The organism is Chryseobacterium sp. S90, from assembly GCF_047444895.1.
Taxonomy (GTDB): domain Bacteria; phylum Bacteroidota; class Bacteroidia; order Flavobacteriales; family Weeksellaceae; genus Chryseobacterium.
In genome coordinates this window covers 342810-423780 of the sequence record NZ_JBLGCX010000004.1, presented here as the reverse complement: position 1 = coordinate 423780, position 80971 = coordinate 342810, and the positions used below count along the sequence as shown (strand labels likewise).

The following is an 80971-nucleotide window of genomic DNA, read 5'->3' as shown; positions in this document are numbered from 1 at the left end:
GGCCCGTTCGTCTATCGGTTAGGACCTCAGATTTTCATTCTGGTAAGAGGGGTTCGATTCCCCTACGGGCTACAAAAGGACTTTTTCGAAAGTCCTTTTTCGTTTTTATATATACATTCAGACAAATTTTATCCGACAATATCTTATTCTTTTTATCACCGGAACTTCTGAATTACTCCACTACCCTCCCATTTTGGGAATCTTTCATTGAATTACACCTGACAATGTCAATAAGAGCTGTTCTTCAATTTTACATCTATATTTTATATAATCCAATTAAATCAACAGGCTGTGCTACCCTATAACAGGGGTATATTAAATTTTATTAAAAATATCACCAATAATGGAAATATTATTTTTTACTTGGTCTATTAATCCTTAAATTTGGCTAAAACTATTCACAATAAAATAAATAACATGAAAATTAATTTACTTTTGGGAAAACAATTCTCTTTTAAAGCCGGATTAATGGCTTTATTTCTATTTTCGGCAAGCACGTTATCTTTTGCGCAAAACAGAATTTATGCACACGCTCAGAGCTCAGGTGTATTTGGAGTTGCATGTCTGGGATGCCGTATAGATAATCCTTTAAATGCAGTTGGATATAACGAGGATGATTATTCAACAATGGTGTTGGGAACAGCTTTGTTAGGAGGAATTCAACAAACACTGATCTTCCCTGACCTGAGATCAGACACAAGACTGGTTGTAGGAATCGGAACAGACAACATCCCTTTATCTGTACAATTATTAAGCGGGGTAACTCTTGAAACCATGAATGGAGGCACTTCTAATGATGACCGCAGAACGATAGATGTAAGTCTTCTTAAACTGGGAGCAACACCCAACAGAGGGACAGTAGAATTCAAGCCGACAAAACCTTATGACGGGATCAGAATAGGTTTAACAGGAGGTGTATTAAGCCTGGGCGGAGGATTCAGAATTTATTATGCTTATCAGGATCCATTGATCAGCATTATGGCTCACAGCCAAAACGGCCAGGTTACTCTTGGAGGAAATGTTCCGGTAGAAGGTTCAGAAGTCACATTATTCAACACATCCGGAAAAGAAGTATTTCGTTCTACATTAAAATCAAACACTTTTGAACCCAGACAGTCTGAAGGTGTTTATATTATGAATGTGCAAACTAAGGAAGGAAAAACATATTCAAGAAAAATTTTAATTAAATAATTAAATAAACGATACAATAAATGCGGCAGACTTTTGAGTTGTCGCTTTTTTTGTATTCATTTTCAGAGAAATACGAAAAAACAATTCATTAAATAAAATAAATTCATAATAACAAATATCAATAAATTATTAACATTTCACATAAATATGAAATAAAATAAGCAACATAATCATTTTATTTATAAATTTACATAAAGCTAAAACCCAAAATTTTTCTACATATGAAAACTTATTTATTACTTGGCCAACGCACAATGAAAGCTGCAGCTTTGGCATCATTCTTATTTTTAACAAGCACAATGTCTTTTGCACAGATTGTGAAAACCTATGCAAGCAGCCAAACCAATCAGGTATTGGGAGTATGCTTAGGATGTGGAGTATTGAATCCTCAAAATGCAGTAGGAAGTAACGAAAACGACTACTCAACGATCCAGGTTTCAGTAGGTCTTCTGGCAAGAACGGAACAGACATTGATCTTCCCTACGACCAATATCGCCAACAACACCAATAAGCTTGTCATTGGTATTGGTTCCAATGGTACTCCACTATCTGCTCAGGTATTGGGAGGTGTGTCAATTGAGACATTCAACGGAGAAGTGTCCAATAATGATCGCCAAAGTCTTACCAACAGTCTGATCAACCTAGGAGCAGGAGATCCAAGCAAAGGTGAGATTGAGCTTACAATGAACATTCCTTTTGACCGTATCAAAATCAATGTGAATTCAGGATTGCTGAATATTGGTGGTGAACTTAGAGTATACTACGGATATCAGTACAAAGATCCGTTTATCAATTTCATGGCACACAGTCAGAATGGACAGTTTACTCTTGATAAAAATATTTCTGTACAAGGATCAGAGGTTAGTCTGACCAATACTTCAGGAAAAGAGGTATTCCGTTCCAAACTGACATCCAATACATTTGAAACAAAGCAGCCACAAGGAGTATATATTATGAACCTTACTACAAAAGAAGGAAAAACATATTCTAAAAAAGTGATCATCAAATAAGGCAGATCCATAACAGATCAAACCCGGCAAGCTTTTCAAGCTTGCCGGGTCTTTTATAGGGGTAATTATTATTCTGCATGATAAAAACATTTCTATCACTTCATTAAAAAAACCCTGACCAAAACTGGCTAGGGTTATATTAACAAGATTTATCTAAAATAGTATTAGTTTTTGATTACTTTTTGTTGATATACTGCTTTATCTGTAACTGCTTTCAAAATATAAATACCTTTTGGAAGTGCACTTACATTGATTTGTCCGTTGTTCAGCTGTACATTAACTATTCTTCCTGAAGCATCATACATAGAAACATTCTGGATTTTCTCCTGAGTTTTAAGAGTAAGGATATCGGTAACCGGATTCGGATAAATACCGAATTCAAGTTTTTTCACCTCAGCAGTTGCCAAAGTAGTTCCTAAACTGTTTACACTCACCGTTTTTTCTACCAGCTTACCGTTTGAGTTAAAGCTGATCACAATATCAGAAGTTCCTGAAACAAGAGGTGTCAAAACCAATTCATCATTCTCATTAATCGCTGCGGAAACTGCTGTAGGATTGCTGTTTGATTTGATAGATTTCACTACAGATACCGCCATATTATCGGCATCGGAAATTATTGTTTTCAGATCTATTGCAGTAGTACTTGCTGCTGTAAGCTGTGAAGGTAAAGTATTGCTTACCACAGGAACAGAATTATTGGTAAATACTGTCAGTGAAGGGAACCAGTAGTAATCATTCAATGTTTTTGTATTGATAAGAGTTCCGGCCATATTATAAGTATGGATCCAGTTTTTCTGATAGTGTGCACCGTATCCGCTTTCTGTTGTATTCAGAACAAGCTCTCCGGTAACAGGGTTTACACGAAGTGCCGCACCATAAGGAATCTGCTTAAACTGTCCTGTCTGCCCCGGGATAGCAGCAAAGTTTTCGTTAAATGTTTTCGTTGTTACGTCAAATCTTACAATCTGTGTTCCTGAACTCCAGCTGCTGATTGAATTAATCCAGTATAAAGCATTTTCTTTATTACTTGCTGTAAATCTCCCTGCATTCCATGCTCCCCAATCTCCGATATATTTGGTCGTAGGAATGTTATAAACCTGCGTTGCAAAAGTAGTAGGATTGATGTTGATCAGCTTCTGATCCTGAATCCCCCATACACTTCCGTCTTTAGCCTGAACTACTGAGTAGAAACCTCCTGCAATTGTACTGATCACAGTATCTGTATTAGGATTAATGACTAAAATTCCAACTCCTTGTTTCACTGCAAACACATATTGTGAAGTACGGATCATGTTTCCAATCTGCCCGTTACCACCTGTTCCGGCAATCAGAGAACCTACCTGCAGATTGTCAATATTGAAAAGAACAATTCCGGTAGAAGTACCAATATATCCTTTATGTTCGTTCACTCCCACAAATGATCTTCCGTCTCCACCACCAATTGTATTAAAGCCGGCAATTTTCTGCATAGTCTGCGCATTGGCAACTACAAGTCTTCCACCTGGAGTATATTGAGTATCTCCTCCATCGGCAGCCTGTTTTGATACAAAATAGAATTTATCGCCATAGATTGTTCCGTATTGTGTAGTTGCACCGAAAGCCTGATTGTTGTTTGCGTTACTGTACACACGGTAATTGATCTGACCGTTATTATCAATGAAGTTTACAGAACCGTTGGTATGACCGAACCATTCTTCGTTCACCATGAAATATCCGTTGGTAAAGTTGTTGGAAGCTACATAGGGAGAAACGGGAGTGATGGTAGAGGAGACAGGTGTTTGATTAAAGCCTACATTAAAATTCCAGACATCCCATGATCCGTTTTCCAATGCACGTGAAGAAGCTCCAACGCTAGAATATCCGAAATCAGCATCAGCAGGATTCTTTACCCAATAAGACCAATATCCGTTAACCGTCCATCCGGACTGCCAATGATCGTTAGCGGCATCTACGATGGTATAGCTGTCAAAATCGTACGCTGTAGTATTGACAAAACCATTCACCGGATATAACGGATAAGTGGTATTTCCACTTTTGATCAGTGCATTGGTCCCTTGACCGTTCAGATCAAAACCTATTCCTCCTACTGCTGATCCAAATTGTGTTCCCTGGTAAAGCAATGTGTATAGTCTGTGATCTGCTTTAGCAATTGCTTTAAGCATATCTTCACCTGTAGCATTTCCGTCCCATTTGAATCCCCACACCATCGCATCAGGATTTTTGCTGTCGTTCCACTGTACTACAAAAGCAGCCTGATTGGCTCCCGATCCTACCCAATACTGGATATCAGAAAAACTGATTGTAGTGGTATTAAGATTGCTGATCCCTGAAATATCATTTCTGGGAACACCCTGAACTTTTATCTGTGCATTTGATAGGCATGCAAACAGAAAAAGCATCATAAAAAGATAAAACTTTTTCATTTTTTATTAATTTAAATAGATTGAATTATTATTTGAAATGTAAATCGTAAGCTCCTGCCACTTCTGTAGAAACTTCACCCAGCCAGCCAGCTTCCTGATTGACTCCTGTATATATTTTCATAAAATCGACTCCGGGAAGTTTTACATATTTCCCACTTCTGTCTACGGCCCAGGAAATATCAATATTGGAAGCTTCATCATTATTCGGAGCATTATCAGCATATCCGAAATCATATGATTTCCCTACCCAATAGGATCCGTCCCCGTTCTGATCATAAAAATTATTTGCCAGCCTTGTTCCGGAAAATCCGTAAGAACTATCGGTAAACCATAAAGGATAATAGCTTTGTGCATGGAAGGTATTTTTTGTTTTAAAACCCTGATTCCCCAGATTGTCGCTCCATTTTATATATTCTACATCGGTTTGCCAGAATTCGGTTCCGGGTACGGGAGTTTTATTTTCGTCAGGCTTATGATAGGTGATACTGTAATCTCTTACGGTTGCGTTTTTAAAATATTCGCTGCCTGCAATTTCATACCATTCATCATTATCAGGTTTTCCGTTTTTGTTTCTGTCGTAGGCTACCATAATAATTCCCGGTTCACAAGAGCCGGAACGCTGATCAGCAGCATCATTTCCAAAGAATGCATTTCCCAGCACTTTAAAATCTCTTCCATTCAGATTGGGAATGGTATGATCAAAACCGAAAATCACATATCCGCCATATCCGCCCAGGCTGATCATAGTAGAATTACCTCCCACCAATGACTCATTTGCTTTCTGAAGCATATTTGCAGCTGTATTTCCAGGTAAATATTCCGGAATCTCGTTCATGAACTGTCCTACAGCAGGACGGAACTCCAATACTTTAGCGATATATTTACTGTAAGGTGTTTTTTCTTTGGTAACGATAATTTTAGAGTGATAAACCTGTTCATTTCCTTTATTATTAATTTTTAAAGTCAAAGGATAAGCATCTGCCGTTGGACTGATAAATTCAAGTTCTGAATTCTGAGAGATAATAGAGTCATTGATACTCCATGTAACAGATCCTGAAGCATTGGTAGGAATACTCAACACCTTAAAACGCTCAATGGAATAAGAATCATCAAGACCATTAAAGGTAAACTCATCTGTGTCATCATGTTTACAGGCTATCGCACCTACCAGGAAACATGATAAAACCCCGGTTTTTAAATAAGTAAAGGTATTTCTGTTCATTTCTTAAAGTTTAATTATTTGTATAAAAAGGTGAAGTGAGCCGGAATATTTCCGCCCTCTGTTTTCCATTTAAAATGTCCGTTTTTATCAAAGCAATACACAAATCCAAGAGAAACATAATTTCTTGCATCTGTAATATAGATGTCTTCTGTGATTGGATTTACCGCAATTCCGTAAGGTGTTTTAATGGCAGTTTCGTATTCTTTATCAAAAATTCTGTTGGCAATGATCTGTTCTGTTTTTACATCAATGATTCCAAAGCTCTTTTTATAGCTGTGGGTGTTGTAATTGAATTCGTTTCCGTAGAAATAGAGTTTATCATTCACAATTGTCATTTCACTCACAGCGAGATGGAAATCTTTTTTAACCATTCCCGTTGCCGCATCTATAAGGTATAAGCTGGAAGGAATGTTATAGTAATCTCCTCTTGAGCTTACATACAGATCACCGTAATTGTCTTTTTTAATGTGATGAAGATTGATGGCAACATTTAACTTCTGGATTTCAGTAAAAGTATTCAGGTCAATTACTGAAACAGTATTATCATAATCGGGAGCTTTGTATCCTCCGGAATTAGCAACAAACAGTTTATTCCCTACAATTTCCATTTCTTCCGGCTGATACCCCACAACCACTTCACGCTGGATGGAAAGAGAAGTAGTATCAATTTCCACCACTTTTCCCTTAGGTGCTTTTGGATTGATTGCTACCGGACCTGCATAACTGCTGGCATATGCTTTCCCGTCTTTAAAGGTTAAATAACGACAGTTCTGTAAGGGAATAGAAGTAATACGTTTAGCCGTTTTAGCATCTAACACTTCAATTTTATTGGAAACATTGACTACGATATACAGTTTGCTTCCGTAAACTTTGATATCATTTCCTACATCTCCAAGCTCTTTTACCACATTGGGATTAATTTCTGCATAGATGTTTCTGTAATAGGTTCCTTTTGTATAATCAAAAAAGTCCAGTGTACATTTGTTGCTTCCCATATTCCCTTCGTTCAGCATATAGAATCCTTTTATTGCTGTATTTTCTGAAGGAAGTCCTTCCACTACTTCCTGACGGACGATGATATCATCTGTACGGCATGCAGTAAGAAAAGCTAAAGCAAGAAACAGAAAATAAAAGTTTAGTTTTCTCATAAGGTGAAGTTTAGGATAAGTTTAAAATTTCTTCCCGGCATCGGATAGTTGATTACTACATCATAATATTGATTGAAGATATTATTCATTTCAAGGCTTACTTTAAACTGATGATCCGCCCAGTTGAATTTCTTCTGAACAGAGAGATCATGAGTATACCAAGGCTGTACATAATTGTATTGAATATTATCCTGGTTCACATCATAGCGCTTTCCTACATACATTGCACTGTAATTGAAACTCCAGTCTTTATAATCGGCCATCAGTGCAAATGATCCGCTATGCCATGGTGTGTAAGGAATCTGATTTTTGTAAAATGTATCTTCAGGGTCTGTCATATCTCTTGCACTTTGATAGGTGTAAGAAAGTAATGGCCTCAGTTTTACTTTTCCCAACTGCATTTCTGCCTGAACATTTACGTCAGCACCAATGATTTCCACCAATCCAAGGTTCATCATCAGCCAGCGGAACATACTTCCGTTAGGAGCAGCGACAATTTTATCCTGTACTTTGTTGTAGTAGCCGTCTACTTTAGCATAAAAAGATTTAAAGAAATGATTGTTATAGTTTTTCTGGTAGGTAAATCCTACATCATACTGATTGGTAAATTCCGGCTTCAGATAAGTGTTTCCGATATTCGTGTAATATAAATCATTGAAAGTAGGCAGTCGGAAAATTCTTTTATAGAAAGCTCTGAGGGTAAGTTCAGGAATTATTTCAGGCTGGTAGCTCATAAATACAGCGGGTCTCCATTCTCTGCTATCTCCCGGTCTTTTGTTTTTTCTTACTTCTTCAAAGGTAAATGTGCCCAAAAGGCTTCCCAGAATTTTAAACCTGTTCCACTGGTAGGTTGTTGCCAAAGCGACTAATGTAGTATAACGTGTAGGATAAGAAAAGTTATCCAGATTGGCGTCCAGATTATTGTACTGAAAATCTCCACTCAGGCTCACATCCCAGTTGGGAGTAATTGAATAGATATTGGATGAAGAAAGATAAACTTCTCTTTGGATGTAGACATTATCCGTATACATAATAGATTGCGAACGAACGGTATCCATAAAATGGGTATAATCGTAGGCAAATTTTGCTTTCAGCTGTGTTTCAAATTTTGGGAACAGTTTTTTCCGAAGATTGGCCTGTACGAAATAATTTTCATCGGAAAGTCTCGCTCCTCTTCCTCCAAAACGGCCGTTCACAATAGGTGCCGGCATTCCGCGGTCTGAAATGTAACCGTAACCACGGATATTCCAGCTTCCATTATTCAAAGTTCCATTTAAAGAAGTTTCAAAACGTTTTGCCTTAATATCTGAATCCTGTCTTTTTGCGATCGTGTCATAAGCCTGCTGTCCGTCAGGATATTTCTTGGCATATCGAAATCTGTAAATTCCGTCACTTTGCATAAATTCTGCGCTGAAACTGGCTGAAACTCTGTCTGAAATTTTCTGCTCCAATCGGAATGACGGGTTGAAAAGATCAATGGAAGCACTTTTTGCTCTTATTACAAGATTGGTTCTCCTTATTCCCTTAAACACAGGAGTTTTAGGTTGTAAATAAATAGATCCGGACGAACCAAAATCTTTTGCCGGTTGGAAGATTTCACTTTTCTGCCCGTTGTATAATGATATCTCTTCAAGATCATCCAAAGAATACCTTCCCAGATCAACAAGACCGTTTTGGGCATTTCCCAGTTGAATTCCGTCGTAGAAGACTCCTACATGCTGGCTTCCGAGACTTCGGACGTTAATGGTTTTCAGCCCTCCTATTCCACCATAGTCTTTAATCTGAACTCCGGAGAAATACCGCAGCGCATCTGCTACAGAATGACTGTTCAGTCTTTCAAGTGCTTCCCCTTGGATGGTTTGTGCCGGAATGATTTCTTTAAAATTTTTTTTGTAGAGACTGATCACCTTGATGGATTCTTCCTTCAGCGTATCATTTTTCTTTTTTTGGGAATATAAAAGCTGAGATGTCATCACCAGTATTGTGAAAACAGCTTTATAAATTGTAGAAGTAATTAGTTTTGCCGCCATTAGCTCATTTAGGATAATGATGACGCTAATGGTATAAGAAAACAATGACAAAGCACAGCTGTCACTGCACAGAATCATTGATGTCCTAAGCTTTATTCCACGAAAGCGTCAAACGATTATTTTCTGGCAGGTCTTCTGACTTACTCCATTTTTGAAATCCTTCCCATTAAAAAACAGTGGATATATTCTTCAAAAATCTTGGTGTGGAGCTTACAGCAGCGGGTCTGTCCCGGATTTTCACCGGATTCCCTTTTAAGAGCTTTTTATGGCTCACCAAATTTCGGGCAAAGATAAAAAATTATTCCTAACCCCCAATTAAATTCATGATTCATAAACAATTAAAGCTCCCGAAGGAGCTTTAACATTATTAAAAAGGGGTTTATTTTAAATTCCAATATTCAGGAAAATACTGAATCTGGATTTTGCTTCAATATCACCACCTGCCAAATGGGTATACATAGGAAGCATGAGTTCACTTCCCAGACTCAGTTTTTTATAAGAAGCTTCAAATCCCAGTTTGCCATACAAAGCACTTCCCGCAGTATTGGGCAGCGCTTCATCAAACTGTTTATTCTGTGCATACACTTCTCCCTGCACTCCGGTTTTTACAGAAAAGATTGACTTTTCGTTTCCGGCAACCTGATAAAATCCTGTCGCAGCATAGTTCCACTGGTTTCCGAAACGGTAATTTTTCTTATTTTCCGTTTTGATCGTATAATCTGTATTGACCAATACAGCCACTTTATTCTTTTGAAATTTATAATTCAAAGCCGCCTGATAATCCCAGCTTCCGGTTCCCAATTGAAAACTCGGATTAACTCCGGATGCACCTTTTTCATCAAATTTCCCCAAAGGAATTTTCACTCCCAAGCCTCCGCTTATGTGATGGAAATTATCTTTAGAATTCATCAGCTGGTAAATTCCCATCAGATTCAGATCTCCGATTCCATTGATTTTGATATCTCCCTGCATGGTTTTCTTTTCATGGAAATGAAAGGGCAGGCTTGCATAAACACTCAGTTTTTTAGTCAAGGGAATTTTCCCCCAAAGCTGTAAAGTATTGAAGTATTGATCTTGTGTAAGGTCTTTTACAAATAAATTCTCCTTTGCTTTGTAATGTTGTGCAAAGTATTTGATTCCGATAAACTGTGGATTGAGTAAAGATTCAAATCCGGAAGATCCGTTACCAGCTGCACAGCCGCAAGCATCACAATCATCGTCAAAATCAAATCTGCTAAAGCTTTCCGGTGCAATATACACGCTGTCTCTAATCACATTGGCCTGGTTCAGGCTAAATACCATTAAACTTAGTATTGCTATAATCTTCTTCATGTTTTCTATAAATTATTCTGCAAATTTTGGATTGGAGATAAAACTTTTATCTGATAATGTTTTCAGGAATGCAATGATGGATTGTTTTTCCTGGCTGTTCATGGCAATTCCCGTATGGCCATTCTGTTTCAGCTGAGGATCGAGATTGGGATTATCTTCTACCTGATCTGAATAAAAATTGAGCACCGCTTCTAAGGTGTAAAATCTTCCGTCATGCATATAAGGCGCTGTATATTCTACATTTCGCAAGCTTGGAACACGAAATTTCATCCAGTCAACCTGATTGAGAGAAACTCTGTACCGTCCGGCGTCTTTGAACTCCGTATTGTAATACATTCCTGTATTTCTGAAACTCTCATCCGTAAACAGTTCTCCGCTATGACAGGAAGCACATTTCTGCCCGAACAAAGCCATTCCCTGAGATTCCGCTGAAGTCAATTGTTCTTTTCCCTGCTTGAATCTGTCGTATTTTGAATCTGCAGAAATTAAAGAAGCCATAAACTGTGATAATGCTTTTAAAATTCTTTCGCCAGTAATGGTTTCATCTCCATATGCTTCTCTGAAGAGCTTTTTATACTTCTGATCATCTTTTATCTTTGAAATAGCATCCGGTATGGAGCTGTCCATTTCATTGACATCTGTAATAGGACTGATCGGCTGTTCATTAAGGTTGTGAATCACTCCGTCCCACATATATCTTTTCAAAAAAGCCATATTCTGAATGGGCGGTGCATTTCGGATTCCTATTCTATCATCTACTCCATGACTTACGGTATGCCCGTGATGGGTGAATGCATTTTCCTGAATATGGCAGAACCCGCATGAAATAGTATTATTCCTGGAAAGTCTCCCTTCATAGAATAATTTTCTTCCCAGCTCTACTCCATTTTTAGTTACCGGATTGATTGATTTATCAAAAGTCATTTCCGGAAAATAAGAAGGAAACTGCAGATTGTACGCTTCATCTTTTTCCAACGGCTGGATCACCTCATCAGAACAGGAAATACAACTCAGGAACAATACAAGCAGAACCAATATCGTTTTAACAAAAACATTAATCATTGTGAACGTGGTCTACTTTAAACATTTTTGTAAGATTATTGGTAACGTCTACCAGATGTTGGTTTGAACCCATCAGCATATCATTGGTTGTGGTAAGTACAAGAGCCTTATCTCCGCTCAAAAACTGATTCAGATCTGCAAGAATATGAACAGAAGGGCGAATTTGTGACGTTACTCTTGCTGTCGTTGGAAGGTTCAATGTGATTTCACGGTATAGATCAGCCTGCTCATTAGCCACAACATTTCCCATGTTTCCGGTATGGTTCATAAATTCCTTGGAAGGAGCATCATTTCCATATTTCCCTTCCAGTTTTACAAAAACATAACCGGCAGCCCATGACCATGTCAATCCTTTCTGCTTGGCTCTTGTCCAGAATTCAGCTTGTCCGTCCTGTCCCAGCAAGTAGGCTTTCTGGCTGATTCCCAATCCGAATTTTATTTTTTTATAATTGTTTTTCGGAACTCCGTCAAGGTTAAGGTAGATGATTCCGGCTACCGCATCGGCCTGATCTACGATAAAAGCACCTTTATCAGGATTGTTTTCATTGTACTTAAATTCATTTCCGCCTTCGTCAATCAATGTGATATTGCTAATGATATATTTTAAAGCAGAAAAATTATGCTTTTGTCCTTGGGAAGAAGTCTGGACCGTCTGATTTAAGACAACATCTCCTACATTATTAAATCCGTTTTCAAATTTGATCTGAAGTTTTCCGGGAGTGGTATCCTGCGGATCATCATCCCTGCTGCTTTCGCAGGATACAAAAGAGAATAAAGTAAAGGCAATAAAGAATAATGATAAAAATTGAGAAATTTTCATTGTTGATTTTTTAAGTTGAATTATAATTTTTGAATGCAAAAACATTCTTTTTTTACCACAAAAGGCACAAAAGTTTTTACACTTAAGTTTATTAAGTGATAAGCTTTATGTACAATAAGAACACTTAAGCTTTTAAAAATCTTTGATTCTTAATTGATGTAAGCTTTTGTGACTTTTGTGGTTGAATAGTGATGGTATACCTTAAAAAACCGGTGGTTTGAAAATATGGGTCAGAAACAGAAAAGAATAGGCTGTTTCGTAAGTGAAGTTGAAATTGAAAAACGGTCGTTTTTCAGTGGTAGTGATCTCTATGGCTTCAGGCAGGATATAGATATCAAGAATTTTCTGTCCTGAGTTTTTGAGTTTCTGAAAAGGTGAAGATTCTGAGTCATTGGTTTTAGCCAATTCTTTACTCAGATAACATTTTCCGTTACAGTGAATCTCCGGCCTGGATTTATTAATACAAAGAACTTTAACGATATAATCATAATTTACAGCATACTCTACCAATGGTACCAAAGGTCTTAGCACCATATAAAGAGTAAAAAGTATGCTGTAAAATAATTTCATCAGACTACTTTTTGCTTATAGCTTCGTCATATCTTCTGCTGATCTCCTTCCAGTTCGTAACGTTCCAGATAGCGGTAAGATAATCTGCTCTTTTGTTCTGATATTTTAAATAATAAGCATGTTCCCAGACATCAATTCCGAAAATAGGAGTTCCTTTCTCTTCTACGACATCCATCAAAGGATTATCCTGATTAGGAGTAGAAGAAACAAACAGTTTCCCGTCTTTTCCTACAGAAAGCCATGCCCATCCTGAACCGAAACGGTCTGCTCCTGCTTTAGACATTTTTTCTTTAAAAGCATCCATACTTCCGAAAGTTTCAGTGATGGCTTTTGCTAATTTTGCAGAAGGCTGTGTATTTTTCTGAGGGGTAAGAACCGTCCAGAACAATTCGTGGTTATAATGTCCTCCCGCGTTATTTCTCACTGCAGCAGGCAGTTTTGAAGCATTGGAAAGAATCTGAAACAACGTTTCTTTTTCCTGTGGAGTTCCTGCAATTGCTTTATTCAAATTGGCTGCATAAGCTGCACCATGCTTTGAATAATGAATTTCCATCGTTTGAGCATCAATATTCCCTTCCAGAGCATTATAAGCATACGGCAGAGGAGTCTGCTTAAACTGAGCCAGTGCAAACTGTGCCGCGAAAACTGCGCTTAAGGCAGCTATTTTCATAATCTTCATAACTTTTTTGTTTATGGTTGAACAATGTTTTCTATTAGCTGGGAGATGGAGGCTGGAGGTAATGAATGTGGTAACATAACTCCTTGAACTTCTATTTACCTTTACAGCTATCTCAAAAATCGCCAGAGCTGCATCGTCTGGAATAACTTCCAGCTTCCCTCTTCTCTATTTCAATAATTTCTTAATATCCTCAATCAGAATTTCTCTGTCAGGATGATATTTCCCGTTTAGTCTTGGGTTTTTCCCTTCCGGATCATCGTAATTCAATCCTGAATAATACAGAATCGGCATATTTTCTTTGTTGTATCTGCATCGGATATTCCCGTCCTGATCTACCAGTGCAATCATACCGCTGTGGTTCAGGCTTTCTCCTTCATCTTCCTTGTCACCTACGTAGATATTAAATTTATCAGCAAGATTACCAATATATGTACGGTCTCCTGTCAGAAAATGCCAGTTGGGAGATTTTGCACCTATCCTTTGAGCATGTTCTTTCAATGCTGCAGGAGTATCATTTTCCGGATCAATACTGATGGAGACAATACCGAAGTTGGGATCATTGATCTGATTCTGAATAGCCTTCATATTGGTATTCATTACAGGGCATATTGTAGGACATTTGCTGAAGAAAAATTCTACCAGATATACTTTTCCCAGCATGTCTTTATTGGTAATCTTTTTACTGTTCTGATCCGTCAGTTCAAAATCAGGAACTTTCATCACGGTATAAAGGTTCTTTTTAAAGTATCCCATTCCTACCCCGATTCCCAGAAAAAGCAATGCAAATACCGCAATGGGTATGATTACTTTACTTTTATTAGTGGTCTTCTTATTTTTGGGCATATTTCTCAGGGCTTTTTTTAAATTCATCTTTACAGTAAGAACTGCAAAAACCATACGTTTTATTTTTATATACAGCTGTATCTTTTGTAAATCCGGCTGTTTTCATGTGACAGATCGGGTCTTCTTCATTCACTACCTGTACATTTTCTATGTTTTTTGCGGAAGAGTCCATATGGCTTGCATGCTTTACCTGAGGTGTTTCCTTGGCACACGACAGTAGTGAGATTGACAGCAAAGCAGTCAAAATAATAGGAGATTTCATTTTGATGTTAAATTGAAATTAATAATGTTAAATAAGGTTAGGAACAGGCTCAGGTTTTCAATTAATGAACCACAATTCTAAAACACAGAATTTTTTGATAAGAATTCAGATGTTTATCGTTATTCATTTAATTGTTTGGATGCCTGTAACAACTTAATTTTAATAGTTTTAAAACTTCCGTTTTCATAAACTAAAAACATAGTTTACGGTGAGAATTAAGCTAAAGGAGGATGAAATATCCTGGAAAAGTATTCTGAAGAGTGAGAGTTGAAATAGCTTGAATCCGGAACTTCAGTAAGTAGCTCCGAGTTCAGTTGAGAAGAGAAGGAAAGAATATCATGAGAAATAAAAACATCTAATCCTGCAATCTTTATCGTTTGAGAGCTATTGGACTGCTTTTCTGTTTTTGCCAGTTCTTTTTCCACATAGCATTTTCCTTTACAGGTCGACTGTGGTACATTTCTGTTCTCACAAAGGTTTTTTACAATATACTCATAGTTCACAGCATAGTTTACCAATGGCAAAACGGGACGTATTGCAACAGTAAAAATGATGAATATGGAAATGAATAACCTCAACGATTTTGTTCTCTGTTACAAATATACTACTTCAAAATTGTTTTATAATGGATTTATGATGAATGTCATTATGCTTATCTACTGTTACCCATAAAAATCACAAAACTGTGCCTGTCACCGGTATAATATTATTCCGAACTTTGAATAAGACTTTAGACCTAAATAAAAATTTAGTTCTTTATATACAATTTAATCTTGTTGATAAAAGCTTTGCTGATGTTTTGGCAGAGCTTTTTTATATTCGTTGTTTTGTTGGAAATCGCAAAGACGTAAGTTTTTTTTTAAATGCTTACTGTTTTAGGTGCAAAAATTTTATCTCCGATAAATTTAATAAAGCTAATAATGATTCTGAATGAGACTAATTATTAAGACATCATCTTGCTGAAAATCTTTGATTTTCTTGCGTCCTTAAAAACAACACAATTTTTATCTTCTTTGCGCCCTTGCGTTTATCAACAAAAAACTATTACCTTTTCTAAATTAAGTTTTGGCGTGGTGTAATGTTGGAAACGCAAAGACGCAAGTTTTTTTTAAATGCTTACTGTTTTAAGGCGCAAAGATTTTATCTCCGATAAAATTTAAAACTAATAATAATGAGACTGGTCATTAGATTCCTTCGGAATGACAAACTGAGTGTATCATTTTTATACTAATTGTAATTATCAGTCATAGTTTATACGAAAAGTAAAGCCAGTCTCTTTGTCACTCAGTAGGAGTCTCAACAACCTAATATGGATTTCAATGGAATGGTTGGCATGATGTATAATGTAAAACAAAAGCCCCACTGAAATTCAGCAGAGCTTTTATTGAATATAATTGAGTTGTGTTTATTATTTGCTTCTTAAAATTTCATTCTTTGGATTCTCACCGCATTTAAAATAGCCAGCAATGCCACTCCTACATCGGCAAACACGGCTTCCCACATCGTTGCCAAACCTCCTGCTCCCAAGACCAGAACGACAGCTTTTACCGCAAAGGCAAGGATGATATTCTGCCAAACTATCTTTTTCGTTTGTTTCCCGATATTGATCGCCATTGGGATTTTGCTTGGTTTATCATCCTGAATGACTACATCTGCTGTTTCAATGGTTGCGTCACTTCCTAAGCCTCCCATTGCGATTCCTACATCACTTAAAGCAACTACAGGCGCATCATTCACTCCGTCTCCTACGAAAGCTACAGTCTGGTTTTTAGCTTTGATTTCCTTAACCTTGTTTACTTTATCTTCAGGAAGAAGGTCACCGAATGCATTGTCAATTCCAAGCTGGTCTGCTACGTATTTCACTACAGTTCCTTTATCACCGCTCAACATGGTGGCTTTCACATTCATTTTGTGCAAATTGTCTACGGTTTCTTTGGCATCTTCTTTTATGCTGTCTGCAATCGTGATATATCCTGCGAACTTTTTGTCGTAAGCTACTGCGATCACCGTGTACACAATGTTGGCATGGTTGATATCATAGCTGATGTTGAATTTATCCATCAGCTTAAAGTTTCCTACCAGAAGTTCTTTACCATTAATTGTCGCTTTCAATCCGTGGCCGGCAATTTCTTCTACATTTTCTAAAGGAATGGCGTGATTAATATCTCCTACATAATTGTGAATAGCTGTTGCAACAGGGTGGGTACTTTTACTTTCGAGAACATTCACCATCTGCAGGATTTCCTCTTTATTAAATTCAGGGCTCATACTTACTTCCTGAACTTTGAATACACCTTCAGTCATCGTTCCGGTTTTATCCATCACCACATTCTGGATTTCTGCAATGCTGTCCAGGAAATTACTTCCTTTGAATAAGATCCCGTTTCGGCTTGCGGCACCAATTCCTCCGAAATATCCTAACGGAATAGAGATTACCAAGGCACAAGGACATGAAATTACCAGGAATATCAATGCTCTGTACAGCCAGTCTCTGAACTGATAGTCATTTACAAAGAAATACGGCAGCAAACAGATTCCTATGGCAAGAAATACAACAATTGGAGTATATACTTTGGCAAATTTTCTGATGAATAATTCTGTAGGAGCTTTCTGAGCCGTGGCATTCTGAACCAGTTCCAGAATTTTACTCAGTTTACTGTCTTCATAGGCTGTATTTACTTGAACCAAAGCAATACTGTTCATATTGATCATTCCGGCAAGAACAACCTCGCCTTTATTTTTGGTATCGGGTTTACTTTCTCCCGTTAAAGCAGCCGTGTTGAATGATGCTGAATCTGAAAGCAATTCTCCATCCAGCGCCAGTTTCTCACCGGGTTTCAATTGGATTATATCTCCGATTTTAGATTCTTTCGCTTTTATTGTTTTAGGCTGATTATTTTCCATAATCGTTACCTCATCGGGGCGCTGATCCAATAAAGCTTTTATATTTCCTTTAGCTCTGGTAACTGCCATAGACTGGAATACTTCTCCTACCGCATAAAAAAGCATTACTGCTACGCCTTCCGGATATTCCCCAATGGCAAAAGCTCCGATAGTTGCGATGCTCATCAGAAAGAATTCTGAGAATACATCTCCCTTGATGATACTTTTATAAGCATCTTTCAATACCGGAAATCCTACAGGAATGTAAGCTGCCAGGAACCATACCAAACGTACCCAGCCTGTAAACCATGCGGGTTTTATATAGTTATCAAAGGCGATTCCCAATAATAAAATGACGAAAGATATAATGGCCGGAAGAAACATCTGAAAGACCGTCTGATCTCCGGAGTCGTGAGAGTGATCGTGGCCATCGTGGTCATGTCCGTCTCCTTCTGCGTGGTTATGTTTGTGTCCTTTTGTATCGGGTTTTTCCGGGGTTGTACTACAGCATTTTTCCATAACTGAATATTTTTATACAAATGTAAAGATGAGACTGATGCAATGCTATTGCAAACTTTCGAGACAATTTTCGCAGATTCCTTTAGCAAACAATCTTATTTCATCAATCCTGAAATTGGTCTGTATATTTTCCGGGAAGGAAATATCTTCTTTACAGGTAGTTTGTTTGCATATTTTACAGTAGAAATGCAGATGCCAGTCTTTATGTGTTTTTTCATCACAATCGTCTTCACAAAGTTTGTATTTTGTGGTGGTGTTCTCCTGAATGCTGTGAACAATTCCTTTTTCTTCAAAGGTTTTCAAGGTTCTGTAGATCGTAATTCTGTCAGCATTATCAAAATGATTTTCTATTTCAGAAAGGGATAAAGCTGCTTCCTGAGAGCTTAAGAAATCATATACCAGAATCCTCATACTTGTGGGCTTGGTATTTTTATCAATGAGTTTGTGTTCTATATCTTTTTTCATTGTACGCTTTTAAATTTTTACAGATGTACTTCATTTTCTTCATAGCCTTCCTCCTCTATCTGAAAAGTGGTATGACTGATCTTAAAGTTATTAACAGTGGTATCCGTTAATATTTTTAATAATTGATTTTGAGAATACTCCGCTTCCTTTACAACATGTGCACTCATTGCATTCACACTGGATGTCAGTGACCAAACGTGCAGATCATGAACATTTTTTACCCCTGGAGTTTTTTCCAGAGATGTACGAAGTTCATGGATATCAACATCTTTTGGTGTTCCTTCGAGTAAAACATTGATTGCTTCTTTCAACAGCCTCCATGTTCTTGGAAAGATCAACAGTCCGATTGCTGCCGAAATTAACGGGTCGGCATAGTACCACCCGGTTGTCAGCATAATCACTCCGGCAATCATTACGCCTACTGAAGTAAGCATATCTGAAAGCACTTCAAAATAAGCGCCTTTCATATTCAGGCTGCCTTCTGAGTCTTTTCTCAGGATCATCATTCCGACAATATTAACGATCAACCCGATTCCGGCAACAATCAGCATTGATTTGCTTTGTACTTCCGGCGGATTCTGAAATCTCTGGTATGCTTCAAACAAAACATAGATTGAAATCCCCAGTAAAACAACAGCATTCACTACTGCTGCCAGTATTTCAGTACGGTAATATCCGTATGTTCTGGAAGGATCAGCTTTTCTCTCTCCAATTTTAATGGCTATAAATGCCAACAATAATCCTACCACATCGGTGAGCATATGAGCGGCATCGGCTAATAATGCAAGACTATTGGTCATGATTCCGCCAATAACCTCAGCAATAAGATAAGTTCCACTAAGGCACAGAACAATCAGTAAGCTTTTTTTATGTCTGCTTCCTGCAGAAACGGTTTGTGTTGGTGTATTTTCCATATTGTATGTATGGTTTAATTACATTTCGTAATAAGATGTATTTTCTTTTTTGGGCGGAACATTCCGTTCGCCGATCATTTGTCTGATATTGATCTCTATAGTCTGTGCCAGAGAAGTCATCGGAGTATCTACAGGGCCATTTTCAAAAGGATCCTGCATAATGATAGATGTTTTTTCAATAGCAATGAATGTAACCGGAACCAAGAAAGTGATTGCAATTTCTACCAACAACTGTGAATCATCAAGCCCAAACGGAAGGATAGCCGCAAAAACATAGATCAAAATATGAACTAAAACACTATAAGAACGCGGAAAAACCGTATTCTTCAGTCTTTCACATTTTCCCATACTGTCGCATAATCTTGTGATGATATCATTGAGCTGCATCTGTTGGAAATCCGTCAGTCCTTTGGAAGCCGCAATTTCCTTCAACTTTCTGGAGTGTTCGTCCAGAATAGCATTGGGAATATTGGCTCCTTTGATCTGATGTTGATCCAGATATTGCTGAACTTTTTCAGAAAACGGAAGTTTTCTCAGTGATTCTCCAAGGGCATAGGTCCAGGTGATCTGTCTTTCGGCAAAATCTTTTATGGTTTTATCATCTCCGGCAGGCATAAACTGAATAACCAGTCTCACAAAAGTTCTGGAATCGTTGACAATGGCCCCCCAAACGGTTCTGGCTTCCCACCATCTTTCGTAGGATTGGGAGGTTCGGAATGCCAACAGCAAGGATACTGCTGTTCCCAGTAATGCAGGAATATTCAACGGCAGTGATATTTTGCGAAACCACGGCAATTCGTCCAGAAGACCAATGGCAATGGCAAATATTCCGATGAACAGAATTTGGGTTTTTATTTCACGGATGAAATACCAGACTGATATTTTTTTGTTCAGTAACATAATCAGGTCATTTATTAAAAATTCGGTGAGATAATCTTTACTTTTCCTGCCGCTTTTATTCAATAAAAAATTCCGTAAACAGCTCTAATTTAAGGATAAAAATCGACATTTTACTGGTTCCGGCTGGTTTCATTAATGTTCGTGCTCTCCTGAATTCACTAGTTTCGCATTCACGAAAAAGGCGCCTTTCACCACAATCTTTGCATTGTCCGGAATACTTCCTATCGGAGTTATCGCGGTATATCCCATATCAGATGTTCCTTTTACCACTTCTATTTTTTCAAAGTTTAAGGTTTTCGGATGGGGCTTTCCTTTTTCTTCGTGTTCTTCTTCCGCTTTTTTATCAGTCTGAATAAACACGTAGTATTTTCCGTCTGCTTCTACAATGGCTTCTGTAGGAACTGCCGGGGTTGTACTTTTATCAAGGCTTACAATTCCGGTGATATTCATTCCGTCAATCAGTCCGGATTTGTTTCCGATCACTTCGCAATGCATAGAAATAGTTTTGCTTTCGTTCTCAAAAGAAGATCCTATGCTGTAAATTCTTGCGTCGTATTCGGTTTCCGGATTGTTGGTCAGTTTAAAATGGACAATCTGTCCTACTCTCATTTTAGGAAGATCTTTTTCAAACACCTGAAGATCGAGATGGATAGAACCGTTATCAATCACTGTAGCTACGGGAGAAGAGATATCTACATAACTTCCGATCTGCGCTGTAATACTGCTGATCGTTCCGCTGATAGGTGCTGTGATCACCAAGCCGGATTTCATATTTCCATTGTTTACCTTCCCAGGACTTATTCCCATCATCTGAAGCTGTTTCAACAGGGAAGCCCTTTTTGTTCTTAATGTTTTAAGCTCAGCATCGGCACTCTGAAGGTTTTTCTTCGCTCCTGCATCATTATCAAAAAGCTCTCTTTGTCTTCTGTATTCCTGTTCCGCATAAGTAATCCTGCTATTGGTAGTCAGATAATCTTCCTGAAGCTGGATATATTCCGGATTGGCAATGGTGGCAATAACCTGTCCTTTTTTCACGATACTTCCAACCTGAATATTGATGGTTTTGATAATTCCTCCGTACAGCGAAGTAATGGTTGCTTTATTACTGTTGGGAACACTCAGCAGACCATTTGCTTTTATGGTAGAAGTGAGCTCTTTCATTTCTACTGTTCCCAATGCAACTCCTACAGACTTCATCTGATCTTCTGTAAGTGAAGCTATCGTCGCCGGAGCTTCTTCATGTGCAGATTCTTTCTGCTCTGTCTTTTCAGGAGCCTTTTCTTCTGCTGCTTCTTTTTTTCCACAACTTGTCAGTAATAGTGAAATCAGGATAAGGGGTATGATATTATATTTGAGTTTCATATCTAAGAATGTATTTTGTCTGATACTGTATTTCAGCGCTTTCATATTATTTATTAATGATTGAATTAATGGTCACTACAGATTGGTTCACCTGCTGGATAGATTCGAGGTATTTCAACTGAATATTGGTAGCCGTCTGGAGGGCAAAAAGATATTCCACATAGGAAATTTCTCCTGTTTTATATCCTAACTGGGCTGCTTTTACAATTTTCTCAGCATTAGGCAAAGCCTGACTTGTATAATAATCATACTGCTGAATATCCTGCTGGTATTGACTGAAAGCATTGTCCAACTGTGCTAAAAGTTGTTTTTGCTGCATTTTCGCATTGGTTTCTGCAACCTGCCTGTCATATTCCAGAGCCTGAATTCTTGCTTTTGTAGCGCCAAACGTCAAAGGAATAGCTACTCCTACTGTTGCCGACTGAAAACGTTTTCCTGAATTATAAAAATTTTCCTGTCCGTTAACAGTATGGAAACCTATCAAAGACTGATTGGTATATCCTAAGCTGAAATCCGGTAGTCCGAGAGATTTTTCAACTTTCTTATTTTTTTCTGCAATCTCCATTTCCTGATAAAAAGCTTTTACTGTAGGATTGTTGGCAACCACAGCACTGTCTAGTACATTTTCTGCTTTTAAAGGAGCATAATCTTTATTAAACGGAACTTCAAGATCTTCTGACGTATTCATCAGAGTCTTTAAATTCTTGTAGGCGTTATTCAGATAAACTTCATTCTGTCTGAGTAGCAGATCAATTTCTCCTTTCTGGGTTTCTGCCGTACTAATTTCTATTTTCTTGATATCACCTGCTTTGAATCTTACAGTTGCAATTCTGATGAATTCCTCATAATATTTGTCCAGACTGGTCAATTGGGCTTTATTATACTGGAGATATTCAATCTGATAATAATAAGTACGAACCTGTTTTATCAGTTCATTGGCTGTGATTTCTTTATCAATCTGTTTACTTTTAATATTTTCATTGATTAAATCTTTTCTTGCTTTAAACAGCGTGGGAAAAGGAATACTTTGTGAGATAGCAAACGACTGGTCAAACTTCGGGCTGTTGTACTGTCCAAGCTGGGCTTCAAAACTTAACTTGGGAAGTTCTTTTGCGGTGGGTCTTAATGCTTCAGCTGATTTAATGCTCAGATTTTTTGACTGTAAGGTTAAATTATTACTCACCGCCTGCTCTACCGCCTGTTCCACAGAGATAGGTCTGGACTGTGCATTAAAAGTCTGTCCCAGCATCATGAATCCTACAACAAGAACAGCCGTAATTATTCCCGTATTATTATTTTTTCTTTTCAAAATCTTTGTGTTAAAAATGATATACAGCATTGGCAAAACAAATAATGTAAGGAATGTTGCGGTTACCAGCCCACCAATTACTACTGTAGCCAAAGGTTTCTGTACTTCAGCTCCGGCTCCGGTGGAAATAGCCATTGGTAAAAATCCTAATGAAGCTACCGTTGCAGTCATCAATACAGGTCTTAATCTGGTTTTCGTTCCTTCAAATACTCTTTTCAGAATATCCGTTTCGCCGTCTTTTTCTAATTGGTTGAATGTGCCTATTAAAACAATTCCGTTAAGAACCGCTACTCCAAAAAGGGCAATAAATCCGATCCCCGCACTGATACTGAACGGCATATCTCTCACTAAAAGCGCAAATACACCACCGATTGCACTCATAGGAATGGCTGTAAAGATCAATGCAGCCTGTTTGAATGAGCGGAAAGTAAAATACAACAGCATAAAAATAAGAAGCAGTGATACCGGAACAGCGATCATCAGACGTTTGCTCGCTTCCTGAAGATTTTCAAACTGTCCTCCGTAGGTAAAGTAATATCCGGAAGGAAGTTTCACTTTATTTAGTTTTGCCTGAATATCTTTCACCACACTTTCCACATCACGGTCTTTTACGTTGAATCCGATGACAATTCTACGTTTTCCCTGCTCACGGCTGATCTGTGCAGGTCCAAGTTTATAACTGATATTAGCGACCTGTGATAATGGAATCTGTGCTCCTGTACCGGAAGTAATCATCAGGTTGTTCACATCTGAAATATCAGTTCTGTGAAGACTGTCCAGACGGACTACGAGATCAAAACGTCTTTCATTTTCAAAAACCTGTCCGGCAGCTTTCCCTGCAAACGCTGTACTTACCGCATTGTTAACATCTTCAATATTTAATCCGTAATTGGCAATTCTTGTTCTGTCATATTGTACGTTGATCTGTGGAAGGCCACTTACTCTTTCAATCTGAGGGGCTGTAGCTCCGTCCACTGTCTGAATGATTTTCCCAACTTTATCCGCGTATACCGATAAAGAATCCAGGTTTTCTCCAAAAATTTTCACAGCAACATCCTGTCTGATCCCTGTCATCAGCTCATTGAAACGCATTTGAATAGGCTGGTTTTTCTCAAAGAATACCCCAGGAATCGTTTCCAGCTTTTCGCTGATCTCATCGGCCAGTTCATTATAAGATTTTTTGGTTTTCCATTCGCTTTGCGGCTTCAAAACTACAATCATATCGGTTGCTTCAGGTGGCATCGGGTCTGTAGGAACCTCAGCGGAACCCGTTTTTCCGACGACCATTTTCACCTCATCAAACTGTTTGATAATTCTTGATGCCTGCATGGAAGTTTCTATACTCTGACTGAGTGAACTTCCCTGTGGTAAAATACAGTGAAATGCAAAATCTCCTTCCTGCAGCTGTGGAATAAACTCACCACCCATATTTTTAAAAATAAAAGCGGAGATCAGAAAAACGACAGCTGTTGCCGAAACAATGATATATTTTAATTTGATTGCTTTCTGTAATAATGGCTGATATATTTTTTGCAGACGGTTCATCATTTTATCGGAGAAGGTTTCTTTGTGGGATATTTTCTTAGATAAAAACAAGGCACTCATCATTGGAATATAAGTCAGGGATAAAATCAAAGCTCCCAGAATAGCAAATCCTACCGTTTTTGCCATTGGCGTAAACATTTTTCCTTCCACACCTGCCAATGTAAGAATCGGGATGTATACGATAAGGATAATAATTTCTCCGAAAGCGGCACTGCTTCTGATCTTCGATGCAGAAAGGAAAACTTCTTCATCCATTTCAGACTGTGTCAATGCCCGGGCAGATTTTCTTATGCCTAAATGATGCAGGGTTGCTTCTACAATAATTACGGCACCATCCACAATCAATCCGAAGTCTATGGCTCCAAGGCTCATCAGATTGGCACTTACTCCGAAAACATTCATCATTCCCAATGCAAACAGTAAGGAAAGTGGAATGGCTGAAGCAACGATAAGTCCGGCTCTCAGATTTCCCAGGAAAATTACAAGAACGAAAATAACGATCAGAGCTCCTTCGATGAGGTTTTTCTGTACGGTATTGATCGCTCTGTCTACAAGATCGGTTCTGTCTAGAAATGGCTCTATAATGACATCATTCGGAAGAGACTTCTGAATAGTAGGAATTTTTGCTTTGATATTGCTGACCACTTCATTACTGTTGGCTCCTTTTAACATCATCACTACTCCACCTACTGCATCTACTTTTCCGTCATACGTTAATGCTCCGTAACGAACGGCACTTCCTAAGCGAACATCAGCAACGTCTTTTATAAAGATAGGGACACTTCCTGTTTCGTTTTTAACCGCAATATTTTTAATGTCTTCAAGAGAGGTTACCAATCCGATTCCACGGATGAAATAAGCGTTAGGTTTTTTATCAATATAAGCTCCTCCTGTATTCTGGTTGTTTTTTTCAAGGGCTGTAAATATTTCCGTAATGCTTGTTCCCATTGCTTTTAACCGATTGGGATCAATAGCTACTTCATATTGTTTTAATTCGCCACCAAAACTGTTGATCTCTGCCACTCCCGGTGTTCCGTTCAACTGTCTGCGAACGATCCAGTCCTGCATGGTGCGAAGCTCTTTGGCATTGTATTTCTTTTCACTTCCTTTTTTAGGATGAAGAATATACTGATACACTTCTCCAAGACCTGTACTTACAGGAGCCAGCTCTGGAGTTCCTACTCCTTTCGGAATTTCTTCCACTGCATTTTTCAGCTGTTCATTAATGAGCTGTCTGGCAAAATACACATCTACATTTTCTTTGAACACCACGGTAATTACAGAGAGTCCGAATCTTGAAATACTTCTTGTTTCCTGAATATCGGGAACATTGGCAATACTCTGCTCAATGGGAAAGGTAACCAACTGTTCTACTTCCTGTCCTGCCAATGTAGGACATACGGTAATAATCTGTACCTGGTTATTGGTGATATCCGGTACAGCATCTATCGGTAATCTGGTGGCACTCCATGTTCCCCAGATGATCAGCACCAACGTCATTAAACCAATGATCACTTTATTTTTGATACTGAATTTTATGATTTTATCTAACACGATTTATATTTAATTTTTATTGAAAAGTGAATGCACACAGTATAAAATACTGCAGCAAAAATATCCTGAAAACCTCTGCAATGGTATTGCAAAGTTTCAAGCACAGTTAAGTATTAGAAAGCATAACTTTCTAAAAGTCAATAAAAATTAAATTTTAGGAGGCTGCCAGATAGGATCGTAAATCTGATAGGCAAAGTCGTTTTTGTGGAATAGGATCTTCTTTGAAAAGTAAGCAGGAATCTGCTTCGGAATTTCCAATAGTGGATCCATCTTAAATGCTGAAACTGTCATCTGGCAACAGCTACAGGCACACAATGGAGAACATATATCTCCTTTTTCTGTAGAATGGGTACTATTAATACTTAATGAAATCTTATTACCACCTGTATTCAATGGATGGGATGTGTCTTCACATGGCATCAATGAGAGTGCCATGAAATAAATTGCCAGTATCCATCTTAAGAGGTTCATTGTTACAAAGGTAGAGATTTTTTCTAAAGTTAGGACCTTTCTCTACATAAGCGGCTCATAAAAAGGTATAAATTTTAGCTTCAGTTTGTTTGACAGAATAAATTTTAGTTAAAAAAAATCCACCATATAGATAATTACAACAATAAAAAACAATAAAACAAAATATTTATTAAATAAAATACAATACATACTAATTTATATTAAAAAATATTAATATTAAAAACAATTAATAAAATAAATAACATATTTTTATAAATTTGCAAATTGAAAAATCAACAGGGATATTTTATTAATTGATAATAAAATTATTATTAAACACGACACCAATTGCCGCCCTGCGATTATATTTTTACAAAAAAAATTAATTAATAATTATGAAAACACAATTATTTTCGATTGCACTGTTAGTATCATCATTTACTTTCGCACAAAGCTGGAATATCACAGGAAATTCAGGGACAAATTCATCCAGTAATTTTATTGGAACTACAGATAACCAACCATTAATTTTAAAGTCTAACAATATTGAGAGCATTCGGATTAAGCCTAATGGAAACGTGGGATTAGGAACTACAAGTCCCGACGCTAAATTGCATGTAGCTCAGGATAATATAAATAACCAAAATTTGTCTCTGGGAAAGTTTACATCTATAGGACAAACCGGTGGTAGTGCTATAGTCAGTTTAGCATATAATAGTACTACTGCTAATCTGGAAGTAAATTCTACCTACTCAGGCAGTGGCTTCAGGTATGGAACTTATGGTGACTTTAATATTGAAAATGAGATTACAACCCCGGATTTTGGAGCGATTAATTTTATTACAAACAAGAAAGTACAACTTGCCATTAAACCCAATGGAAATGCTTCTTTACAAGGTAAACTTGAAGCCAAAGAATTAAAAGTAACCCTAACTCCTACTGCTGATTTTGTATTTGATGAAAAATACAATCTCCCAAAATTAGAAGAAGTTGAAAAACACATCAAAGAGAAAAAACACCTTCCTGAAATTGTTTCTGCTAAAGTAATGGAAAAAGAAGGTGTAAATGTAGGCGAATTCCAGATCAAACTATTACAAAAAATAGAAGAACTTACATTGTACTCAATTGATCAGAATAAACAAATAAAGCAACAGGCAGAACAGCTGAAACATCTTAAGGATGAAAATGAAGTTTTAAAAGCCCAATCTGCTAAAATTGAAAAGCTTGAGCAGCAGGTTCAGAAATTATTATCCACACAAAAATAACCACAAATGAAAAGAAAATTACTCTCACTATCATCACTGATGATAGGATTCTTCGGCTTTTCCCAAACCGAAGTTTATTTCAAATATGACGAAGCTGGAAACCAGAGATACAGAGGAATCGATGCTGCAGCAAAAAAAGCCGAAGAAATTGTTTCAAAAGAGTCAAAAGTAGCAGCCACTACAAGAGAAGTTGCTGTTATTGATGAAAAAGCATTCTTGAAACAAATACGTCTGTATCCCATTCCCGTTAATGATTACCTTACCATAGACTGGACAGAGGAAGTGGACGGATTAATAGAATCCGTTTCATTGTATCAGCATAGTACGGTTCATTGGAAATTCCAGCAACAGAATATCCCAGACTTAAACCGCCAGGTTAAAATTAATATGACAAGTTATGACTGGGGAGTATATGTTGTGCGCTTCACGCTAAAAGACGGCAGAATTTTCAGTAAAAACATCACCAAACGATAAGAATAATGAAGCTTTACGATAAGAAAATACAATTATTTTCATCATTCATACTGTCATTATGGTCAGTAATGGGCTTTTCACAGACCATACTATATCAGGCAGAAAACACCTCAAGAACGGTTCAGGATCCTCAAACAGTGGTGTTAGCACCAGGATTTCAAGCTAAAGCCTCCATTTCTAATCCTTTTGTAGCCAAGATAGGTCCGGCGACAGAGAATCCGGGAGGAGGTCCTGCAGATTCAAATGCGGGCGCAACTAATCCATCGGGAACAAAAGAGGATAGTATCAAATTTCACGATACAAAAGGAAGTATCGAAGTAAATGGTAGCGGTCAGCTACAGTTTACTTTACCGATTGCTTTACCTCCGGGAGTGAAAAGTGTAGCACCTCAGATTAATCTTGTCTACACCAGCGGGGCAGGAAACGGAATTGCAGGATACGGATGGACCCTAACCGGAATTACTTCCATTTCCAGAACAGGAAAAACGATTGAGAAAGATGGACAAGTTAAGGGAGTTCAATTAGACTATTCCGACTATTACAGCTTCAATGGTCAGAGATTAATTTTGAAATCTGGTGAATATGGAAAAGATGGAGCAGAATATGTCACTGAGAAATACTCTAACATTAAAATTAAATCGACAGGAAATAATCCGGAGCAAAATGGACCGCTTTATTTTGAAGTAACTTTTGAAGATGGCTCCCAAGCTTGGTATGGAATTGATACCGGCAGAACACTCACTGAATATAATATTACCAAATGGAAAGATACTCAAGGAAACTATCTTACTTATGAATATGATAAGCAATATTTCGGAGGTGGATGCACCATTGATATAATGACTGGACAACTGGACTGTACAATTGCAACAGATGCCAATACCAGTCTTTTAAAAAAAATATCCTGGGGAGGTAATGAAATACTGGGCAAACCTCATTTTAATAACATAGAATTTAATCATATTGACAGGGCTTTTAGAGAACAATCATACTTACAAGGTCAATATTTTGTCCAAAATAAGCTTTTGTCGGGAGTTAATGTCAATGTAAACGGAAATCAATTTAAAAGATATGGTATTGATTATTCGAAAGATGCAAGTAATTATCAGTTTATTGATAAAATAACAGAATATAACTCTAAGGATGAAGCTGCTAACCCTATCGTTTTTAAAAATGAAGTCGATCCTGAAGTAACCAATATTTTCCAACAAAATGACAGATATGATGAAATTTTTGGGGATAATATTATCTCGGGAGATTTTAATGGAGATGGAAAAGTGGATTTCGTAAGAGGAAATACCATAATGCTTGGAAGGCTAGATGGGACAGGAAATTTTGTAAATATTAATTTTGCAGGAGAAATAGTTGGAGCAGTAAATATACCCAAAGAAAATAAAATCACCTCTAGACAAGCTATAGTAACGTCAGAAATAGATTATCAGAATAAAAAGGTACAATTCAGAACATATGCTTTGGAAGAAAATAATACACTTAGTCTTATTTCAACGAACGAATTAGATGTGTCTAGCTACCCCAATCTTGTTACCTCAGCTCCTTATGAATATAGTACAAGTAATTGTTCCATCAATAAATTAGAATACTTTCAAAAAGTTAAAGAAGGTGATTTTAATGGAGATGGTATATCAGAAATACTATATTCTTTAAATCAAACTACAACTTCTAAATGTAGTGGCAATACTGATACAAAAACAAAAAATGAGTACTTTTACATTGATCTGAAAACAGGATTAAATAGGAATATAACATCTTTATTTACAACGTTCACCGAGTATGATGATAACGGCAAATTAATTATCGTCAATTCTTATGACAGAATAGTTATTGCCGATGTTGATAATGATGGTAAATCTGATCTGTATATACCTGATGAAAATAAAATTTCTGTTTATACATTAAGTAATAATGCTTTTAATAAGCTCTTTGATTCAAATTTGGAATCTCTAAACAGGTTGTATTTTGGTGACTTTAATGGAGATGGAAAAACAGATATTATTGCTCCTATTGCCAAAGGCTCCCGGGAGTGGAGACTATATATATCTACAGGTAAAGGATTTATAAAACATTATTATTCTAATTTATACTTATATGAACCAAGCTGGCAGGGCGCTCCAAGAAAAAATAGAAATATTACCAGAACTTATTCTACATCAGATTTGAATAAAGATGGGAAAAGTGATTTTATTGTTTTTGAATCACAGGTATTTGCCCGTAGCGAGGCAAATTGGAATGACTGGAGCTCAAGTTATGGATTTGAATATTTCAAAAATGACGCAATAGACAATCATGGAAAACCTATTTTTACCAGAGCCTACACTATTTTACCTAAAGAAATTGACTGTAAGGAATGTGAAGATCTTAATTTTTCCGGTTATGGTGAGCATTACATTCCTTTGTTTGGTTCTTTCCGTCTATCACAGATTAATACTGAATTTGCAATTATTCACAAGACAAAACTAATCACTTGGGATTTGGGCAATAAACTGAATGTAGTTTCCCGAATAAAATCCATAACCCAGGCAGGAATAAAAACTGATATAGAATATTCGAAACTAGTGAATGATGGAATTATTTATAAATCTCTTTACAGTACAAATCCAGTAACTTATCCATTTGTAAATATTATAGAAAACCTCAATTATTATGTCGTTTCTAAACTTACGCAACTTGGGAGGAAACAAATATTCCGCTATAGAGATCTCATCGGAAATCTTCATGGAAAAGGAATGATCGGTTTCAGACAAACTGCCAGATCTGTATTTTTTACAGAATGGCTTATGAATGATAAGAAAATCTGGAATGGCTCTGAGATAGATCCAATAAACGAAGGTTTACCTAGCAAGGAATGGAGTATAAGAACTGCATATGAATCAGAAGCTTTTCCTTCAGATATTTCATTAAACAACAATCAGCTATTATCCTTCAAGCAATATAACTACAAAATTGATAAACTTTTAAACGGAACACTCGTTACGAACGTTTCTAATATTGATAAGAATAAAATTGTAACGGCAATAAACCCAACCGTTACGATTTCAAAGGACTTTTTAAAAAACATAAAAACAATTCATATTGTAGAAGAATATGACAACTTATTTTTACCTAAAAAATCTGTAACAAATATCAATGATGGGTTTTCTATTTTAACATCCAAACTGGAATATTACCCTCCTAATACAACACCCGGAAATAATTATAGTATTGGAAAACCAAGTGTAAAAACGGATATTATTCAAGCATATGGAGATATCAAATCTGCTAAGGAAGAATATACTTATGATAGTAATCTGTTGAAATCTCTGAAAATATGGAACAGAGAAAATACAGAATATGTATTAGAAAGTTATAATCATGATGGGTTTGGAAACATCACAAAGAAAACGATAAGCAACAGTACTGACTCTCAGGAACAAAAAACTGAATCAAAATATGATAATCTGGGAAGATTTGTGGTTGAGAAAACTGATAATCTGGGGCTAAAAACCAACATTATTTATAATGACTGGGGATTGGTTGAAAAGCAAACTGATGCACTTGGAAATGTACTTACCAATGAGTATGACAGTTGGGGAAAATTAGTAAAATCCAAAACTAACCTTACAGGAATTACCAGTTATGAATATATAAAAGACAAAGAATATAATTCTACAGTGATTCAGTATGATCCCGATGGCAATATTTCTAAAAAATATACAAACAAATGGGGACAGGATTATAAAACATCTACAAAATCTTTTGGACAGGGGAAATATATTTCCAAACAGACTCAATATGACGGTATTGGAAGAAAACTTAATGAATCCGAGCCTTATTTCGAAGGGCAAAATCCAACCCAGTGGAACACGATTTATTATAATGATATATTCTTCCCTGCTAAAGTGACAAGTAAAGCATTTAATGGAAAACAGACAGAAATATTCATCTCAGGAAACACTATTACAGAAAAAGAATTAAATGGCTATGAAAGAGCCACCTCCAAAACAACAGATGCTTTAGGAAATATTATATCCAGCATTGATATGGGAGGAACGATCAACTTTTTTTATAACGCTGCAGGAGAGCAGATTAAAGCTCAATATGCAGAAAATGCAGTTACTACTAAATATGATTCTTGGGGAAGGAAATCAGAATTTAATGATCCATCCAACGGAACCTATCAGTATGAGTACGATGGCTTTGGACAACTTAAAAAGACCATAAGCCCAAAGGGGACTAAGGAGTACACTTATAATAACTTAGGGCAGTTGATTTCTCAAAAGGAAATCTCTGCAACTGATGGAGGCCAAGCCACTAATAAACTAATTTCTTTTGCTTATGATGACAAAGGAAGAATAATTTCAAAATTCGGAACATCTAAGGGAAAAGCTTATAGCTCAAAGGTTTCGTATGACCCTCAGGGTAGACTATTATCTTCATCCGAAAGCAGTAATGGAAAATATTTTATCCAAAAAGGGATTATTTATGATGATAAAGCCAGAGTAACCTCTTATGAAAAGCAACTCTATTCTTCCGGCGTCCTTACTAAAGTTCAGATTGAGAATGTTTACAGCGCTTGGAGCGGTGAGTTGTATCAGGTTAAAGATAAGTTATCAGGTAAGATATTGTGGGAACTTAAAGAAACCAATGCCAAAGGACAGGTCCTGAAATCTAAACTAGGAGCAGCAGATATTAACAATATCTATGATGACAATGGTTTCCTAACAAATGTTAATCATTCCTCACAGGTAAAACCAGGCATTCTGCAACTCTCCTACTCATTCGATGCGATCAAAAATGAATTGAAGAGCAGAACAACAGGAGGAGATTTTAATATTAATGAATCTTTTGATTATGATAATAATAACCGTTTGGTAAACTGGACAAATCCGGTAACAGGAATCAAGCCAACGACGAACAGAAATGTCTATGACATCAAAGGAAGAATTACCCAAAACGATCAGGTAGGAACGATCAAGTTTGAAAATTCTGCTAAGATCTACCAGCCTACCGGAATGACCCTTAATGCAGCCGGAGAACAAAATTATAATAATGATTTAATACAAACCATTACTTATAATGAAAACAATGACCCTGTATTTATTGATGGAGTGAAGGGAGACGCAGCCTTCCAGTATGGCTTAACTTCAATGAGACAAAGAGTAACCTATGGCGATAATTTCAGCATTGATGGAGATGGTAAGTTCACTAAGTTTTATAGTGAGGATGGGAGCTTTGAGGTGGTAAAAGATAATACAACCGGAAAGGAAAAACATCTTATTTATATTGGTGGGAACCCGTATGAATCTAATATTGTATATTTAAAGAACTTTACAGAGAATACCGGTTCATATAAATTCCTGCATAAGGATTATATTGGAAGTATTCTGGCGATCAGTGATGAAACCGGAAACAAATTGGAACAGAGACACTTTGATGCATGGGGTAGTTTCACCCATCTTCAAATAGGAAACGGAGCCATCATTAGTGACCAAAATATCATTCTGAACTTGTCGAAGGATCTAGTTATAGATCGCGGCTATACCAGCCATGAGCATTTTGCAGAAATAGGTATCATCCATATGAATGGAAGGTTATATGATCCATTATTAAGAAGATTCTTAAATGCCGATGAATTTATTCAGGATCCTTATAATACTCAAAATTATAATAAGTATGGCTATGTAATGAACAATCCTCTGATGTTTAACGACCCTACAGGAGAGATCATGGGATGGGATGATGCATTAATTGCGATTGGAATTGCTATATTTACATCTACTGCAACAGATTATTACCTGAACAGGCCTATAAACATAGGGAATATGTTCCAATCTGTAGTGATGTCACTGACCTCAGCAGGTATCAGCAGTGCCATTGGAGATGTTTTCCTTGCAGGAACTAAAGTAGCAGAAAGCTTAGAAAAGGCTGGAACTATTATTGCTAAGGCCGGAGCTCATGCCATTGCCCAAGGGACATTATCTTACATGCAGGGAGGAAACTTCTGGAGCGGAGCTTTAAGCGGAACCTTTGCAAGCGCGTCTAATGATTTGTTAGATCTGGCTGTAAAACATGTAGGAGAAAATAATATACTAAGAAGCGACGGTTTTGCTCTATTCAATGGAGCTGTGAGTGGAGGTGTTGGTTCTGTACTTGGAGGTGGAAACTTCTGGGTAGGAGCCGGACAAGGACTTATAGTTACAGCCTTTAACTATCTTAAACATAAACCAGAAAATGGCCCGAAGCCTAAAAAAACAAATTATGAACAGATTAAAACCGTACTTGATGCATTAGGGTTAAATATGGCAACAAAAGAATCTATTTTAGAGTTTGTATCCAATGCTGATGATTTAGGAAAAGCAGGAAAACAATTTAAAAAAATAGTAGGAAAAGCAGGAAAACTTTTAGGCGCTGCATCTGTCGTGACCGCAATAACAGATTATATCGAAACTCCAACGACTGGTGGCATATTAAAAATGCTGGTTACCTCTACAGCTCTTACAGTATCTGTAATCGGAACAGGAGGTACAGCTACCACATTTGTAGGTTGGGGGTTAGCTTTTTCAGACGCTTCAGGCTTTTCCGATTTTGCTTATGGTCAAATAGGGAGCGCAATCGACAAATATTTTAATGGAGGAAAATCTTTAGGAAAAGCCATGTACAAGAGTATCGAAAATACCATTAAACCCTTAATTAGTAATCAAAAGCTTAATTTTGCACACTAAATGAAATACTTTTTATTTATACCTTTTATGATCTATCAGTTTTTAAAAAAGCGAAATAAAACTGATAGTGATGCTTATATGAATAGCATTCTTGTTTTTTTTATCTATACATTCCTCTATACTTTTTTTTTAATCCCTCAAAGTGTAGATTTTGTATTTATTATAATCAATAAAATTTCTACTATTCTGGGATTTTCAACGAATAATAAGTTGGTGAAATATGCCTTTTTCATTATATTAACAATACCCTTTTTTGCCTTTATCAGAAAAAAAAGGTTAGATACCATAAAATTTAATGACTTTGAATATAAAATAGCTTACGTGCTCACAGGTTTTATCCTCTGGTTTCCTATAGCTTTGTTTATTTTTTTACTTATCAAACTTTTACTGGTTGATTAGAATGTACTATAAATTTGTAAGCTATGGGTTTCATCCCATTGACTAACCCTGAAAAAGATTGACTAATTCATTAATAATTTAAATATACTTAAATCAGAATAGGGAAATTCCTATTCTGATTTTGTCTTTTATAGGTTTTAAAAATAAAAAACCACCGCAATCGCAGTGGCTTAAAAAATCAAATCTAATTATAAGTAGGTCTCCTTATAAGTTTGGGTTGTTTTCAGCTTCTCTCTGTGGAATACTGAATAAATAATAATTGCTATTTGGAGTGAAAGCAGATTTATCTGGAAAATCAAGAACAGAATGCCCTTTACCGTCTACTGTTTTCACTGTTCCTTCTGGTGTAGTGATCTGAACTTTTATAGGTTTGCCATCAGCATCTACAAACGGTTTTCTTGCTACTGTCCCCTGCGTTCTGATAATATCTGAAAGGGAAAACCCTTCTCCAAATAATTCCTTTCTTCTTTCAATCAAAACTGCTGCTACAACCTCATTTTGTGATAACGAACCATTGTAAATATTGGCATTTCTGGCTGATTTCAACTGGTTTAAGACTGTTACTGCCTGAGAAACATTTCCGTTTCTGGCTTCAGCTTCAGCTTCAATCAGATACATTTCAGCCGCTCTCATGTAAACAATGTCCGCAATAAGGGTGGGTTTAAATTTAAACTTGGCATACCTCAGCAATCCTTCTCTTCCTTTCTGCCCGTCCCATGAAAACAACTGGTATCTGATGTCATTGGTATCAAAAAGATCTTTAAAATAAGGATCCGCCATAAAACTGTAATAATAACTTCCTGATGAAGAAACATCCAGATAATGGAAGGCATAACTTTCATCGGACTGTTCCTGGGTCTGTGCATGTCCCCAGATCCATTCAGCATTATTGATATCATTGAAGCCATCTTTATATTTCTCCGGAGCCATTAGAGAAAAACCTTCTCTTGCAATTTTTGCAGATGCTGAAGCTTTGCTCCATTCACCCGTATTCAGATAAGTTCTTGCTAAAAGTCCGTTCACAACAGAACGGTTGATCTTATCCTTATTGTTCCTCGTATAATTTTTCAACAGATTATCGGCATCGATAAGATCACTTTTAATCAATGTATAGATTTCTTCAAGACTTGCTCTTTTCTTCCCTACCGTGCTTGTGGTGGAAGGTTCAGTATAAATGGGAGCTGTCAATGCTGACTTATCTTTCAGATAGCTAAATTGGTAAAAGCTCGCCAGATTCAGATAACAGAAAGCACGCAATGCTTTTGCCTGTCCTTTCACCTGATCTTTTTTCTCCTGACTTCCTTCTGTTCCATCAATTCTTGTAATAACATTATTCATATTATTGATGGTTGAATACAACATCGTCCAGATGAACAAAGGTCTGCTTGCCGTACTGTTCACCATTTCTGTAAAAGCATAGGTAGAAGCAAAGCCATATTTATTGGCCAGTACCGCTACATCACTTCCCATGGCATCACTAGCTCTTAAAACAGTGGAATACCCGATATTGGCATAGGTTGTTCCATCATTATTAAATTTTGCCCAAGTACCATTCACCACTGTTTCGGCACTTTCGGCTGTTTTGAAAACTTCTACGCTGCTGGCCTGATCAGTCGGAGCAGTATCCAGCTCACTTTCACAACTTGCCAGCGACAAAAATCCGATAAGAGCAAACGATAGATATTTTAATTTTTTCATTGTTTCAATTTTAAAGGTTAAAGTGTTGCCTGAAGACCAAAAGTGATCGTTCTCATTGCAGGATATCTGTAATACGTTGTTCCGTCCAACGCCTGCTCAGGATCCATTCCCTTATGTTTGTAGAAGGTCAGAAGGTTTTCTGCCTGGATATAAATTCTGAACTTTTTCAATCCTATTTTCTCAAAATAATCTTCCGGAAGGGTATATCCTAAGCTTACATTTTTAAGTCTTGCATACGTTCCGGAGTATAGGAATCTTGAAGACGTTGAGGTCCAGTTATTCGTTGTTGTGCTCAATCCTGGAACATCTGTATTAGGATTTTCAGGAGTCCATCTGTTCAACATTTCTGCACTCCAGGCACGTCCTCCCGCACTTCCGTTATGCATAATGGAAGTATAATCGGTATCCAGAATTTTCCCACCGATTTTGAATGTCAGTAATCCTGAAAAATCAAAATTCTTATAGGTAATACTTGTACTGATACCTCCGGTCAGTTTAGGTAATGCGGAACCTTGTAAAAGTTTTGTAGCTTTTGAATATTCCGAAGTAGTTCCTTCAACTGAATTTCCGCTGGCATCTGTAGAGACCGTTTTCCACAATGGCTTTCCATTGCTTGGATCTACACCCACCCATTCCGGAATAAAGAAATCATATACAGAACCTCCTACGGTTAATAACTTGCTTCCTACCACAAGAGAACCTCCTGGTAATTTGGTCACTTTATTATTTAAAGTACTCAGGTTTACATCTACATTCCACTGGAAATTATCATTCTTAACGGGAGTTGTGAATAATGAAAATTCAAATCCTGTATTCTGAATTGTTCCGATATTCGCCGGATAATCACTGATTCCCAACGACGGCGCAACCGGCATATTAAACAGAAGATCCTGGCTTTTTCTTTTGAAGTATTCGATATTTCCTTTAACCCTGTTATTCAGAATCGCGAACTCCAATCCTACATTCAAATTAAGGTTCGTTTCCCACTTTACATTATTGGTAGACGTTTTTTCAAGGGTTGTTCCCGGTTCTCCACCAAGGCTGATAAATCTGTACAACTCCTGATAAGCATAATAAAGCGGCTGCCCGTTAGGTCTAAGTAATTTATCATTTCCTTGTCCTCCGTAGCTGGCACGCAATGTCAATTGATTAAAGACATTCAGGCTTTTCACAAATTCTTCATTTGAAATCTTCCATGAACCTCCAACAGACCAGAATCTCCCCCATCTGTTATCCTTCGCAAACCTTGAAGAACTATCTGCTCTTCCTGATGCAGATAAAAAGTAAGTATTGTTATAATCATACTCTACCTTACCAAGGAAACTCAATAAACTTAATTTATTACTGTTTCCACTGAAACTTCCAAGCAGAGAAGCAGCATCCGGCTCATAGTAATAAGGCAGTGAGAACTGACTTCTTGTTCCTGAAATAGTTTGATAATCGTATTTATAGAATTCATGTCCTGCCAGAGCATTTACGTGGTGCTTCCCAAATTTCTTATCGTATGTCAGAATATTGCTGGTTGTATAAGAAAGTGTTCTGGTATTGGTTTTCGTTACTGAACCTCCAATCTCAGCGCCCTGCCCCAGCAATGGATTCGAATAATAATGTCCGTTATAATTCACCAAATCAACAGAAAAACTCGTTTTGAATTTCAACTCCGGTAAGAAAGTGAATTCCATGAATCCTTTTCCTGAGAAATTATCTTCTTTATTTTCGTTTTTATCTAATGGCAGAGTTGCAGCTGCATTCTGATTCTGAAGCGCATTGGTAGGTCTATACTTTCCAAAATCATAAATCGGATTTCCATCAGCATCCAGAATATAAGTTCCGTCTGCATTTCTTTCATAATAAGGATAGAATGAAGGAATAAATCTTGCGGCATTGATGATATTGCTGGCCTTAGAATCTGAAGAAGTCGGCGCCTGTTGAATACTGTTTGTATAGCTTAAGTTCACCCCAACATTCAGCCATTTTTTTACTTCAGAATTGATCTTTAATCTGGTATTATATCTTTTAAATCCTGATTCAATCGCCATCCCTTTATCATCCAGATATCCCAATGAAAAGAAATAATTACTTTTTTCACTTCCTCCGCTGATATCAAGATCTACCTGATTTCTTGAAGCCACTCTCTGCAGGATATCTCTCCAGTCGTCATTCCAAAGTGGTGATGCACCTGGTAATAGTTTTCCATCTGTTCCTACTGGTTTTGGATAAGCAGTTCCGTATGGATTGATCCCAAGGGTGGATACAAGATTGTCTGTTGCCATCTGAGCTGCCTGTTGAGAAGACACTTTTCCAGACTGGTATCCGTTTCTCAAAGCTTCCCAATATAATTGAAAGTATTGATCTGTATTTACCTGTTCGTAATCTTTTACAGCTCTTCCTGAGAATCCCTGACTGATATTAAAATTAACTTTCGCTTCTCCTTTTTTACCTGATTTTGTGGTAATGATGATAATCCCGTTTGCTCCTCTTGATCCATAAAGCGCACTTGCTGTAGCATCTTTTAAAACACTGATGGATTCAATATCACTTGGGCTTATAGAGTTAATATTTCCGTCAAAAGGAATTCCGTCTACCACATATAACGGATCGCTGGAAGCGCTGATTGAACCGATTCCTCTGATCCTAATGGTAGAAACCGCACCAGGCTGCCCTGAAGAGCTGGTCGTCTGAATCCCGGCAACCTGCCCTTCCAATGCTTTAGTAATGTTGGTTACAGGTCTGTTATTGATTTTATCGCTGGAAATTGTAGCAACGGAACCGGTATAGCTGTTTCTCTTAGCTTTTCCATAAGCTACGACTACAACTTCGTCAATTTCTTTTTCATGAAGACTATCCTTTTTCGGCTTGGAATTCTGCGCATGTACACTGGTAACTCCCAGAAAAAATGCAGCAACCGGAGGAATCCAGGCTTTTGAAGTGAATAAGTTTTTGCTAATCATAATCAATTTTATTTATCATATATTAAAATTTTGCCCTTTGCAGAAAAGTCAGCAAAGGGCATCGATAAATACGACAAACCAAATGCTTATTTTTCCTTAAAAGGCTGAACGTAACACCTTGCCCAATGGGTAGGTTGTCAAGATTTCATAGGGTCAGTTCCCTCCATCTTTCTTTATAAGCCGATCGAAATATGGTTGCAAAGCTAAAAACTTTTAGTCTACAAAACAAGTAGACTTATTATTTTTTCATGATAAATTTTCAAAAATTAACATAAGATTTTAATAAAACCCATTACACTAAGGAGTTGCCTCCATTATCATTTTATTAAATATGACAAATATCATTATTAATAATCCAATTGAATAAAAAGTAATCTGTGCTGAAATTTTTGATCATTAATTAAAAAAAGTTTTTAATTTTATAGTATGAAAGTTTTAATAATAAACGGACCTAACCTCAACCTGTTAGGCACCAGAGAGCCTGAAATCTATGGAAATGTTTCTATGGAAAGCTATTTGGAAATTTTAAAATCCGAGTTTCAATCTCATGAATTAAAATATTATCAGTCAAATATTGAAGGAGAGCTTATCAACAGGCTTCAGGAAGATGACTTTGATGCCGTCGTGATTAATCCAGGAGCTTTTACCCATTATTCTTATGCAATAGCTGACTGTTTGAAAAACATTAGAAAACCAAAGGTTGAAGTTCATATCAGTAATATCTACAAAAGAGAAGAATTCAGGCAGAAATCTGTGACAGCAGCTAATACGGATGCAGTTTTATCTGGTTTTGGAATGGACGGATATAGATTGGCTTTATTAAGTTTAAAATAATTTTTCGATTTATATTCTTCCTATAGATTGCACAGCATATATAAAAAATAAAAAGCCTCATCAATGATGAGGCTTTTTGTATGCTATTAATAACTATTAGATAGTTTGTTCCTGTAATTGAGGTCCTGAAGCAACTAATTTCTTACCTTCCTCAGTATCACAGTACTGTTCAAAGTTCTTGATATATCTTGAAGCAAGATCTTTTGCTTTTTCTTCCCATTCTGAAGCACTCTCGTAAGTATCTCTAGGATCTAAAATACCTGTAGAAACATTTGGCAATTCAGTAGGAATCTCAAGGTTCATAATTGGAACCTGAGTTTTAGGAGCATTATCGATAGAACCATCAATGATTGCATCAATGATTGCTCTTGTATCTTTCAGAGAGATTCTCTTTCCAGTGCCATTCCAACCTGTGTTCACCAAATAAGCTTTAGCACCATGTTCCTGCATTTTACCGATCAATGTTTTAGAATACATTGTTGGGTGTAATGTAAGGAATGCTTCCCCAAATGCCGGAGAGAAAGATGGCTGAGGTTCAGTAATTCCTCTTTCTGTTCCTGCCAATTTTGATGTATAACCGCAAAGGAAGTGGTATTGAGCCTGATCTTCATTCAAGATAGAAACCGGAGGAAGTACTCCGAATGCATCTGCAGAAAGATAAACGATCTTTTTCGCATGACCAGCCTTAGATGGTAATACAATTTTGTTAATATGATAAATTGGATAAGAAACTCTTGTATTTTCTGTGATAGATCCGTCTGTATAATCTGCTACTCCATTGTTCACAACAACGTTTTCAAGAAGTGCATCTCTCTTGATGGCAGCGAAGATATCCGGTTCTTTTTCTTCTGATAAGTCGATAACTTTAGCATAGCATCCACCTTCATAGTTGAATACTCCGTTGTTATCCCAACCATGCTCGTCATCACCGATAAGGTATCTTTTCGGATCTGCAGACAAAGTAGTTTTACCTGTTCCTGAAAGACCAAAGAATAAAGCTACATCACCTTTTTCTCCTACGTTAGCAGAACAATGCATTGAAGCCATCCCTTTTAATGGAAGGTAATAGTTCATCATCGCGAACATCCCTTTTTTCATCTCACCTCCGTACCATGTACCTCCGATGATCTGTAGTTTTTCAGTAAGGTTGAACATGATGAAGTTTTCAGAATTCAATCCTTGAGCTTCCCAGTTAGGGTTGATTGTTTTAGAACCATTGATTACTGTGAAATCAGGTTCACCAAAGTTTTCAAGCTCATAGTGAGAAGGACGAATAAACATATTAGTAACAAAATGCGCCTGCCATGCTACTTCAACGATAAATCTTACTTTAAGTCTCGTATCTGCATTCGTTCCGCAGAATGTATCTACTACATAAATCTTTTTAGATTCAGCAAGCTGGTTCAGCACTAGTTCTTTACAAGACCCGAAAATTTCTGCAGTAGTAGGTAAGTTTACTTTACCATCCCAGAAAATTGTATCTCTTGTAACATCATCCTGAACAATATATCTGTCTTTAGGTGAACGACCTGTGAAAATTCCTGTTTTTACTGATACCGCGCCAGATTCTGTAAGTTCAGCTTTCTCAAATCCCTGATTTTCAGAAGAAACTTCAGCCTGGTATAATTCTTCATAAGAAGGATTGTACACTACTTCATAGTTTCCTTTAATCCCTAATTTCTCTAAATCCTGGATGATTTTAGTGTTTTTCATTTTACTTATATTTTCTATTTCTTTATTGACTTCAACAAAAATAATATTAATTATTTGTTAAAGGTGGTTTAAATATACTGATATAAGTCAGAATGACAAATAAAAAAACAGGATCGTAAGGGTTTGATTATAAATCAATTATATTTTCCCACTCAAAAATAGTTGTAAAACCTTTCTCCCAAAAATAGTCTTTAAAGCCCCCAAATTTGGCACTCATTACAAAATCTCCCCCCCATGCGCCTAAACTTTTGACAAAAGAAGGGCAATCTGAGAAGAATTTTTCTTTAACTGTGGATATTTCAAGAAAATTAGCAATTTTACGCTCATGAATTATCATTAATTCGGAAAATTTTTCCAATTCATTGCATAACATTATTTTTTTTGTGATATCTGAAAATTCATTTACCAATTCCGGAGACTTCTTTTTTGATTTATAAAAATTGATTCCTTCTCTGCTATCCTGCTTCTGATTTAAATGAATAAAAATCAGTTCATTTTTAAATGTAGGATTGAAATCTACCTTCTCATATTTAATCTCAGGTTTGCTTTGGAAAAGAACTGCAGACTTTTCTTTTGCAACTGCGATATCATATCCACTCCCTCCCAAACTAATGGTATTAAGATGAAAAGGATCAATTTCTGCCCATTCTGCAAGATTGTTCATCAAAGTAGAACTGCTTCCAAGGCCATAATCTGCAGGAAACTGAAGATTGGTTTTTAAATGATAAGTAAAATTGGAGTTGAATTTAATATTAGAAAGCTGCTGAACATTCTTTAATGTTTTAAGAATAAATTCAGCGCTTGATGGAATATTGGTTTCTAAGATCTGCCAGTTTTTATAATCAATGACAGCCTTCAACCAGAGTTTATTTTGATGATAAGCTTCCCAAAGAATAAGTGACTTGTCATCTTCTTTTTCTTCAAAGAAAAACTCTTGTCCCAGCTTGGTAGGTACCGCTAAGACAAGAGCTCCATCAATTGCGAAATATTCTGAAGTAAGCATAAGCTTGCCCGGTGAAAATATCGCGTTCATATATTTTTAATTAGATTGCCGAAGCAGCATCTACTGATCCGTCAATTTTTTTGATCAATCCCTGAAGGGTTTTTCCTGGTCCTACTTCTACAAAGTTAGAGGCACCATCTTTAATCATATTCTGAACAGATTGTGTCCATTTTACAGGACCGGTAAGCTGAGCGATCAGATTTTGTTTGATCTCGTCAGGATTTGTTACCGCTGTTGTAGTGATATTCTGATATACAGGAATCGTTGCTTTTCTGAATTTTGTTTTTTCGATAGCTGCTGCCAGTCTTTCCTGTGCAGGCTGCATCAATGGTGAATGGAAAGCTCCGTTTACCGGTAATAACAATGCTCTTTTAGCTCCTGCTTCTTTTAATTTTGCACAAGCTTCTTCTACTGCAGGTGTTTCTCCTGAGATCACCAATTGCCCCGGACAGTTATAATTTGCAGGAACTACAATTCCGCTAATCTGTGCACAGATTTCTTCAACCTTAGCATCATCTAATCCTAAGATAGCAGCCATAGAACTTGGATTGGCATCACAAGCGTCCTGCATGGCTTTTGCTCTTTCGGAAACTAATTTCAAACCGTCATCAAAGGATAAAACTCCGTTGGCAACCAAGGCTGAAAACTCTCCTAAAGAGTGTCCTGCAACCATTTCAGCACCAAGACCGTTTACGGCTTTTAATGCTGCTACTGAATGTATAAATATTGAAGGCTGGGTAACCTCTGTTTTTTTAAGATCCGTATCCGTTCCGTTAAACATAATGGAAAGAATGTCGAAACCTAAAATTTCATTGGCAGATTCCATCAGATCTTTAATATCTTTTCTAGAATCATACAATTCTTTTCCCATTCCTACGAACTGAGAACCCTGCCCTGGAAATACAAGTGCTTTCATGTATTGAATTAAATATTATGCAAATATAACTATAATGTTAACAATATTCTTTTAAAGAGCTATAAATCATGTTAAGGTACCAGCCTGATTACTCTGTAACCGGTGTTTACATAAGCACCATTAGCTTTAGATTTTACAAACTCAAATTTTGTAGCAAGCTGAGTCTGAACTTTATTCATCTGTTTAAAGATCTCGCCTTTTTTATTTTCTCTGGTTAACATGTCGTTGACTACATCAAAACCTACGATAGCATATTTTGGAGGAGTTTTACAGTATTTGCTTTTGTAAGCAGCCAGAATTTCTTTTTCAAAACCACCCTCTGTATTGATCTTTCTGTCCATAAGATATACCAGACTTGCCTGGCTCAGCTCGTCAACTTTTTTCTCAAAAGTCGGAGAATAGAACATACTAAATGCTTTCACTCCTTGTACTTCTTTAGAAATAGCAATAATTCTGTTGGCAAAAGCATCTCCTGCTGCATTATCATCATTGGCCAGAATGGCAATAACCGGTGCAGACTGACCTGTCATCATATTCTGGTCGGGCTGAATATCTGCCGGAGAGTTGACAATAATAATATTAGGGTTTTTTACCGCTTTTTCAAGCCCTGCTTTGATGTAATTGGCATTTTCTTTCTTAGCATCTGCCACTACATATATTTTCTGGTCAGAATAAATTCCTTTTACTTCTTCTACAATCTTATCAGCATACGTCTGATTGTTGGTTTCAACGATAATAAGATTACTGTAGTTATATAATTCCGGAGTGTTGGCAAATGGTGCTACAATAGGGATTTTCTGATTTTTGGTAAAATCAAGAACATCAATTACATTAGATTTAAAGAAAGGCCCTATAATAAGATCTGTATTATCTGGATTGATTTGCGTCAAAGAGTTTTTGAATGACGCTTCATTTCCTGAATCAACGATTTTGATATCCAGTTTTTGTCCACCTCTGGCATTTCTTTCAATAGCAAGTTTAGCTCCTGTTAAAAAGTCAAGTGCCATTGTTCTGTACTGAGTTTCGTTTGTACTGTATCCGAAAGGAAGCATTAGAATCACACTAAGGGCATCACCGTTTTTCTTAATATATGCTGCGTCCTGCTTTTTGATCTTTAAAACCATTCCGGTTTTCAACCCATGAGAAAGGTCCGGATTAAGAGCAATAAGTTCATCGATAGAAACACCGAATTTATTCACGATGGAAAATACAGTATCTCCTTGTTGAACGGTATAGGTTACATAATCATCTCCTGCAGCAACATTAGAAGAGGTAGTTGATTTCTCATTACCTGAATCCATTTTTGCTTTTGGATTTGTTGGCTCAGCAACGCTATCTGTGTTTGTATTAGTGTGGGATGTTTTTATTTTAATGGTTTCACCAGGTTTAAGGCCTTTTTCTTCCAACCCTGGATTTAAAGCATAAAGGTCCTGCTGGCTGATGCCAAACTGTTTTGTAATTCTGTAATAATTATCTTTAGCCTGTATCACATAAGATTCTCCTTCTACAGCAGTAGTAACCGTTGTAGGTGTAATTGTAGTTATGTTTTTTTCTACAGCGGGTTCAGCATGTTTTTCTGCTGTTATAGCCTGTTGCTCACCTCCATATTTTTTAATGCTGGCAAGAGGTAATGTGATCTCATCTCCGATTTTCATATGAGAATCCAGTTCAGGATTCAGCTTTCTCAAATCAGTTTCAGAAATTCTGTATTGTTTTGTAATGCCATAAATCGTTTGTTTTGGCTGTAAAACAATTTTACCCAGAGAAGAAGTACTTGTTGTTGAAGTTACTTTTTCTGCTGGGGCCGATTTTGTCACAACCGGAGTAGCTGCTTTATCTGATTTTATAGTTAAAACATCTCCGATCGCCAGTTTGCCATCTTTATGTTTTGGGTTTAGCTTCAGCAATTCATCTACAGTCATTCCATACTTTTTTGCAATGTTGTAAGGATTGTCACCTTGCACAACCGTATGTGATTTCTGGGCTGAAACTCCCAAAACCATACATAAACTGGATAGAATAAAAAACCTCTTTATCATATTCGATAATTATAATTTACAAAAATACTTCTTTAAAATTAAATGGCAACAATTATTAATTTTGAATCTTGAACCACCATTTCTTCCAAACAATTTTCAAGCCACGAATAGCCATAATCTGAAAAGAATACACTAAAGTTATACACTCTTTCCTGCCATGTTTTTGCGGGATGAACATCTAAAAACAGATTTTCAAGTCTTTCCAGCAATTCATTCTGTTTTATTTTTTCAGCATGAAGCAGACGTTTTTTCATTCTTTTAAATGATTTTAATTGTCGTACTTCTTCTGCCTTTACCATATTTCCGAAAGATTTTTCGGTTGTTTCTGCTGAAGCTCTCAATGCAGAAAAATTGCTAACCAACAATTCCTCTTTCTCATCAAGTAATTGTAAAATCGGATTGTCTTTTAAAATTTTATGATTGGTAAGTACGGTAAAATTCTGGAAAAAATCTTCTATTTTAAGATCCAGTTTCTCAATTTTCCCTAATGTTTTCTCTTTCAGGAAAAGCATAGAGTTTCTTGGGATAAGTATAGGAAAAGGAATATTAATTTTTGAGAAATAGTCTTTAAGTTCCAGCCAATACATGATTTCGGCATTTCCTCCGATATAAGCCAGATTCGGCAGTACATTTTCCTGATACACTGGCCGCATTAAAGCATTAGGACTAAATTTTTCCGGATGATTTTCCAATTCAGACAGTATTTCTTCTTCTGTAAACTGAATCGTTTTATCTACGATGATGTATTTCTGTCCGTTAAATTCTATTCTGTCTCTGGTTTCAGAAAGATAGAATAGGTTAATCTCGCGAGGATTTACCTGAACCTTCCCATATCTCTCTGTCAGAAAATCTACTTTACTCTTAGATGTTTTCTGTAAACCAAAGTGAAGAAGTTCATCTTTAAAGATCTCCTTTATCTGATTTTTAAGTTCTTTAGAATCTCCATCCAGAATCAAAAGCCCAAATTCTGAAAAAAGACGATTGACAAGAATCTTAATAGCTTCCGTTAAAGTGTTTCCAGCTTTATAAGCTTCTTTCATCATTAAAATCAGCTCGGTTCCAAAAATAGAGTCTTTGAATTCTTTTTCAAATTCAGAAATAAAATAGGTATCGCCGATTTGAATTCTTCCAACCGGACCGCCTGATTTCTCATTGGTCTCGTAATAATTATTCTCGGTTTTAAAATGATTGATCTCTGCAAAATCATGATCTTCTGAAGCCATCCAATATACCGGAACAAAATTAAAATCCGGGAAATTTTCTTTCAGATAGGTACATGTCTTTATCGTCTGGAGAATTTTATAGACAAAGAAAACAGGCCCCGAAAACAGGTTCAATTGATGTCCTGTTGTAATGGTAAATGTATTAGGTTGTCTAAGATTTTCAAGATTTTCTCTCTGTTTTGAAGAAAGTGATAAGCTTGAAAGCTGGTTTTCGAACACCTCTGATAAAATTTCTCTCTTTCCTGATGAAAAAGAGTCTTTTTTCAGATGAATCTGTTGTTTAAAATGATCTAAAGAAAATGTATTATTTTCAAAACCCTCAATTTTCTGAGTCAAAAAATCTTTTACCAATTGAGGAATACTTTCTATATCGTTGAATGATATTTTATTTATTGTTTTCAACCTGTACAGTTTTTAGTTGAACAAATACCACACGATCCCGATATTCAATCTGAAATCATATACCGGATAATGTGGAAATGCATATGCTTTGTTATTGGAAATAACAGTTCCTATCTGCTGACCTTCTATGAAAAAGAACATCTTTTTCACTTTCATATTGATATAGATATCGGCAATAGGCTGTCCTCCAATTGAAAATGAATCTGCTCTTGGGAGGATATATTCGTTAAGAACAGGGAAATAATCTCTTGATGCAAACTTAGAGAAGTAATATACTTTAATACCTGCCTGAATTTCTGCTGCTTTTTTGAATGCCTGTGTCTGGTAGAAGAAATTAGCTCTACCAATAAAACCTGGCATAGGAAGCAATTCTTTATTCGTTAAAGTATTTTGGAAATGCACCCTTGTATTCAAATGGAATTTATTGAAGTTGAATGTAGCATCACCTCCGATCTGAGAGATATTCACAGAATTATCACTTTGCTTCGGATTTCCGTTGTTATCAAAATAAGTAAAGTTATCTATTCTGAAATAGTTGGCAAAAATCTCTGTTTTAAACCATTTCAAGTTGATGCTTCCTCCCACTTCCATTACAGACTGGTTCTTTGCATTTTCAAGATAATAATTGAAATTATTGTAAACAGAAGTATTCAACAAATAATTGAATGAAGGATAAGCACTTTGAAAGTTTACTTTAGCATTGACAAAATAATCTTTAATAGGTTCAAACTTCAGATTATTGGTTGTTTTAAGGTAGCTTTTAAACTGGCTCCCGTTTGAAAATTCAAGGAATGAATTCAGCTGGATTTTATCCCAAAGTTTTACCTGTAAATTTCCTACCGCTCCGATTCTGTTTTCTTTAAGTTCACCAGGAAAAGGAACACCATTTAGGGCAACAACATCTCTTATTCCCAATTTGATCATCTGATAACGTACACCAGCATCAAGTTTGAATTTCTCATTATTAAAAATCAAGCTTACCGTATTGCTGAAGTTTTCAGAATATTTTTTTGTAGTTAATGGGAAACCATCAACCAATTCAGTAGGAGCATCATACCAATAAGATTCTAAAGCTGACTGGTTATAATAATATTTATTCCCTTGATGAGAAATAATATGTCTTATGCTGAAAGGAAATTTCCCGGAATTGAATGGAGTGAACTGGTGGCTCAGATAGTATCTTCTGTAAGAAAACTGTGAGCTGCTGGATGCCAGATTCACCTGAGCATTTTGCCTGTTGCTATAATTACTGTCACCATTCATAAAAAGATTATCTTCTGTAATACCTCCACTTTCCTGGTTGTTTACATTCTGATGAAGATAGTGGGCAAAGATTTCATAGTTACCACTTTTTGAAATATAGTGCCCTGAAAATAAAGTATTATTATTAGCTGCTAATGAGTTTCTGTAAAGTCCCTGAGAACGAAGTCCCATATATTCAAGAGCAAAATTGAATCTTTTCCCAATATTCTGGGTATAAGTAGATGTTAAAGCCGCCCCGTTTCGCATTGCATTATGATAAACAAATGTAGCAGTAGGTGTTTTTACATCATAGTATTTCACGTCATTGGCCCCAATGATCATATACGATTTATTGGATGGCAGTAAAGATAGATTTTGCTCATCATTTACCTCAAATACAAGAGGATTGAATCCTGATCCTATATTGGCAGTCTGTACTCTCCCAAAATTATCTTTATTATTTTGTTGTGAAAAGATATAGGTTTTATCAAAAGTCATTACTGTATCAAAAACTTTTTTTTCAGAAAACTGAGTCTGATACAGATAATCATTAATAGTAGGCTTGAAAATTTTCAGGGAATCTTTTTTCCCGGAATCTATTACAAGAGTGTCTTCTTTTTTAGATTGAGGCTTTGTATCAGCTTTATTAACGACCTGAGCCTTGGCTACAAAACTTAAAGAGAAGAGTATGAAAAGGATGTACTTCATTATTCATTATTGTACAGCAAAAATAAGAAATAAAAGGACATAAAAAACCCCACAAGAAATGTGGGGTTTGAGATATTCTTTATTAGAAAAATTTTAATTTTTCACTAAGACAAATTTTTGACCACTAGCAGTACCAGCAGCACCTGAGAAAGTAAGTGCAGAGATATTTATACCATTAGTACAGAAGTTAACCGTCCCTGTACCACTTATATTCATGTCACCTGTAGTTCCTCCATAACTAAAAGGTTGATTGGAAGCTACTGTGATATTACCATTATTCTGAACAGTAACAAGCATGTAAGATGTAGTCGGGTTGCTAATATAAGGATTGTTTGTTGACAATATCTTAAATTGATTAGCAGCAGGGCCTGGCTGTATAGTAATCAGTGCTCCTGGTGAATAATCTTCCCAAGTATCCGTCACCACCTTGTACGTTCCAGTGAAACCTGACATGTTAAACGGACATTCTAATGAATATTTCAACGTGTGGGTCTGATTGAACGTAGCATTAGGCACTGACGAAGAAATCTTAAAAGTAATCACTTTTTGTGTTTCCAAAGCACCACTTTCTAATAATTGTATTTTAAAGCTTCCAACCTTTTGTCCAGCGGGAAGATTATCCGTTTTATTTACAATCTTAAAATCTACACCTTCTACTGCCGTAGAATTAGCGGCATCAACAGCAATTTTTACTTCAGTATTTTGTTTTGCTTCACTCAAAGTTGTATATGATATTGCAACCTCTTTAGATGTTGATCCTTTTACCACTGTTGCCTCTGAGCTTGTAGCACCAAAACTCACAAAATTATCTCCGTCATACACTGCATCGTCTCTCTCTGAACAAGCAGAGAAAATTAATGCAAAAATCGGAATACTTAAATATTTTAAAATTTTCATAGCTAAAATTCGCTTTTAATTAATATTAATAACCAGGGTTTTGTTGCACTTGAGGATTTAAGTTAATCTCCTGAACAGGGATAGGCAATGTATATTTATAGCTATTGTTCGGAAGGTTTGTAACTGTAACAACATCATCTGTTTGGTTTCTATCCATGGTAACACCTGCTGCAACAGCCAATCTTTTTAAATCGATGTATCTGTGACCTTCCAATGCAAGATCCACTCTTCTCTCTTTTAAGATATCTGCATAAGCTGCTGCTGACGAAGCATACACTGGAAGTGGAGCCGTTCCACTGCTGTATCTTTTCGCTCTTACTTGTTGAATTAATGTTGCTGCACCAGCAAAATTATTAGCAGCTGTTTCACATTCTGCCAAGATGAAATACATTTCTGATAATCTAAATACCTTTAAATCATTTCTTGTAGCAGCACTTGTTTTACCAGGATATTTGTCTACAACCAGCTGATCAGTATCTCTAGGAGAAGTACTTGTTAAATAATTAGGATCAATTATAGATGAAGGATCAACATATACCGATCTTCTAACATCACCTGGAGTTGTATTAATGATATTAAATAGGTTCCTTCCTAAAGCCCACATTGGATTTCCTGTAATACTAGAACTGTTGGTATTCCATCTTGTGCCGATTGAACTTCCGTTTCCTGTAGCTAATCTATTTAATGCGAAAATAATTTCCCCTCTTGCTGTATCATTCCACATTGTTGGATATGCTGAAGCAGCAGTTAATGACAATCCAGCATTAGATATTACATCCTGTGCATATTGCTTAGCTAAAGTTGTATTACCTCTGTAAAGGTTAAACCTTGCAGAAACCGCGTTTACAAATCCCTTATCTACATAAAATCTACCTGCTGGAGCATTATAAGCTAATATGCCTCTTGCATAGTCTAAATCTGCATTAATAAAATCATAAACATCTTGGTTTTTGCTTCTTGGAAGCTTTACATCAATTACCGGAACATCTTTTAGAAGCAAAACACCCAAACCATTAGGATCTTTCATATCCGGAGCGAAAAAAGTCTCTAATTGAAGATAGCAGAAAGCTCTTATTGCTCTCGCTTGCGCAATTATTGAGTTATATTGAGCTACTTCAGTAGGAGCTGGAGTAACTTTTTCTGCACCAGCAAGCAATCTGTTCACACGGTTAATTACCAAATAATGCTGAGCCCAAATTCCAGTTGTCAAGCCCGTAGTAGGATCTATAAAATAACGGTGTATTTCATACTCCTGACCACCACTACCTGCTCCCGGCTTTACCTCGTCAGTAAATACTGCAGAGAAATAGATATCATTATTAGTATCCATGTTGGCATACACAGATCCGACTAAATAATCATTCAGATTTGATACACTTGTAAATAAAGTGGCGTCATCCAGTAAACCTGGCTGCTCTATATCAATAGCATCTTTACAACTGTTTAAAGTAAAACCAACTGACGATAGACATACTGCTATCACTAATGCTTTTTTATATATTTTATTCATTTTTCTTTATTTTTAAAAATCTACATTAACCCCTACAGAATATGTTTTGGGATTTGGATATACGTTAAGTGAATACGTTGTAATCGGCTCCACATCAAAACCTTTCCATCCTGTGAAAGTATAAATGTTTTCAGCTTGTGCAAAAACCTTAATAGAATTAATTGGTAAATTACCTAATGCTTTTTTGTCGAAAGTATATCCAACGCTTACATTCTTCAATCTAACAAAATCAGACTTGAAAAGGAATCTATCAGAAGAACCTTCTAATGTTGAATTCACAGCTGATAAACTTGGCACTGTAGCGTTCGTATTATTTGGAGTCCAAGCATTCAACAGGTCAGCTGAAACGTTAAGTCCAGATGCAGCATAAGAAGGATTCATTACCCAAGAATATAGGTTATCATAAATATATCCTCCTTTCTGATAAGAAAATAAAGCGTCAACAAAGAAACCGTCATGTTGGAAATTAAATCCAAATCCACCTGTATACTTAGGCATAGGGCTTTTTCCTGTAAGTCTTCTATCACCTGCAGTTGGTGTTTGAGTTACATTTCCATTTTTATCTAAAAATAACTGCTCTCCGTTACTTGGGTTAACACCTAAATAAGGATAAAGCTGCCATTGATCTGCAGGTCCTCCAATACCATCAACAAAATCACCAGTAAGATCAGGAGCTTCCATGCTGATAATCTTGTTAGAGTTATACCCCACATTCCCAAATACAGATAGTTTTGTATTCGCTTTTCTTAGTATGTGAACTCTTAGTGATCCTTCAACCCCCTTGTTATCCATAACACCATTATTTCCTCTTAATGAACCTTGACCTGTAACATAAGTTACCGGAATAGAGTTAAATAATCTTGATGTTCTTTTTTGATAATAATCAAACGTACCTTCCACTAATCCTTTGTAGTTGAAATCTACCCCTAAATCAAGTTGTTTTACCTCTTCCCATTTCAAATTCTTATTTCCAAGGTTTGCCAAATAATATCCAGGTAAGCTTTGGTAAGCCGGAGCCGTAGTAGGATTCGGTCCATTATAATCTAAATATGAAGAAGGACCTACTGTTAATACATTGGTATTATTAGCAACTGTAAATAAGTTTTGGTTACCTGTTGTTCCTAGTGAAGCTCTTAGTTTCAATAAATTGAACCCAGATCCTTCCATAAAGTTTTCTTTGTCGATATTCCATCTTGCTGCTACAGACCAGAAAGTCTCCCATCTGTTATCTTTAGGGAATCTGTATGATCCATCTCTTCTTATCACCCCAGACACACCATATTTTCCTTGGTAGTCATAATCTACAGTTCCAAAATAAGCCAGCGTTCCTGCAGTAACTTTCAATGCACTTGCAGAAGGACGGTAGATATTTGGTGTAGCAGGGTTAAAAGGAACATATCCGGTTCCTGCGCCGAATTCCCAAACTAAAGGATCAAGACCGTTCTGCTGTTGAGTATAACTTTGCCAGTTTACTTTAATATAATCTAGATAAGCAGCAGCAGTAATAGTATGATCACCAAATGAATGGTTATACGTAATATTTGTAGTGGTATTGAAAGTTAAATCGTTTACTGTATTAAATTGCTCAAATCCACCATATTTTGCTCCTTGTCCTGCAGCTACTACTAAAGATAAATAACCGTTTGCAGCTCTTGCAAATTGTCTTTGATAATTTTTATAGTCAATACCAGTTCTGTTTCCAATACTTAAATCTGATGTAAGTTTGTAATTAGCACTTACGTTAGCTGTTAAGCTGGTTTCCGTAAACTGGTTTCTAATACCCCCCATGATATTATCATAAAGAATATATGCTCCGTTTCCGTTACCACTAGCCGTTCCAATTTGATTAAATAACCCCAATCCATTGCTAAATGTTGGTGCTGGTAAGTAAGGTGCAGAAAGCACTGTTCCAAATAGTGGATTCTGTACAGTGTTTGCATTAATAGCAGTATTGGTTTCGTCATCCAACTGATTTCTTTTAGAAAATCCTAACCCAATTATTGCACCGAAGGTTAGTTTTCCATCGCTGCTTTTTCCATTAAGGTTATTTCTCAGGGTAAATCTTTTGAAATCTGTCCCACGAATGTTACCTTCGCTATCAACATAACCTAAGGAAACAAAGTTACTTATATTTTCTCCACCTGCACTCACCGATAGTGTATGTTGCTGGCTCATACCAACTCTGGAAAACAGATCTCTCCAGTCTGTATTGGTAGTGAAATTATTTATATCATTTTGAGACATTGTAGCTCCTTTTCCACCTCCCGCATTTTTCTGAACCTGTAATAGCTGTTGTCCGGAAGACATATTATAATCCGTTTTAGGCAAAACAGAAAAAGAAGTTAATGCATCATAGGAAATTCTAAGCTTTGAGTTAAACTTACCACCTTTAGTAGTGATTACAACAACTCCGTTTGCAGCTCTGTTTCCGTAAATTGCAGTAGCCTGAGCATCTTTTAGGATACTAAAAGTGTCAATATCATTAGGGTTTAAGTTTCTAAACTGTGACCCAGATGTAATGATCCCGTCTATAACATATAAAGGATCCGTAGAACCATTTAGGGAACTAAGTCCTCTGATGATAATATTAAACTTACCAGAACCTGGAGATCCAGATGCCGAGTTCGCTACTATACCTGGCGCAGTACCCTGTATAGAGTTAAGAACAGAAATATTTGGTCTGTTCTCTAATGTTTCAGAACCAATGGTTACTGAAGAAGCACTAGATTTAGCCTTAGTAGATGTCTTGCTATAACCTAACACAACAATTTCATCAATTTTTTGTTCTTTGTCCTTTTTAGAACCTGTTGTGTCTTTTTGAGCAAATACTACCTGCCCTGTGAAAAATAACACACCGGCTGTCAGTACACGTAATTTAACATTCATATTAACAAATTTTAATATATTTAATGGGCAAATATGTTAATAAATATTAACATCTACAAATTAAACCCTCGTTTAAACTAAGCTTTTTTTAAATATTTCGTTTAAATCCTACATAAATCAAATAAGATTCCATAATAATAGATAGTTTTTATTATGTGAAAATTATTTTTTTCACGCATTTAGTTCGTTTTAACAAATTATTAATAACTTAAAAATTATTATTTAGAATTATTATAAATTAAGTAAGTCTAGAAAATAAAAATATCCCTTATAAAAAAGTGGTTTTCACATATTTAGGATATAAATATTTAAATTCTATATTGGAACCTTTTTCGTAGACTACAACTATAGTCCCAATTACAGTGTTACAGTAATATTTCAGAAAACACCATCTTTGAAGCACATACTCCACATTCCATCAAATTTAATGATATTAGCTTCCCTTACTATTATTTTTGAAGTAATAAATACAATTCCTCAAAAGAATAATTTATCAGAGTTTTATGAATTTAGAAATTTCAGTCCTTTTAAGATCAGTGCAAATTTAACTTTCTTTATTAATACCATAATAAAAATAACAAGAACGTAATAATCAAAGACAAATTATAAAGAGAAGTCTGAAGTACTAAAAAGTCAAACTTAGCTAAAAATGCGTATTAATTTGAACATTTTCAAATTGTTCAAACCATGTATTTTTTATTCTGACAAATATCCAAAATGTCATTTACACAAAATAAGTTAACAAATCCTAAAAGCACATTATAGCATTCATCATTTTTTACTAACTTTACCAAACAATAACCAGCTAATTATATAAATAATTAGAAATAACTTAAAAAATGAAAAAAATCTTATCCATCGCTTTATTTTTACCGTTTGTATTTGTAGATGCTCAACAGTCTTTAAACATAAACAACATAACCGGTAGCCAATCTGTCTTTGAAAGTGTAGTAGCTTCAGGAACCGGAGCTCCAATAAAATATGAAGATATACAAGGGTCTCCTTATCAATCACCACTTTTTCAAAAAGCTTCTGTGGGAGAAAAATATGGAAATATCGATGTGAGGTATAATGCTTACACTGATGATATAGAGTTTTTAAACAATGGAAAAATTGAAGTTTTGCCTAAACAGGACAATTTCTCCAGAATTGAAGTTCTTTCGTCAAAACAAGTTTTTGTTTATTTTAAGAACTCTACAGAACCGAAAGGTTACCTTACCGAGATTGCAAAAGGAAAAAATTCCGTTTATAAAAAGGAAAAAACTATTTTTAAGGATGCAGCTGCAGCTGCTAACACCTATCAGACAGGGAAACCCGCTATGTTTGTAAAACAAGATCCTGTTTACTATATAAAAACAGCTTCAGGAAGCACAAGTAAGGTGTCATCATTAAAAAAAATAACAAATCTTTTTCCAGAAAAAGAGAAAGAGTACAACACATATATTAAGTCTAATAATTTAAAATTTAATGATTCTGATATAGCTAAATTAGTAGATTTTATCAATCAATAATTAATAGATATTTAATGATTCTGAAACTTTATAAAAATCCGAGTATAATTTATTTATACTCGGATTTTTATATATCACATTTAGTTTACAACAAACAACATAGAGTCTCTTCAGCGTTTTGTATGTAATTTTTTTCTTCAAAACCGTTTCCTTATTTTAATTTTTAAAAGCATTTTGACATTACCAACCATATTTTAATACCCACAACCACAAATCTTTAAGAACACGGGTAATAATAAAAAATCCACCTCTTGTGAGGTGGATTTTTTTTATTTATTGCAACTATTAGTTTCAGACTAATAATATCATTTATTATTTCAGTTTCTTCTTAACCGCTACTTCTTCGTAAACCTCAAGAATATCTCCGATTTCGATATCATTATAACCTTTCAGGTTCAGACCACATTCGTAGCCTTTCGTTACTTCTTTAACATCATCTTTGAAACGCTTCAAGCTTTCAAGTTCACCATCAAATTTAACAATACCATCTCTTAATAGGCGTACTTTTGATTGTCTTGTAACCTTTCCGGTAAGAACCATACATCCGGCAATTGAACCAACTTTAGAAATCTTGAATACCTCACGGATTTCAACATTACCAATAACCTGCTCCTGAATTTCCGGAGAAAGCATTCCTTCCATTGCTTCTTTTACCTCATCTATAGCTTTATAGATTACAGAGTATGTTCTGATTTCAATTTCCTCACGGTCTGCAAGTTCTTTTGCATTAGCGCCTGCTCTCACGTTGAATCCAATGATAATTGCATCTGATGCAGCTGCTAAGTTGATATCGGATTCAGTAATCTGTCCTACACCTGAGTGAAGGATCTTCACGCTGATTTCCTCTGTTGACAATCTTTGTAACTGATCAGAAAGCGCTTCCACAGAACCATCCACGTCACCTTTAAGAATAATATTCAATTCTTTGAATTCTCCTAAAGCAATACGTCTACCTAATTCTTCAAGCGTTGTATGTTTTTTCGTTCTGATAGAAAGTTCTCTCTGAAGCTGTTCTCTCTTGTTAGCAATAGCTTTACCTTCACTTTCGTCAGCATATACACGGAATTTATCACCAGCTGTTGGTGCTCCATCTAAACCTAAGATTGTTGCAGGAATTGAAGGACCTGCTTCTGCAAGGTTTTTCCCTCTTTCATCTAGTAAAGCTTTTACTTTACCATGGTTTTTACCAGCTACTACATAGTCTCCAACTCTTAATGTTCCGGTTTGTACTAACATTGTAGCAACATAACCTCTACCTTTATCTAAAGATGCTTCAATAACAACACCGTTTGCAGAACGATCAGGGTTCGCTTTTAATTCAAGCATTTCAGCTTGTAATAAAACTTTCTCCAATAATACGTCTACATTATTACCAAACTTCGCTGAAATTTCCTGCGCCTGAACATTTCCTCCCCATTCTTCAACTAAAACCGGTGGGTTTAAGCCTGAAAGCTGTTGACGAATGTTATCAGGGTTTGCATTTGGTTTATCAACTTTATTGATCGCAATAATCATTGGTACCTGTGCAGCCTGTGCGTGAGCAATTGCTTCTTTCGTTTGTGGCATTACATCATCATCGGCAGCAATTACAATAATCGCAATATCCGTGATCTGTGCACCTCTCGCTCTCATTGCCGTAAAGGCTTCGTGACCAGGAGTATCTAAGAATGTAATTCTCTGACCGTTTTCCAGTTTCACGTTATAAGCACCAATGTGCTGTGTAATACCTCCGGATTCACCTGCAATTACGTTAGTTTTTCTAACATAATCCAATAATGAAGTTTTACCGTGGTCAACGTGTCCCATCACAGTAACTACCGGTGCTCTTGACACTAAGCTTTCTTCACTGTCGATTTCATCTTCGCTATCACCTTCTTCAAGATCAGCATCTGAGAATTCAATTTTATAACCAAACTCGTCTGCTACCAATAATAAGGTATCAGCTTCAAGTCTTTGATTCATGGTAACCATTACACCTAGTGAGAAACAAGCAGAGATTACTTCAGTTGGAGAAACATTCATCAAACTCGCCAATTCACCTACAGTGATGAATTCTGTTACTTTAAGAGTTCTGTCTTGTGCCTCAAGCTCCTGCTGACGCTCATCCTGCTCTCTACGGAAAGTTCTTTTGTCTTTTCTGTGTTTTGCAGATTTAGATTTACCTCCTTTATTAGTAAGTTTTTCTAAAGTTTCTTTGATCTGGTTTTTAACTTGCTCGTCAGTTAATTCAACTGGCATAACTCTTTGTCCAGGTCTGTTGTTCTGGCCGCCTTTTTTGAAGCCGCCTCCACCTTGTCCCTGACGGTTTCCACCACCTTGGTTGTTTCCAAAACGGTTTCCGCCTTGACCCTGGCCACCTTGACCTTGAGGACGATTTCCTTGTCCTCCCTGACCTTGACGGTTTCCACCTTGTCCACCATTGTTATTATGCGGACGGTTTCCTTGGCCTTGACCTTGTCCACCTTGGTTATTATTTCCTGAGTTTTGATTATTCCCCTGACCTTGTTGGTTATTCTGGCCACCAGGTTTTTCAATTCTCTTTCTTTTCTTTTTTGCTCCAGAACCTGGTTTTGGTGCAAATTGAGTCAAGTCGATCTTTTCTCCAACGATCTTAGGACCATCAAGTTTCTGATATACTGTCTCAATTTTCTGAGGCTCCTGAGATTCAGGCTCAGCCTCTACTTTTGGAGTTTCCACTTTTTTCTCCTCTACAACAGCAGGTTTTGGAGTTTCTTTTACTGGTTTCACTTCTTCTTTTTTCTCCTCCATTTTTGGCTTGTCTTTTTTCACAGGTCTGTTTCTAGATTCTATTTGAGACAAATCAATTTTATCCAAAACTTTAAATTCCTGCTTTTCAGGAGCTGCTTTAACTTCCGGCTGTTCTTCTTTCACGATTTCTTCTTTCTTTTCTTCAACCGGTGTTGCAACAGGAGCCACGGGAGCTGCAGGAGCTTCCTCAACTTCAGGCTTCTTAGGTTCTAGATCAATTTTACCTAAAATTCTAGTTTCTGGTTTATTTGCTTTAGCTCTTATCACTTCAGGGGTTTTCTTTTCTTCAATTTCCAGTTTTTCTTCCGGAACTTTAGTGATCACCACCTCATGGGAAGCCTTTCTTTGTTCGCCGTCTTTAGCAAACTCAGCCTCCAATGCAGAATATGCCGATTCTTCCAATTGAGCGTTAGGATTGCCTTCAACCTCGAAACCCCTTGACTGTAAAAATTCTACTAATCTGGACATCGAAATGTTGAATTCCTTAACCGCTTTATTTAATCTAATTTTTGGCATCTATATTATTTACTGTTTTTTAATTTTTAAAATTAAAGTATTTCCTTTTTACTGTTTATTAAAATTTATTTAAATCTTAATCTTCAAATTCTTCTCTCAAAATACGTTTTACCTCTTCAATTGTTTCTTCTTCAAGGTCTACCATATTTAAAAGACTTTCAGTTTCTTTATCCAATACTGATTTTGCAGTTGTAAGTCCTACTTTCTTAAACTCATCCAAAATCCACTGCTCGATATCGTCATTAAATTCTCTCAATTCAACATCGTCATCCTCGCTGGACTCTCTGTATACATCAATTTCATATCCTGACAACCAAGAAGCCAGTCTAATATTCTGTCCTTGTTTTCCAATTACTTTAGAAATCTCTTCAACAGGAGTATATACTAATGCATAGTTCTGATCCTCATTGATGTCAATTTTATTGACAGTAACGTTTCCTAAAGCTCTCTTCACCAAAATCTCAGGGTTTTTAGACCACTGAATAACATCGATGTTTTCATTTCTCAACTCTCTTACAACCCCATGAATTCTGGATCCCTTAACACCTACACAGGCACCTACCGGATCAATTCTGTCATCATAAGCATCTACCGCAATCTTTGCCTTTTCACCAGGAATTCTTACTACTTTTTTCAGCATAATTGTTCCGTCCTGGATTTCAGGAATTTCCAGCTCTAATAATTTCTCAAGGAATTTAGGTGCAGTTCTGGAAATAATAATCTGTGGTTTAGAACCTTTAAAGTCTACTGTTTCAACAATAGCTCTGATATTCTCACCCTTTTTAAAGAAATCGGATGGGATCTGGTTTTCTTTTGGCAAAATAAATTCATTTCCTTCATCATCCAGCAAAATCACGTGCTTGTGACGGATATGATGGATTTCTCCCACAACTATTTCCCCAATTTTATCTCTAAACTGCTCGTACAGCATTGCATTATTGTGCTCCTGAAGTTTTGTAGCCAGAATCTGCTTAAGGGTAAGAATATTTCTTCTTCCCAATTGTGCAACAGGAATTTCCATTGTAAAGTCCTCACCTACTTCGAAGGTAGGATCAATCTTCTTTGCTTCAGAAATTTCAATTTCCAAATCATCATCTTCAGACATTTCGTCCTCTACAATTGTTTTATTTAAAAATATCTGAAAATCTCCTTTATCCGGGTTTACAATCACATCAAAATGATCATCTGAGTCAAATCTTTTTCTCAAAAGAGTCTTCAGTGAATCTTCAATAATTGCCATAAGATCAATTTTACTGATCCCCTTTTCGTCTTTAAAATCACCAAAGGATTCAATCAACGCTATATTATCCATCTATTCTTTTTTCTTTTTAAAATTTAATTACTACTAATGCTTTCTTGATGTCGGAGTAAGAAATTTCTTTCTCCTCTTCTACATCTACTTTTCCTTTTCCGATATCTTTCGGCTTACGGTAACGCAAAGTAAGTGTGATCTTTTCATCATCTACTTTTGACAATTCTCCCTCTATTTTAGAAGAATCTTCCAGCATCACCTCAATCTCTCTTCCAATGTTTTTACCGAACTGTCTTGGTGTGGATAATGGTTCGCTCAATCCGGCAGACATCACCTGAAGGCTGAAGTCATGCTCTTCACGATCCATATTGAATTCTATTGCACGGCTTGCATCAAGGCAGTCCTGCAGTGAAACTCCGTTATCACCATCTAAAATCACTGTAATATCATCCCCTGCAGAAATTTTAAGATCAATAAGAAACAGATCTTTTCTGGTTTCAAGGAATTCATTTAATAATTCATCAATTCTTTTTCTAAACTCCATATAATTTTATCTTGATTTACAGTACGAAAAAAGGCTTTCTTCCGAAGCCTTCCCATTTTTTCCCGTAAATCCATTGCAAATATACGCATTTTTTCCAAAAACACAAAATTATCTTAAGTATCAAGCAAATAGCGTCAGATTCATTTACAATAAATTAAAGGAATATGTCACAGGATTTTTATTACTTTTGTCTTTAGAATTTTAAAACAAACATTTTGAACATAACGATTGTAGGAACAGGTTATGTAGGACTAGTTACAGGAACTACTCTGGCAGAACTTGGTAATTCAGTATACTGTGTTGATATTGATGAAAAAAAAGTAGAAGGTTTGAAAAACGGCATTGTTCCCATCTATGAGCCGAATCTTGAAGAAATGTTTTTAAGAAACATCCAGTCTGAAAGATTATTTTTCACTACCGATCTTAAAGAAGCCTTAGACAAAAGTGAAGTTATATATCTGGCATTACCCACTCCTCCGGGAGAAGACGGCTCTGCAGATTTATCTTATGTACTTCAGGTAGCCAATAACATTGGTGAAATGATGACGGAATACAAAGTCGTTGTCAATAAAAGCACTGTTCCTGTGGGAACTGCGGACAGGGTAAGAGAAACCATCTCTTCCAAAACAAGCCTTCCATTTGATGTAGTTTCAAATCCTGAATTTTTAAGAGAAGGTTTTGCCGTTGAAGACTCTATGAATCCCTCAAGAGTAGTTGTAGGCGCCAGCTCAGAAAGAGCAAAAGACATCATGTCTAAAATTTACCAGCCTTTTACCAATATAGGAATTCCAATCATCTTTATGGATGAGAAGTCATCGGAGCTTACAAAATATGCTGCGAATTCATTTTTAGCAGTAAAGATCACTTTTATGAACGAAATTGCAAACTATTGCGAAAAAGTAGGTGCAGATGTTGATAAAGTAAGATTGGGAATGGGTAGTGATGACAGAATCGGACACAGATTCTTATTCCCGGGAATCGGATATGGAGGAAGCTGTTTTCCTAAAGATGTAAAAGCTCTTATAAAGTCCGGCAAGCAGGAAGATTTTAACTTTCAGATTCTTGAAGCTACTGAAAATGTAAATACCTCCCAAAAAGTAATTTTAGTTTCGGAAATAGAGAAGTATTTCGGCGGCAATATAAAAGGAAAGAAAATTGCCATGTGGGGACTTGCCTTTAAAGCCAATACAGATGACATCAGAGAAGCTTCATCTTTAGATAATATTGCTCTTTTATTAGAAAAGGGAGCAGAGGTCATAGCATATGACGCTGTTGCCGAAAGCAACGTTCAGAAACTCCTTGGCAGCAAAATACAATATGCCAAAGGAATGTATGATGCACTGGAAGATGTTGATGCATTATTTATTGCTACAGAATGGCCGGAGTTCAAAAATCCAAATTTTGAGCTTATGGCTAAAAAAATGAAAAACAAAGTCATTTTTGACGGCAGAAATATGTATCCGCTGGAAATCCCTGAACAAAATGGATTTCATTATAAAAGTATAGGAAGAAAGACCATCTCAAAATAAATCAATGAAAAACATTATCATTACAGGAGGTGCCGGCTTCATCGGCTCTCATGTTGTAAGAGAGTTTGTAAAAAACAATCCGGACATTACGATCATCAACCTTGATGCCCTTACCTACGCCGGAAATCTGGAAAACTTAAAGGACATAGAAAATGAACCTAATTATGTTTTCGAGAAAGCAGACATCACCCAGCCTGAAGAACTTAGAAAAGTTTTTGAAAAATACAATCCTGATGCTGTAGTACATCTGGCAGCAGAAAGTCATGTAGACAGAAGCATTACTGATCCTATGGCGTTTATCAACACCAATGTAAACGGAACAGCTAATCTTCTGAATCTTTGTAAGGAGTTTTGGACATTAAATCCTGACCACACTCATGGCAGATTCCCAAATGAAAAAAGAACCAACCTTTTCTACCATATTTCGACTGATGAAGTATATGGTAGCCTAGGGGATACAGGATTCTTTTTAGAGACGACATCCTATGACCCTCAATCTCCGTACTCTGCTTCAAAAGCTGCTTCTGACCACTTGGTAAGAGCTTATGGAAACACATATGGAATGCCATTTATCGTTTCTAATTGTTCAAACAATTATGGCCCTAATCACTTTCCTGAAAAACTGATCCCTCTTTGTATCTCAAATATCATCAATGAAAGACCTCTTCCTATTTATGGTGATGGGAAGTATACCAGAGACTGGTTATTTGTTATCGATCACGCCAAAGCGATTCATCAAATCTTTAAAGAAGCAAAAACTGGTGAGACTTACAATATCGGAGGATTCAATGAATGGCAGAATATTGATCTTGTAAAAGAGCTGATCAAGCAAATGGATGCTAAACTTGAAAAACCGGAAGGTTATTCTGAAAAACTGATTACGTTTGTAAAAGACAGACCTGGTCATGATAAGCGTTACGCCATTGATGCAACAAAATTGAATAAAGATCTAGGATGGAAACCTTCAGTAACATTTGAAGAAGGCTTAGGAAAGACTATCGACTGGTATCTTGAAAATAAAGAATGGCTTGAAAATGTAACCAGTGGAGATTATCAAAAGTATTACGAAAAGCAATATTCGTAATATGAAAAAGTATCTTTTTTTATTTTTCGCGATCTTCTCAGTTTTGTCATATTCTCAATCTGTCATCCAGACCAAGTTTCCCACTGAAACCCAAAAGAAACTTATTGATGAACTTATTGAAGTTTCTGGATATAATGACTCATTGATAAAAACAGGAAACTTATTATTGTTCAGGAAATCCATGCAACATGAAAATGGTAAAAATTTCGAAATATTAAATAAAGAAGAAAAGAAAATCATCCTTGATAGAATAAGACATAGTTATTCAAGAAAAGATAAACTCTATTTTGATTTTATGAATCTGACTGAAGAGAATCTGATCAGTTTGATTAAATTTTATAACGAAAATCCAAATTTGAAATCCAGCAATTATATATTTTCCTCAGATATTATAATTCATAATCTGGACAACGAAATCAGCCTTGAAGTCAATAAGATTTTAAAAGACAAATCCACAAAATAAAATGAAAGGAATAATATTAGCCGGAGGTTCCGGAACAAGACTTTACCCTCTTACCATTGCAGTAAGTAAGCAGCTGATGCCTGTTTACGATAAACCCATGATCTACTATCCGCTTTCCACACTACTTTTAGCAGGAATCAAAGATATTCTGATTATCACTACACCACACGACCAGGAAGGTTTTATCAAACTTTTGGGAGATGGCTCTCAAATTGGCTGTAATATAGAATACATTGTACAGCCAAGCCCCGATGGTCTGGCACAGGCATTTATTTTGGGAGATCAGTTTATCGGCAATGATTCAGCCGCACTGGTACTGGGCGATAATATTTTCTACGGTTCCGAAATGGGAACTTTACTGAAAAATAAAACCAATCCGAATGGAGGAGTTGTTTTTGCCTATCACGTTGCTGACCCGGAAAGATATGGTGTTGTAGAATTTGATAAAGATTTAAAAGCAGTTTCTATTGAAGAAAAACCTCTAAACCCTAAGTCAAATTATGCGGTACCCGGTCTTTACTTTTATGATAATGATGTGGTAGAAATTGCTAAAAACATCAAGCCTTCTGCAAGAGGCGAACTGGAAATCACCGATATCAATAATGTTTATCTAAAAAATGAAAAGCTTGAAGTAGCTGTTCTTGACAGAGGTACTGCATGGCTGGACACCGGAACTTTTGATTCTCTTCATGACGCTTCAGAATTTGTAAGTGTTATAGAAAAAAGACAAGGATTTAAAATCGGATGTATTGAAGAAATTGCCTTCAGGAACAAATTCATTAATGAAGAAAAACTGCTTGAAACTGCTGCAAAATATGGCAAAAGCGGTTATGGTGAATATCTGAAACAACTTATCGGAAAATAACAATTATAATTTATAAAATTCATAGACTATTGGCTTTATGGCCAATAGTTTTTGTTCATACCACCAATTATCAATATATTAGTTGTTGATTTTTAGTTTTATTTACCATGAAAATTTATAAACGAAGAGACAGAGTAAGAATTAATTATTATAAATTTGCAAAAACTTACACAGATGAATGAACCACAACAGAAGTGGACTGAGACGATTGATGCAGATCATTCGTTATTTGACTTGAAGCTAAAAGAAGTCTGGAGATACAAAGATCTTGTTTATATGTTTGTAAAAAGAGATTTTGTATCCAGTTTTAAGCAGACTATTTTAGGACCTATATGGTTTTTTATCAACCCCATTCTAACGACCATCGTATATCTGGTTATTTTTGGCAGAATTGCCAAACTTCCAACAGATGGAGCTCCGCCTCTTCTTTTTTATCTGGCAGGTGTTACCCTTTGGAATTATTTTTCTTCGTCTTTGCTGGCAACATCATCTACTTTTACCGGAAATGCAGGAATCTTTGGAAAAGTGTATTTTCCAAGACTTGTGACCCCGCTTTCAATTGTCATTTCTAATCTTATGCGATTTGGAGTACAGTTTGTCTTATTCATTCTGGCGTGGGCATATTATTACTATAAAGGGGAAGTTCATCCTAACATCTGGATTCTTGCAACTCCATTTCTTATACTTCTGATGGCGCTTTTCGCATTAGGTGTTGGAATGATATTTTCCTCACTTACTACGAAATATAAAGATTTGGCAATGCTATTAGGTTTTGGGGTAAGTTTATATATGTATGCTACACCGGTAATTTACCCGGTATCTTCATTGCCTGGCTTTTTTAAAAAATTAGCTTATTACAATCCATTGACAGGTATTTTTGAATGTTTCAAATATGCGTGGATCGGCGTGGGAGATTTCTCTCCGGCCATGCTTGGAATCAGTACTGGCATTATTCTTATCCTTTTAATGATAGGAATTGTTATCTTCAATAAAGTTGAAAAGAGCTTTATGGATACTGTATAATATTTACTAGTACCTTTTTATTAATTTTAAATCTTAAGAATATGCTGTCTTTAAAAGCAGAAAATATATCAAAACAATACCGTCTGGGACAAGTGGGTACAGGAACCCTTTCTCATGACCTTAACAGATTCTGGTATAAGGTAAGGGGAAAAGAAGATCCTTATCTGAAAATTGGAGAAACAAACGATAGAACTACAAAAGGAGATTCTGAATATGTGTGGTCTCTTCGTGATATTAATTTTGAGATCGAACAAGGAGATGCTGTTGGAATTATCGGAAGAAATGGAGCCGGAAAATCAACCTTACTAAAGGTTTTAAGCAAAGTTACAAAACCTACAACAGGTCATATTTCTACCAATGGAAGAATTGCCTCTCTATTAGAAGTAGGAACAGGATTCCATCCTGAAATGACAGGACGCGAAAATGTTTTTCTTAATGGAGCCATTTTAGGTATGACTCGTAAGGAAATCAAAAGAAAATTTGATGAAATTGTAGATTTCTCAGGTGTTGAACGATATATAGATACTCCTGTTAAAAGGTATTCTTCAGGAATGTATGTGCGTTTAGCCTTTGCTGTTGCAGCTCATCTGGAATCTGAAATCCTTATTGTAGATGAAGTTTTAGCTGTAGGTGATGCAGAGTTTCAGAAAAAATGTCTTGGAAAAATGAATGATGTAACGAGAGGAGAAGGCAGAACTATTCTTTTCGTTAGCCATAATATGACGGCCGTTAAAGAATTATGCACCAAAGGAATTCTTTTAACTCATGGGCAGATTGATTACCAGGGTGATATTCTCAGCACAATTATAGAATACCAAAAAAGCAGTGCAAGAGAAAGCTCCTATGTTTATAATGGAAATCTTGATGAAGCTATAGGTAATGAAAATATCAGAATAAAAGAATTTTCAGTATCTCCAATTAAAGGAAATCTGTTAGATATAGATTCCGGGGTGCATGTAAAACTTACTTTTCATAATTACTGCCCTGATATTACACTTGACACCACCTTTGAATTGAAAAATTACGATGAGTTGGTGATATTCCATGTTGGAAAATTTGTTTCAGGAAAAGGAGATTCAAAAGTAGGTGAATACACTGTAGAATTTGATATTCCGACAGGACTTTTGAATGCAGGAAATTATTATTTCAAACTTTACTTTGGAAAGGATCAGAAAACACTTCTATACGGAATTGATAATTTTATCGGATTTGAAGTAGAAAATGTAAAAGTAGGAGACATCATGTATGTCTATCCTGGAGTAACCAGACCTCAATTTGAATATAAAGTACAAACACCGTAATTGCTTCTAACATTCGTTTTATCATCTTATCAAAAACAACTTTATGACAGGCCCTCATATAATAAATTTGAATAAAATAGGTTCTCCCGAACTTGGATATATTACTATTTCTGAAACACAGAAAGATGTACCTTTTGATATTAAAAGGGTATATTGGACTTATTACACGCCACAAGATGTCAGCCGGGGAGGACACGCTCATAAAAACCTTCAACAACTAATTGTTGCCGTAGCAGGAACAATTACATTCAATACAGAAGATAAGGATGGAAAAAAAGAGATCTTCGTATTAGACAGCCCCAATACAGGTTTATATATTCCCAAATTAATATGGAGAGATATAAAGTTCAGCCACAGTGCTGTATTATTATGTCTGGCATCCGAACTATACGACGAGGATGACTATTTCAGAAATTATCAGGATTTTAAAAATTACCCAAATGAAATTTAATAATAAAAATGTCTCTATAAGTGATAAAGCCAGAATAGGCAAAAACGTAAAAATAGGTGACAATACTGTAATTTACGATAACGTTATTATTGGTGATAATTCTATTATTGCGAATGATTGCGTCATTGGAGAGCCGCTTAATGATTATTATTTTAAAGATGATTATGTAAATCCTGAAACTATAATTGGTGAAAATGCATTAATAAGAAGCCATACGATCTTATATGCAGGTTCCCGTTTTGGTAATAATTTTTCTACAGGGCACAGAGTTACGATAAGAGAAAACTCTGTTTTTGGCAATAACTGTAGATTAGGTACCGTAACAGACATACAGGGACATGTTACTTTTGGTAATAACTGCTGGCTTCACAGCAATGTTCATATAGGTCAAAAGTCAACCATAGGAAACTTTGTTTTTATTTATCCTTATGTAGTGCTTACTAATGATCCTACTCCTCCTTCTGATGTGTGTATAGGTGCTACCATCGGGGATTTTTCTCAGATAGCTGTAGGCACTGTTTTACTTCCGGGAACAACAATCGGGAAACATTGTCTGGTAGGAGCCCAATCACTGGTAGGAGGTAATTATGAAGATTATTCCCTAATTCTTGGAAATCCTGGAAAAAAAATCAAGGATGTCAGAGAAATGAAATCGAGAGAAACAGGAAAATCACATTATCCGTGGCCTTATAATTTTTCAAGAGGCTTACCTTGGGAAAAAGAAGGATTTGATGTGTGGAAAAAAGAAAACGGATACGAAAACGATTAATAAAACAATTGAAAACCAATAGTTTCAGATATGATATTTCTTTTCTGCGGGCATTTTCTGTACTCGCAGTTCTTTTCTATCATTATAAATTCCACTGGTTTAAGTCAGGATTTATCGGTGTTGACATATTTTTCGTTATTTCAGGTTTTTTAATGACCAAAATTATTTTGTCTTCTTTTGATAAAGGAAGTTTTAATATTTTAGATTTTTACAGAAGAAGAATTATTAGGATTATTCCTGCACTTTTGGGATTAGTTGTTACTTTCTCATTAGTAATATTCTTTTTCCTTCAACCGCAGATTGTCAATTTTTTCAGAAGTGCTTTTTCCAGCGTCCTGTTTTTTTCTAATATCTATTATTACTTAAACAACGGATACTTCGACTCGTCCTCTCAATACAACTTTCTATTACATTCATGGTCACTTTCCGTAGAATGGCAGTTTTATTTAATTTATCCGCTCATACTACTTCTCCTAAGAAAACTATATACAACTAAAAAGAACAGTTTTATTGCAGTCTTTTTAGCATTAGCCTTTATTTCATTTGGTGCTATGCTCATTCATAGCAGTTATGATCCTGACTTTTCTTTTTATATTTTTTATCCAAGGGCCTGGGAGATGATGTTGGGTGGACTTGCATTTCTATTGGAAGATAAAATGCAGCATATTCCGAAAAAAGTAAAGCTAGTCTTGGCTTTGGCTTCTCTTTCAGCAATAATATCTTTTATTTTTCTATTTCATGCTTCTTCATGGCCATCATTGTACACAACAATTCCGGTGTTCTTTACGGCACTGCTTATTAGTTTGAATTATGAATTCATAGCGTACAAAAATAAAGTAGTTACCTACTTGGGAAATATATCTTATTCCCTGTATCTCTATCACTGGCCTTTGTATGTATTGATCCTGTTTTTTGAAGTGGATGTCAGTTTGAAATATCGTGTTCTGGCAATATGTGTTTCATTTATTCTTGCTATACTTTCCTACGAGGGGATTGAAAAAAGAAATTATTCTGATAAGGCTAAGTCAGTTTTGACAGTGAGTCTGATTATATTTATTTTTTCATTCTCCATTACAAAAGTAGATGCTGAGAATTATACGGATGAAAATAAAAATCTGATCAATACTACCTCAAACTATAAATATAGTAAAAAAGCTGAAGATCAATATAAAATTGACACAAAACACCTTACCCATAAAAAAGACTATAAAACAATTATACAGAATTTAGATATTCCTGTTTCTGATAAAAAAAATGTTGTTCTTTTAGGAGACAGCCATGCAGGAATGTTTTCGGAAACAGTACATAATATTTTTTCTGATAAAAAAGATGTTAATCTCATTCAGATTACTGCTGATGCTACGTATCCGATGGAAAATTCTAAAGGGATTTATCCTAATCCTATCAACTATTTCAATTATATATTCAGGGAATATTTCCCAAGATATCATAAGGATATAGATCTTATTATCATTAATGCCAATTATTCCGGGTATCCTGAAAAAGAGATAAAAAATAACCTAAAAATAACCGAACAGTATTTTTCAAAATATAATGTGCCTACTATTTATATAGGCATGACCGATATTTATGTGATCGATTTTCCAACGTATTATTACATCAAGAAAAAGTATAATGCAAATATGTATACGGAAGCAAAAAAATCCAGTGAGACTGAAAAATTCAATACCTTCTTAACAAACTATTTGGGGGATAAGTATATTGATTTGCTCAACACAAATGTTAATCAAGTATCTTCAGAAAACTTTCCTTATATCTATGATACCAACCATTTAACACTATTTGGAACGGAACAATATAAAAATATCATATCACAGAAAATATACAAAACACTGAATTTCAACACAAATACACATAATTAAAGAGATGATTAAATTTTTAGACTTACAAAAAGTTAATTTAAAGCACCAAGAAGAAATAGAAACAAAACTTTCTCAGGTTTTCCGTTCCGGATGGTTTCTTATGGGCCAGGAGCTTTCATCTTTTGAAGGTAATCTTTCTCAATATATAGGAGCTAAACATGCTATTGGTGTAGCCAATGGTTTAGATGCCTTGCGCCTTATTCTGCGTGGATATATTGAAATGGGAATTATGGATCGTGGAGATGAAATCCTTGTACCGTCCAATACCTACATTGCCTCCATTCTTGCAATTTCAGACAATGGCCTGATTCCTGTTCTTGTAGAGCCTGATATTAATAATTATAATATTGACATCACAAAAATTGAAGAAAAAATCACTTCAAAAACAAAAGGAATCCTGATTGTTCATCTATACGGACGAACTGTTTTCTCAGATCAACTTAAAGATTTAGCAGAAAAACATCAGTTAAAATTAATAGAAGATAATGCTCAGGCTATCGGTGCAATATGGAATGGAAAAAAAACAGGCAATTTGGGAGATGCGGCCGGCTTCAGTTTTTATCCTGGAAAAAATCTGGGTGCTATTGGAGATGCAGGTGCCATCACAACCAATGATGATAATTTAGCAAAAGTAATCAGAGCATTGGCAAATTATGGATCTAATCAGAAGTATGTCAATATTTACCAGGGACTCAATTCAAGATTAGATGAAATTCAGGCTGCAGTTCTGGATGTTAAGTTAAAATATATTGATGAGGAAAATACGGTAAGAAAAAGTATTGCGAAAAAGTATATTGCAGAAATATCAAACCCAAAAATAATTCTTCCTGAAAACCCAGCAGATATAAATGAGCATGTTTGGCATTTATTTGTCATCAGAACAGAAAACCGTGATGAACTTCAAAAGTATTTAACTGAAAATGGTATTCAAACATTGATACACTATCCGATCCCACCTCATAAGCAGGAAGCCTATAAAGAATGGAATGACCAATCTTTCCCGATCAGTGAAAAAATCCATGAGGAAGTATTAAGTTTGCCTATCTCCCCTGTAATGACAGAGGAAGAAGTTGAAAAAGTAATAGAAATTGTAAATAGATTTTAAAGTTTTTTGATCAAAAAGCTTGAATTCAATAAAGTAAAATATCATGACAGAATTGCCTCTGGTTTCAATTTTATGCCTTAGTTACAATCAGGAACGGTTTGTAGTAGAATCTTTAGAAAGTTTCAAATCTCAAAATTATACAAATATTGAGATTCTGATCTGTGACGATTGCTCTAAAGACAATTCTGTAGAAGTCATCAATAATTGGATCCAAGATAATCCCCAACTGAATATTCAGTTTATTTCTCATTCTCAGAATAAGGGAATTTGCAAATCTTTGAATGAACTCCTGAACATCTCAAAAGGCAAGTATATTATAACCATAGCACTTGATGATCTTATGGAGCCTGATAAAATAGAAAGACATGTGGCTATTCTTGAAAAATCTTCTCCTAACGAAGCTCTGGTATTTTCAAATGCTCATATTATAGATGATAATTCAGTACGTTTTCAAAATACTTTTATTCCTTATTTTCACAGATATCTGAGTATTGAATCTGGAAACTTTTATAAAAGATTACTTGAAGATAATTTTCTTCCTGCAATGTCATGTGTCACCAAATCTTCTTTGATAAAAGAGATTGGAGGATGGGATGAAACATTAACTTTTGAGGATTACGATATGTGGTTAAGATTAAGCCAGAAATATGACTTCATTTATGATGACACCAAATCCTGCAGCTATAGAATGCACGCCACTAATTCTCATAAAAAGAAAAACTTTTTAGATGTATCATTCTTTGATATTTATCTGAAACACAAAGAAGAGCCTGAAATGAAAAAGAAAATTCTAAAACTTATTCATGAGGCTTATAAAGAAAACAAATTGACGGAAAGTCATAAAAAATACCTTAGAGAACTTGATAATAAAACACTTAGCGAGAAGTTAATTCTGAAGAATGTAGGTAAGTTTACTTACAATACAATGCTTTATCTTCAAAAAGTTTATTATAAAAGTTGGTAACATTATTCTTAAATCAATTATGAAAAAAATAAAACCCCTTGCATTCTATCTCCCTCAATACCATCCCGTCCCGGAAAATGACGAATGGTGGGGAAAAGGATTTACAGAATGGACGAATGTAGGAAAAGCCCAACCTTTGTTTGAAGGACACGAACAACCTATATACCCGGGAGATCTTGGATATTACGACCTGAGGGTTCCCGAAGTAAGAGAACAGCAGGCTCAGATGGCGAAAGACTATGGAGTACACGGATTTATCTATTATCACTACTGGTTTGGTAATGGCAAACAGCTATTGGAACGTGTTGCCAACGATGTTTTAAAATCAGGGAAACCGGATTTACCTTTTTGCTTCTGCTGGGCCAATGAAACATGGTCAGGGATATGGCACGGATTATCAGAAAAAATTCTGGCTAAACAGGTTTACCCAGACGAACAGGACTTAACTGCCCATTTCGAGTATCTTCTTCCCTTCTTCAAAGATAATAGATATATAAAAGTAGACAATAAGCCACTTTTAATCATCTATGATCCCAACCATTTAAATGATGGAGATCCACACTATATTTCCAGATTCAGAGAGCTTGCAAAAGAAAACGGATTTGATGGCTTATACGTCATGGCATCCAATAAACTTCGTGATGATTTTGATTTTAAATCTATGGGGTATGACAGTAAGATTTCTAACGCTTTTCAGAAAGCATGGATCCCTCATATTGATAAAAAAGAATATATCTCTCATTCTCAATATTATAAAAACAGGATAAAAGGATTAATCGGAATTAAGAAAAAAGAACAGCCTAAAGTCAGAATTCAGGATGCACAGGCAGTTGTAAATGACTTAAAGTTTGAAGAAAGCAACGTTCCTACCTATCCATGTATCCTGCCTAATTGGGACAATACTCCAAGAAGCGGTTATCGAGGCATTATACTTGCTAATAATTCCCCGGAAATATTTGAACAGCAGGTTGAAAAAGCCGCAAAATATCTTGAAGATAAAAAAGACTATCCTGAACAGTTTTTAATTGTTAAATCCTGGAACGAATGGGCAGAAGGAAATATTCTGGAACCGGATAGAAAACATGGTTTCGGATATCTGAATGCATTAAAAAAAATCTTGAATAAACACAGTCGAAATGAGTAAATTCAGCGTACTTATTGCCAATTACAATAATGGTCATTTTTTTGAAAAATGCTGCCAAAGCTTAGTTGCGCAGACTGAAACTGATTGGGAAGCTGTAATTCTGGATGACGGCTCTACCGATAACTCTCTTGAAGTTATCAAAAAAATCATAGGTAATGATTCCCGGTTTAAAATGCATCAGAATGACCAAAACAGGGGAATCGGATATACAAAAAGGAGATTAATAGATCTTGCCGAATCAGAGGTATGCGGTTTTCTGGACCCTGATGATGCTTTGGCTCCTCACTCTCTGGAAGTTGTTTTAAAAACACATTCCGAATACCCGGAAGCAGGTCTGGTTTACTCAAATTTTGTACGTTGTGATGAAAACCTTAATCCTCTGTCTGTTCATAAAGCCAAACAAATCACAGAACTGGACGAGTCTTACTATAATTTCAATGCAGAAATTTCACATTTTGTCACTTTCAAAAAGAAGATTTATGAAAAAACGTCAGGCATTGATCCTTTTTTAAAAATTGCTGAAGATAAAGACTGGTACATGAAAATGTGCGAAATAGCTCCAGTGAAATATATAGATGAAGATTTATATTTATACAGGATCCATGATAGTGGGATCTCTACGACCAAAAATGCAGAAAAAGCATTGTTCTGGCACTGGGTTGCCCTGATCAAAATGGCGGAAAGAAGAAACATCAGTGTTGAAGAACTTTTTCTTCAGAGCTATGTTCCGAAAAAGAAATATGACCAGGCGCTCAACCAATTGAATCATGTGAAAAATTCAAGATGGGCAAAATTGGGGAATACAATTGGACTTTTTAAAATCTTTAAAAAACTTTAAATCTGTTGATGTACTTAAAAGATTTAAAAACTAACATCTTAATTAGAAAAGAAGCATATGATTATTGGTAGTGGAATCCTGGCAAATGCCGTAAAACTTTATGATAAAGAGGATGTTGTTTTTTTTGCATCAGGAGTTTCCAATTCGTTGGAAAAGGCTCCTGCTGAATTTGAAAGAGAAATATCCCTGTTGAAATCGGTTATCAGCCAAAATCCGGATAAAAAGCTGATCTATTTCTCCACATGCAGTATTTATGATCCCACCAAAACCCACAGCCCTTATGTCATTCATAAAATTACGATTGAAAAAATAATAGCTGAGCATTGTTCAAGCTTTGTTATTTTCAGAGTAGGAAATGCTGTAGGTCGCGGAGGAAATCCCAATACGCTGATCAACTTTCTTAAAAACTCAATTCTATCGGAAAATAAACTTACGATTCACAGCAATGCAAGAAGAATTCTGATTGGTACAGATGATATTGCATCATTTGTCGGGAAATATATGCAAAACCTCAACAATGAGATTGTCAACCTGGCGTATCCTTACCAGTATTCATTACCGGAGATTTTGTCTCAGCTGGAGAATCATCTTGCAAAAAATGCAGATTATGAAACGGTGGATGAAGGTTCCTTTTATAATATAGAATTCAACAGCCTTACAGAAGATTTTTTCGCAGGTCTTTCTCCCGATGAATATCTGAAAAAACTCTATTCATCTTATTTATGATTGTCCTGAAAGATACCATTCTGTACCGGAAAAAATAATTTTTGTACCTTCGACAAGAAAGCTTAAGATAGTATTAAGGTCAAGAAAAAAACAATTAAAAAGTAGTGGTTTTACGACCAGATGAAGCATAAAAAACACATTAAACCTATTGAATAAAAAATGAAAATGAATCCCAAAATATCCGTAATTGTCCCCTGCTACAAACAGGCTCAGTTTTTAGACGAATGTCTGCAGTCTATACTGGATCAGACGTATGAAAATTGGGAATGTATCATTGTCAATGACGGATCACCTGATAATACTGACGAAGTAGCTGATAAATGGGTAAAAAAAGATAGTCGCTTCAGATATCTTTATAAAGAAAACGGAGGTTTATCTTCTGCAAGAAATGCAGCCCTGGAAATCGTGACCGGAGATTATATACAGTTTTTGGATTCTGATGACCTCATCCACCGTGAAAAATTTTCAAAAAGCCTTTCCGGAGATAAAGAATACCCCCTGATTGTAAGTCAGTACACAATTTATAGAAACCAAGCTCATCTTCCGGGATATAAAGATATTGAGCAGAGTTTCCTGACATTTGATGGAATTGTTTATGGTTGGGATCTGAGATTTTCTATTCCTATCCATTGCGCTTTAATCCATAAAAAACTTCTGGAAGGTTTTCTTTTTGATATTACCCTTACCAGCTGTGAAGACTGGGTAATGTGGATCTATATCACCAAAGATAATCCTGAGGCTCTTTTGATCAATGAACCTCTCGCTCATTACAGAAAAGACGTCAATGATAATATGTCCGCTGATCCGCTTAAAATCATGAAACAGCGCCTTAAAATTTTACCTACCTTAAAAAAACTTTACGGCGAAGATGTTCATGACAAGCTTGCTTATTATATCATAGAAGTTCGTACAACCCAGCTTGTACAGCAAAGAAAGGAATTTCAAAAAATGATTCCTCTGGCTGTAGTTGCTAAATATCTTTCTTTTAAAAGATTTTACTACAAGTTTTTTCGAAAGAATGCAGATGGCTAAATTTAGGTTTCAATGCCTCTGGAAAAACACTATATATCCATAAAACTACACAAATGAGCTAGGTTGCTGTCAAAACAGATTTACAGCGGAAACCTTGAAAAATTATATAACTTTAAATAAATTTATTTAGATGAGTCAATTTGTACACGTAATCATGACAAGATTCAATGTTCCTACAAAAGGCTGGAACGAAACACGTTCAGGATATAAACCTCTTACTGAAGAATGGCTGGATGACCGCTTCAAATTATTCAGAACTTACGTGCTTCCTTCATATAAAAATCAAACCAATCAAAACTACGTCTGGCTTACTTTTTTCGACACCAATACATCTGATAAGTTTAGAAAAATCATTAAAGAAATTGAAACGGAATATCCAACTTTCAAAGCGGTATTTGTAGAGGATTTTGATGTAATGAAAACAAAAGCAGTAGAAATAATCCCTCAATATTTCACTTCTGACACAAAATTTGTGATCACCAGCGAACTGGATAATGATGATATGCTTCATCAGGATTATATAAAAACGGTACAAGAGCATTTCAAACCAATTCATGACCTGGTCATAGATTTAAGAAGAGGATATCAGCTTACCATGCTTCCGGACCGTAAAGCAGTAGTGAATGTGTATAACGCTGTAGTAAACCCCTTTGTAAGCTTAGCGGAAAGTGTAGACAATTTCAAAACAATGCTAAAGGAAAGGGCTCACAACAGCTATCGCCATTACCCTGATTTTTCTGTGGAAGACAGTAAAGAGATGTACATCCAGGTTATCCATCAGTACAACTTAATGAATGTCACCTTTAAACACAAAGCTGTTCCTGAAGTAGATTTTTCAGAATATGGAATGACAGAAGACACCAAATTTACAATAGACGGATTCAAAACACTTCAGCATAATATTGCCAGAGTGCCTTTTGTAATGGGACTTATTTTGAAAAAGATATTTAAAAAATAAGGTTCAGTAAGTCATGAAGCTTAACAACCTCCAGATATTAAGAGGGATTTCAGCCTTATTGGTATGTTGCTTTCATTTTCGTGAAACAATAAATCTACCTGGGCTGGATCTTGGCGATATTCTCTTTAAAAAAGGGAGTATCGGTGTTCCCGTATTTTTTATTATCAGTGGATTTATCATGGCTTTCACCACTCAAAAAATAAATTTCAGTAAAAATTCTTTTCAGCAGATCACTTTATTTTACAAAAGAAGGGTGATCAGAATTGTTCCGCTGTATTATCTTTTGACTTTCGCTGCGATGATACCAGGAGGGAGTTTTCTCCTTTATTTTCATGGGGCAGGCCTTTATGAGCTTATCCATTCATTATTATTCCTTCCAACGAAGAAAGAATTCCCGGTCCTTTTCTTAGGCTGGTCCTTAAATTTTGAGATGTTCTTTTATCTTATATTCGGACTCTCATTATTTTTTAAGGAAAAGAGATATTATTTCATTGCAGTTTTTTTCATCCTTACATCAATTTTAGGTTCTTTTATTCAATTTGAAAGCCCTTATCTGCGAATGGTAACCCACTCTCTGAATCTTTATTTTGTTGTGGGGATTCTTTTTGCTCTTTTACTGAACAGATATACAATTCCTAAGAATTGGGCAGCATTACTTTCTGTAACAGGAATCGTATTATTTACATTGGTCCTGCTTAGCATTATCCCGATAGATAATGATATGATAAAGCTGGCTATTATCTCTCTGTTTGTCTTTTCTTTCTTAACTTTTGATTATGTTTTTCAGTTTAAAGGAAACAAAGCCTTTATTTTTCTGGGAGACATTTCCTATTCACTATACCTGTCACATCCTTTTGTAGAAATTGCTTTAAAAAGATTTAAAGTTGAAGGTTACCTCAGCTTTCCCTTTTTTATATTTAAGATTGCCGTGGTTATTATAGTGGCATCACTTCTGTATTATTTTGTTGAGAAAAGAGTCACCAATTATTTAAAAATTAAATTAAAAGCATAATCCGATACAAATGAAAATTTCAGTAATTATTCCCGTTTACAATGCCGAAAAATATGTTTCCCAGGCCGTAGATTCCGCGCTTCAGTTTGAAGAGGTATATGAAGTGGTGTTGGTAGAAGACAAGTCTCCGGACAATGCATTGCAGGTTTGTAAGGAACTCGCTGAAAAACATAGTAGAGTAAAGCTTTTTCAGCATCCTGATCAAGGCAATCACGGAGCGGGTGCCAGCAGAAATTTAGGGTTGGAAAAAGCGGAAGGAGATTTTATTGCTTTCCTGGATGCAGATGATTACTATCTTCCCAACCGTTTTGATGCAGAAAAAGAACTGTTTGTCAATAAAGATGTGGAAGGAGTTTACGGTGCAATCGGGGTTCATTATTATTCGGAGAAAGCAAAAGAACAGTATTACAAGGTCTTTGGAGACCGTCTGACTACGGTTTACAAGAAATATCCTCCAAAAGATGTATTTCCTGGGCAGCTTAATATGATAGGAACTTTCGGACTTTTCAGCATTGATGCTTTGACCATCCGTAAAAGTTCTTTAAAAAACATGGAGTATTTCTTTAAAACTCATTTAAAGCTTCATCAGGACACTGAATTTCTTTTCAGACTCTCCTACTATCTGAATTTATATCCGGGGATTCTTGATAAGGCAGTAGCCGTAAGAGGAGTTCATGAGAATAACAGAATTACTAAAATAGATTCCAGAGAAGTTAAACCGGCCTCCACAAGAGTTGTATTGTGGAAAGAGGTCAATCATTGGGCAGAAAATGAAAATACCATTCCCGATGATGTTAAGGTTCATATCAAAAGAGTCTACAGAAGTTTCCAGATCGCCAATGCTCCTCTACTCAAAAAATGGGGAATGATACTGAAGTATCTTCTTACGGATTATAAAAGTATACGTTCAGGTCTTTATAATATTAATTTTAGAAATGATTTGTTCTAACAACAGAATTAAACTAAATATTTAGTTTAAAAACAAATCTTTAATTTTTCATCTTTTACTAAAATGAATCTTCCGTAAAAGATCACGCATTGGTTTTTCAATAAATTGATAAAAAACCGCAGAACTAAAAAGCATAACAATAATGTAGATCACAAATACAATATCAATACTGAACGTATATTCCTGCCATTTTAAAAACTCCCTTACCAGGTAAAGAACAGGAATATGAGTAATGTATATACCATAACTTATTTCTCCCAGATATTCCAGGGGCTTTAGTGAAAAAAGCTTACTTACTTTCCCGTTATTCGCAGAAATCAAAAGGATTGCAGGGACAAAGAGTAAAGCCATCAAACCATTGTGGTAAAAAAGAGGAACGAACATCAGCGACACGAGGATCAGTAAAAAGACTGCAATCACCTGACGATCATAATTTTTCTGCTTATAATTTCTCACAAAAAATATTCCTGCCAGATTTCCGATCAGAAACTCATTAAGATGCCAGAAAGGGAAATAATAAAGAAACTCGTGACTTTTCGTGTGTGGCCCTTCATAGGCTCCATACATAGGATAAAGGTTTGAAAACACCTGAGTAATCAGCCAGAGTCCAATGGCAAATACCCAGATCATTTTATTTTTCTTCGCGTAAAAATAATTATATAAAAACGGAAAAAGCAGATAAAAGAAAAACTCCACAGAGATAGACCATCCCGGAAAATTAAGAATCATGGCTTCTCCCGGTATCCAGCTCTGAATGCCCAATCCGTATAAAACCAGCTTATACCAATCAAACATTTCATATCTGGTCATAAAATACAGCAAAAGTCCCAGCATATAAAGCGGATAGATTCTGGCAAACCTGTTTTTATAAAACTCCAGATAATCAATTTTATCCTTTTTATGATAAGCAA

General features: G+C 35.9%; 59 protein-coding genes, 1 tRNA gene and 2 riboswitches (1 of these 62 running past the window's edge). Of the genes, 26 read left to right on the top strand and 34 right to left on the bottom strand.

The genetic code is table 11. From position 1 onward, the window contains the following. The 3 genes from ACLMCG_RS13885 (at nucleotide 1) to ACLMCG_RS13875 (ending at nucleotide 2201) form a co-directional block, all read left to right on the top strand. Nucleotides 1-72, top strand: a tRNA-Glu gene (locus ACLMCG_RS13885). 345 nt (nucleotides 73-417) lie between these two features. Then, entirely contained in the window at nucleotides 418-1191 is a 774-nt protein-coding gene (locus tag ACLMCG_RS13880; protein ID WP_413959958.1) for a T9SS type A sorting domain-containing protein, read from the top strand. A 221-nt stretch (nucleotides 1192-1412) separates the two neighbouring features. After that, on the top strand, nucleotides 1413-2201 hold the full coding sequence (locus tag ACLMCG_RS13875; protein WP_413959957.1) for a T9SS type A sorting domain-containing protein: 789 nt from the start codon (nucleotides 1413-1415) through the stop codon (nucleotides 2199-2201). Nucleotides 2202-2365: 164 nt separating this feature from the next. Here the strand turns inward: ACLMCG_RS13875 and ACLMCG_RS13870 are convergent, their stop codons facing one another. The 19 genes from ACLMCG_RS13870 to ACLMCG_RS13780 all read right to left on the bottom strand — a co-directional run bounded on the left by ACLMCG_RS13870 (nucleotide 2366) and on the right by ACLMCG_RS13780 (nucleotide 26514). Further along, entirely contained in the window at nucleotides 2366-4624 is a 2259-nt protein-coding gene (locus ACLMCG_RS13870) for a DUF5074 domain-containing protein (protein ID WP_413959956.1), read from the bottom strand. Between the two features lie 28 nt (nucleotides 4625-4652). Beyond that, entirely contained in the window at nucleotides 4653-5846 is a 1194-nt protein-coding gene (locus ACLMCG_RS13865; protein ID WP_413959955.1) for a cell surface protein, read from the bottom strand. A 14-nt stretch (nucleotides 5847-5860) separates the two neighbouring features. Next, nucleotides 5861-6994, bottom strand: coding sequence for a YncE family protein (locus tag ACLMCG_RS13860; protein ID WP_413959954.1), 1134 nt, complete (start codon nucleotides 6992-6994; stop codon nucleotides 5861-5863). Beyond that, the gene (locus tag ACLMCG_RS13855) at nucleotides 6991-9024 is read right to left on the bottom strand and encodes a TonB-dependent receptor plug domain-containing protein (RefSeq protein WP_413959953.1); all 2034 of its coding nucleotides are present in this window, start codon (nucleotides 9022-9024) and stop codon (nucleotides 6991-6993) included. Before ACLMCG_RS13855 ends, ACLMCG_RS13860 begins: the two co-directional genes overlap by 4 nt. 107 nt (nucleotides 9025-9131) lie before the next feature. After that, nucleotides 9132-9317: riboswitch (cobalamin riboswitch) on the bottom strand. A gap of 91 nt (nucleotides 9318-9408) precedes the next feature. Then, nucleotides 9409-10356 carry a transporter gene (locus tag ACLMCG_RS13850; protein ID WP_413959952.1) on the bottom strand — a complete coding sequence of 316 codons (948 nt, stop codon included), beginning with the start codon at nucleotides 10354-10356 and terminating at the stop codon, nucleotides 9409-9411. Between the two features lie 12 nt (nucleotides 10357-10368). After that, nucleotides 10369-11418 (bottom strand): cytochrome-c peroxidase, encoded by a 1050-nt coding sequence (locus ACLMCG_RS13845; protein WP_413959951.1) that lies wholly within the window; start codon nucleotides 11416-11418, stop codon nucleotides 10369-10371. Continuing rightward, complete coding sequence (locus ACLMCG_RS13840; RefSeq protein ID WP_413959950.1) at nucleotides 11411-12238, bottom strand: MbnP family protein; 828 nt, start codon at nucleotides 12236-12238, stop codon at nucleotides 11411-11413. The genes ACLMCG_RS13845 and ACLMCG_RS13840 overlap by 8 nt, the downstream gene beginning before the upstream one ends. A 201-nt stretch (nucleotides 12239-12439) precedes the next feature. Further along, the gene (locus ACLMCG_RS13835; protein WP_308116393.1) at nucleotides 12440-12808 is read right to left on the bottom strand and encodes a hypothetical protein; all 369 of its coding nucleotides are present in this window, start codon (nucleotides 12806-12808) and stop codon (nucleotides 12440-12442) included. A gap of 4 nt (nucleotides 12809-12812) precedes the next feature. Further along, nucleotides 12813-13487, bottom strand: a complete 675-nt coding sequence (locus ACLMCG_RS13830; protein WP_047427466.1) for a superoxide dismutase — start codon at nucleotides 13485-13487, stop codon at nucleotides 12813-12815. 165 nt (nucleotides 13488-13652) lie between these two features. After that, on the bottom strand, nucleotides 13653-14330 hold the full coding sequence (locus tag ACLMCG_RS13825; RefSeq protein WP_413959949.1) for an SCO family protein: 678 nt from the start codon (nucleotides 14328-14330) through the stop codon (nucleotides 13653-13655). Further along, a complete protein-coding gene (locus ACLMCG_RS13820; protein ID WP_413959948.1) occupies nucleotides 14317-14592 on the bottom strand; it encodes a YHS domain-containing protein in 276 nt (91 codons plus the stop codon). The genes ACLMCG_RS13825 and ACLMCG_RS13820 overlap by 14 nt, the downstream gene beginning before the upstream one ends. 215 nt (nucleotides 14593-14807) lie before the next feature. Then, a complete protein-coding gene (locus ACLMCG_RS13815) occupies nucleotides 14808-15170 on the bottom strand; it encodes a hypothetical protein (protein ID WP_223598499.1) in 363 nt (120 codons plus the stop codon). A gap of 841 nt (nucleotides 15171-16011) precedes the next feature. Further along, nucleotides 16012-17994, bottom strand: a complete 1983-nt coding sequence (locus ACLMCG_RS13810; RefSeq protein ID WP_413959947.1) for a heavy metal translocating P-type ATPase — start codon at nucleotides 17992-17994, stop codon at nucleotides 16012-16014. A 45-nt stretch (nucleotides 17995-18039) separates the two neighbouring features. After that, nucleotides 18040-18459: a Fur family transcriptional regulator gene (locus tag ACLMCG_RS13805; RefSeq protein ID WP_002983024.1), complete on the bottom strand. Its 420-nt coding sequence runs from the start codon at nucleotides 18457-18459 to the stop codon at nucleotides 18040-18042. A 17-nt stretch (nucleotides 18460-18476) separates the two neighbouring features. Continuing rightward, entirely contained in the window at nucleotides 18477-19373 is an 897-nt protein-coding gene (locus tag ACLMCG_RS13800; protein ID WP_413959946.1) for a cation diffusion facilitator family transporter, read from the bottom strand. Nucleotides 19374-19391: 18 nt separating this feature from the next. Then, on the bottom strand, nucleotides 19392-20273 hold the full coding sequence (locus ACLMCG_RS13795) for a bestrophin family protein (protein WP_413959945.1): 882 nt from the start codon (nucleotides 20271-20273) through the stop codon (nucleotides 19392-19394). A 132-nt stretch (nucleotides 20274-20405) separates the two neighbouring features. Further along, complete coding sequence (locus ACLMCG_RS13790) at nucleotides 20406-21635, bottom strand: efflux RND transporter periplasmic adaptor subunit (protein WP_413959944.1); 1230 nt, start codon at nucleotides 21633-21635, stop codon at nucleotides 20406-20408. A gap of 46 nt (nucleotides 21636-21681) precedes the next feature. Then, nucleotides 21682-26043, bottom strand: a complete 4362-nt coding sequence (locus ACLMCG_RS13785) for a CusA/CzcA family heavy metal efflux RND transporter (RefSeq protein WP_413959943.1) — start codon at nucleotides 26041-26043, stop codon at nucleotides 21682-21684. A 147-nt stretch (nucleotides 26044-26190) separates the two neighbouring features. Continuing rightward, entirely contained in the window at nucleotides 26191-26514 is a 324-nt protein-coding gene (locus ACLMCG_RS13780) for a DUF6660 family protein (protein WP_413959942.1), read from the bottom strand. Between the two features lie 374 nt (nucleotides 26515-26888). Between ACLMCG_RS13780 and ACLMCG_RS13775 the strand changes: the two genes are divergently transcribed. Genes ACLMCG_RS13775 through ACLMCG_RS13765 form a run of 3 tightly spaced genes read left to right on the top strand, consistent with a single transcriptional unit; the run spans nucleotide 26889 to nucleotide 34951 of the window. Beyond that, a complete protein-coding gene (locus ACLMCG_RS13775; protein WP_413959941.1) occupies nucleotides 26889-27758 on the top strand; it encodes a cell wall anchor protein in 870 nt (289 codons plus the stop codon). Nucleotides 27759-27764: 6 nt separating this feature from the next. Then, a complete protein-coding gene (locus ACLMCG_RS13770) occupies nucleotides 27765-28232 on the top strand; it encodes a hypothetical protein (protein ID WP_413959940.1) in 468 nt (155 codons plus the stop codon). A gap of 5 nt (nucleotides 28233-28237) precedes the next feature. After that, a complete protein-coding gene (locus ACLMCG_RS13765; RefSeq protein ID WP_413959939.1) occupies nucleotides 28238-34951 on the top strand; it encodes an RHS repeat-associated core domain-containing protein in 6714 nt (2237 codons plus the stop codon). Between the two features lie 603 nt (nucleotides 34952-35554). On the opposite strand, the gene ACLMCG_RS13760 is transcribed toward ACLMCG_RS13765, so the two are convergent. Together ACLMCG_RS13760 and ACLMCG_RS13755 are read right to left on the bottom strand one after the other, a co-directional pair. Further along, entirely contained in the window at nucleotides 35555-37048 is a 1494-nt protein-coding gene (locus ACLMCG_RS13760; RefSeq protein WP_413959938.1) for a RagB/SusD family nutrient uptake outer membrane protein, read from the bottom strand. A 17-nt stretch (nucleotides 37049-37065) separates the two neighbouring features. After that, complete coding sequence (locus ACLMCG_RS13755; RefSeq protein ID WP_413959937.1) at nucleotides 37066-39999, bottom strand: SusC/RagA family TonB-linked outer membrane protein; 2934 nt, start codon at nucleotides 39997-39999, stop codon at nucleotides 37066-37068. Nucleotides 40000-40082: 83 nt separating this feature from the next. Beyond that, nucleotides 40083-40181: riboswitch (SAM riboswitch) on the bottom strand. A gap of 244 nt (nucleotides 40182-40425) precedes the next feature. Between ACLMCG_RS13755 and ACLMCG_RS13750 the strand changes: the two genes are divergently transcribed. After that, a complete protein-coding gene (locus ACLMCG_RS13750) occupies nucleotides 40426-40833 on the top strand; it encodes a type II 3-dehydroquinate dehydratase (protein ID WP_223598490.1) in 408 nt (135 codons plus the stop codon). 96 nt (nucleotides 40834-40929) lie between these two features. On the opposite strand, the gene pckA is transcribed toward ACLMCG_RS13750, so the two are convergent. The 9 genes from pckA to ACLMCG_RS13705 all read right to left on the bottom strand — a co-directional run bounded on the left by pckA (nucleotide 40930) and on the right by ACLMCG_RS13705 (nucleotide 55372). After that, a complete protein-coding gene (gene pckA / locus ACLMCG_RS13745; protein ID WP_079240179.1) occupies nucleotides 40930-42546 on the bottom strand; it encodes a phosphoenolpyruvate carboxykinase (ATP) in 1617 nt (538 codons plus the stop codon). Nucleotides 42547-42673: 127 nt separating this feature from the next. Further along, on the bottom strand, nucleotides 42674-43579 hold the full coding sequence (locus ACLMCG_RS13740; RefSeq protein WP_223598489.1) for a GYDIA family GHMP kinase: 906 nt from the start codon (nucleotides 43577-43579) through the stop codon (nucleotides 42674-42676). Nucleotides 43580-43589: 10 nt separating this feature from the next. Further along, nucleotides 43590-44465 carry an ACP S-malonyltransferase gene (gene fabD, locus ACLMCG_RS13735; protein ID WP_413959936.1) on the bottom strand — a complete coding sequence of 292 codons (876 nt, stop codon included), beginning with the start codon at nucleotides 44463-44465 and terminating at the stop codon, nucleotides 43590-43592. A 71-nt stretch (nucleotides 44466-44536) separates the two neighbouring features. Beyond that, a complete protein-coding gene (locus ACLMCG_RS13730; RefSeq protein ID WP_413959935.1) occupies nucleotides 44537-46504 on the bottom strand; it encodes a LysM peptidoglycan-binding domain-containing protein in 1968 nt (655 codons plus the stop codon). Between the two features lie 38 nt (nucleotides 46505-46542). Further along, the gene (bshC, locus tag ACLMCG_RS13725; RefSeq protein ID WP_413959934.1) at nucleotides 46543-48129 is read right to left on the bottom strand and encodes a bacillithiol biosynthesis cysteine-adding enzyme BshC; all 1587 of its coding nucleotides are present in this window, start codon (nucleotides 48127-48129) and stop codon (nucleotides 46543-46545) included. 12 nt (nucleotides 48130-48141) lie between these two features. After that, a complete protein-coding gene (locus ACLMCG_RS13720) occupies nucleotides 48142-50079 on the bottom strand; it encodes a putative porin (RefSeq protein WP_413959933.1) in 1938 nt (645 codons plus the stop codon). 93 nt (nucleotides 50080-50172) lie between these two features. Next, the gene (locus ACLMCG_RS13715) at nucleotides 50173-50976 is read right to left on the bottom strand and encodes a hypothetical protein (RefSeq protein WP_413959932.1); all 804 of its coding nucleotides are present in this window, start codon (nucleotides 50974-50976) and stop codon (nucleotides 50173-50175) included. Between the two features lie 25 nt (nucleotides 50977-51001). Then, entirely contained in the window at nucleotides 51002-52486 is a 1485-nt protein-coding gene (locus ACLMCG_RS13710) for a RagB/SusD family nutrient uptake outer membrane protein (protein WP_413959931.1), read from the bottom strand. Between the two features lie 12 nt (nucleotides 52487-52498). After that, on the bottom strand, nucleotides 52499-55372 hold the full coding sequence (locus ACLMCG_RS13705) for a SusC/RagA family TonB-linked outer membrane protein (RefSeq protein ID WP_413959930.1): 2874 nt from the start codon (nucleotides 55370-55372) through the stop codon (nucleotides 52499-52501). 839 nt (nucleotides 55373-56211) lie between these two features. On the opposite strand from ACLMCG_RS13705, the gene ACLMCG_RS13700 reads away from it, so the two are divergent. Beyond that, nucleotides 56212-56883, top strand: a complete 672-nt coding sequence (locus ACLMCG_RS13700) for a hypothetical protein (protein ID WP_413959929.1) — start codon at nucleotides 56212-56214, stop codon at nucleotides 56881-56883. A gap of 312 nt (nucleotides 56884-57195) precedes the next feature. Here ACLMCG_RS13700 and infB read toward each other — a convergent pair whose 3' ends face one another. The 3 genes from infB to rimP all read right to left on the bottom strand — a co-directional run bounded on the left by infB (nucleotide 57196) and on the right by rimP (nucleotide 61964). After that, the gene (infB, locus tag ACLMCG_RS13695; RefSeq protein WP_413959928.1) at nucleotides 57196-60168 is read right to left on the bottom strand and encodes a translation initiation factor IF-2; all 2973 of its coding nucleotides are present in this window, start codon (nucleotides 60166-60168) and stop codon (nucleotides 57196-57198) included. Between the two features lie 76 nt (nucleotides 60169-60244). Then, nucleotides 60245-61480 carry a transcription termination factor NusA gene (gene nusA / locus ACLMCG_RS13690; RefSeq protein ID WP_047097519.1) on the bottom strand — a complete coding sequence of 412 codons (1236 nt, stop codon included), beginning with the start codon at nucleotides 61478-61480 and terminating at the stop codon, nucleotides 60245-60247. Nucleotides 61481-61496: 16 nt separating this feature from the next. Beyond that, complete coding sequence (rimP, locus tag ACLMCG_RS13685) at nucleotides 61497-61964, bottom strand: ribosome assembly cofactor RimP (RefSeq protein ID WP_142717170.1); 468 nt, start codon at nucleotides 61962-61964, stop codon at nucleotides 61497-61499. Nucleotides 61965-62179: 215 nt separating this feature from the next. Here rimP and ACLMCG_RS13680 point away from each other — a divergent pair, with 215 nt between their 5' ends. The 18 genes from ACLMCG_RS13680 (at nucleotide 62180) to ACLMCG_RS13595 (ending at nucleotide 80060) form a co-directional block, all read left to right on the top strand. Next, nucleotides 62180-63493, top strand: coding sequence for a UDP-glucose dehydrogenase family protein (locus ACLMCG_RS13680; protein WP_413959927.1), 1314 nt, complete (start codon nucleotides 62180-62182; stop codon nucleotides 63491-63493). A 4-nt stretch (nucleotides 63494-63497) separates the two neighbouring features. After that, nucleotides 63498-64577: a dTDP-glucose 4,6-dehydratase gene (gene rfbB, locus ACLMCG_RS13675; RefSeq protein ID WP_413959926.1), complete on the top strand. Its 1080-nt coding sequence runs from the start codon at nucleotides 63498-63500 to the stop codon at nucleotides 64575-64577. A 1-nt stretch (nucleotide 64578) separates the two neighbouring features. After that, nucleotides 64579-65040 (top strand): hypothetical protein, encoded by a 462-nt coding sequence (locus ACLMCG_RS13670; RefSeq protein ID WP_223598479.1) that lies wholly within the window; start codon nucleotides 64579-64581, stop codon nucleotides 65038-65040. 1 nt (nucleotide 65041) lies between these two features. Continuing rightward, entirely contained in the window at nucleotides 65042-65905 is an 864-nt protein-coding gene (rfbA, locus tag ACLMCG_RS13665; protein ID WP_413959925.1) for a glucose-1-phosphate thymidylyltransferase RfbA, read from the top strand. Between the two features lie 174 nt (nucleotides 65906-66079). Continuing rightward, the gene (locus tag ACLMCG_RS13660) at nucleotides 66080-66928 is read left to right on the top strand and encodes an ABC transporter permease (protein WP_223598477.1); all 849 of its coding nucleotides are present in this window, start codon (nucleotides 66080-66082) and stop codon (nucleotides 66926-66928) included. 41 nt (nucleotides 66929-66969) lie between these two features. Further along, nucleotides 66970-68229 carry an ABC transporter ATP-binding protein gene (locus ACLMCG_RS13655; protein ID WP_413959924.1) on the top strand — a complete coding sequence of 420 codons (1260 nt, stop codon included), beginning with the start codon at nucleotides 66970-66972 and terminating at the stop codon, nucleotides 68227-68229. A gap of 43 nt (nucleotides 68230-68272) precedes the next feature. Further along, nucleotides 68273-68680 carry a sugar 3,4-ketoisomerase gene (locus tag ACLMCG_RS13650; protein WP_413959923.1) on the top strand — a complete coding sequence of 136 codons (408 nt, stop codon included), beginning with the start codon at nucleotides 68273-68275 and terminating at the stop codon, nucleotides 68678-68680. Beyond that, nucleotides 68670-69449 carry a DapH/DapD/GlmU-related protein gene (locus ACLMCG_RS13645; protein WP_413959922.1) on the top strand — a complete coding sequence of 260 codons (780 nt, stop codon included), beginning with the start codon at nucleotides 68670-68672 and terminating at the stop codon, nucleotides 69447-69449. The genes ACLMCG_RS13650 and ACLMCG_RS13645 overlap by 11 nt, the downstream gene beginning before the upstream one ends. Nucleotides 69450-69457: 8 nt before the next feature. After that, nucleotides 69458-71332: an acyltransferase family protein gene (locus tag ACLMCG_RS13640; protein WP_413959921.1), complete on the top strand. Its 1875-nt coding sequence runs from the start codon at nucleotides 69458-69460 to the stop codon at nucleotides 71330-71332. Between the two features lie 4 nt (nucleotides 71333-71336). After that, nucleotides 71337-72437, top strand: coding sequence for a DegT/DnrJ/EryC1/StrS family aminotransferase (locus ACLMCG_RS13635; RefSeq protein WP_413959920.1), 1101 nt, complete (start codon nucleotides 71337-71339; stop codon nucleotides 72435-72437). 43 nt (nucleotides 72438-72480) lie between these two features. Then, nucleotides 72481-73401, top strand: coding sequence for a glycosyltransferase (locus tag ACLMCG_RS13630; RefSeq protein ID WP_413959919.1), 921 nt, complete (start codon nucleotides 72481-72483; stop codon nucleotides 73399-73401). Between the two features lie 19 nt (nucleotides 73402-73420). Further along, entirely contained in the window at nucleotides 73421-74545 is a 1125-nt protein-coding gene (locus ACLMCG_RS13625) for a glycoside hydrolase family 99-like domain-containing protein (protein WP_413959918.1), read from the top strand. Beyond that, complete coding sequence (locus ACLMCG_RS13620) at nucleotides 74538-75383, top strand: glycosyltransferase family 2 protein (RefSeq protein ID WP_413959917.1); 846 nt, start codon at nucleotides 74538-74540, stop codon at nucleotides 75381-75383. The genes ACLMCG_RS13625 and ACLMCG_RS13620 overlap by 8 nt, the downstream gene beginning before the upstream one ends. 57 nt (nucleotides 75384-75440) lie before the next feature. Then, entirely contained in the window at nucleotides 75441-76109 is a 669-nt protein-coding gene (locus ACLMCG_RS13615) for an NAD-dependent epimerase/dehydratase family protein (RefSeq protein ID WP_413959916.1), read from the top strand. Between the two features lie 165 nt (nucleotides 76110-76274). Then, nucleotides 76275-77141: a glycosyltransferase family 2 protein gene (locus ACLMCG_RS13610; RefSeq protein ID WP_413959915.1), complete on the top strand. Its 867-nt coding sequence runs from the start codon at nucleotides 76275-76277 to the stop codon at nucleotides 77139-77141. Nucleotides 77142-77271: 130 nt separating this feature from the next. Continuing rightward, nucleotides 77272-78099 carry a glycosyltransferase gene (locus tag ACLMCG_RS13605; protein ID WP_223598466.1) on the top strand — a complete coding sequence of 276 codons (828 nt, stop codon included), beginning with the start codon at nucleotides 77272-77274 and terminating at the stop codon, nucleotides 78097-78099. Between the two features lie 13 nt (nucleotides 78100-78112). Further along, nucleotides 78113-79111, top strand: coding sequence for an acyltransferase family protein (locus tag ACLMCG_RS13600; RefSeq protein WP_413959914.1), 999 nt, complete (start codon nucleotides 78113-78115; stop codon nucleotides 79109-79111). Nucleotides 79112-79121: 10 nt separating this feature from the next. Further along, the gene (locus tag ACLMCG_RS13595) at nucleotides 79122-80060 is read left to right on the top strand and encodes a glycosyltransferase family 2 protein (protein WP_413959913.1); all 939 of its coding nucleotides are present in this window, start codon (nucleotides 79122-79124) and stop codon (nucleotides 80058-80060) included. Between the two features lie 48 nt (nucleotides 80061-80108). Here the strand turns inward: ACLMCG_RS13595 and ACLMCG_RS13590 are convergent, their stop codons facing one another. After that, nucleotides 80109-80971 carry the 3' portion of an acyltransferase family protein gene (locus ACLMCG_RS13590; RefSeq protein ID WP_413959912.1) on the bottom strand. Its footprint extends 172 nt past the window's final position, so the window shows 863 of its 1035 coding nt (coding positions 173-1035); its start codon lies off the right edge, out of view; its stop codon occupies nucleotides 80109-80111.

Excerpts from the sequence above, each read along its gene's own strand:
- ACLMCG_RS13880 (WP_413959958.1), top strand. The coding sequence starts at position 418 with ATGAAAATTAATTTACTTTTGGGAAAACAATTCTCTTTTAAAGCCGGA.
- ACLMCG_RS13875 (WP_413959957.1), top strand. The coding sequence starts at position 1,413 with ATGAAAACTTATTTATTACTTGGCCAACGCACAATGAAAGCTGCAGCT.
- ACLMCG_RS13870 (WP_413959956.1), bottom strand. The coding sequence starts at position 4,624 with ATGAAAAAGTTTTATCTTTTTATGATGCTTTTTCTGTTTGCATGCCTA.
- ACLMCG_RS13865 (WP_413959955.1), bottom strand. The coding sequence starts at position 5,846 with ATGAACAGAAATACCTTTACTTATTTAAAAACCGGGGTTTTATCATGT.
- ACLMCG_RS13860 (WP_413959954.1), bottom strand. The coding sequence starts at position 6,994 with ATGAGAAAACTAAACTTTTATTTTCTGTTTCTTGCTTTAGCTTTTCTT.
- ACLMCG_RS13855 (WP_413959953.1), bottom strand. The coding sequence starts at position 9,024 with ATGGCGGCAAAACTAATTACTTCTACAATTTATAAAGCTGTTTTCACA.
- ACLMCG_RS13850 (WP_413959952.1), bottom strand. The coding sequence starts at position 10,356 with ATGAAGAAGATTATAGCAATACTAAGTTTAATGGTATTTAGCCTGAAC.
- ACLMCG_RS13845 (WP_413959951.1), bottom strand. The coding sequence starts at position 11,418 with ATGATTAATGTTTTTGTTAAAACGATATTGGTTCTGCTTGTATTGTTC.
- ACLMCG_RS13840 (WP_413959950.1), bottom strand. The coding sequence starts at position 12,238 with ATGAAAATTTCTCAATTTTTATCATTATTCTTTATTGCCTTTACTTTA.
- ACLMCG_RS13835 (WP_308116393.1), bottom strand. The coding sequence starts at position 12,808 with ATGAAATTATTTTACAGCATACTTTTTACTCTTTATATGGTGCTAAGA.
- ACLMCG_RS13830 (WP_047427466.1), bottom strand. The coding sequence starts at position 13,487 with ATGAAGATTATGAAAATAGCTGCCTTAAGCGCAGTTTTCGCGGCACAG.
- ACLMCG_RS13825 (WP_413959949.1), bottom strand. The coding sequence starts at position 14,330 with ATGCCCAAAAATAAGAAGACCACTAATAAAAGTAAAGTAATCATACCC.
- ACLMCG_RS13820 (WP_413959948.1), bottom strand. The coding sequence starts at position 14,592 with ATGAAATCTCCTATTATTTTGACTGCTTTGCTGTCAATCTCACTACTG.
- ACLMCG_RS13810 (WP_413959947.1), bottom strand. The coding sequence starts at position 17,994 with ATGGAAAAATGCTGTAGTACAACCCCGGAAAAACCCGATACAAAAGGA.
- ACLMCG_RS13805 (WP_002983024.1), bottom strand. The coding sequence starts at position 18,459 with ATGAAAAAAGATATAGAACACAAACTCATTGATAAAAATACCAAGCCC.
- ACLMCG_RS13800 (WP_413959946.1), bottom strand. The coding sequence starts at position 19,373 with ATGGAAAATACACCAACACAAACCGTTTCTGCAGGAAGCAGACATAAA.
- ACLMCG_RS13795 (WP_413959945.1), bottom strand. The coding sequence starts at position 20,273 with ATGTTACTGAACAAAAAAATATCAGTCTGGTATTTCATCCGTGAAATA.
- ACLMCG_RS13790 (WP_413959944.1), bottom strand. The coding sequence starts at position 21,635 with ATGAAACTCAAATATAATATCATACCCCTTATCCTGATTTCACTATTA.
- ACLMCG_RS13780 (WP_413959942.1), bottom strand. The coding sequence starts at position 26,514 with ATGAACCTCTTAAGATGGATACTGGCAATTTATTTCATGGCACTCTCA.
- ACLMCG_RS13775 (WP_413959941.1), top strand. The coding sequence starts at position 26,889 with ATGAAAACACAATTATTTTCGATTGCACTGTTAGTATCATCATTTACT.
- ACLMCG_RS13770 (WP_413959940.1), top strand. The coding sequence starts at position 27,765 with ATGAAAAGAAAATTACTCTCACTATCATCACTGATGATAGGATTCTTC.
- ACLMCG_RS13765 (WP_413959939.1), top strand. The coding sequence starts at position 28,238 with ATGAAGCTTTACGATAAGAAAATACAATTATTTTCATCATTCATACTG.
- ACLMCG_RS13760 (WP_413959938.1), bottom strand. The coding sequence starts at position 37,048 with ATGAAAAAATTAAAATATCTATCGTTTGCTCTTATCGGATTTTTGTCG.
- ACLMCG_RS13755 (WP_413959937.1), bottom strand. The coding sequence starts at position 39,999 with ATGATTAGCAAAAACTTATTCACTTCAAAAGCCTGGATTCCTCCGGTT.
- ACLMCG_RS13750 (WP_223598490.1), top strand. The coding sequence starts at position 40,426 with ATGAAAGTTTTAATAATAAACGGACCTAACCTCAACCTGTTAGGCACC.
- pckA (WP_079240179.1), bottom strand. The coding sequence starts at position 42,546 with ATGAAAAACACTAAAATCATCCAGGATTTAGAGAAATTAGGGATTAAA.
- ACLMCG_RS13740 (WP_223598489.1), bottom strand. The coding sequence starts at position 43,579 with ATGAACGCGATATTTTCACCGGGCAAGCTTATGCTTACTTCAGAATAT.
- fabD (WP_413959936.1), bottom strand. The coding sequence starts at position 44,465 with ATGAAAGCACTTGTATTTCCAGGGCAGGGTTCTCAGTTCGTAGGAATG.
- ACLMCG_RS13730 (WP_413959935.1), bottom strand. The coding sequence starts at position 46,504 with ATGATAAAGAGGTTTTTTATTCTATCCAGTTTATGTATGGTTTTGGGA.
- ACLMCG_RS13720 (WP_413959933.1), bottom strand. The coding sequence starts at position 50,079 with ATGAAGTACATCCTTTTCATACTCTTCTCTTTAAGTTTTGTAGCCAAG.
- ACLMCG_RS13715 (WP_413959932.1), bottom strand. The coding sequence starts at position 50,976 with ATGAAAATTTTAAAATATTTAAGTATTCCGATTTTTGCATTAATTTTC.
- ACLMCG_RS13710 (WP_413959931.1), bottom strand. The coding sequence starts at position 52,486 with ATGAATAAAATATATAAAAAAGCATTAGTGATAGCAGTATGTCTATCG.
- ACLMCG_RS13705 (WP_413959930.1), bottom strand. The coding sequence starts at position 55,372 with ATGAATGTTAAATTACGTGTACTGACAGCCGGTGTGTTATTTTTCACA.
- ACLMCG_RS13700 (WP_413959929.1), top strand. The coding sequence starts at position 56,212 with ATGAAAAAAATCTTATCCATCGCTTTATTTTTACCGTTTGTATTTGTA.
- infB (WP_413959928.1), bottom strand. The coding sequence starts at position 60,168 with ATGCCAAAAATTAGATTAAATAAAGCGGTTAAGGAATTCAACATTTCG.
- nusA (WP_047097519.1), bottom strand. The coding sequence starts at position 61,480 with ATGGATAATATAGCGTTGATTGAATCCTTTGGTGATTTTAAAGACGAA.
- rimP (WP_142717170.1), bottom strand. The coding sequence starts at position 61,964 with ATGGAGTTTAGAAAAAGAATTGATGAATTATTAAATGAATTCCTTGAA.
- rfbB (WP_413959926.1), top strand. The coding sequence starts at position 63,498 with ATGAAAAACATTATCATTACAGGAGGTGCCGGCTTCATCGGCTCTCAT.
- ACLMCG_RS13670 (WP_223598479.1), top strand. The coding sequence starts at position 64,579 with ATGAAAAAGTATCTTTTTTTATTTTTCGCGATCTTCTCAGTTTTGTCA.
- rfbA (WP_413959925.1), top strand. The coding sequence starts at position 65,042 with ATGAAAGGAATAATATTAGCCGGAGGTTCCGGAACAAGACTTTACCCT.
- ACLMCG_RS13660 (WP_223598477.1), top strand. The coding sequence starts at position 66,080 with ATGAATGAACCACAACAGAAGTGGACTGAGACGATTGATGCAGATCAT.
- ACLMCG_RS13655 (WP_413959924.1), top strand. The coding sequence starts at position 66,970 with ATGCTGTCTTTAAAAGCAGAAAATATATCAAAACAATACCGTCTGGGA.
- ACLMCG_RS13650 (WP_413959923.1), top strand. The coding sequence starts at position 68,273 with ATGACAGGCCCTCATATAATAAATTTGAATAAAATAGGTTCTCCCGAA.
- ACLMCG_RS13645 (WP_413959922.1), top strand. The coding sequence starts at position 68,670 with ATGAAATTTAATAATAAAAATGTCTCTATAAGTGATAAAGCCAGAATA.
- ACLMCG_RS13635 (WP_413959920.1), top strand. The coding sequence starts at position 71,337 with ATGATTAAATTTTTAGACTTACAAAAAGTTAATTTAAAGCACCAAGAA.
- ACLMCG_RS13630 (WP_413959919.1), top strand. The coding sequence starts at position 72,481 with ATGACAGAATTGCCTCTGGTTTCAATTTTATGCCTTAGTTACAATCAG.
- ACLMCG_RS13625 (WP_413959918.1), top strand. The coding sequence starts at position 73,421 with ATGAAAAAAATAAAACCCCTTGCATTCTATCTCCCTCAATACCATCCC.
- ACLMCG_RS13620 (WP_413959917.1), top strand. The coding sequence starts at position 74,538 with ATGAGTAAATTCAGCGTACTTATTGCCAATTACAATAATGGTCATTTT.
- ACLMCG_RS13615 (WP_413959916.1), top strand. The coding sequence starts at position 75,441 with ATGATTATTGGTAGTGGAATCCTGGCAAATGCCGTAAAACTTTATGAT.
- ACLMCG_RS13610 (WP_413959915.1), top strand. The coding sequence starts at position 76,275 with ATGAATCCCAAAATATCCGTAATTGTCCCCTGCTACAAACAGGCTCAG.
- ACLMCG_RS13605 (WP_223598466.1), top strand. The coding sequence starts at position 77,272 with ATGAGTCAATTTGTACACGTAATCATGACAAGATTCAATGTTCCTACA.
- ACLMCG_RS13600 (WP_413959914.1), top strand. The coding sequence starts at position 78,113 with ATGAAGCTTAACAACCTCCAGATATTAAGAGGGATTTCAGCCTTATTG.
- ACLMCG_RS13595 (WP_413959913.1), top strand. The coding sequence starts at position 79,122 with ATGAAAATTTCAGTAATTATTCCCGTTTACAATGCCGAAAAATATGTT.